Here is a 115,343-nt window from a genome sequence, read left to right on the forward strand (position 1 = left end):
GAAGTTCCAACATAACCTTCATTAATTGCCGAAATGACAGTAAAATTTTCATGGGCAAAAATGACTTCGCCTGTAAATGGATTTGTCAGCATGCGGCGGTGATCGAGTACACTGTGAAGAATCGGCAGCGTTTCAGGTTTTGCCATATTAATTTCATCAATATATAAAATATGTCCTTTTTTCATCGCTTGAATGACAGGACCTTCAACGAATTCGATGAAAGTTTGTCCATCCTTGCTAATAATTGTTTTAAAGCCTAGTAAAGATTCCGCATCTAAATCGACAGAGCAGTTGACGCTATGCATGGGCTGCCCAAAATAATGGGAAATTGTTTGCGCTAATTTTGTTTTTCCTGAACCCGATGGTCCTTTTAATAAGACCGGCTTTTTCAACACAACGCTGACGAGTACATCTTCCCACAAATAAGGATCCGGAGACACGTAACCACCTTCTTGAACTAACTGTCCGTCAGCAGTTGAATGGTCGATACTTTTCCGCTTTTGCTGTTCTTGTTCTACCAAGCTGTTCATAAAAAAACCTCCCGTAATGAGTTCACGTAAACTTCATATAAAAAACCCGGTACACCATATGGGGTACCGGGAATTGTTTCGTCTAGCTTCGGGCGCCAAACGCTTTTGTTTCGTCTAGCTCCGGCGGCCCAGCTCCTCGAGTCGCTTCGATCTTGAAGCGAAAGGCAAAAAACGCCTTCCGTTCAAGCTCTCCAGCGCTTGTCGGAGCTAAACGGGCCGCCGGAGCTTTTGGTTATTCAAAATATGTCTTATAATAGCCTCCGACTTTACCGGTGTTGTCGATGATGAAAACGAATTCTTCTGTTTCGTTTTTCACTTCATACTCCTTCCCCGGTGTGAGAACATTTGTTACAACATATTTTTCGGCGTCGGCATGTTTACAAACTACCGTTCGAAGCGTTGGTGCATCCGGCCAGTTTTTGAAATTCATTTTTGAATCAAGCCTTCCAAATTTAAATTGATCTATCCATTTTGTTCCATAATTGTAAGAACATCATGTCCCTAATTTATCGAACTTATTCGCACTTACGATTTAAATTAAGAACCAAGTAGCAGGTCTTCTGGATTTTCAATTAATTCTTTGACCATTTTCAAGAAGCCAACAGAATCTTTTCCGTCGATGACGCGGTGGTCATATGAAAGTGCTACGTACATCATCGGGCGGATTTCGATGTTGTCACCAACTGCGATTGGACGTCTTTGAATAGTATGCATACCGAGAATCCCAACTTGCGTACCATTTAGGATCGGTGTTGACATCAATGAACCGAATACACCGCCGTTTGTAATGGTGAAAGAACCACCTGTCATATCAGCAATTGTTAACTTGTTATCACGTGCTTTTACAGCAAGCTCACCAATAGCAGCTTCAATTTCTGCGAAGTTTTTACGGTCAGCGTCGACAACGTTCGGTACAACAAGGCCACCATCCGTTGAAACAGCGATTCCGATATCATAGTAATTTTTCAAGATGATTTCATCGCCATCAATTTCAGAATTGACATACGGATATTTCTTCAATGCAGCGACAACTGCTTTTGTGAAGAATGACATGAATCCAAGACGTACATCGTTTTTCTCGAAAAAGTCGTCTTTTTTGCGTTTACGCAGTTCCATCACGTTTGTCATATCAATTTCGTTAAATGTTGTCAGCATTGCAGTAGACTGCTTTACTTCAAGCAAACGTTTCGCAATTGTTTGGCGGCGGCGCGTCATTTTTTCGCGCGTCACACGGCCATCATCTTGTGCCGGGGCTGGTGCAGCAGCTTTTGCTGGTGCTGCTGGTGCTGCCGGTACTTTTGGCGCAGCGGCATGTGCCTCAACATCTTGTACACGAATGCGTCCCATTGGATCTACTGGAGAAATTGCGTTTAAGTCAATTCCTTTTTCACGTGCCAATTTACGAGCCGCTGGGCTTGCGATTGCGCGATCCATTGAACTAGATTCTTCCGCAACTGGTTCTGCTTGTGCGACTGGCGCTTCTTCTGCTTTTGGTGCAGGTGCAGCAGCTGGTGCTGATGCAGCCCCGCCTTCTCCTACGCGTGCAATGACTTGGCCAACTTCAACTGTATCACCTTCTGCAACTAGAAGTTCACTGACAACGCCTGCTTCTTCTGAAATAACTTCGACGTTTACTTTGTCCGTTTCAAGTTCAACGATGAATTCACCTTTGTTTACTTGCTCACCTGGTTGTTTTAACCATTTTGCAATTGTTCCTTCTGTAATCGATTCTGCAAGTTCTGGTACGACAATCTCTGCCACAATAATTCCTCCTCTAATCTACCGTTTAAACGGCGGTCCGCCAATTACTGTTATAAAATATATCGTTTACGCGCTTAACATTTATCGGATCTATATTAAATAAAATGGTTATTGCTTTAATGCTTCTGCAATAATACGAGTTTGCTCAATTTTATGCGATTCTCCGTCACCTTCTGATGGACTTGAACGATCGATACGTCCAACATAATTCACCTCTTTGCCATTCGCTAAGTCTAGCATATATGGCAGTGCAAATGACCAAGATCCCATGTTTTGCGGTTCTTCTTGAACCCAAACAAGTTCTTTAGCATTCGGATAACGTGCAATGATGTTTGCAATCTTTTCCGACGGGAATGGATAAAGCTGTTCCACACGAACAATATGCAGATGGTCAAAACCGGCTCCATCTTTCACCCGTTCCGCGAGATCAATTGCCATTTTACCACTTGCAAATAAGATCTTCTCAACAGTATCCGTGTTTTTCCCAGTTCCGGGCTGTTCCAGAACCGTTTGGAAATGTCCTTCCGCTAAGTCGCTGACGTCTGCACCGACGAGCGGGTGACGAAGCAATGATTTTGGTGATACGAGTACGAGCGGACGCATTGTTTCCGATCCAAGCATTTTTGCTTGTCTGCGTAAAATATGGAAATAGTTTGCCGCACTTGATAGATTGGCGACTGTCCAGTTGTTTTCCCCGCAAAGTTGTAAGAATCGTTCTAGGCGTGCACTGGAGTGTTCGGGTCCTTGCCCTTCATACGCATGCGGTAACAGCATAACAAGTCCAGACTGCTGCCCCCATTTCGAGTGACTCGATGACACGAATTGGTCAAACATCACTTGCGCCATATTGGCAAAGTCACCGTACTGCGCTTCCCAAATGGATAATGCTTCTTGTTCTTCGATATTGTAACCGAACTCATACCCAACGATCGCTGCTTCAGTAAGCGGACTGTTATAGGCAACAAATGAGGCATTGGCATCGCTAATATGGTGAAGCGGCACAAGCTCCTCGCCTGTTTTCTCATCATGCAAGACAAGGTGACGATGGGCGAATGTTCCGCGCTGTACATCTTGACCTGTGATGCGGATCGGATTGCCGTCTTGAAGAATTGAACCAAATGCTAGCTGTTCTGCATGCGCCCAGTCAATTTTTCCTTTTCCATTGAATGGATCTTTACGGCGATTTAAAATACGTTCCAACTTACTGAAAACGTTGAATCCTTCTGGATACGTCAACAATTCTTCGTTCATACGGCGTAGGCGATCTTCTTCAACACCGGTCGCGAGATCTCTTGGATAACCTGCCAGTACAACTTCAGGTGTAGCATTCGAAATCGGCTCTGCTTTTGAAGATTGCTCTTTCACCGTGTCGTAAGCGGCTTGCATTTCTGCAAATACATCTGCATCAAGCTGTTTCACTTCATCTTCAGACAAGATATTTAATGCCGTTAGCTCTGCCCCGTAGATTTCGCGAACAGTCGAATGACGGTGAACGTCATGATACATGAGCGGATTTGTCACTAACGGCTCATCCATTTCGTTATGGCCATAGCGACGATAGCCGATGAGATCGATCAAAATGTCTTTGCCGAATTTCTGACGATATTCAAATGCAAACGATGCCGCGGCCATGACCGACTCCGGGCAATCTGCGTTGACGTGAATAACAGGCACTTCAAATCCTTTTGCAACGTCAGATGAATAATGGGAAGATCTAGAATCATAGAATTCTGTCGTAAATCCGATCATATTATTCGCAATGACGTGGATAGAACCACCTGTTTGGAATCCACGGACACGGCTATAGTTGAATGTTTCCGGCACAATCCCTTGACCCGGGAACGCTGCATCACCGTGAATTAATACTGCATAAGCTGCGTTCGTGTCTTGTTCAGGAATACCAGGTTGCCCAACATTTTCTTGTGCTGCGCGTGTCTGTCCTGTAATAACAGGGTTGACAACTTCCAAATGCGATGGGTTGTAAGCAAGGAAACGTTCCATGCCGGATTTTCCTTTATATAAAGCACCCATATGGTATTTCACATCGCCAAACCAACCGCGTGTCGTTTCAAGTGATCCATCTTCTGGTAAAAATGGTTCATCCGGCACATTGGCAAACTGCGCAAACATCATCTCATATGGCTTATTTAAAATATGGGTTAATACATTTAAGCGACCGCGGTGCGCCATTCCAATTAAGATCTTCTTCGTCGCCTGTTCTTCTTCTGAACGGCGAACAAGCTCATCTAGGAATGTAACGAGCGTGTCAAGTCCTTCAATTGAAAATCGTTTTGCACCTACAAATGTGCGGTGGATAAACTTCTCAAAACCTTCAATTCTCGTCAATCTTTCTAGTAAAGCCTTTTTCTCATCAGCAGAAAGTTTAATAGACATTTCTCCGGTTTCAATTTTCGACTGAATCCAATTACGCTCTTCCTCATCGATGACTTGGTCAAATTCATAGGCAATTTTTCCTGTGTACAATGATTTTAAATAGTTGACTGCATCGAGTCCATTTTTAACATTCACCGGAACATTGTCAAAAAACAAAGTTGCCGGCATTGCAAGTAAATCCGTTTCCGACAGCCCGTAATAGGAAGGCTCTAAACGTGTGGAATCTTTTGGACGATCCCCCAGCGGATAAATATCAGCTGCTAGATGTCCGTATGTACGGATACCGTCTTGTAATTTGTATGCAGACAGCACTTTCCCAAAATCAGCTGATGCTATTTTTTCTCCAACTGCTTCAGTCTGTTTTTGATCGAGAACAGGAGCACCATATTTGCGGAACATTTCCGCTAAATCGGCATCGACTAGTTCTGGCGACGTTTTAAACAGTTCGTACATTTCCATCACATATCCTAAATTAGGCCCCAAGAAAAGTTCATATGGGGAACGCTGGGAAACAACATTGTTCGACATGTAAAATGACCTCCACATTTGCCAATTCGGCATATTGTGTATTCTTTTTATCCTTATTAATAGTACCATGCAAACACTTGAACTAAAAGAGTTTGTTACAAAACATCGAACTTTTATGAAAAATTTGTCCTACTTCCTAGCAAATACGACAGATTTTTTGGATGATAGGCAAGTTTCAACGTAAGTGTCGATAGGACAAAATAAGATCTACCATTACATCTGGCGTTTTAGGCAAAGCCGTTGCATGCATTTTTTGCAGTAGGTTGTCTTCTTCACTTCTAAACGATCGCAACTCTTCAGAAAATGGACGTTGACCCACTTCTTCTTCTTGAATGACTTCCGCAAGTCCTAACTTTTTAAAGTGAGAGGCATTTAAAATTTGGTCGCCCCGGCTTTTACTTGCGGATAATGGAATGAGTAGCATCGGCTTTCGAATTGCAAGGAGTTCAAAGATTGCATTCGACCCAGCACGGGAAACCGCGAAGTCCGAAGCAGCTAATAGATGCGGCAGTTCTTCTGTTACGTACTCAAATTGTGCATAGCCTTCTTGACCATGGAGTGATGAATCTTTATGACCACGACCGCAAAGATGAATGACTTCAAAATCATTTAAGATGGATGGCAGATCGGATCGAATGGCCTCATTAAGGACGGCTGAACCTTGGCTGCCTCCCATCACGATGAGAACCGGTTTTTGGCCCGAAAGCTTCGCAATGCGCAGCCCTTCCTGCCGATTGCCATGAAATAATTCCGGGCGGATGATCGAACCCGTACAAGTCGCTTTCTCAGCTGGTACGTATTGAAGTGTTTGTTCAAATACTGTAAAAATATGGTTAGAAAATGGCAATGCAATTTTATTAGCCAAACCTGGCGTGACATCGGACTCATGCGTAACGACTGGCACTTTTGCCATTTTCGCAGCGAGTACGACTGGAACCGATACGAAACCACCTTTTGAGAAAATAATTTCAGGTTTCAATTTACGAATAATCCCGTATGCTTGTAAAACACCCGCCCCTACACGAAATGGATCCGTAAAGTTTTTCATGGAAAAATAGCGTCTTAGCTTACCGCTTTGAATGGCGTGGTATGTGACTTCTGAGTGCCCATCGCCAATAATCTCTTTTTCAATCCCATCATGGGACCCTATGTAATGCAGTTCGTATCCCTTTTCACTAAAAAATGGGATGAGCGCTTCATTGACGGAAACATGCCCTGCTGTTCCGCCTCCTGTTAATAATACTACTGGCCGTTTCAAAGGCCCTTCACCTCTTACCTTTTATCTTTTATTCAGCAGAGATTCCCATTTCCATAGGTAATGGGATGAATGCTGTTCGGTCTTCTATTCAACGGTTGTTCAAACGCCCGCTGAATAGTGGAACGCAGGCTAGGTTCGCCACGTCCTGTGGCAACGCCTGCATGACCTACATCCTGTAGGCCCAAGCCTCCGGCGGGTGTCACAGATTTTGAAAGGAGTTAATCGAGCAAGCTCGATTCAAAATCTGGACGCAATTATGCCGAGGCATAATTGATTAATGTCCGTACTTCATAGCCATTATAACAAAAGAAACATGGTACAATGGGAATTCATTTTAAAAAAATGAATAAGAACTATAAAGGATGATTGACTTTGGAAAATGCATTGCCTTTAAAACAAAAACCGTTCCGTTTGGCAAAAATTGTTATGCCGATTTTAGTGACACAGGTTGCGTTGTACTTAATAACGTTCTTCGATATTCTTATGACAGGCCGCTACGATACATACCATCTTGCCGGCGTGACAATTGGCTCTTCTTTTTGGGTGCCTGTCTATACAGGACTTGCCGGTATCTTAATGGGACTCACCCCCATTATTGCACAGTTAGTCGGTGCCAGGAAGAAAGATGCAGTCCGTCCAAGCGTACAACAAGGGATTTACGTGTCGATTGTCTTGTCAATCATCGTTTATCTCATTATTAAATTCGGGGTTTCATCGATTCTCACCTCGATGCCGCTTGAAGAAGAAGTGCGGGTCGTCGCAGCAAAATATTTGGAAGCCATGAGTTTGGGGCTGCTCCCATTATTTGCCTATACCGTTTTACGATCTTTCTTTGATGCACTCGGCGCAACCCGCGTATCGATGACCATCATTCTTTTATCCGCCCCGCTCACGATCTTTTTAAACTACTTATTAATTTACGGTAATTTTGGTTTTCCTGAATTAGGCGGTGTCGGTGCAGGCTATGCGGCTGCGCTTACGTACTGGCTTGTGTTCTTGATCGCTTGCGGGGTTGCTTGGAAGCATAAGTCCTTTAGCGACTATCGCCTTTTTGCAAATTGGGGGAAAATATCGTTTGTGAGATGGAAAGAAATTTTACTGATCGGTGTTCCAATCGGGATTTCTATTTTCGTTGAAACGAGCATTTTTTCTGTTGTGACGCTGCTGATGAGTAAATATTCAACAATTGTTATTTCTGCCCATCAAATTGCACTCAATTTCACCTCTTTGCTTTATATGATCCCTTTAAGTATTTCAATGGGCGCGACCATCCTTGTCGGTCAAGAAATTGGGGCGAATCGGATGAAAGATGCAAAGCATTATGGATTTTTAGGGGTTGCGATTGCCATCGCTTTTAGTTTTATATCCATTGCGGTACTCCTATTATTCCGCAATGAAATCGCATCCCTTTACACAACTGATGGTAAAATTATTGCGCTGGCCACCCAGTTTTTCATTTATGCAGCACTTTTCCAATTATCTGACGCGGTCATGGCACCCGTGCAAGGTGCGCTTCGCGGCTATAAAGATGTGAACATGACATTTATAATGGCGATCGTCTCTTTTTGGGTCATCGGACTGCCAGTTGGCTACAGTATGGCGACGTTTACAGATTTGGGGCCTTATGGGTACTGGATCGGACTCATCGCAGGGTTAACGATTGGCGCCATCACGTTAACGATTCGATTATTGCATATTCAAAAGACGAAATTTCACGAAGGAAAAACCCGCGAAGCTTAGTTTCGCGGGTTTTCGTTAGTTCAAAATGCCGGAATGGGCAATTTTCGCCTTCACTTTCACCTCAATGTCCAATTCTGCAAACGTATCTTGCCATTTCCCTTCGTTCCATAAATGTGGATGAAATGCGCGAACTGTTCTTCCAAATCCGACTGCATCACTTTTCGCTTCCTGCAATTTTTTGATGACTTTATTGAAATCTTTTGTCATTTCTTTTGACAGAAATTGTTCTAGCTCCTTGACCGTCTTTTCGTCGTTCAAGTGATTATGGGCAAATTCTTCGACACTTAATTTCACTTTATAATTTGCATCTATTTGATTGTCGTGAATGTTCCACTTTTTCGTATACCTTGCGATTTCAACTGTAATTGGATAGGTTTTATTGCCTTGTTTCCACTCATAACTAAATACCGTGAACTTACCCGGTTGCTTCGCGAGTATATTGACGATGAGCGATTCCTTATCATCCAATGTATGACCTGAAAATACTTTATTACTGAATAAAGCAACACCTGCCAGTTCAGGTATCTCTCCCGATTCTGACATTTTAATATAAGGTAAAAAAAGATCGATTCCCTTGTCATTAATGCGTGTGCTAGCCTCATTAACATTAATATCCGGAATAATGGAATGAGCTGCGGCAGTTTTCAAATTTTTAAGATAGAAATCAGGTGCCTCCAACCCCATTTCTTCTGTCTTTTCCATATAGGAAGCTATTTCTCCTTCCACTACCGCAAGTTTGCTGCTAAGCCGATTATGGGGCTCTCTGAAGAGGACATCAAAAGTTTCCAGTAAATTCGACTTCGCCATTTCCTCCGAAACAAGGATCACTTGCAATTGCGAAAAATCTAATGTTTCACCTATTTTTCGATTGGCATCGAACCCAACTTCTTTTACAGAAGCACCCTTTCCGACGACGGTTGAATAACTGAGCATATCTGGCGCGGAAACGGTGGTGTATGTGTGATATCCCGTTAATTCTCCTTCTTCTCGATCATACCCAACTAGAGGTACGATCGTAAACTCCTTATACAATCGCTCATCCCAACATCCTGCCAACAGAAAAGAACAAGCAATGGAAATTAGAGCCAATTTCTTCATTTTCTTTTCCTCCGATTGATAAAAATAACGATGACGGGAATGATGATAGCAAAGACTAAGTGAACATAGATGATAAGATCGTTTAAATAGTCGACATTTTCCTTTTTCAAGAAGAATAAAGGCAACACGACGAGTAACACATGCCAAATGATTGTATCTCGTACTTGCTTTTCTTTCGCATGTTGCCTGTGGACATACAATGCAGTAAAAGAGACTAAAGTCACTGTCACGATGGTCCAAACTGTCCAAATATACAGGAAAAACAAATCAAGCCGTTCAATAAATGTGACTTCCTGTGTTCTTAAAAGAAAAAGCAGCGGTTCTGGGACCAATTTCACTCCAGTAGGCGTGAAATACCAGATTGTCAAGAGAACTGAGAAAAAAAAGAACAAAAACCATGTCATTTGGTAGACGAATAAAGGAAGGCCTTTTATGTTTTGCTTAATATCCACGCGACTTCTGAAAACTAAATACAATTCAATGCCGATAAATGCGGTTTGTCCCTTCAAAAGCCCTTTCCACCACTCCGTTCCCGTTATTTGCCCGATCGGGAAAATATTCGTCCAGATTACATCTCCCCAGGCAAACTGTAAAAATCCTAAAAATGCGAGGATAAGTGGAATTAATAAAACTGGAAGATTAATGGCTGTTTCCGCCCGGCTTAAGTTTGCATAAAGCGATACAGTTACGAGTATGCCAATGACGATATATTGAGGCGTTTTCGGAAACCCCCAGACCGCCAATGTATAGTCGACGTAGGCAAGATAGCTAATAACTACAAAAAGCCAATATCCTTTATATAACCAACTAACAAATGGCCCCATTGTGAAATAGTCATAGTTCCGTTCATAAAAAAGCAACAGCATATAATGAAATATTGCTGAAACGATAAAAAGGAGCCACGCATCTCTGCCGGCAGCATTGACAAACGGTGCGGGAAAAGAGAAAAAGGACGAACCCGTCTGAACAATGAAAAGCAGGAGGAAAAACTGATTTCTAGAAAGCATGAACTTCATGTTTTCCCACCGCCTTTTTGCTTGGGGGCACCGTGTGTAAATGTTTGCTGTTGTTTCCGACTTTTAAAATAAGGGAGCCTGAAAAACACATTTTTGAAGCGAGATGGATCGAATGGGATGACAGGTGACAAATACGGCTGATTCAATGAAGATTGGTTCATCATATGGATGAAAAGAATGAGTGTCCCAATCGCGATGCCAAAGAACCCAAAAAAAGATGCTGCCAACATGAACGGAAATCGTAAAATTCGAACCGTCGTGTTCATTTCCACATTCGGTACGACGAAGCTTGAAATGGCAGTCATCGCAACAACAATTACCATTAAATTCGAAACGAGCCCCGCATTGACGATCGCATCTCCAATAACAAGTCCCCCAACAATCCCGATAGTTGGCCCAATCGGTGCAGGCAAACGAATTGTTGCTTCACGAATTACTTCTATAAATAGCTCTACGATCAATGCTTCAACCATCGGCCGATAGGGGATAAATTCCACCGCTAATTTTACTTTTTTACTAAGTTCGTACGGCAAAATTTCAGGGTGAAAGCCGGTCAATGCAATATAAAACGCAGGAAGGAAAACCGCGATAAAGAAACTGATTATTCTAAGCAGACGAAAGAAAGATCCGACAAGGACACGTCCATTAAAATCATCCGGCGACTCGTAAAACGAAAAAAATGTAACCGGTGCAACGAGCGCTGCAGGCGAATGGTTCATAAAAACCGCAACTTTCCCCTCCAGAATATTCGCCACCACGCGATCTGGTCTTTCTGTCGTAAGCCACTGTGGAAATGGCGTCCAAACTGAATCCTCTAGATAATCTTCAATTTGTCCAAGTCCCATTATTTTAGAGGCATGAATGTGTTCGAGACGCGTTTCCACTTCTTTGATGACTTCTGGATCGGCAATCGACTCAATATAGACATAAGTAACTTTTGTATTTGTATCTTCCCCAAGCCTTAAATCCTGAACGACTAAATCCGGGACACCTAAACTTTTTCGTATAAGGGAAATATTTTTGTCGACACTTTCCACAAATCCTTCGTGCTTGCCTCGAATGACAAGCTCATTGCTAGGCTCTTGTGTTGAACGTGTTTCAAAGCTAGGCATCGTAATCGTCAGCAACAAATTCGGATAGGGAAAAAAGATGGCCACAAATCCATTGGTCACATTTTCAACCAATTTCGATTGTGAAAAAGCTTCTACACTTGAAGCGGCTGTGTTTCCCCAATCCGGCAGATCGGCGATGGATCGATGACGAAGAATCTCAATTTGCCGATTGACCTCGCCGCTTTCTGTTATCGTATTATAAAAACAAACGAGCGCACTCCCATCTTTCCATGAAACCTCTCTTACAACGAGATCCGTGGAATTATGGAATATATTTTTTATAGATAAAATTAAACTGTCCATTGACTGTACTTCATCCATGACGTTCACCTCTCAGAAAAGTATGGTCAATGGAAAAATGTTTTAAACGCAAAAACGGACGTCAATCCGAATGGTTTTGGTTTACATAATAATATTATTAAATTTATAATTAAAAAAAGCGCCATTTTACGAACTAGATCATTCTAGTGTAAAATGGCGCTTTTTCTATTTGTCTAACAGATTACTTTTGAATAAATTGTTGTGTCCAGTAATTCCCGTTCGCATCGAAACCAATTCCGATATGTGTGAATTCTGGCGTTAAAATGTTTTGACGGTGACCTGGTGATTCCATCCAAGCTTTCACAACTTCTTCAGCTGAACGTTGACCCATCGCAATGTTTTCCGCTGCGGCACGATATGTTACACCATTCGCTTTCATTTGGTCAAACGGTGAACCGTATGTAGGGCTTGTATGAGAAAAATAATTTTTCGCAGACATGTCCGCTGATTTTTGACGCGCTGAATTCATTAAGTTCTTGTCCGTTTGTAACGGTTTAAGACCCGCCTTTTGTCTTTCAGCATTTGTTAAGTTCAGCACTGCTTGTTCCACCGCTGACACTGAAGCATCTTGTGTCGCTTGTGCTGGTTTTGCAGGTGTTTCAGCAGCTGGCTGTTGCGGCGCAGGTGCCGGAGCCGGTGCTGGCTTTTCAACGGATGGAGCCTGAGTTGGTTGATTAGTATTTATTTGATTATTGTACGAATTGTTCCAATTGTAGCGAGAACCAGAATTATAATAAGGGGTAAAGTCATAAAAATAAGACTGCTTACCTCCCCAATTATATTGAACATATTGTACTTTGTAAGGCTGCACGTTTTTTTGTGTATAGGCAGCTTCTGCGTTCGCATTGTTAGAGAATAACATTGCCGAACCGAGTAAGATGACAGCAATCGATTTTTTCATCTTGTCTCCTCCCTTCGCAAACTATCATACCGTGAAATAGAGTTTGATAACTGACGGTTTTTTCCAGTACATCCAATCTATTAAACATTATGATAAGAATAGCTTTTAAGGAAAGAGAGAATGGATAATGTTGGGCAATGCGACAATAATTTCAAGTAATAGGGGGTTGACGATTATTTCTCTAACGACGTTGAATCATCGTATGCAATCTCATTGACCCCTTCCCCAATCACGACCAGCCGAGGGGCCATTTGGACATATTCAGGCAGCCAGCTCACAATGCCATAAGCATATTGAAATAAATATGGATTTTTCACCCCGCTAATGGGTACATACCCTTTCATGCGATAAACGGTTTCTGGCAATGATTGTACCCATCGCTCAAACGCCTCTTTGTCAACACTTTCCTGGAAGGTGATCAATTTTGAAGAGAGCGGTAAGTGTTTACCTGATATAATCGGTTGCCGTTTCGTTTCGGATGAGGAACGAAGCTGCCTTTCAATCATTGCAAAAGGGATTTTCCCATTAATCGTTTGAATAACCGGTGCATGACCATTGAAATTCGTTAATTCAGTGACAACGGTTGCGAGTTCCCCTTCTGTGAGCAAGTCGGCCTTATTCGCGAGTAGTAGATGGGCATGTCGAATTTGTTCCATAAATAGAGATCGAATTTGCGGCGACAGTTTTTCGCGGTCTAGCCATCTGACAGCGTCGACAACCGTGACAATGCCCTTCACACTTAATCGATCGGCAAATAAGGGAGAGTAAACCGCATCAAGCGCTTCAACCGGATGAGCCGCCCCTGTCGTTTCAATAAGGATGACATCAATATTTTCATGATCTTCTAATAACCCTTGGAGTTGCGCCTCTGTTTGCTCGGAGCCCGTGCAGCAAATACAGCCATCTAATAATTCCTTTAACGGCACTTCTCCTTCTTCATTTAAAATGTTTGTGTCGACACCTAAATTTCCAAATTCATTCATCAATATAGCGGGTTTTTTCCCTTGTTCTTTCAGTTGACGAATGAGATGCAGTAACAGCGATGTTTTTCCGCTCCCTAAAAATCCGCTAAATAAGTACACGTCTATCATTTTCATCCTTCTTTCTTCTGATCAATTATGCCTCGGCGTAATTGCGTCCAGATTTTGAATTGTGCGAAGCGCAATTAACTCCTTTCAAAATCTGTGACATCCGCCGGAGGCTTAACTTGATTCGGTAGGGAATTGAATCCCCTACCGAATCAAGTTAAAAAAACGTCCAGTTTTTGGACGTTTTTTCGATTATTGTTGAATTTTTTCAAGTAATACTTCTTTTGCCTTCATTAGTTGTGGATCTTCTTCTTGAATTTTCGTACGAAGCTTATCCAACAGACCAAATGTCGTTTCTTCGCTTAGGATACCTGTTACTTCAACGCTCAAGTCTACCTGCAGTGCTTGTACAGCCTTCTTTGTTTGGGCATCATACAAACCATCTATTTCTCCAGCGTCATATCCAGTAGCTGTCAGCATGTCTTCCGCCACTTTCACTTGCGGAGAAAGCATGCCTTCTTTCAATTCAACTGACGGATCCAAGTAAGGCAACATCGCATACGGTGGATAGGGTACTTCAATATCCGGTGCAATGCCTTGTTTATGAATCCAATTGCCATTTGGCGTCAGCCACTTGGCAGTCGTTAATTTTAAATTAGATCCATCAGATAGATCCATCGGTGTTTGAACCGTTCCTTTCCCAAAGGTTTTTAACCCGATTAAAGGAATATTGGCCGATTCCTTGAGCGCTGCAGCGACAATTTCAGAGGCAGAAGCACTGCCGTCATCTATGACGACTGCGACTGGAAGTGTGAGTTTTTCCCCATCTTCTGCCGTGTAAATATTTGGCTTGCCATCTTTCCCGACGTATTGAAAAAGGTTTTTCCCTTTTTCAACGAATAGATCGGAGATCGCAAGCGCCGCATTTAATGTGCCGCCCGGATTTTGTCTGACATCTAAAATAAGCCCTTTCATTCCTTCTGCGGACATTTCGTGAATTGCAGTCAGTAGCTCCTCATACGTGCTATCCGCAAAGTTCGTGATATGAATATGCGCGATGCCATTTTCCAACATCTCGGGATACACTGTCTCGAGCGGAATCACATCTCGAACGATTTTAACATCAAACGTTTCAGGTGATTCACCGCGTCGGATCGAAAGTGTCACAGTCGACCCTTTTTCACCGCGAATGAGTAATACAGCTTCGGAGGAAGAAAGACCTTGGATGCTTTTCCCATCCACAGCAGTAATGATATCGTTCGGTAACAGTCCCGCTTTTTCTGCTGGTGATTTCTTGATCGGCGAAACAACTTTAATGTAGCCGTTCCATTCTTGAATTTCCGCACCGATTCCTTCAAAGCTAGAAGAAATACTTTCAATTAAACGCTCTGCTTCTTGCTCGTTTAGGTAATCCGAATAGGGATCTCCGAGTGCGTCAATCATGCCATTAATCGCGCCGTCAATAATCGCTTTTTCATCGATTTCGTCATAGTAATTCGTCTTTAATTCATCATAAGCATCATATAATTTTTGGAATTCTTTCCGTTCCAACGGTTTTTGAGGGCTCACGACTTCGACGACTTTATCTTCACCCGTCGTTAAGACAAAAAACGTAATGCCCGCCGACACTAAAACAAGACCGAACACGAGCATTAGAAAAGAGAACGGCTTTAGGCGTATATAGCGTTTAGCCGGGGGCTGGTGCTTTGGTTCATTCCCTTGTTCGCGGCTCATATTCTCTTTCTCTTCCATCTCATTCCCCACTTCCTTTTACAAGGTGCATACAAAGAAAGACCGCCGCATTGCGGGCGGTCCTTCTTCACAAGCTTATTGAATCGCTGCTTCTAATGCAACTTCAATCATATCATTAAATGTTGTTTGGCGCTCTTCAGCGGAAGTCGCTTCACCCGTTAAAATGTGGTCACTCACCGTTAATACGGTCAAAGCTTGTCGACCAAATTTAGCTGCTAATGTGTACAGAGCCGCCGCTTCCATTTCAACAGCTAACACGCCATATTGCGCCCATTTTTCATGTTGGGCGAACTCATTGTAAAATAGATCTTCTGTAAAGACATTTCCAACTTTAACATCTAAGCCTTTTTTAAGACTTTCATTATAAGCTTTTAATAAAAGATCGAAGTCCGCGGTAGGCGCATATCTTGCCTCGCCAAATAAAATTTCATTCATGCTGGAATTTGTCGACGCACTTTGTGCAATGATCACGTCACGGACATGCACATCTTTTTGAATTGCGCCGCATGTACCGACACGAATCAATTTTTGCACGTCATATTCTTGCATAAGTTCTGTGACGTAAATAGAAATGGACGGAACACCCATTCCTGTTCCTTGTACAGAAAGGCGTTTTCCTTTGTATGTGCCCGTATATCCAAACATATTTCGTACATCATTGTATTGAACAACGTCTTCTAAAAAAGTTTCTGCGATATATTTCGCACGAAGTGGATCTCCCGGCAGTAAAATTGTATCAGCGATTTCACCTTTTTTTGCGTTAATATGTATACTCATACAGTTGTTGCCTCACTTTCAAATTTTCTTTTTCCATCATACAGATAAAAAGTGGATAATGCAATGAAGTACCTTAGGTCTAAGTCTAGCTTGATACTCACTCAGACCTGGGTAGAACCGCGCAGTTTGTCCATACACGGTTACTCTACATCGTATTGTTCTTTATAAAGGTCATACAACTCGTCAAATACCGCGGAGGACATATGGGTATCAGCCTTCTCCTCTATATAACGGGATAAAGGATCAAATGCTTTTTCTTCCCTTGGAAAGCTTAAATCTTGAAACATGCTTTCAGCGAAAACAGCTTTCGCATCTTCTTTTGATCCTCCTCGAAACGATAAGACGAAGCGGTAAAAAGATCGATCCACTTGGCAACATCCTTTCTATTGAAAAAGCTTCGAATATTGTCCGTATCCCTCATTTTCCAATTCGTCTTTTGGAACAAATCGAAGCGCAGCTGAATTGATGCAGTAGCGGAGTCCATTCTCTCCCGGACCATCTGGAAAGACATGGCCAAGGTGAGAATCGGCCGTCTTGCTGCGCACTTCCGTTCGGCGCATGCCATGGCTCGCATCAAAGTGCTCTGTCACTTCGGCTGCTTCGATCGGCTTTGTAAAGCTTGGCCAACCGCAGCCCGCATCGTATTTGTCTTTTGAGCTGAATAACGGAACACCGGATACGATATCAACATAGATGCCTTCGTCATAGTGACTGTCGTATTCATTTCGAAACGGCGGTTCTGTACCATTTTCCTGCGTCACGTAATATTGCATGTCCGTTAATCTTTTTCGTAAATCTTCCTTCATGCCTCATCACCCCAATGATTTTTTTTAAACTGAACGCGCCCCGAGCCGACTGCATATCGATTGTAATGCGATGGGTTTTTCAAATAATACTGTTGGTGCCCTTCTTCCGCCGGATAAAATGACTTTGCCTGTAAAATGTCGGTTGCAATTGGCCGATCGAATTTACCGGTTGCCTCTAAATCCTTTTTCGATTGCTCCGCCAGACGCTGTTGCTCCGCTGAATGTGTAAATATGGCGGTTTGATACGATTCTCCTCGATCAAAAAATTGCCCGCCCGGATCGGTTGGATCAATTTGTTTCCAAAAAATCGAAAGCAGCGTTTCATACGAAATGATTTCATTGTCAAAAGTAATTTGAACCGCTTCTCGGTGACCGGTGCTGTTCGTGCACACCAATTCATAGGAAGGGTTTTCCACCTCTCCGCCCGTATAGCCGGAAACAACCGATAACACACCGTCATAACGGTCAAACGGCTTGACCATACACCAAAAACAGCCACCTGCAAATGTTGCCAATTCTTTTGCCATTAGTCGACTCCTTATTCTTCTGGAATAATAATTTCTAAAATGATTTCATCTTTTTCTAAGTTGAATGTTTTCATTTTCACTTGTAAATTACCCGAAACGGAAATCGCAGAAAGATCGATGAACACTTCTTCTTCCTTAGGCCGTACCACCATCCATGGCGGCAAATTCACTGACTCTTTTAAAATCTTCAGTACAGTCGATGGCGGAATGTTTAACTGTCCAATTTCCAGTGATGATTGTTTCAGTATTAAGTTGCCATCCTCCTGCACGATTGGGTCAAAATGCATGATGACCGGCAGCGTGTAGGAGAAGACTGTCATTTCAGAAAGCAAGATGACATCCTCTCGAACACGCATAATGACGGGAAGCGGTTCGTCTTTAATGGCTTTTCGAATATACGTATTTGCGATCCCCTCAAAATCTTCCTTCGTCGTTTTAACAGTTAAAATGTGGTCTTGCGGCCGTGTTTCCTTCCCTTTAGGAATCGGCGGAGAATCTCCTGTCGCTCCAACTAATACAACGAGAAATACGATGGCTGCTGCCACCAAACCTGCGAGTGTAAAAAACCCGATTTTCCATCGATTCATGCAAACTCAACTCCTACATTTCCAATTCCCCATCCGAAAGCTTTTCTAAACCGCATGCTTGTAATTGATCAAGAAAACGGTTAGCCATTAAATCATACCCTTTGGCGTTCGGATGAAAGAAATCTGTGTGATACACCATATTTGCATTTGAATCGAACAAATCGATGACAGGGACAAAACATGTTTTTCCATCTACCATTGCCCGGCCCTCTATTGCTGTATTCCAATCTTCAAGTATGTCATCAAATTCTTTCACTTCATCCATTACAATCGTAAACGGATTGTAAAGACCCGCAACAACAATAATGGCATCGCCATTCAACGCACGGAGAATTGTAAAAATTTCATCCAAACGATTTTCAAATTTTCCAAGCTCAATATAGAAGGGCTTCATCTTTAAGTCAAAAAGATTAGCCTTCATCACTTTCATGAGATCATTTCCGCCGATTGTTAAGTAAATCACATCTGCTTTTTTTAACTCGGCTTGAATTTCCGGGCTTTCCAGCTGATCGATAAGCTGGTCGCTCCGTCTCCCCCGCTTGGATAAGTTATCCGCTTGAATTTCTTCGACCCCTTTCCAACTTTCCATTCGATGTGAAACACGGCCAAAATAGCCGCCCTTTTTCCTTTCATCCCCAACGCCTTGCGTTAACGAGTCGCCAAGTCCAACGACATGCACTTTTTTGGGAATAAAATAATTCGGGATGTCCCACTCCCCAAAGGCGGTATTTTCCCTTTTCACAACATCGTTTTTCACTGTGGAAGGTGCGCTGCAACTAGCTAACAAGAATGAGAAGACAATCGTCAACACTATTATCCTTCTCAAAACAAACTTCCCCTTTTCTTTCGTTTACAAATTCTTTCTCTATTATATGTTCAATCCATGCGTTTTCTTAAACAATTCTTTCATAAATGAGGAATTGATACGGAATTTGATCGTCTGTTACGTGTGTTTCTGATGACGACACGACTTTCCATTCAGAATCATATTCCGGGAAGAACGTATCCCCTTCAAATTGCTTGTCAATGTACGTAATATAAAGACGATCCGCGATATCCATCGATTGGCGGAAAATTTCAGCACCCCCGATGACCATCACTTCATCCCCATACGCTTTCGCTTTTTCGATCGCTTCGGATAAGTCGCGGACGACAATCGCCCCTTCAGCAGTATAATCCGGATTACGGGTCACAATGATGGATTGTCTGCCAGGTAAGGGTCTGCCGATCGAATCGAATGTCTTTCTTCCCATCACCATCGCTTTTCCCATCGTCATTTTTTTAAAGTACGCAAGATCTTCTGGTATATACCAAGGTAAATCATTATTCCGACCGATGACACGATCTGTATCATGTGCAACGAGCAGTGAAATCATTCTAAACATTCCTTTCTCCTATAGATGCTTTTAAACGGCGATTGGCGCGCTAATTTTTGGATGTGGATCGTAATTGTCAATTTGAATATCAGCTGTTTCCAATTCAAAAATGGATTTTTCACCGATGTTCAAGGACAGCGTCGGCAACTCTCTTGGTTCACGGGATAGTTGCTCTTTCACTTGATTCACATGGTTCGCATAAATATGCGCATCCCCAAGCGTATGGATGAATTCACCCACCTCTAACTCACATTCATGGGCGATTAAATGGACGAGCAATGCGTAAGAGGCAATATTGAACGGCACGCCGAGGAAAATATCCGCACTGCGCTGGTATAGCTGACAAGAAAGCTTGCCGTCTGCAACGTAAAACTGGAACAATGCATGACAAGGCGGCAAAGCCATGTCTTCAATTTCTGATGGATTCCATGCCGTCACAATATGCCTTCTAGAATCCGGATTGTTTTTTAATCCTTCAATTAAGTTGGCAATTTGATCGACCGTTTCGCCCCCCGTTGCCCAGGAACGCCATTGCTTGCCGTAAACCGGGCCAAGGTCCCCATATTTCTCAGCAAAAGCATCATCTGCCAATACGCGTTCTTTAAAGGAAGCCATTTCTTCTTTATAAACTTCCGCAAACTCTGGATCTTTTGTTGCCCGTCTGCCAAAATCGGTCATATCAGGTCCTGTATATTCTAGACTGTTCACCCATTGTTCAAAAGCCCATTCATCCCAAATCGGATTGCGTTCACGTATCAATGTTTGAACGTTCGTATCGCCTTTCAAAAACCATAATAATTCAGATACGATCAGTCGAAACGCTAATTTCTTCGTCGTTAAGAGTGGGAATCCTTTCGATAAATCAAACCGCATTTGATAGCCAAATGTACTGATCGTCCCTGTTCCCGTCCGATCTCCTTTTGGAGTTCCTGTTTCAAGAACATGTTTACATAAATCCAAATATTGCTTCATTCAAAACTGCCTCCTTATGCTTTATTTAGTATACCACCCGACCGAAGAAAATCCATGCATTTAACACGTAGAAATACAGTGGGTATCAACGTTTGTCACGTTATCAAACTAGTGACTGCATTGCAAAGAAAAGCAAAGATTTAAAATGGATTGGGGGAGATATATAGGAAGGTTAAAATGTGGACAGGCGCATCCCTTAAAGTCAAACAGCCACCATTTCGCTTGGGTCGGTGGCTGTTTCATTACATATTTTTCTTCTTTAATTTTTCGAGTAAGTTATTTACTTTTTTAAGTGTAACTTCCGTTTCCTCTTTTAATAGTCTGATTTCGTAACCAATTTCTGGTTTATTGATTTCCACAATATCGCCTCGCGCAATTTTCATTCTCACATCATCAACCGAGATCAACGTCCTAATCCGAAGGGCAAAGGCACGAGGGATCCTGCCAATCTAACGTGTCCCGGTCCTGTCAATATGTTCGACTAGGCAGCAAAGCACATGAAGTCCTCAGCAATTAGAAAATAACCGAAAAATCCTATACAATCCCTCCGTTCATTTAATTCGTTTTACATAACTTTTGAATTTCGCCAATTAATGCATCAGCTTCCTCCCAGGAATAGACAGACGCTCCAGAAGCCAATGGATGGCCTCCACCACCAAATTGAGCCGCCAATCCATTAATGACGGGTCCTTTTGATCGGAGTCGCGCGCGAATCTGGTCTTCTTCTTCAATAAAAATGACCCATGCTTTGACGCCTTTTACTTCTCCTAAAGACCCAACAAGCTGCGACGTTTCGGAGGCAGTCACTTGGAACCGCTCCATAGTCTTTTTGTCAATTTTGATAGAGGCTACTCTGTTTCCATCTATGACAAAGTTCTGATAAATATAGCCTTGCAAATGTAAAATGTTGCGGTCCACTTCATACATGTCGGCAAATAACTGCGGCCGATCAAATGCATGTCGAATTAATTCACTGGCCACCTCAAATGTTTTCATTGTCGTACGCGGAAACAGAAATCGACCGGTATCTCCTACAATGCCGGCAAAAAGCAACCTTGCTGTTTCATCAGACATTTTCCAACCCCGAGACGCTACACCTTCTTCAAATAAGGCGAAAATCATTTCAGACGTCGAACTCGCTACAGTATTGACCCATCGCAGGTCCCCATATTGGTCAACATCCGGATGATGATCAATTTTTAAAAGATATGCGCCTTCCTGATAAAACTCTCCATCTATTCGTTCTGTATTGCCAGTATCTGTTATAATGACGAGCGCATTTTGATAAGTCGTTTGAGTGACTTCATCTTGCGTCGCCAAATAAGATAACAATTCATCATGTGTTCCAGCAGCATATACTTTCTTTTCTGGATAGTTCGTCTGGATCAATGTCTTCAAACCAACCTGCGATCCATAAGCATCCGGGTCAGGCCGGACATGCCGGTGAATAATAATCGTTTCATAGGATTCAATTATGTCGATGATTTGACTTTCCACTAGTAAATTCCCCCTGTCTCTCTATATTCCGGGCACAATCCGCTTAAAAAGCCGCTACAATGTATGCTGGACGTATGCAATGAAGGGGCTTTTCATGATCTTAAATTTCGTCATCTTATTTCTTATTATTGTATTGGATATCGTTTACTTTTATTTTTCGGGATCAAACAGTTTACTATTTTCGACGGACTAGTCACCTATATCAAAGTTGCTATTTTATTGTTTAGCGCTCACTTCGTTCAAGCATCATTATCGCGCCCATAAGCATCATAAACAGTAAATAACAAACAATGAGAAATAATCCAAAATTTAATAGTGTTGCCTTGATACGGCGCTTTATAATACATGGAATATTGAAGCCAACTTTAATTGAAGTTTAAGACAACCGTCAATTTCCTTTATAAAATCAGTTTGCTTTTCTTTTGATTTTCGATATTCCTCACCTGTTATTTTCTTAAGCAATTGTTCTTTCATTTGCCGATTCACATCCAACTGTTTAATTTTCTTACGCGATAAAGCAAGAAACTTCAAATACTCCTCATAGAACTCGTCATAGATGGTCGCAATTTCATCCCGGATCACTTTAGCAAGAACTGGGCTGGCCCCGCCTGTTGCGACCCCGATTGTTAAATCTCCCCTTGACACCTTTGCTGGAACATGAAAATTACTTAACTGCGGATCATCAACGACATTGACAAGCTGGAAATCACTCGTACTTAGCGCTATGAATTCATTTATTTCTTCTTTGTCTGTTGCTGCAATAACAATCCATGCGGAATCCAAATCGCTTGTCTCAAATAATTTATTTTTCCAAGTAACCTCGTTTTCAACGACTAATTTCTCCACTTTCAAATGTAGGGCTGGACTAACGACTGTTACATGAGCCCCCGATTCTAATAAACTTAGTATTTTTCTATAAGCAATCAGTCCTCCGCCCACTACTACCGCAGCTTTTCCCTTCACGTTTAGCATCACTGGATATGTATGCACTATCTATTCACCTGCCTTTTATTTCTCGAACTAAAAAAGGCCCTACGTGCATGGCCTTTTTCAGCTTATCCATTAATCTCACTCATGAAAATCCAAACCTGATTGAACTGCTTTTACATGACCGGCACGGATGACAAAGTCACCAAAATGTTCGCCTTCATTTCTTTCTCTCGCATATTGGAAAAGAAGAGGCTTCAGTAGTGCAAGAATCTCTTCTTCGCCGATATTTTCCCGATACAACTTATTCAATCGATCTCCTGTAAAGCCGGCGCCTAAATACATATTATATTTCCCTGGGGCTTTACCAATAAAGGCTATTTCACCTAACCCCGGACGGGAGCAACCGTTAGGGCAACCCGACATGCGGATGATTATTTCTTTATCCCGTAAACCCGCTTCATCGACAATTCCTTCGATTTTACCCACTAATTCAGGTAAATAACGCTCCGCTTCCGCCATGGCCAGGCCGCAAGTCGGCAGCGCAACACAAGCCATTGAACTCCGGCGCAAGGCAGAGTGATGCTCTCCGCCCGACAATCCGTATTGCTGAATCAATGCATTAATTTTTTCTTTATCTTCTTCTCCCACATTACTGATGATCAAATTTTGGTTTGGACTTAACCGGAAATCCCCCGCATGCACTTTGGCAATTTCGCGTAAGCCTGTCATCATTGGGTAATCGTCAAAATCTTGCACACGACCATTTTGGATGAATAATGTAAAGTGCCATTTCCCATTACTGCCTTTTACCCAACCGTACCGGTCGCCATTATGCTCAAACCTGAAATCACGCGCGGGTTCCAGTTCCCATCCTAACCTTTCATTAAGTTCGTTTAATACCCATTCCACTCCTCGAGTATCGATTGTATATTTAAACCGGGCATATTTCCGCACGGAACGGTTCCCATAATCACGTTGAATCGTAATGATTTTTTCTGCCACTTCGATAATTTTTTCTGCCGGACAAAAACCAATGATCCGCCCCAATTGAGGATATGTCTTCGTATCACCATGCGTCATTCCCATCCCGCCACCGACAGCCACATTAAATCCTACCAATTTACCTTCTTCCAATATTGCAATGAAGCCTAGATCCTGCGAGTATACATCCACATCATTATTCGGTGGAACTGCAATCCCTATTTTAAATTTACGTGGTAAATAAAGCGCACCGTACATCGGCTCGACTTCCACATCATCATCTTGACTATCAATGACTTTCTCATCATCCAACCAAATCTCGTGATAAGCATTTGTCCGCGGTGAGAGATATTCGCTAAGTTTTGCAGACCACTCATAAACTTCTTCATGAACGTCAGACTGATATGGATTTGGATTACACATCACATTCCGATTTACATCTCCGCAAGCTGCAAGGGAATCCATCAATGCTTCATTAATTTCTTGAATACTTTTTTTCATATTCCATTTCAATATGCCGTGCATTTGAAAAGCCTGACGAGTCGTCAATTTCAACGTGCCATTTCCATATTTATGCGCAAGACGATCCATGACCAGCCACTGTTCGGCTGTGGCAACACCACCTGGCGCACGGACACGGATCATAAACTGATAGGCGGGCTCCAATTTTTGACGTTGCCGTTCAAGTCTTACATCACGATCATCCTGTAAATAACTGCCATGGAACTTCATCAATCGATTATCGTCATCAGGAATCCCGGAACTTAGTGGATTCTCCATTGTTTCTGCAAGTGTTCCACGTAAATAATTACTCTCACTTTTAATCCGTTCCACATCACTTGGTGTACCAGGTTGTGGCGGCAATGTGATTTTTGTTGTCATTTCTCATACTCCTTTTACCGGTGTCTTAATAGACATCACGTTGATAACGTTTCTGCTGTTGTAAATTTGCCAAATAGTCCGTTGCTTCCTCTACACTCAAACCGCCTTCTTCTTCAATAATTTTAATTAGCGTATTTTGGACATCGGCGGCCATATGCTTTTCGTCCCCACAAACATAGATAACAGCTCCATCCTCCAGCCACTCATAGATTTCTTTGCTTTTTTCTAGCATTTTATGTTGCACATAGACTTTTTCATCCGTATCACGCGAAAATGCAACATCCATCTTCGTCAAGACACCCTCTTTCAGCCACTGTTGCCATTCGACTTGATAAAGAAAATCTGTTCTATAATGTTGTTCACCAAAGAACAGCCACGTCTTACCTTTAGCCTCGATCTCTTCTCGTTCTTGCATAAACGATCTAAACGGGGCAATACCTGTTCCTGGCCCAATCATGATGATTGGCGTATCTGGATTCTCCGGTAATTTAAAGTTATCATTGCGCTGTATATAAACTGGTACAGTGTCGCCTTCTTCCAACCGGAGTGCAAACTCTCCTGAGCAGACACCCAGTCGGGAACGCCCATGCGCCTCATAGCGAACCGTCCCGATTGTTACATGCACCTCATCCGGTGCCGCCCGTAAGCTGCTTGCGATCGAATAAAGACGCGCCGGGATTTTCCGTAGGGTTCCAACAAACTCTTTCGGATCAATTTGGCTTAGTGAAAACTCTTTTACTAAATCCAATAGATCACGGCCATCAATATAGTCATCTAACCACTCTTTCTGATCCACCAGCTTTTCCAATTCAGCATTCGAAGTCAATTCTGCTATTTTTTTCATGAGCGGTTTCGTCAACACCGTAATTTCAAAATCGGAAATGAGTGCCTCGCGTAAAGAACGGAAAACTCCCTGCTTGTTCACAGGTACAGGATCTTCTGGATTCCATTCCATTTCGGCAATTAACGCATCGACCAATTCCGGATCGTTTTCCGGATAAATCCCTAAGCTATCCCCCGCTTCAAAATGAAAATTAGAACCTTCCAGTGATAACTCCAGATGACGGGTTTCCTTGTTCGATCCGCGACCATTCAAATTTAAATTCTCGAGAATTTCAGCTTTAAATGGATTTATACGCGAATATTCCGTTTGTTCCGACGATACGGATTGACTAATTGACTGTGATGTACTGGCACTTGCGCTTTCTTGTTGTTCATTTAACTTGAACAATACTCTCGTAAACCACTCCGCGGCTGGCTCGTCAAAATCCAAATCACAGTCAACCCGCGGCGTCAGTTGTTTCGCCCCTAACTCTTGTAAACGTTTATCAAAATCTTTACCTGTCTGGCAGAAAAACTCATAAGAACTATCGCCCAATGACAAAATAGAATATTGCAGGTCTTCCAATTTAGGCGCCCGTTTGCCATGCAGGAATTCATGAAATTGGATTGCATTATCAGGGGGATCCCCTTCTCCGTGCGTGCTTACGATTAACAATAAATTCTTTATTTTCAATAAGTCTCTATGTTTAAAATCGCCCATGGAAGAGATTGTCACTTGATATTCTTCATCCTGTAACTTTTTTGTTAATCTCTCCGCTAACCCTTGCCCATTTCCTGTTTGAGATCCGTAAAGGATTGTCACTTCTTTCGTAATTACTTTTGTTTCAGCAACAGAAGCTTCTTGTACGGCAATATTACCGGAAGGAGTTGAGTATTCTTTTATTTGAAGCGCGCCGCTAAAATATCCGCTAAGCCAAATTTGTTGTGCTTCGGTCAAATTCGGCAAGAGCTGATTAAGAAGTTTAATCTGCTCTTCAGTAAATGGATTTTTCATTACTTGAAGCACCAACGATTTCCACCTCACTACTTTATATTTTTCATTTCAATCTGATTTTTTCATTTCTTTCAATTTGAACGACCGTATTATCTTGAACAACCAACGTAATGGAGCCATAGTTCATTGTAGATAACATTTTCTTTAACTTTTCGATGGTCAATTCAAGATTTTGTTCACGTTTAGCCATCGTCACAATTCATCCTTTCTAGCTAATTATAAACACAGCAAATCTCTTCAAGTTAGCACCATCAAATTGTCGCACGCGGTACTGTTTGTATCAGCAATTCATTCACCCGTTCTACAAGGACGTGTTGGATCTGTTCGTGATATCCAAGACTTTCGCATAAAATAAGTCGCTGGCCATTTAAGTTTTGCCGCTCAATTTTTTTCTCGATGCCATTCAGTAGAATTCCTGTAAATAGCAAATAGGGAATGACAAATACCTGCCTATTAGAAGCTTGTTGCAGTTTCAATAAAGCTTCTTCAAAACTAGGCTTTGCTCCGTAAAGAAAGCAGACATCAACAGCTTTAAAGGAATACTCACTCTTAAGAAGTTGCGCAATCTTAGTCAAATCATGTTTGACTGCGGGGTCGCTACTCCCCCTTCCTACAAGTAACACATACGCATCTTCAGAAACTTCTACATTTTGTTCGATGACCCGTTCATACAAACTTGTAATGATTTTCGGGTGAATCCCGAACACTTTCCCATAAGTAAATTCAATATCCGGGTACAGGGTCTTCGCAACTTCAATTTCAAAGGGGATGTCTTCTTTAGCATGCTTTGCAGCTAATAATAGGATTGGAATGACAGCAATTTTGTTAGCCCCGCGCTCCACACAGTTTGCGATTCCTTCTATTATATTTGGTGCTGTCAACTCCAAAAAACAAACTTCTTGAATCGGTACATCGATCATCGGTTTACATTTCTCGATAAACTGGATCGCTTCTTGAACACCTGCTTGCATTCGGCTTCCGTGTCCAACGAATAGAACTGCCTGCATATGACTCCCTCCTTTCTATTACCCAGATTGCCAGTTTTCGGTAAACTTCATTGATTAAAGCGGAAGTGTCTGCCTGAAGCGGAATTAAAAGTGTTTCTGTCGTCCGACTCCTTTTAGAAAATTACGGGACAATCCCACTTCTGCTGAATTCAGTTAAACAATGACTTCTCTCATCAAAATCTCTTCATTCAATCCTGATTTTTCAAACCATTGGATTTTGTCACGCAGTTTCACAACTTCTCCGACAATAATCATGCTCGGATTTTTTATTTCAGCTGTTTTCGCAATTCCAACAATTGTAGACAGCGTACCCGTAATCGTTTCTTGTGCTTCTGTCGTTCCCCAATGCACAAGTGCAACGGGTGTATTTTCCGGACGTCCATACTTTGTCAATTGTTCACAAATATAAGGCAAATTACCGACACCCATATAAATGGCTAACGTGTCTACACCTTTGGCAAGATTTTCCCATTGAATGGAGTCACTTACCCCCTCTTTCATATGGCCCGTCACAATGGCGAAGCTGGACCCCAGATCCCGATGGGTAACAGGAATTCCCGCATAAGCGGGAGCTGCAATCCCTGACGTAATCCCCGGAACCACTTCAAATGGGATTCCATGATCGGCAAGCACCTCGGCTTCTTCAGCGCCCCTTCCAAACACGAATGGATCACCGCCTTTTAACCGCGTCACCACTTTTCCTTGCTTCGCAAATTTCACTAAAAAATGATTGATCCTTTCTTGGATCATGGCATGGAACTTTGGGAGTTTCCCGCAATAAATCAATTCTGCCCCAGGCTTTGCATTCGAAAGCAACTCTTTGTTAATCAATCGATCATATAGAATGACGTCAGCTTCCTGAATACATTTCAATCCTTTGACAGTAATTAGATCTATATCTCCAGGTCCTGCTCCGACTAGATAGACTTTTCCCAACTTCATCACTTCCTCTCAACGCTTGGCGTTCAATCCCTCTCACAAAAGAACTGACTCACTTTGTAAACCGTCAATCAGTACATCTATTACTTCCGAACGGCTAAATGTCGCTGGTGGCTTTTCTCCATTTCTTAGCATCTCTCTTACTCTCGTACCCGACAAAATCACATGTTGACTCACATCATGTGGGCAAGTTTTCGCCGTTGCCATACTGTCACATTGAGTGCAGTAGAAACTATGTTCAAAAAACAGCAATGTAAGATCAAGTTCCTCTTTTGTAAAATTGCTGAATATTTTTTGCGCATCATATGTGCCATAATAATTACCTACGCCTGCATGGTCGCGTCCGACTATAAAATGTGTACAACCAAAGTTCTTTCTGACAATTGCATGGAAGACAGCTTCTCTTGGTCCTGCATAGCGCATTGCCGCTGTAAATACACCTAAAAACACATGGTTTTTTGCGTAATAGTTTTCTAGCAATACTTCATAACTTTTCATGCGGACATCGGCTGGAATATCATCTGACTTTGTTTCACCTACTAATGGATTCAGAAATAATCCATCCACAATTTCCAATGCAGACTTTTGAATATACTCATGTGCCCTATGGACCGGATTCCGCGTTTGGAAGCCGACGACTGTGTTCCATCCGAGCGCTTGAAATTGTTTTCTTGTTTCAGCAGGATCAAAATGATAACCGGAAAACTCATCCAATGGACGACGCTTAACGAGGGTGATCGGTCCACCCAAGTAGACATTTGGACGTTCGAACAACTTCTTCACACCAGGGTGTTGTCGGTCTGTTGTTTTGTAAACCAATTCAGCTTCCTTCTTTTTATTCGGCATAAATTTATCCAATACTTCCAACACTCCGTAGATGACACCGTCTTTTACCAACTTCACGATGCTACCAATGTTGATTTGCGCGGCATTCGACTCTGTCGTAGGCAGCGTAATCGGAATCGTCCACGGCTCTCCTGTCGCTAATCTCATATTATGAACGACTGCATTGTAATCTGCTTCTGTAAGAAATCCATCTAACGGACTGTATGCGCCCGTTCCAATCAAATCTAAGTCACTGATTGCAATTTCATCCAATTCAACTGTTGGGGTAAATCCATTGATTTGATAGCTGGGATTCCAGCGATTAATCAATTTTCCTCCATGCGGTTTACTTAAACTCATTACAATTCCTCCATTTTTAATCATTTTATAATTGAGTCAATTTCATCATTAGAAAAGCGGCATTGAAATCCGAACAAACTTGGTTTCCGCTCCAATCAATGCAACTAGAATTTTTTACTGACAAATGATTTAACATAATAAAATATGAACGCTTGCACTTTGATCCGAATAAACGGTTATGAAATTCCACCTACTTCAGCGCAAACTCAAATTGTATGCAAGCCGCATTCTGTTTTCGATTGATTTTCCCAGCGGCCAGACCTTGAACCTGTTGTCATATCACCTGTCGATGTACATGGGGCACAGCCAATACTCGGATATCCCCTGTCGTGAAGCGCATTATACGGCAATTGATTTTTTTTAACATATTCCCAAATATCTTTCCAAGTCCAATGGATGAGCGGACAAACTTTGACTGATTGGAAATTTTCATCTTTATTGATAAAGTTTGTCTGGCTTCGTGTCGGTGATTGTTCACGTCTAAGACCCGATAGCCAAGCTGTCGCACTACTCAACGTTTCCCTAAGCGGCACCACTTTCCTATAATGGCAACAGCGGTTCGGTTGCCTTTCCCATAATCGGTCACCATATTTTTGAGCTTGTTCTTCAACCGTCAAGGCTGGCTGCTTCATTTCAATATTCAAATATGGGTAATGTTGCTTCACTTTTTCTATAAGTTCGTATGTTTCTTGAAAATGCAACCCGGTATCTAAAAATACAACTTTGGCATCCGGATTGAATTGTGATATTAAATCGATCATCACAATTCCTTCCACTCCAAAACTACATGCATATACGAGCTCGTCGCCATATTCTTGATACGCCCATCGTAGAACAGATAGCGCGCCTTTTGACGCATCGTTTATAGAAAAACGATGGCTTTCTTCTACCCATGAGTCGTACGTCAATTTCGCCATCACAATCCTCCTTTGATCGTAATAAATAATAGGGAGTTTAAATTTTCGTCACAATAAACACTGCTTGGTAGAGTTAATATTCCGTCATTTAACCTCATAAAAAATAGGCGACTTTAACCAACCATCGATTAAAATCGCCTCTAATTTGTTTAGTCAGCGAATAAGATTCAGTTTTTAGCGTTACTCCTGTTGTTTTTTAGTTTTTCAATAAACGCTTGGTCAGCCAAAATAGATTAATATCATACTATACTTACTAATCCTATAAGCCAAGTAGGTTTTAAAGTTTAGTTTCATAATTTTTTTAATATGGCAATAGTTATCACTTAGATATAGTTATTAACTACCAAATAGTCAACAATGACATTCACAGATTCCTCGACGCTTAACCGATTCGTATCAATCTTGATTTCCGGATCATCCGGTTCTTCGTAAGGCGCGTCGATTCCTGTGAAACCTTTGATTTCACCTAATCTCGCTTTCTTATACAGCCCTTTTGGATCGCGTTCCTCACATGTTTCCAAACTTGCTTCCACGTAAATTTCTATGAATTCTCCTTTTTCCACAAGATCTCTTACTTGCTCGCGGTCTTCACGATACGGTGAGATAAAAGCAGTCAATGTTAATAAACCTGCATCGATCATTAGTTTCGATACTTCACCAATTCTTCGAATATTTTCTGTCCGATCCTCCTGGCTAAAGCCTAAATTCTTATTTAAACCAAATCGCACATTATCTCCATCAAGCCGATATGTACGAATTCCCCTTTCATATAGAGCCGCTTCTAATGCTACTGAAATGGTAGATTTTCCTGATGCAGATAGTCCAGTGAACCATAAAATCGCACTGCGATGCCCATTTAATTGCTGTCGATCTGCTCTTGATGCCCATTTAATTGCTGTCGATCTGCTCTTGTCACTTCTGATTCATGCCATACGATATTTGTAGATTTTGTCATTTTCTTATCCTCCTAAAACCACACATTATAAATAACTACAAGCGATGTCACCATCACTAAAAAATTAAGGGGTGTTCCGACTTTCACATAATCTATAAATTTGTAACCACCTGGACCGTAAACTATCAAGTTTGTTTGATAGCCAATCGGGGTAATAAAACTGGCCGAAGCTGCAATTGCAATCAAAACTGCAAATCCAATCGGATCAAGTTCAAGTGTGTTCGCCAATTCCAATCCAATCGGTAACATTAAAGCTGCCGCTGCGCTATTTGTAATGAATTCGGTAAATATACTTGTGATTAAATACATAATTACTAGTATTCCAATTGTTCCAATCGGATTTCCGACAGCAATCAAACCGGAAGAAATGACGTCTGCCAAACCCGTTTTAGTCATCGCCACGCCGATTCCGAGTGAACTTGCAATGATGAGCAGCACATCATATTGCATATTTCTTCTTATCTCTTCTGCACTGACCACTTTCATCACAAGCATTAAGACAACTGCTAATGCCATGGCTTTCAGCATCGTCAACCAACCTATTGATACGAAGATAATCATCGTGACTAAAAGTAAAATTGCACTCCAGGATTTCCAAGATTTTTGTTTCAATATTTGTGGCATATCCAAAGGTGAAACAACGTAAAAGTCATTGGACTGTTCATACTTACTCATAAAATCCACACCCGCTAATAAGAGCAGTGAATCTCCAGGCTTTAAAATAATGTCGCCAACTTTCCCTTGGATGCGTTCATTGTGACGATGGATAGCAATAACTCCTGCATCGTATCGCGATCGAAACTGCGCTTGTTTAAGTGACTTGGACAATAGTCCCGATTGGTGTGAAACAACTGCTTCAATTAAATAGGTGCTTCCGTTTTTAAGGTCATCGAGATCCAAGTCTGTTCCAGTTCTCAATTCCAAACCTTTTATATTTTGTAATTCCGCTATTGTCAATATTTTACCGGAAAATATTAAACGATCACTGGCTTGTATGATTGTTGAATCCCGGACAGGAGAAACCCTTTCTTTCTTTCGAATGATTTCCACTAAATACAAGCCATTCAACTCTCTCAATCCTGCTTTCTTGACACTTTGGTTTACGTATTGAAAAGATGATTCGACATTCATTTCTGCAATATACTCTTTCGCATCTTCTTTCACTCGCTGGCGAAACCCTTTATGATTAGGAAGCAATTTCTTCCCCACTGTGAACAAGTAAAGAAGCCCGACAATCGTAACAGGTATTCCAACAACCGTTATTGTAAACATCGAAAAGCCATCGAGGCCATAATCCAATAACATTCCATGTATAACAAGGTTCGTTGCTGTCCCCATAAGCGTAATTGTTCCGCCTAAAATGGTGGCATACGATAGAGGAATCAAAAATTTTGAAGGGGAAATCCCCCGCTTCTCACACCAATTTTTAATAATCGGTGTAAACGTCACAACGATTGGTGTGTTATTGAGAAAAGCTGAAATCATTGATATTGGTACTAGAAATCGCACCATTGCGCCTGAGTAGCTTTGACTTTTTTCCAACCATCTTTCCGTGACATGATCAATCACCCCACTTTTTTGCACAGCCCCCGCAACAATGAAAAGGAGCGCAATGGTTAACATTCCTTCGTTAGAAAATCCGCTAAGTGCTTCTTTCGCCGTTAAAATGTCTGACACCAAAAATATGACCAAGACTGAAAACATGATCATCCCTGGTCTTGCCACTTCTAAAATCAAGCAAGCGAGCATGCCTATAATCAGTGTGAGCACCAAAATCATTTCCCATGACATCACCAGCCTTCTCCTTTCTTTTATCATCATTCACTGATGATCGGAAAACAAAAAAGCATCCTTCTAAGCGACACGAAAAGATCGCTTGGAAAGATGCCTTTAGTTGACTAATCAGCATGCATATTATACCTGTTAGTCCCCAATATACATCATGAAAAACACAGTGTCAACAGCATTTCCGCAAATAATACACTATACCTATAAACTTACTCGGGATAGTGCGATTCCGACTGTCTTTTTTTGAAAGTCCTTCTCACTTCGGGGAACGGTAAAATATTTAGTTACATTTATGGTGAATTTCATTTATAAAGAGAATCAATTTCATAATTGCCGTTTATAAAAATGCGTAGAGTTACCGTTCGAAAATAAGTAGAAATAAATAGAAACCCTACCTAACGCGAAGGCAAGAACGGTGTCCCCTCCACGATTCACATGAGAGACTTTCACTCCCACATAAAAGGTTTATAGATACGTCACACAGTTATCTATTGACTTCTGAGGACCAGCGTACCGCTGCCTTGATGGGTAATCCAATACCTGTTCTTTTTACTAGGTTGTTGCCGTAGAACAGCGATTTCATGGGCACACTTTCTTCCTTACAGGTTCAGTGTGGCATTGCCACCGCTAGACAACGTGTTTAAACTCTATATAAGGCATAAATCTTGGCGTGATTTTCATGTCCTTGCGCAATATAAAAAGAACGCTCCTGATTTGGAACGTTCTCAAATAATAGATTTGGAGTACATTTTGGGGTACGTAGTCTTACGCATCGTTTTCGAGTGTGTAAAATGAAACATAAAACATCTAACAAACATTGACACAACAACGTTTCTGCAATAAAAAAACACTCGTTTTTTGCACGAGTGTTAGGATAACCATTTTGGCGGTGTATTTTTGGACCAATAAATTTCACCTAAAGCATAATGTTTAACATAATCATCTTCCGCAACATGATAATGGAAGTTGAAAAAGTAACCATCTTGTGGACGCTTTTCGGTTCTCACATGGAATCGGATGACATCTTTTCTCGTTTCTTTGTCGTACACATGGAAAATCTTTTCCGCGTAGCCGCCAGCCGGTCTTTCTGTGATTGCAAGTCTGCGTTTATGTAGGTCCGCATCCGTAAGTGTCATGCCAATCGCTTCTTCGATTTTCGGAAAAATCACTTCATCAAACTGGGTTTCAATGACTGGGCCAATTTTAGTGCCAAACTTCATATAAGACATTTCTTTCGCGGCTGACACGAGATCCTCCTGGGAGGTCGTTTCCTCCTGCACTGTTTCCGCAAAATCCAGCGTATAATCCGATTTAGCGATCGAAGGCTGATCCGCTTGTTTCGCATCATCTTTTCCATGCAAGGTTGTCCAAAATTCATGGCTCGGTGAAATGACGCCCAGCGTCAAAAATGCCACCGCGGCAATAAGCGTTTTTTGTAACCATTTTTTCATCATCATCACCTGCCATTAGCATTTTTTCACAACCGTCACATATTGGAACGAAAAAGAATAGAAATGGTTTCATAATTCTTACTTTCATTGTACAATAAAAATGTAGATAAATGTTGACCGTTTTTAAGGAGGGTTCCCAAATGGAATTAGTAGTTGGAATCGGTATGCTCGTATTAGTCCTTTACTTGAGCTCACTTAGCTTTACCCACTAATTAAAAAGATCCAACACTCATTGATAGAGTGTTGGATCTTTTCATTTCGATAATCGTCCGTAATGAAATTTCGAAGTTGGCCGGATCGTTCGTTCCAGTTTAAATAGGTCAAAAGCTGGAGAGTCGAATCGATCTTTGACGACAATGCGCCGCTTACAAACCCGCAACGCCTGTTCAACCCATTCCGCTGTCAGCCGCTGATCCATTCCGACCGTCCGAAGCGGTGTGAAGTTTGACGATTCTTCGATCGGTTGATGAAACATAGGATCTATGTACACAACGTCCCATGCAGCTTCTGGCTGCTGCCTTAAAAAATCAATGGCCTCTGACTGAATGACTTCAATCCGATCCATTGCCCCCACTAGTTCTTCGAATTTCGCTGGAAAAGTTTTGAGTCCGGTCGCAGTGATAAATGCAACATCCGGATCTCCTTCGATGCCGAGCACTTTCCCGCCTGTCCCGACTGTAAAAGATGCAAGGATGCTATCTGAAGCAAGTCCAAGTGTACAATCGAGAAATGTATCACCAGTTCGAAGCCCACATGCCTCGATCATTGGATCACTTTCTCCGTTCAGCAGTCGTTTCAAACGAAAAGCAGCCGAGTTCGGATGGAAAAAGAACGGTTCTTTCATGCCGATTCGATATAACTCATAGCGATTCTTTCCCGCAACAAGTACATCCGACTCGTATTGTTGCTGTAGCTGAGCAACAGATCGTTTATGCCGCTCGATCATTGGATAGTGAAGCTTTTCGGCGGCTGTTTGGGCAAGCAGGCGGGAATGATCATCCGGTCTCCCGCCAGTTGTCACGATCGTACTCACTTCGCACAAACTTGATGGAGCACGCCTGTTAAGTGCTCTTTAATTTGTTCCATTTCAAAGTTCTCAATTTGCTCACGTGGAATGAAGTAAGCAAGCGCTCCGTCTTTCCAAATCGCAATGGATGGCGAGCTCGGCGGTACTTCAGAGAAATAATTTCGCATTTCCGCAGTTGCCTCTTTGTCTTGTCCCGCAAAAACCGTTAACAGATGATCTGGTGTATGATCTGCCTCTTCTAAAGCAAGTTTAACAGCCGGACGAGCCAGTCCCGCTGCGCATCCGCAGACGGAGTTAATAACGATCAGTGCTGAACCTTCTAATCCATTCATCTTCTCCGTTACTTCCTCCGCTGTTACTAGCTCCGTGAATCCGTTGCCTACAAGCTCCTCACGCATTGGTTTCACAATGCTTTTCATGTATTCTTCGTACGCATTCATGATTTCGTCCCCTTTCACATTAGGTCATAAGTGATTGATGTAGTTAGTTACACAAAACCTATTCTACCTTGCTTTTCACCTTTTTTCACTGATTGCCACTTTAACTGTTAGTTTTTGTGATTTTTCCGAAGAGAAAACAGCCACCTTCTCAATTAAGTTGGCGGCTGTTTATATTCATGTCGGTCTAACAATAACTTCATTAAGGGAAGCGTAATCTGGTTGAGCAATTGCATGCAGAATTGTATCGGCGATTACTTTTGCTGGTATAGCAGTTTGATACAGTTTCTCTACATTTCGTCTTAATTTTTCATTAGAAATGGTTTGTACAAGTTCTGTATCTACCGCCCCTGGTGAAATAATGGTAGTGCGTATATTATTTCTTGCTTCTTCGATTCGAAGACCTTCCGTAATTGCCCGGACAGCAAATTTCGTTCCGGCATACACAGCCGCAGCTGGTTCAACGATATGTCCGGCAACAGAAGATATATTGATAATATGCCCTTCTTTTCGCTCACGCATATAGGGAAGAACAGCACCAATTCCGTAAAGTACACCTTTAATATTAACATCTATCATTTGATCCCATTCAGAAATTTTCTTTTCGCTTAAAAAAGATAGCGGCATGACACCGGCATTGTTAATCAACACGTCAATTTGTCCAAACTCCTCTATGGCGAAACGAGCCAGATCTTCCATTTGCTTTTGATCAGCAACATTCGTTACTTTATATACAGAAATGCCACCTTGTTTTTTAATGCTTGCATCGAGCGCTTTCAAGCGTTCTTCACGTCTTGCTGCCAGAACTACCATGGCTCCCTGATTGGCAAGCTCCTTGGCCGTAGCTTCACCAATCCCACTAGAAGCTCCTGTTAAAATAACAACTTTTCCTTTGACATTGAACATATACGCTCAACCTTTCTAGTCATCTATTTATAATGTCCAACTAATCCTTCACATCAAAAAGACCCAGAGAGATTTCTTCCCACGGGGCCTTCCTCGTTAATTGTTCTGGAACGTAGAATCCGAAATTAAATTTATTCCTCTACCGGTACGAAATAATGGTCTAATCGATACGCTGTCGCATCCATTGTAGCAATTAGCTCCCCGTCGCTTTCGACTTTAATCGTATACCAAGCTGTTCGATAATTTTTCTTTACTTCCTCGGCCGTGGCCCGAACGAGCGCTCCTTCTTTGCCGGCTGCCATATAATTAATTGTATTGGACAGGGCAACAGCCGTTCTACCGCAAGAGTTACAAGCCGCTGCGAATACATAGTCGGCAATCGCAAATGTAACAGCTCCATGAAGAGTTCCGTGTGCATTTAACATATGGGTTTCGGTATTTAACTCCGCAATTGCTGATCCTTCTCCAACCTCGATTAATTGAATACCTAAATGGTTTGCATACGTGTCTTTTTTCAATGCTTGGACGATCACTTCTTTATGTTGATGATGTAATTTACTTTCATCGATAACCGCTTTCATCGTCATGACCCCCTTTTTATATTTCAATAAAAAAACGATGTACGTAATTATCGTAATACTTTTTCGAATGATTCACAAGTTTTTTATTACTTAGAGATCTGTTCCTGTGTGAGACTTAATACTTCACCAATCACCTTGCCTGCTTCGGCATTAGGACTTATTCAGCCATGCTTTCACCTGCCATGCTTCCCTCTTTTATTGGCATAGAAAAAACCTACTTTACCCAAGTAGGTTTTTAAAATAATTTTTAGCCGTTAAAGGCTTCCCCTTTTTTCCAACGTATTCTTTGTACCTGAATACAAACCTGATGCGGATAAACCTAACATTGCTCCGACTAAAAGACCTTGTTTCCAATCCCCGTTGGCAACATAAACAATCCCAATCGCAATACCGAGTGCCAAAGAAATAAACGGCAGCCACTTAGCATTGATCCCCGCTCTCTTAAACATCTCAACAATACCTAAAATAAGCGGAATGATGAGTACGTCATACAGTTCAAACATGTAATCCCCCTCCCTTCTCTTCTTACTTTATGAAAGACCTGTCCATTCGGTACCGACTGCTATCATAAATAAGAAGAAAAGAAAGGAGTATTTTTATTTTAAAATTATTTCTCCTGTGAGCCCATTCGCGCCTCTGTCATTTGTTTCCAAACAGAGCCTTTTGCTTCTTCACCTTCTGCAATCCGGGCGATGGCCATACGAATTTGCAGCTTTACTTCAAACTCTGGATCGTTTTCTGCTTCCTTTAAAGCTGGTAGTGCTTGTTCTGTGCCCGTTTCATACAAAAACATCGCAGCACGCCAGCGGACAAGCTTATTTTTGTCTTGCAGTGCTTCAATAGCAGCTTGTTCAAATCCTTCAAACCCAAGGTCACTCATACAATCTCCCGCTGTACGGCGAACCGCCCAGCTTTTATCTTTGAGTGCTTTTTCAACGTATGGAATCACAGCTTCATCTTCAATCATGCCAAGATACACCGTCGCCAGTCTTCGGATCGACATTTTTTCATCATCCAAAGCACGTTCGAGAACAGGCAAATCAGATAGATCCGGATCTGGCATTTGATCGAGCAGCTGGAATCTTTTTTCCCATTGCTCCACGTCAAATTGTTCAAGTGTAACTTTTTGGCCACGCTCCCTTGTACTCGTCTGCCCTTCATTCGCCTGCTGAATAAGTTCAGTAAGTCTGTCATCTGGATAGGCGGCTTCAATTTCTTGTACGACTAATTGTCCGATTTCTTCTTTTTCACCGTAACGAATGCCGTAATCCGCCCACTTGCGCAGTAAAATATAGTTGACGGATTCACGACTATGGACTTCTTCCATTGCTTTAACAAATCGTTCGCTTAACCCAAAACGAGCTTCGGAATGGCTATCGAATACTTTCACTTGAAGCGGAATGTCTTTGTACGTTTGCACATGGACGTACACTTCCCCGTAATGATCGTCGGTTTGTTCAGCCGATGCCCGTTCATTTGTTTCTTCATCATTGAACACCGCGCGGACTTCCGCCAAAATCGTCTCCCACGGTACATTGCCGATTCGTTCGACAGCCATGAAATCCATCACGTGGTAAATTCCTTTGATCCCGTGAATATTCAATAAATCCGCAATCGGATGCGGCGCTGTTTCAGCATCTTCTTTTTTATAGTTTTTTCCAACCCCTTGCGGAAGCTCAGTATCCAACAGTATTTTCATCGAGTTTGGACTTGGTGTCGGTTCAATTGCGAGTATCTTCAAAGATGGTTCCTCCTTAATTTTCTGCTAGTTCTTGCAAATAAGACCAGCGTTCGATTAATGTCTCATACGTTGCATTTAACGTATCAAGCTTTTCCGTTAGTTCTCTTACTTGGTCGTAATCGGAGCCGGCTGCCGCCATTTGGGCCTCTGTTTCTTCGATATCTGCTTCAACTTTTTCAATATCCGCTTCGATCGTTTCCCATTCCCTTTTTTCATTGTAAGACATTCTTTTCTTTTGCGGTTTCGGGGCGACCTGAACTTTTTCTTCTACAGGTGCTTTTTCTTCAACGACATCTTTGACGGTTTCCAAATAATCAGTGTAAATGCCATACCACGTCTCGATTTTCCCGCCGCCATCCAACACCCATAGTTTTGAAGACGTTCGATCCAGGAAAAAGCGATCGTGCGAAATGGTGACAACAACTCCCGGAAACGTATCAATGAATGACTCTAATACGGATAAGGTTTCTAAATCCAAATCGTTTGTCGGTTCGTCCAACAACAAGACATTTGGCTGTTCCATTAAGAGCTTTAATAAATATAATCGCTTTCGTTCGCCGCCAGATAATTTGCCAATTGGCGTTCCGTGGACAGATGCCGGAAACAAGAAACGTTCCAACATTTGCGAAGCAGAAATACGCACGCCGTCCGCATCCTCAATATCGTTGGATGTTTCCCGTATATACTCAATCATTCGCTTATTGCTTTCCATCTCAGGAATGTGCTGATGAAAATGGGCGATTTTCACGGTGGATCCTTTGTCGATTTCGCCGTGATCGGGCTCGATTTCGCCAGCAAATAATTTAAGTAATGTCGTTTTTCCTGCCCCGTTCGGTCCAACGATGGCGATTCGGTCTCCTGACTGTAATAGGCACGAAAAATCCTCGATGATTTTTTGATCGCCATATGACTTTCCAACCGCATTGGCTTCGATGACTTTGCGGCCTAATCGGGATGTTTTTAAAGCAACATCCATTTCCCCGCGGTTGTCCTCTTTTTGAACTTTTTCGGCTAATTCTTCAAATCGACCAATGCGGGCTTTTTGCTTCGTCGTTCTCGCCTTTGCCCCGCGCTTGATCCATTTTAATTCGGAGCGGTAGCGGTTGCGAAGCTTCGCGTCCGTCGATGCTGTCATTTCTTCGCGCAATGCTTTTGCTTCTAAATAGTCGCCGTAGTTTCCTGTATGTGAATAGAGCGTTTGATCTGCGATTTCATAAATATGTGTAGATACCGCATCGAGGAAATACCGATCATGCGTAACAAAAATAATGGCGCCTTGTTCGTTTTTCAAATAGTCCTGCAGCCATGTAATAGAAGCGACGTCTAAATGGTTCGTCGGTTCATCGAGCAATAGCAAATCGGTCGGCTCAATAAGCACTTTCGCAAGGGCAACCCTTTTTTGCTGTCCTCCCGAAAGTTCTCCCATCTTTTTATCAAATGTATCGATGCCTAATTTCGTTAAAATGGTTCTCGCTTTCGTGTTCAGATCCCATGCGGAATTGGCATCCATTTCATTTTGGAGCCTCGCAAATTGTTGTTGGCTCTCGGCACACTCGGGATTTTTAGTTAACGCCTGAAGTACATGTTCATAATCTAAATTTAGTTGTATGATTGGCGCGTCGCTCATAAATACGGTTTCCATAACAGTTCTTGCCGGATCAACGTCAGGCTCTTGCGGTAAATAGGCGATTCGATATTGATTCGGATGCTCTTTTGAAATGGTATCCGCATCTTCTATCCCGGCAATGATCGATAATAATGTCGATTTCCCTGTTCCATTAATGCCGATTAATCCCACTTTTTCTCCGCTGACAATCGTAAATTCGATATTTTTAAATAATGTTTTTTCCCCAATTGTTTTTGTTAAATTTTCCACGATTAATTGACTCATACAAACACATCCATTCTAAAACGCTTACTATATATCATACTTCGAATTGGCTGAAGAATGAAGCAATCCAATCCGAAGCTAGAAAAATGTTTAAAAAAACGTTTTCATTACGTTCACACAATGTTAATATGAAACTAATGTTATTTTTATAATTAATTGAAAAGGAGTAATATTCATGATTCTAGGGTTAACGATTATTTTGATCCTTGTGCTGTTCATGCCGTTTACTGTCGGTTTTGTTGAACGCAACTTGGAAGTATTTTTATTCGTGATGGGGATCGCCGCTGTTCTTGTCAGTAATAAACTCGATGCTGCGCTCTTTTTCAAAGCGCTGGAAGATCCTATACATATTACGTTAGCGGTTATTATTGCAGGTTTAATTTTCCGTTGGCTGCAAGTGCCATTGGAAAGAGCGATTTTAGGGATGAGTAAAGCAATCCCATTCCGTCTATTTATCGCGCTTGTTGTTATCGTTCTCGGAATTGTTTCCAGTGTTATTACAGCGATCATCGCCGCGATTGTGCTCGTTACAATTGTAAGCGTCCTGCGCCTCGATCGAAAATCTGAGGTTTTGCTCGTTATCATCGCCTGTTTTTCCATCGGCCTTGGTGCCGTACTCACGCCAATCGGTGAGCCATTGTCGACAATTGCAACGAGTAAACTAAATGCAGACTTCTTTTATTTGCTTAGATTAATCGGGCCAGAAGTGTTCCCGGGAGTCATCGCATTCGGGATCCTTGCTGCGATTATGGTCAAGCCTGCAAATAGTTCAAATACGTTGCAAGCGAAAAACACAACCGAATCATACGGAGAAATCTTCATACGCGGTTTTAAAATTTACCTATTCGTTATGGCATTAACATTTCTTGGTGCAGGTTTCGAACCATTCATCGAAAGATATTTACTAGGCCTTACACCAGAGGTTCTTTACTGGATTAACATGCTCTCAGCAATACTTGACAATGCGACATTAGCCGCGGCTGAAATTAGCCCGACAATGGACGAGCCGACAATTCGAGCTATTTTAATGGGTCTTCTCGTCAGTGGTGGGATGTTGATCCCTGGGAATATCCCAAATATTATTGCTGCTGGCAAACTGAATATTACGAGTGGAGAATATGCACGTTTCGCCGTTCCAATTGGCTTAGTTGCTATGATCATCTACTTTATTATTATTGTCGTATTCTATTGATGAACGAAAAGCACAATCCGTCGTTGGATTGTGCTTTTAACTTATCCGAATAAAGTGAGGTGTGTCAGATGGATATTCAAAAGTATCTCAAACGTATGAAAGCAACCGATGCTTCTGAACAATCTTTAGTGCAGTTGGCAGAACTGCAAATGAATCATGTGCGACAGATCCCTTTTGAAAATCTTGATGTTATTCGAAAAGTGCCGATTTACTTGAACTTAACGACGATCTTCAAAAAGCTCGTTGAAAAACATCGAGGCGGCTATTGTTATGAGTTAAATGGCCTTTTCCATTGGTTGCTGAACGAACTAGGGTTTCAGGCCCATCTCATCGCCGGTACCGTATTACGCCCGAATGGAAAATGGGCAAAAGCCGATACACATGCAGCTATTCTTGTTCACCTCCAAGATCAATTGTTTCTTGTCGATGTTGGATTTGGCGCCGCAACGCCCCATGAACCGATTCCATTGAATGGGACGACGCAAGAAAATTCAAATGGAATCTACATAATTAAAAAAAATGATGATTTTACTTTTGATTTAATGAGAAAACGAGACGGTGACTTCCATACATTATATCGGTTCCGTACGAATCCTAAAAACCTTCTCGACTTCCACGAAGGCTGTGTGTTCAATCAAGTTTCTCCAGCGTCTACATTTACCCATGCAGATATTGTCACACGAGCAACAGAAACCGGTAAAATTACATTGAATGATCAGAAGTTAACGATTATAGATCACGGTATTCTAATAGAAAACAACATTACAACGGAACAAGAAAAACATCGTATCTTAAAGGAGTATTTTCATATTCAACTATAATTAAAAGGACTGCCCCCACTGGGAACAGTCCTTTTATTCATTATTTTCTCTTCGTCAAACGGCCTAATAGGAATGCGCCTGTTGCTAAACCGATCATTGTATTCGTTTTCTTATTGAAAACTTGTTTCGCGATCAAATTCACGTTTTGCGGACGCTCTGCAAGACGGCGCATGAAATAGCCGTACCAGTCTTGTCCAAATGGCACATACGTACAGAAGTTGTAGCCCTCTCTAGCTAATTGCAGTTGCATGTCTTTACGGAAACCGTATAACATTTGGAATTCAAATTTGTCATTCGGAATATTATTTTCTTTCACGAATTGTTTCACATGATTGATCACATTGTGGTCATGCGTTGCAATCGATGTAAATTTACCGTTCAGCAAATGCCATTCGATGAGTTGAATATAGTTTTGGTCGATTTGGCTTTTCTCTTGGTACGCAAGATCAGCCGGCTCTTTGTATGCGCCTTTTACAATTCGAAGGCGGTAGTCCTTATATTTATGTAGATCTTCTTCCGCACGGAAAAAATATGCTTGGATAACCGTTCCGATGTTGTCATACTTTTTTGCCAGTTCGTCTAAAATGTCGAATGACGGCTGCAGATGTCCTGAATCTTCCATGTCAAAGTTGACAAAAATACCATATTCATGTGCTTTTGCAACAATTTCACGCAAGTTTTCTAGGCAAAAATCATATTCGATATCGAGGCCCAACTGCGTTGGCTTTAAAGAAATGTGTGCATCCGCTTGATGCTCATGAATCGCTTCAATGACTTCGAGAATTTGTTCTTTTGCCGTCGTTGCTTCACTGCGTTCGAAAACAAATTCACCTAAATTATCAACAGTACAAGAGATCCCTTGTGCATTCAATTCTTTAATGCTTTGAATTGTTTCTGCCACGTTTGTACCAGCAACGACATGTTGTGCACCGAGCTTCAATCCATACTTTTTAGCAGTGCTATTTAATAATTGATTTTGCGATAACCCCATAAAAAATTCTTTTAACATGTTCTTATCCCCTTAATGGCAATATATTTCATATTTCACTTTATTATAGCATAAGCATGTTTAGCAACAATACCTAAAAAGCGTCAAAAAGCCACTTTCCATGTCGATCATCTTTACGAGAATCGTTTTTCTAAATGACTTTGCCACGCTTCCGCAATGAGACAAATCCCCCAGTAGATGAGACCAACAAGTATATACACCGTCATATAATCGAATTCTCTCCCACCGACAACTTTTGCCCGGTGAAACAAATCCGGTACAGTAATCATAGCGGCAAGAGAAGATGCTTTAATTAAATCTAACAGCACGTTCGATAATGGCGGAATGGCGATACGAGTCGCTTGCGGCAAGATGACAAACAACATCGTTTGCCAATAAGATAAGCCAAGTGCAGTCGATGCTTCCCATTGTCCTTTGTCAACGGCTTCTAATGCGGAACGGTTAATTTCCGCCATATAAGCAGAAGAATGAAGGCTAAATCCGATTAAAGCAGCCGTCACCGCAGTAAACTGAATACCAATATTCGGCAACCCAAAATATAAAAGGAATAAAAAGACAAGCATCGGCGTCCCGCGCATATAAGAGATGAAAATCCTTGCCGGCCACTTGAGGAAGAACCATTTTGAGCTTCGGCAAAGTGCCAGCAAAAAGCCAAGCACTAGACCGATGCCCATACCACCAAATGAGATCAAAACCGTATAACCGATTCCCTGCAATATATAAGGAAATGATTCAATGGCAAGCGACAGATCGAAAATGTGATGCCACTCTATTTCACTCAAGCTTTGATCCGCCTTTCAGTTATTCAAAATCGTGATCTTGTTCAACGGAGACATCTTCCCCGCCGAAGAATTTCTTGGATAATTCGGAGATCGTTCCGTCTTCATGCATCTCAGCAAGCACTTTGTTCACTTGCTGTAATAATTCTTCGTTATCTTTTTTCAGAATGATGGCTTGTACATTTGGATGATACTTAATCGTTGGGTGGATCATGATTTCAAATTCAGGGAACGCTTCTAACGCCAATTTTTGTAAGTAATAATCATTTAAAATAACATCTGTACGTCCCAAATCGACATCACGCAAGTAGACATCATTTGTGACATTATCATAAATCACTTCTTCGACGCCATACTGGCGACCAACTTCCATGTAAACGGACGTTGCCGCACCCGCAGCACGCTTACCTTTTAAATCTTCCAATGATTCGATGCCTGAATGGTCTGATTTACGGACGATTGCAGTACCGAAGGAATATTTATACGGGTCGGAAAATGCGAATTTCTCCTCGCGTTCTGGCGTAATTTCAATATCGTTCACAGCCATGTCCACTTGTCCGCTGTTCAGCGAAGTCAACATACCATCTAGACCCATCTCGATAAATTGAATGTCAAGATCCAGTCTTTTTCCAATCTCCTTCACAATTTCAACTTCGTATCCTGTTAGCTCATCGGTTTCACTTGCGTGGAATGAAGCGGGATATAAAGTACCAGAAGTTGCGACGGTGATTTCACCTTTCTCAACAATTTCGTCCCATTTCGAAGACGTTGCAGTTTTTTCTTTCTCTGTGTTCTCTTCTTTAGAAGCTGAACTTCCGCAAGCCGCAAGGACAAGCATTAAAATGCCGACAAAAACAACTAATAGTTGTTTTCTGAACTGAATGGTGTTCATGTAATTTCTTCTCCTTTTATGTAAATTTGGATAATAATTTGTCCTTCTAAATTATAATGGATTTCACAGCTATATGTAAGCGCTTTGAATTTGACAGATTATTAGCAATTGCATTTCGCACTTTTCTAATAGAAAAGCCAGCTACTCGTTCATTGAAATTCTAATGATGGCTGACTTTTCATTTTATTCACGTTATGATGAATATCGGGAGTACATTTGACGAGGGGGAGTTTTTTTGTCTATTCAATTTACAGCACATGAGGAATTTTTCACATTTCATGATCCGATGCAGAATGGGAAGTTGATCGAGCGGCAAACAGAAATCAGATTCGATCCACTCACTGGGGAATCATCGCGGATTATATATGATCCGGGCGCACCTTTTACACCGACGGATTATACAGATCTTGCGAAAGAAACAGAAGGCGCAAAGTGTCCATTTTGTTCTGAAAATATTTTTTCACGCACACCTACTTTTCCGGATGAACTCATCGAAGGCGGCCGCCTCGTTTTAAATGAAACCGTCGTGTTTCCAAACCTTTTTCCATATAGTAAACATAATGCGGTTGTTCGGATGTGTGATCAGCATTTTGTCAAGCCAAGTGAATTCACCGCCCCTATGATCGCACAATCATTTATGGCGGCACATCAGTACTTGCAAAAAGTGGTGGAAAGTGATGCAGAGACCAAATATGCTTCGATCAATTGGAACTACTTACCTCCTTCAGGCGGCAGTATCTTACATCCGCATATTCATGTGTTGGCGTCCGAACGTCCAACAAATTATCAAGCGACTATTGCGAGGGCGAGTGAATATTTTTATAAAGAACAGAGCGTAAACTTTTTTAGCCAACTTGTAAAAACCGAGGCTGAATTAGATCAGCGTTTTATCGGTTCAATCGGATCAATCGATTGGCTACATGCCTTTGCACCGAAGGGCCATACAGATTTTATCGGCGTTTTCAAAGCAGCTTCATTTGGAGAACTAACAGCCGGTCATTGGGATGAATTGGCGGAAAGCATGCTTCGATTTCTACAATATTTCGAAATGATTGGCATTGGCAGTTTTAATTTGGGGTTATTTATTCCAGTTGATGCGAATGAATCGGAGCGTGTTCATGTCCGACTTGTTCCTCGGTTTACAAGTGGCGTGCTTGATACGAGTGATATAAATGTCTTTAACTTTTTGCATAATGAGCCGTTATGTTTACGGATACCAGAACATACGGCAAAAGATGTAGCGAAGTTTTTTAGAAAATAAAATACAAATGAAGAACATTTGAAAAAGTACATAAAACAGCCTCGAATGTAAAAATCATTCGGGGCTGTTTTCATTAGACTTCTATATTATATTCTTTCATTTTTCGGTAAAGTGTATTGCGGCTAATTTGGAGTCCGGCCGCTGCGACACTGATGTTTCCCTCAGCAATTTTTAAATATTTTTCAATCACCATTTTTTCAGCATTTCTTAATGGATTTTCTTCTGCTTCGTTTTCAAACTTCGGATGACGCATTTCAATTTGAAGATCCTCAGAACGTATCACTTGTCCATCAGACAGAAAAGCAGCTTCTATTAAAATGCTTTTTAACTCGCGGATATTGCCCGGCCATCTATAGTGTAGGATTTTCTGTTTTGCTTTTTCTGAAATGATTAAACTTGAATAACCGATTTCCTCTAATATACTGGTGGCAATTTGAATAAGATCACGACGCTGTCTAAGTGTCGGAAGTGTCAGTTGAATGCCTCGTAAGCGGTAATACAAATCCGCACGAAAGCGGTTATGTTCAATTTCTTCTAGTAAATTTTTATTCGTCGCGGCAATAATTCGAACATCGACCTTTTTACTCGTGACGCCGCCGACCGGTGTAATTTCCTTTTCTTGCAATGCTCTCAGTAGCGTGACTTGTGCGCGCGGCGTCATATCGCCAATTTCATCGAGAAAAAGCGTTCCATATTGCGCAGCTTCAAACTTCCCTTTCTTTCCTTCCTGATTGGCGCCAGTAAACGATCCGCCAATATAACCAAACAACTCACTTTCAATGAGGTTTTCGGCAATCGCACCGCAGTTCACAGCGATAAAAGGAGCGTGTCCCCTTAAACTAGAAGAATGGATAGATTGCGCAAACAATTCTTTCCCCGTCCCGGTCTCCCCTATCAACAAGATTGGAATGTCTGTAACTGCAGCCCGCTTCGCCATTTTTTTGGTGCGGATAAGAGAAGCACAACTTCCTTTAATATCCGCGAACGTATAAAGATGATGACGCGTCCGAGAATATGGAATCATCTGCCGATCTACAATGCCTTTTTTCAACCGTCCATTCACCTCTTCATCATATTCTTTAACTGATTATGAGCCTCGGCAGTTTGATTCATCTGCCGGAAGTAATAACCGAGTGCGGCTGGCTGTTTAGACTTCTGATGAATTTGGTTATCTTTATGCATTGTCCTTAAATTGTACACTCAATTGTCATAAATTGGAACACTCGAGAAATTAAATCGTTCTGAAACGTACATTTAACAATCTTTTAGAACTTGGCACGCGTTTTGCATATTACAAAGGCGAAGGACAAACTACTATTTAGGGGGTTTTGTTTATGTCTAAAAATAGTGTTGCCGTTGACAAGCTCGTAGAAAAACAGGTGGCCGCTTACAAAAGCACAGGTAATCGTGCCGTCGTGTATAAAGAGCCAGGAAAGGTAGCTGTCGAAGATATTGGTTTCCCTGAATTAGTGTTAAAAGATGGACCTGGTGTCAATAAGTTGAACGTTGGACGAAAATGTAATCATGGTGTCATTCTGAAAGTGATCGCCACGAATATTTGCGGAAGTGACCAGCACATGGTGCGCGGACGGACAACTGCCCCGAGCGGACTTCCATTAGGTCACGAAATAACCGGAGAAGTCATTGAAGTCGGAAGCGACGTTGAATTTATGAAAGTCGGAGATATTGTTTCTGTACCGTTTAATATTGCTTGCGGCCGCTGTCGTAATTGTAAACAGCAAGATACGCATATTTGTACGAACGTGAATCCAGATCGCCCTGGTTCTGCCTATGGATACGTTGATATGGGCGGCTGGGTCGGCGGACAATCTGAGTATGTCATGGTACCTTATGCAGATTTCCAATTGTTAAGGTTCCCGGATAAAGATCAGGCGATGGAAAAGATTCTTGATTTGACGATGCTATCTGATATTTTCCCGACAGGATTCCACGGTGCTTACAGTGCAGGGGTGAAGATTGGATCGACGGTCTATATTGCAGGAGCGGGACCAGTTGGACTCGCCGCTGCTCATTCGGCACAGCTGCTTGGTGCTTCTTGCGTCATTGTAGGCGATATGATTGAAGAACGTTTAGCGCAAGCAAGAAGCTTCGGATGTGAGACAATTAACATTAGTAAACATGATGATATCGGAGAACAAATTGCAGAAATTCTTGGGACGCCAGAAGTTGATTGTGCGGTCGACTGTGTCGGATTCGAAGCACATGGCAACGGGCCGGGTCACGGTGAAGCGCCTGCTGCGGTTCTTAACTCCATTATGGATATTACACGTGCAGGCGGACGCCTCGGAATTCCAGGGTTGTATGTAACTGGAGATCCAGGTGCAGTGAATGACGATGCCAAAATGGGCACACTAAAAATCCGCATCGGTTTAGGCTGGGCAAAAGCACATCACTTCGTCACTGGACAAACACCGGTCATGAAATACCACGAATTTTTAATGAAATCCATTTTAAGCGGCAAAGCGCAAATTGCAAAAGCAGTCAATGCAACTGTCATTTCGATGGATGAAGCACCAAATGGTTATCAAGTGTTTGATAAAGGCGCAGCGAAAAAATTCGTCATCGATCCGCACGGGTTGATCAAGAACCGATAAGTAAATAAGCAAAGACAACAAATCCACGGCAAACTTTCGAATAGGAGGATCTTGCCGTGGATTTTCTTTATTCAAATCCTTGATCGTAAATGAAAATTACGCTTATTAAGGGAGGATTTTCTATGTCGGCCTTTTTTGGTGAATTAATCGGAACGATGATCTTAGTCACTTTAGGGTGCGGCGTTGTAGCAGGGGTTGTACTGAAGAAAACAAAATCCAATGATTCTGGATGGATCGTCATTACGGCGGGATTTGGTTTTGCTGTGGCCATTGCTGTTTATGCAGTTGGCGGAATTAGCGGCGCTCATATTAATCCGGCAGTGACCATTGGATTAGCGGTCATCGGCGCTTTTCCTTGGGCAAGTGTCCCGACTTATATTGTGGCGCAAGTGATTGGCGCAATGATCGGCGCTGTCATTGTGTTCCTAAACTACTTGCCTCACTGGGAAGAAACAAAAAGCCAAGAAGAAAAACTAGTTATTTTCTCAACCATTCCAGCGATTAGAAAGCCGCTTTCCAATTTCGCGAGTGAAATGATTGGCACCTTCGTGCTTGTGTTAGCGATTTTGGCGATCGGTGCCAATGAATTTACCGAAGGACTCAATCCCCTCATCATTGGGTTGCTTGTCATGTCGATCGGGCTTTCATTGGGCGGAACAACCGGTTTCGCCATTAACCCGGCACGTGACCTCGGTCCGAGAATCGCACACTTTTTCTTGCCGATCCCTGGGAAAGGTTCATCCGACTGGAAATATGCCTGGGTACCAGTTTTTGGCCCGCTGCTTGGAGGTACGTTTGGTGCATTATTTTATCAACAAGTGTTCACTGGCGAAAATTCAGTTGCTTTTTGGATAGTTGGTACCGTTTGTCTCATTGCCATTATCGCCGCTCATGTGACGAACAAAGCCGCAAAAAGGCAGCCAAGATTAGCAGCATCCCAGCCAATTAAGGAGCATTTATAAAAAATCAGCCATTTCGGCTGATTTTTTGTGAAGCTAGATGGGGTTTGTTGGACATTGCGTGGCGTTTGTTGGACACTTTACGCAATTGATTGGAGACTTACACGGAGTCGTTGGGAACTCTCTCACAATCTCCCACCCAAAAAGTCGCCCATGGCTAACTCCATGGGCGACTTTTAAGATTATGCGCAAGTCTCAGCTTTCAAGATTTTTACTAAGTCCATCAAATGCCGAATTTCATACGTGGGCTGGTTGCCGATATGATTCTCTTTGCCTTCTGGATTGTACCAACACGTGTCGATTCCAAAGTCGATGCCCCCCTGGATATCAGAGGTTAACGAATCACCGATGATCAAGACTTTCTTTTTATCTGTAACTTGAAGTTGAGCAAACGCATATTCAAAAATTTCCTTTTGCGGTTTTTGAGAACCGGCATTTTCTGAAATGATTATTTGTTCGAATGCATTATGTAAAGGCGAGCTGCCAATCCGCGATGTCTGCATATTCGCAAAACCGTTTGTAATAATAGCGAGTCTGAATTCTTTCAGACTATCACAGAGCGCCAATGCCCCTTCCTTTAGATGGGCTTCTTTACTTAAATTATCGAAATAAGCATGGCTGAATGCTTTTGCATCGATTTCAAGATGATGCATCTCAAATAATCGATGAAAACGACTTTCACCCAATTCCGCTAATGAAATTAAACCTTGCTCCAACTTTTTCCACAGCCTGCTACTCATCTCTTTAAAACTAGATTCGCACACCTTTAATCCGGTCGGGTGTCCAAATGCTTCAAATGTATTCGTTAAGGCCCTTTTCTCTGCTAAGCCGTAATCTAATAGTGTGTCATCCGCATCAAATAGTAAAACTTCATACGTCGTTTTTTTCATCCATCATAGCACCCTTTTCTATAGAAATTTTTTTCATTTCGATACAAGTTCTGCTTTATATGGTAGCGACATAATGATTGATCATAAATTCTTCGAGAAAGGATTTCCAAAACGTTATGAATATAAAAACAAAGTTAATGATTGTAATTGGCCTGATCTATTTTTTAACTACTATTTTCCATGTTGCATTGCAATTCACTGGCGGCGGGACGAATGAGGGTGACTTTCAATTGTTAGGTGTGGCGATGATTCTTCCTTTGATCGCTGTATTGCTCGTCCATAAAAGTTTATTTAGCGATCCTATCGTGCACACTTTAGGTCTTTCATTCACAGTAAATCGGTGGTTTTTTATTGCGATGGTTCTCCCGATCATCATGACACTCTTCAAGCTTGTAGGCATAAAGCTTTTATTCGATGAAGATCTTTTTGGGGCTGCCTTTTTCCAGAGCTTTTTCTTCTTGTGGATCATCGGACTGACGGTTGCATCGGTTTCTGCATTGTTTGAGGAAGTCGTGTGGAGAGGTTATTTATTTCATTACACGAAAGGGTTTGGATTTTACAAATCGATCTTGTTCAGTGCAATCGTTTGGTCGGTCTGGCATTTGCCGATTGCGTTGTTTTACAAATTTACGGCTTCTCCATTTGCCGGTACGTCCCTATTTTTTATTCATTTGTTCCTTTTGTCTATTTTGATCAGCTTGTTCCGTATAAAATCCAATTCAGTCATTCCTTCAGCAATCTTACACGGCATGCTCAATGCTTTCTATTTGCAGAGTGAACCATTTTCGGGTGACGGACTTCTTATAGAAGGAATCCAAATCGCTGTAACAATTGTTTTTACAGGCGCATTATTCGTACCAGCAATTTTCCAACAAAAAACGGCTCTTCGCTCACATTGCTAATTTTATCGTTGCTAAGCTTTCGAAGGTTGCGTGAAGCCTTTAATCACATGTGAATGGCCATCATCTACAGTTGTTCGGATTTCAACGTAATGGACATGATAACCGCCAAGCAACGGAATCGGCGTGCTCGTAACGCCGGGATGCATATGAATGTGATGTTCCGCGCATGTCGTCGCACCCAGATGACCATGCGTATGACCCGCTTGAGTGGGCTAGGGTCTGTTAACCTATCATTCAACTCCTTCTATTTCCTTAATACCCACCATATGTAGAGGAAGCAAAACCAATGACAAGATAAAATGAGGTAAAAAAGACCACTGATTTGTGAGATCGGACGGTCGATACAAAAGTTAACCCATTCTGTCTCTGGATAAAATAACCCATCAGAGCCCTACTGTATATTTAGACATAAAAACACCCCATAAATGTTAGTTTAGCGGCTAACATTTACGGGGCAGTTCAAGCCCACATGCACCTTAAAGACTTCAAGCGTCAGTCCAATCAAGTGAAATAATGTGATCACCTTCAGTTCGTCACGCGTTTCGAGCCCAGACTGCACCATCCACACCTGCATCAGAAGACAAATGATAAGCAGCCAGTCATACCGTGATAAGAAAGGAAGCGGCATCATTTTTGCCGACAAGGGCATTTTTTCTTTCGAAGAGGAGATCACTAAATTTCGGGTTTTCACATCGGTTCACTGCCGTTCGTTTTGCATTTTCGGTTACTGCCCAGCTTTATTCACTTTGACTGTCCTCATCACTTCGATATTCTAAAATATCTCCAGGCTGACAGTCTAACGCTTTACAAATCGCCTCTAAAGTGGATAATCGAATCGCTTTTGCTTTTCCATTTTTTAATATAGACAGATTCGCCATCGTGATGCCTACTCTCTCCGAAAGTTCTGTTACGCTCATTTTCCTTTTTGCCAACATCACATCAATATTAATAATAATTGCCATGTTTTTTCACCTCAGACCGTTAAATCATTTTCTGATTTTAGTTCGATCGCATGTTTTAATAGCTTTTGCAAAACAGCTGCAAAAACTGCGACTACCACCGAAGCACCCACAATGACCATGCCAACTACTATGAGGCCCGGTGCGTCGTCCCACTCTGCTATAATCGCGATGAATGGCAAAGCGACCACATACAAGCCGCTGATGATTATCGCATAGATTTTAATTTTCTTTAGGGCTTTTACTGACAACTCTGAGAACGCCTCGTTCTTATCAATAAAGCTTAACAGTTTTAATGCTTGAAACAACGCCATATAAAACGGTATCGCCGATCCATACATTACAATTAAAATGCCAAAAACTGCATAAGCTAGCGACGCACCCCTTTTTGCTTGTTCAATTGCTTCGCTTGCGATTTGCGGCAACAAAAATACACATAAAGCAAGCACAGGAATGCCAATAAAGATTACAGCAATCTTTAAAAATCCCGTTTCTCGTTTCATAAAAAACACCTCACCTATTTAATTTCTTTTTGATCTTAACAGATTTTTTATCGTTTTACAATAAATAATTATCCCTTTGTATTATATTATTATCGTTACTTGTATATACATTTAAAATAAAATAAAAAAAGCATTCTTCTCTAAACAAAGAATGCTCCAACTTTAACCTATTTAATTGACTATATTTCAGAAAATAATTTATACGGAACTAGCATCCTTCTCACTCAATTGCCAAATCTTTTTGCATTTCTAGCCCGCGATTTTTCTGTTTCTGCTTCCCGATTACGAACGGCTGTATTCGTTTCTAGTGAATTCAGCAAATTTCTTGTACTGATGGCCACTCCCTCAACCGCTTGAAAAAATGCCTCCTCGTTGGCTTTTGATGGTTTGTTGTATCCAGACACTTTACGTACATATTGAAGCGATGCGGCGTAGATTTCATCATCTGTAGCTGGAGGATCAAAATTGAATAGCATTTTTATGTTTCGGCACATGGTAACTCACCTTTCTATAAGGACTTCCTAAAGACATAACTCGCTTTATCATACGCCATTTTTTTTCATAAAATTTAAAAGTATAACGCTTAAAGGGCTGTCCTAAAGCAAAGAGCCAGGCACCATTGAACACTAAATATAGTATCAAAATTGAAAAATGATACTACATTTTGAAAGTGTATCGTGGTGCCAGGCACTTCTAGGACAGCCCCTAATCTTGGATTGGGAAGTAACAGTCACTCGATTCCAATCCGATGCAATACTTCTAAAGAAAGTAAAACATGTTTGAGAAAATCGTCTATTTCATGCATATGTGCTTCGTTAATTTTCCGTTTGAATCTAAGTTCGATATGGTTAGAATAACTTTCCATTTCTTCCCCATAATTGAAACCTAGAGTTTGCGTCAAATTAATTCCATCTTCCCATATCCCTTTTAGCGCCTGCTCAATCTCTTTACATCGCTCTACATTTTGAATCGACTTTATAAATCGCAACACCAATGAGCAACCTAAGCCTTCTTCAGTCTGCTCTAAAATTTCCCCCGCTAAATCGTTTAATGAAGCGGTTAACACAATTTCGGCGGTTATATCTTTTTGGTCTTCTAGCGTAAATTGAATGGCAAACTCTCGCGCTAAAATCGCAAAATCCATTACATCCTTGCGATTAGTAATTGTTATTTTCCGATCTACATTATCAAGATCATACACTTCATTTTCAAATACGACTTTTAAGTTATCGAATATTGTAGGATCGTACATATTTACATCTCCAATTGATGCAAAAATTTATTGGACAGTCACTTGATTCTATTTTCAAATCAACTTCCTTAAGCCCGCATTTCGTTCTTCTCTTACTTCTTCAGATGCCAAATCATACTTTTTCAATAAATGAAAGACTTCATTTAAAGTCGCCTGATCCCGCTGTTCATTCAAAAAAAGTAAATATTTCTCGTATAATGCTTTAGGCAAAAATGTTCTTTGTTCCTCCAACTTTTTCCTCACATCGTCAATTGAATGATCAATTGTACATTTACTCACGCAAACATCCCTCTTTCAGTGCTCTTTCCTCGATTGGAATATAACTTCTAAGCTGGGATCCAACATACTCCGCCCGTGGACGAATCAAACGATTATTCGAATATTGTTCCATAATATGTGCAGTCCACCCTGACGTTCTGCTAACGGCAAAGATTGGCGTAAATAGGTTTCTTTCGATCCCAAGACTATGGTAAGTGGAGGCTGAATAAAAGTCAACGTTCGGCAGCAGCCCTTTTTCTTTCGTTACAATTTCATCAATTTTGACGGACATTTCATATAACGCCTGTTGTCCTTTGAGGGCAGTTAGACTTTTTGACATGCTTTTCAAGAATTTCGCCCGCGGATCCCCTGTCTTATAAACACGGTGTCCGAATCCCATAATCTTTCTTTTCGTGCGGAATGCTTCATACACATAAGATTCTACATTTTCAACGTCTCCAATTTCCTCAAGCATTTCCATGACAGCTTCGTTCGCTCCTCCGTGCAGTGGACCGCTTAAAGTACCGATCGCAGATACAATTCCTGAATACATATTGGCAAGCGTCCCTACCGTCACACGTGAAGCAAATGTAGATGCATTGAGTTCGTGATCAGCGTGGAGGATTAAAGCCGTGTCGAACGATTGGCGAGCGATTTCATCTGGAATTTCGCCCGTTAACATATATAAGAAATTTTCGGCAAAGCTTAAATCTGATTGTGGCGAAAGAATCTCTTTTCCTTCTCTTGCACGTTGTATAGCGGCCGTAACTGTTGAAATCTTCGCTTGGATATTCAATGCTTTCCGTAGATTGGCTTCAGGAGACATATCGTATGCATCTGGATCATACAGCTCAAGCGCCGAAATGACCGTTCTCAGCACTGCCATTGGATGCGTATCTTTCGGGAAGGCATTAATCAAAGCAATGATTTCATCTGGCAAAACGCCTTGGATGGCAAGGTCATTCTTAAGCTTGTTAAGTTCTTCTACTGTAGGCAATTCATCATGCCATAACAAATAAAGAACTTCCTCAAAGCTGGCCTGTAGTGCCAATTCGTCAATATCGATTCCCCTATACGTCAGTACACCGTCAATGATCGAACTAATCCCGGATTGTGTTGCTACGACTCCTTCTAATCCTGCTGTTGTCATAGTTAAACAACTCCTTTTCTAATCTTATCATTTGCGTTTATAATTTTTCCGAAATTTCCAACAAGTTGATATTACTAGTTTACAGTTCATTGGACTATGAGTAAAATGAATATAACGAATATAAACTATGAACAAAAAGAATAAATAGGAGGATGAAATGGAATTTCGCGACTTAAAATCTTTTATCGAAGTGGCCACACATAATAGTTTTACAAAAGCTGCCGCCCACTCCTATTTAACACAATCTTCTTTAAGTAAAGCAGTGAAGAAATTAGAAGATGAGCTTCAAGTGCAGCTATTTGATCGATCCACAAGACAGTTACATTTGACGGATGCCGGGCAAATCGTCTACCAACAGGGGCAGAAAGCACTCGCTGCATTATCCGAATTAAGCATATTGTTAGATGATCTTCGCAACGTAACCGGCGGCGAAATTAAACTGGGCATCCCACCGCTCATCGGCACACTATTTTTCCCGAAAATTGCCCATCATTTTCACAAACAATATCCGAATGTAACGCTTGAGTTAGTAGAACTTGGCGCAAAGTTAATCGAACAGCTTGTGGAAGATGGGGAAATAGATCTTGGCATCGTTGTCTTGCCAGCCAATGAAAACAAATTTCAGATTTCCTCGCTTATTCAAGATGAATTTGTTCTATTTTTGCATGAAGATCACCCACTAGCCGAAAGAAGCGCGGTGTCTTTAGATGAATTGAAAGATGAAAATTTCATCATTTTTTCGCAAGACTTCGCTTTACATGATTACGTCATCCAAGCGTGTGAAAACAAGGGCTTCACTCCAAACATCGCTTATAAAAGCTCTCAATGGGATTTAATTATCGAACTTGTTTCATCAAAACTCGGCATCACAATCTTGCCGAAATCTATCTATCACAAACAAACGAACAGCAATGTTAAAATTGTTCCGATCGAAAATCCAATCCTTCTATGGAGACTGGGAATTATTACAAAAAAAGGGGCCTACCAATCTTTCGCGGTAAAAGAATTGTTGAAGATGTTGGAGGAGAATTTTATTTAAAAATGAAAATAGTAATAAAAATAACACGTTTCATTCAATCATCAAATGAAACGTGTTTTGTGTTTATTTACAATAAGGATTTATTCTTCCAGCCTAATATATCGCCCCGAAAATTATTTACTCCTAGCGGTATTCCCAGCCTGTCCCATCATTTATCAGCGCCTCTTTCACGACGATCGATTTCACATTTCTCCATGTATGTTTTTTACGGTTCGGAAGTACAGCATTTCATACAGGTAAGGCCTAAAAAGCGTATATTTTATTAAAGTCAATAGCCTCATATGAGGTGTAATTGGTCCAAACCTCACTTGTACTTGTACATATACTAAAATGAGAGGGGGCTTAACAGAATGGACCGATTTATTCTTTTGATGTTGGCAAGTATTTTAGCGGGATTTGCTTTATTAAAGGTTTCCTTAACAGGAACTTTCCTAGCAGGTATAGAGCCGATTACTAATTTAATAGGTATTTTGGCGATTTTAATTTTCTCCGTTGTCCTAATTTATAAAGGTTTAATGGCAATGCTGGGGAAATAGTAACAAAAAAGACTCAGATGTTATTCTGAGTCTTTTTTGTTACTTCTTAATAATAGTAGGTGCCCAAACATCTTCATTGTTAATTTATATCTCGCTCACTGTTATTTTTCAACAAAAAACTTCAACCTATTCCTCAAATTAGCATTCGCAAAAATTGTTCGAAATTCACGCCGGCCTCGTTTGGAATTTGCTTCTTCGATGTTGCTTCAATCGCAGCAGCTAAAAACGTCTCTGCAAGCTCCATCGACGCTGCCAAATTCTGCCCGCGCATCATGCCGCCCATGATGACGGATGCAAACAAATCGCCTGTACCGGAATAGTTCTCACCATTGTAGTCAAGTAAACGATAAAATGAACGATTCTCATCGATATACATATTGCCTACAAAACGTTCGTTCGAAGCTGTCGGCGGCGGATTCAAACCAGTAATAATAACGGTCGCGCCAGTTGTTTCTTGCAGCTCGCGCCCCGCCCCCTCTAATGCATGCATATAATCTGAATCATCTCGATAACTTTGTAACTTTTCATAGGACAATCCCGTAAGCATGCAACACTCTGTTACATTAGGCGTAATAATGTCTGCACACTTCACGAGTTCCTTCATACGATCAAGCAACCCGCCCGTAAATATTTTATACACTTCACCCGTATCGCCCATGACCGGATCGACAAGCAGCTTCGTTTCTTTCGTGTGAAACACGTTTAAAAACTCAAAGATGTTATCGATTTGCTCCTTTCCTGTCACGAAACCTGTGTGAATACCGTCAAAAGTCGCACCAAGTTTGCTCCACTCTTCTACAAAACGGCCCATTTTTGACGTTAAATCTTCACAATAAAAGCTCGAATAATCTGTTTGCGCTGTTAAGATCGCAGTTGGCAATGGAACCGCCTGCACACCCATTACAGACAATACAGGAATGGCAGCCGTTAATGAGCATTTCCCAAAAGATGACATATCTTGAATGACCGCAACCTTTTTCATCTATCTCCCCACCTAACACATCGTTACTTATTCTATCTTCATCGTATCATAAATTAAAAAACAATCTGACCCCATACTTTTTCATAGAAGTGACACTTTCACGATGGTCAGTCCTTTGCTAAAGTGAAAGTAATCAAAGAATTCATATTTCAAATTATTAAAAAGGAGAGGAAGCACAAATGCAAAATATACAAAGTCAGTCCTATACAAACACGCGCACGAAAACATTTGACTTAGTATTAACAGCTATTTTAGCAACGCTTGTTTTAGTTTCCACAATGTTCATTAACATTAAGCTTCCGATCGGACAAGGCGGTCTCATTCATTTAGGAACATCCATGCTTTTCATCGCAGCGATTTTATTTGGCCCTAAAAAGGGAATGCTTGCCGGAGCGATCGGAATGGGCTTATTCGATGTCGTAGGTGGCTGGTTAATTTGGGCGCCTATTACAATTGTTGCCCGCGCATTACAAGGCTCCATCGTTGGTAAAATCGCTTGGTCGAAAGGGCATCGCGGCGACAATGTGAAATTAAACATTTTAGCAGCAGTTGTGTCTATGCCCGTGATGATCGCGGTATACTATATCGGACAAGGGTTCATGTACAATAACTGGGTCGCACCGATCGCATCCATTCCAGGAGACATCATTCAAAACGTTGTCGGCTTACTGATCGCGATACCTGTCTGTACTGTATTGAAAAAAACACCGTACTTTCGCAAGAAATTTTAAGCTGTACAATACACCTCCTACTGAATGAGTCAAGGTTCATTCAGTAGGAGGTTTTTGTATCTTTATCTTTCGAAAGCACAGTAATTCATGACTCCCTGTTCCTCACAATTTATAATTCAGAAGCTAATTCAGTCAACAAAGTGACAACCGTTTCAGATGCTCGATGTAGCTGTTCGAAAGCTTCCTCAGCCTGATCGATCTGTCCATTTTGATAATAAGTAACAGCCATTTCTGCATATTGATGAACAGCTTTATGTGGCTCTTCTAGTTGTTGAAATGCTGGACTATGTTTCAAACGGGACGGGAGATCACCGTAATACCATTTTCCGAATCTACAAGCTCGATACGCTGAAGCACTTTCAATATCAATGGCAGTCAATCCCATCAGCATGTTATACACTTTCCATTTCCAAAGAAGGTGATCTGTTTTCGCAACTCGCAAGATATCTTTGGGCGTTAGCTGAATATTCGTTTCCAAAAACGTAAGACGGTATCGATCCATATCCATACTTAGATCAAAAAAAGCTTCCGTTGTCTCTTTTGCTATTTCCCGAGCATATGTACTTGAATTATGAATTGTCGAATTTCGTTCAGTAATATCAGTGATCGCTGATGTTTGTTCTTCAGTCATTGCAGCAATTTGCGATGTCGCCTCGTTGATATCATCCATCGTTGAAACCATTGCATCCAGTGCTTGATGGGCAAACTTTGCGTCAGCCATACTCTGATCCACAAGCTTTTCAGTATGGGTCATTTGCGTCGTAACAGATTGCGCAACATTGAACAAAGACCTCATATTACCAGTAATTTTTAACGTTTGTTCTTTTGTATGCTCTGCTAACTTCCTTACTTCATCGGCAACAACCGCAAAACCTTTCCCTTGTTCTCCTGCGCGCGCTGCTTCAATACTTGCGTTTAAAGCAAGTAAGTTTGTCTGTTCTGCAATACCTTGAATAACATTGACAATTGTTTCAGTATGCTCAATTTCTGTATTGAGCTGATGTACTTGTTCGACCACTTCATAATACAAATTGCCGATTTGTTGAATATCTTCAAGCGCCCCTTGAATATCTTTTTGACTTTTTTCCGCGGATTGCACTGCTTCATCTGCTCTTTCTGCAGCTTTTATTGCTTGATCGGCTACTTCTGCTACAGAAGCACTCATTTCTTCCGTAGCTGCCGTAACGCTATAGCTTTCTTCTAACATATTGTCCATTCCAGCAATCAGTTGTTTAGACGTATCTAACCCAGTCATGTTGTTCAACATATCGGACATATCAAATAAAAAAGCTTTAAATGTTTCTTCCATATAGACTTCGACAATTAACTGTTGGTCAAAAGCTGCTAATCGTTGGATGGCAAGCACGCTTTCAATCATCTCATTTGGTTTATGGTGCATTTTTTCCATTAAAATAGTCGTCATTACTTGTATCAATAAATGGTGTGCAGCGATAAAATGTTCAGCTGTCAAATGGATTTGACTATGTATTTGGCCCACTCGAACCCTTGTCAAGACATATTCCCGATCCACTTTAGCATGAAGGAGCTGTTCTAAGTATTTCTCCATTGTGTTCCTTAATCGCTCTATCGTAGAATGTTTAGCAATCAATTGTTCAAGATGACCGGCCGCCGTAATTTGTTTGTAAAATTGATTGATAATTTCAGATTGGTATGGGAGTAAAATATGTGATGCCGCTTGTACGTGACGAATTGTTTCTTCGGTAACGCCCATAAATGCCATTCTTTCTTTTATACGCTCTCCGATTCCTTCAATTTCCGACCCATTCGTCTGTTCTAAATACATTTGCCAAGTACTTGGTTTTTTGACGAAAAAATTTAACATAACTTTCCCCTCAGTTCGATTCCATTATTTTTGACAACACTTCATTCACTGCTATTCACAAATCTGTTCAATTAGAAGTTTCCTCCGCATGAAACAGATTATCTATTATTTGATCGGCCATTTTTAAACTCTCTTAAGTAAATTCAATGGCGATATTGTGTAATTCTATGAGATTTCTAATATTTTTTAATCGTCTCCTCTTATCATCATATTAAAAAGCCGACCCTAGATAGAGTCGGCTGTCTCATAATCAATTTATCATGTTACTTCCTACAAACGATATCATACAACTTTCGCTTAATTCGTTTAGACTTCTCACTACAAATTACTTGGAACTTTTTTTAAAATACCAGCCACTATCCGGACGATCACGCGGTGTCATATTGATGATAAAATAGCCAATGATTAAAATAAGGATGACAAATGAATAGAACAATGTATGGATTGGATGATCATGTTCAACGATGATTAACCTAACCATCGCGGTGATACCGATATAAATAAAATACCGAAGCGGGAAATGATAGTCTTCCTTAAAGTATTTGACAATCATAGCGATAAACTCAAAATACAAAAAGAAGATCAAAATATTCGCCAAGTATGCGTTATAGTCAGTATGATCGCCCGTGATCAGTAATTGTCCAAAAACATATAGCTCTTTTATGAGGACAATAGATAAAATAATGGCAAGAAAAACGAGCATGATATTTAAGAACATTTGTAGGGCAATCGGGAACATTTGCAATGCCTGCGTGTACTTTTTCTTTACCATATACATTTCTCCCTCCGATAATTTGTCTCATTATAAGTGCTAGAAAAATCATTTGTCAATGATCTAAGTCGAATAAAAACTAAAGGTTTACATTCGAATTAACTTTTGGTTAATTACAGAAACACAAAAAGAGGTTATCCGAGAAGTGCCAAGCACTTCTGGAATAACCTCTAATCATTCATTTCACGATCGTTCCTTAAGTGATTAACTGATTATAGAGTTTTTCACTTGCGGGATTAAAACCGATTAACTCAACCTTTTTCCCTTTTTGCTCCAGCTTTTCTTTTACTTTCAAAATTGCCCCAACTGCCGATTCATCCCAAAGGTTACTGCTCGCAAAGTCGATTACAATCGTATCATCTGTTATTTGTTCAAAAGCCTTTGTAAATCGCATTGTGGAGGCAAAGAAAAGTGGTCCTTCCACGACATACCGATTGCCTGCTCTTTTCACTTTTACATGTGAAACCGTTGCAACAAAAAAGAGCGAGCTTAAAATAACACCGATGACAACGCCGATTGCCAAATTATGCGTATAAATGATGATGCCGACCGTAACGATCATAACGAGTGACTCTGCACGCGGTGCTTGGACAAGAAATTTGAACGAACCCCAATTAAATGTCGTCGCACTCACCATAATCATCACACCAACAAGTACCGGCATCGGAATATCCACAACAACGTCACCTAACACAAGGATGAGGAACAGAAGAAAAACACCCGAAACAAAAGTCGAAAGTCTGCCGCGTCCGCCTGATTTCACATTAATGATCGATTGTCCAATTAATGCGCAGCCCGGCATGCCGCCAAAGAAACCATTGATGAAGTTGGCGATCCCTTGCCCGCGCGCTTCTTTATTTTTGTTGCTGCCCGTATCGGTCATATCATCTAAAACCTGCGCAGTCATTAACGACTCTAACAATCCAACAATTGCGAGCGCAAAAGAATACGGCAAAATAATTTTCAGCGTTTCAAAGTTCAGCGGGATATCAGGCAAGAAAAAGATTGGCAGCGTATCTGGCATCGTTCCAAGATCCCCAATTGATTTCATCGGCGCACCACTGAACATCGCAATCGCGGTCATAACAACAATCGCAATGAGCGGTGCTGGAATGAGCGTAAAAAACCGCGGAATCGCATATACAAGAACAAGCGTCACACCTGCGAAAAGGTAAGCGATCCACCCTTCCCCGACAAGATAGGGAAGTTGCGCCATGAATATCATAATTCCGAGCGCATTGACAAACCCAAGCATGACCGAATTCGGAATAAAACGCATTAAATTCGCCACGCCAAAAACCCCAAATAAAAATTGAAGAATACCCGTTAAAATGCCTGCAGCCAATAAATATTGCAGGCCATGATCCGCAACGAGCTTGACGACAACAAGTGCCATTGCCCCAGTCGCAGCAGAAATCATCGCCGGTCGTCCGCCGACAAATGACATGACGACCGCAATTGTAAATGAAGCATATAACGTTACACGCGGGTCTACACCTGCAATGAATGAAAATGCGAGCGCTTCCGGAATGAGCGCCAAACCTACAACAATCCCAGCTAAAATATCAGCTCTTATATTGCCGAACCATTGTTTCCTATATAATTGCATCCAGATTCTCCTTTAGTTATGATAGAAGTGGTTTCCCCCGAATATCGTTTTAGGAACGTTCATAGCATAACATTTTCATTCCCAAAAAGGAATGTTTTTGGGAATACCAGGAGTGAAAGAAGATGAAATTTGGCTATCAGCGTCCCATTTTGGAAGATCAAAAAATGACGCAGCAACTTGCACATATAGAAATAGATGAAATGTTTAGTGAAACGCATGGCTTTGCCAAAAAAAGACATGAATTGGAAAATTTGTTGATGAAGGTGGAAAGTGGAGATGAAATAGTTGTCCAAAATATCGAAGTGTTGGCCGATTCCTTGCATCACTTTCTAGACTTACTCCGCCTTGCCGAGCGGGATGGCGTTACGATTCATTTCATCGATGAAGAACTGACAAATCGAACGATCCAAGAAGGCAATCTTTCTACTTGGACACAATTTTTCACTTCATTGCAATCAACTTTTATTAGCCACGCCTCCACTTTCGGCATTCAAGCGGCCATTAAACAAGGCAAAACTATCGGTCGCCCTAGAAAGTCGGATGTAAACTTAGAAAAGGCATTTGAAATGTATAAAAGTAAGCAATATACCTTGCATGATATTAAAAATGAAACAGGGATTAGTAAATCAACCCTTTATCGTTATTTGGATTCAAAAGTATAAAACAAGAGCAATCATTTCTAATGACACACTCCCTCATTTCGAAGGAGTGTTTTTTGTTTGTAAAGATCGTCGCCATGAACGGATTCCTTTTTATAAGACTGATTGAAAACCAAGCAATACGTATACCTTGTTTACAATAAGCCAACATAAAGGACATTGCCGATGCCTATAAGATGTGAAAGCGAGGGTAAACCATGTATTTTTATAAGGAAGATTTAATTAATATTATTGTCCCTGACAAACCTGATCCAGCTGCAGCGAAGGTCATGCAGGAAATACTTGGCGGACACTTTGGAGAAATGCGCACCATGATGCAGTACTTTTTCCAGAGCTCAAATTTCCGGGGCAAGGAGAAAAAATACCGAGATCTGCTCCGAGGAATTTTTTTAGAGGAGATTGCGCATGTTGAACTTGTGCAAACGACCATCAACCATTTGCTAAATGAATCTGGGGAACCTGGAGTAGGAAACGACAGTCCAAGCGGAGCGCCATTGCAAGATCCGGTAACCCACGCCAACCCCCATCATTATATAGTAGGCGCGCAGGCTTCTCTTCCAGTGGATGCGGCAGGAAACCCGTGGAATGGGTCCTGGGTGTACAGCCACGGGAATTTGATAGGAGACTTACTGGATAACCTTGTATTGGAATCAACTGGGGTTTTGCAAAAGTCAAGAATCTATGAAATGAGTTCCAACAAAACGTTTAGGGAAACACTGGCGTTTCTAATCGTTCGCGACAATGCGCATCAAAATGCTTTTGCCAAAGCACTTGAAACACTTGGAGTAGAATGGGGGAAATTGTTCCCGGTTCCAAACTACGATATCAATAAATACCCTGAATGCCGGAAGTATGTAGATATGGGCTTCCACAATGCCCAGTTTAACTTCAGGCTGGATGATACCCTAATTGCAGACGTTTTCTCTGGAAAATCCCCAAGCAGGAATGGCGGAGAACTTCAAGTTACTCCTCCACCTGAAGGTTATCCAGTTCCTGTTATGCCTGAAATGCCAAATGAGCACGCCCCAGGAATCAGCGATTTGAATAGATAAGAAATGACTCACTCTTTAGAGCAGATTTCAGACTGTAAACAAACTCAAAAAATCGAGTTTGTTTACAGTCTTTTGATTTTAACCCGTCAAAAGACCTCTACCCAACAAATATCCGGTAGAGGTCTTTTTCGACTTCATCCACATGCACTTTTCATCTTTTTCAGCTCTCTTCCAACACGACCGATGCTCTTTTTTTCTTCACCCAAGCTAAGACAATCGCGCCGATCAGCGTAAAGCCCAAGTACCCCATGACTGGGTAGACCGTTCCGACAAGCGTGATAAACCCAACAAAGCTTGCTCCAAATGCGGCTGCGCCGAATACAACAACAGCTCCCTTAAACTTCATTGTATCTCTTGGGACGATCCGTGCCGTAAATGCATAGAGCATACCGACAGCCGTATTATAAATCATACCAAGTAAAATAATGGAAAAGATTATACTTACCACTGGATTCATACTACCCGCGAGCAGTAACATTGGCATTGGAACAGAAGCGATTTCCTTCAATTGTGTCAACATGGAAACGTTGATAAGAAGTATGAGTAGACCAAGACCCAGTCCACCGATAATACCTCCCCAAGCCGCAACTTTTTCGTCCTTTACCGTTCCGCCCATTACGGTCAACATCGCAGCGCCGGCGGCAATATTATAAGAAACATATAACGCCGCTCCTAACAGCCAGTGAGAAGCACCTCGGCTATCGCTTGCCGCTTGTAGATCCGCTGATGCAAAATCAAAATTGAATACCGAATAGACGGTGATCCCAATAACAATTAACAACAAAAATGGTGTGAACGCACTGATAAGGGACATGACTCTTTGGATACCGAAAGTCAAAGAGATAATCGTTACGGCAGCCATCAAAATACTGCCAATGAAACTCGGTACGCCAAATTGTTGTTCAAAAATGGCACCGGCTCCTGAAAACATGACAACCGTCACACCGAATAAGAAAAACGTAATGATGAAGTCAATCACAACCCCTAAATAACGACCACAAATATGATAAATCACTTTTTGATGCGACGTCGTTTGCAAACGGCTGCCTAATTGTGTTAAATTCATTCCGATAAAAGCGAATAATACCGCTGCAACAACAGAGCCCGCAATGCCCATTGCACCAAAGCTTGTGAAAAATTGTAAAATTTCTTGTCCCGATGCGAATCCGGCACCGACAATGACACCGATAAAAGCTGCACCCATTTGAAAACTTTTTCTCATAAAATTTCCCCCATCTAAATTTTCGACCTAATCCGGTATCTGAATATTCCGAATAATTATTATGCAATAAATCATGTGGGTGGAGGTCCACCCACATAATCATTATTTAGCTGCTTGATAACGGTATTGTTCAACCGTGAACTTATCCATTGCGTCGAAATTCGGTTCATAACCAATCCCATATGCAGTCGGCACTGTAATATAACCGTCTTCCACGACAACTTCCGGTGAAATGATGTCTTCTTCCCAATAACGGGACGAACCAGCCGTATCACCAGGTAACACGAAGTTCGGCAATGTCGTTAGCGCAACATTATGGGCACGCCCAATCCCAGATTCCAACATGCCGCCGCACCAAACCGGTATGCCTTTTTCCATACAATAATCATGAATTTTCTTCGCTTCTGTCAAACCGCCGACGCGGCCGATTTTAATATTGATAATTTTCGTACTGCCGAGCTCAAGTGCTTTACGTGTGTCTTCAAGCGAATGAATACTTTCATCCAAACAGACCGGCGTTGTCATTTGTTTTTGTAAAGTCGCATGATCGATAATATCATCTGAAGCAAGCGGTTGTTCAATCATCGTTAAGTTAAATTCATCCAGTTGTTTTAACAGCTCAACATCCTCCAGCGTATAAGCTGAATTCGCATCCGCCATGAGCGGTACATCTGGAAACTGATTCCGCAGCTCACGCATCACTTCGACATCATACCCTGGTTTGATTTTCACTTTGATCCGCTTGTACCCTTCTTCCACAAAACCACGAACCGTTTGGACCAAGTCTTCGACATTTTCGTGAATGCCGACGCTTATACCAACTTCAATTTTGTCACGCTTTCCGCCTAGCGCTTCTGCCAATGTCAGTTGATTTCTTTTCGCGTATAAATCCCAAATCGCTCCTTCTACAGTTGATTTGGCCATATTATTTTGTCGGATGGGACGGAAACGTTCACTTATTTCATCTGGATGACCAACTGTTGTACCTAACACGAGTGGAATGAGAAAGTCTTGAATCATATGCAAATTCGTTTCAAGTGTCTCTTCGTTATACCAAGGCGAATGGAATGCGACAGACTCGCCCCAGCCGGAATTGCCGAGTTCATCTTTTGCCTCTACTAATAGAAAATCTTTTTCCTGCATCGTACCAAAACTTGTTGTAAATGGATGCTTCATCGTCATTTTCATTTTTCGGATGTTAATTTCTTTGATGATCATTGTATATCTCCTCTTTCACTCGTAGTTAATGGGATTGTGCTTCTTTTTATTACTTGGTAATAGTGAACGCCCGCCTTAGATCGATTTACACCGACTAATGCATAGCCTGCTTGGAATAATGTCTGGAAGATCTTTCTAATTTTCAATCGCCAATCTAATGCAAGGGTTGGCTCACTGCTTTTGATCAACTGAATGTGATCTGGGACTGGAATTTCTAAGCCGTCAACATCAGTCGGTACGTTCTGTTCATCCCATTCGAGAACTGGATATCCTTGTTCCGTTTTTCCTACCGTGAATGGACGTTCAAAACGATCGAGTGTCGGCACCCAGCCTTTCTCCACTCTTTCACTTGCAATCCACCATTCGATTTTAAAGCGATCTGTAGGTAAACCTTTGTTCAATCCGTCTTCCATTTCTCCGTACCAATTTTCTAAATAAATACTGCATATCCCGTATAATTTTGACAAATTCAAATAGGCGTTACGGCTTTCCAGCGGATCGAATGTCCATGTAATTAATTCATAGCCCATTTCCTTTGCAAGCTTTCGCTGCTCATCCTTCAATAGTTTGCCAATTCCCATGAGCTGGTAATCTGGATGAACCCCTAACATGTGCGAACATAAATACGCTTTACCGTTTGCAAATCCCGTAAAACTATACGAAAAACCAACGAGTCTCTCACCGTCAAAAGCACCTAACATTAAACCGCCATTCGTAATCGCAGTATACGTCTGGTGGATTGGAATCGGGTCCATCCCCCACACTGTTTTTTCGAGAGATTGAACGAGCCTTAGTTCTTCAATGGTTTCCAATTTGCGCGTTATAATGGTTGGTTTCATTCAGTTCACGTCCTTTTGGTCTAACCGTTCGAATGTATGGATGACTGCACGGGCTAAAATTTCAATTCCCGTCAGCAAACTATCTTTGTTGAACGTCATGTTCGGATGATGGAGGCCAGGCGATAGATCGCAGCCAAGGCCAAGCATCGTTGCTTTCACAGTAGGACGTTTCAATGTGTAGAAATGAAAGTCCTCTCCGCCTGGCGTGACAATCGGCGGCGCTAGATAGGACTCGCCGACCGTATCGGTAATCGCTTGAGCCATTATGTCAGTGGCCGTTTCATCCACTTCGGCAGCCGCAATTTCAGTGAGCAATTCACATTGAATGTCCACGCCAGTCATCTTCGCAACGGAATCGATGGCTGATTGCACTTGTTCCAACAACTTGTCCATCACATCATTCGTTTGCGCGCGCATATCGATACTGAAGACACCGTTTCCAGGTATAATGTTCGCCGATTCCCCGCCCGCTTGGAACATCGTCATTTTTGCCGAATGCGGTACCATCGGGTCGACATGAATGGAACGGATCGCTTGTACGAGTAAAGCCATCACTTCAATGGCATTTTGTCCAAGATGGGGTCTTGCCCCGTGCGTGTCCGTTCCGATAATGGACCCTTTCAACATTTTCGCAGCGCCATGAAAAAGTGCAGGTGCGGAGTAACCATGACCGATTTCTTGGATCGGGCGAAGATGTAGGCCGTATAAGTAATCGACATCATCAACGAGCCCTTTATCAACAAATGCCAAGGCGCCTGTTCCTTTTTCTTCCGCTGGTTGGAACAGCGCTTTCAGGCGGCCGTTCTTCGGATAGCCGAGTTTTTTCAAAACGAGCAGCGCCCCAAATACGATCGTCATATGCGCATCATGTCCGCAAGAATGATTGGCTTGGTAAACACCGTCTACTTCTTGCCAAAGTGCATCGATATCTGTGCGGAGCCCGACGCAGTGTTCTCCTTCCCCAGCCATCACAACGAGCCCCGTTGAATCTTCAAATGTTGTGACTTCGTACCCTTCGTTTTTGATAAGCTGCTCTAAATATTTCGTCGTCTCGACTTCCTGCCAACTAATTTCAGGATGTGTATGTAAGTGATCGAATACTTTCTCGATCAACGGTTTAATTTCTTGCAATACCCTTTTCATCTTTTCTCCGCTCCTTTAACAAATAAAAAATCACTTTTCAACGATTGATAACTTCTTTGGCTTTGGTCAAATTGTTCCTTTTCCTTCACCGATAACCCGGCAACAATCGCGTTCATAAATGAAAACAAAGAAGCTGTCGCATCTAATGTAGACTTGTTCGGTGAATAAATCGGAAACAGCACATCACTATGTGCATGAATCGGCGAGAGCAATGAGTCTGTAATCGCAATGACATAAGCATTTTGCTCCCGTGCCAATTCAGCAATTCTAATCGTTTCTTTTAAATAGCGATGAAAAGATATCGCGATCAATACGGATTTGTCCGTCATCGTACTCAGCGTTCGAATCACATCTTCCGCTTCAATCCGAATGAGCCGCACGTCATGCCTGACAAGCCCAAGTGTATAGGATAGCCAGGTTGCCGCGGCGTGGGACGACCTAAGTCCGAGTATATAAACTGTTTCCGCTTTGGAAAGAGCATCGATCGCTTTTTCATAATCACGCTCGTTAATTTGCTTAATCGTTTCCGTAATGGTCCGACAGTCTTGCTCCATCACCTGTTCATAAAAAGGGGATTCCTTCTCCAGTTCAAGCTTCGTTTGCTGGTACGTGTACAAGCTACTTTCACGGAACAATAGCTGTTCTCGTATGGTCTTCTGCAATTCGGCATAACCGGACAGTCCGATACGATAACAAAAGCGGATCACCGTCGTTTCACTCACGCCGATTTCCATGCCAATTTCTTGCGCCGAAGACATTGCGACATTTCGCGGATGATCTAGCACATAAGTGGCAACTTTTTTTTGGCTTTTCGATAAGTTATTAAAGTGCTCGTGAACGAGATCTAGTAATTTCATAATTGATCACCACTTGAAGTTTTTGCATTTCATTCCCAAGAAATGAAGTTTAAACTTCATAATTGATTGTGAATAACTTATCATAAAAGTTCCCAGATTACAATATCTTTTCTGAACTTTTGCAGTAAATAAAAAACCTCACTGAATTTTTTCAGTGAGGCTTCTCGATTATACCCGTTTCACAACAATCTCTTCATCCACAACATCGACATGCACATTCACAACATTTTCTTCTTCCAAGATCAAATCTGTTAATGGATCTTCGATTTTGTCTTGAATCATTCGGCGAAGTGGACGAGCACCGAAGCGTTTATCGTAACCAAGTTTCACCAATGCTCGTTTGGCTTCAGGAGAAATCGTAATGGCAATATCGTTTTCTTCAATTGCTTCTTCTAACTCAACAAGCATTAGATCTACGATTTCAAGCAAGTTTTCTTCCGTTAATTCATTGAATGAAACAATTGCATCGAAACGGTTGAGGAATTCAGGTTTGAAGTAATCCCCTAACGTTTCCAACTTCGTCACAGATTCATGTGCTGGTTGATTGAATCCGACACTTACTCTTCTATCCCCTGTTCCTGCGTTACTTGTCATAATGATGACCGTATCTTTGAAGCTTACCGTGCGGCCATGTGAATCGGTCAAACGGCCGTCTTCCATAATTTGTAGGAACATATTTTGCACATCTGGATGTGCTTTTTCAATTTCATCAAGGAGTAAAATCGAATACGGGTTGCGGCGAACTTGTTCCGTCAACTGACCCGCTTCCTCATGTCCGACATACCCTGGAGGTGAACCGATAATTTTGGACACCGAATGTTTTTCCATATACTCACTCATATCGAGGCGAATGAGTGCGTCACGTGAACCAAATAACTCCTCGGCGAGCACTTTTGTGATTTCTGTTTTACCAACACCTGTTGGACCGACGAATAAGAACGATCCAATCGGACGCGTTTTCGATTTCAGTCCTGCACGGCTGCGTCGAACTGCTTTCGCAATTTTGTCGACTGCTTCTTCTTGCCCAATGACTTTTTTGCGAAGATTGTCAGCGAGATCTTTCATTTTCGCCTGTTCCGTCGCTTGCAGTTTTGTGACAGGGATTCCCGTTTTCTCTTCTACAATTAGCTCGATATCAGCAACTGTCACTTCTGTATTTTCAACTTCTCCGTTTTCTTTCGCTTTCTCTAACTGTTTGCGCAGTTGAATTTCCTCATGGCGTAAATGTGCGGCTTTTTCATAGTCTTCCACTTCTGCCGCCTGTTCTTTTTGGACGACGATTTCATCCAAACGTTTTTGAATCGCATGAGAATCAGCTGACGTTTGTTTTAGATTTAAGCGTGCGCCCACTTCATCCATTAAATCGATTGCTTTGTCCGGCAGGAATCGATCTTGAATGTAACGTTGGGACAGTGTAACAAATGCTTCAATGGCTTCATCGGAATAATGAACTTCATGGAAGTCTTCGTAACGATCTTTAATGCCGTTCAAGATTTTGACTGTATCTTCTGCGGATGGCTCTTTCACAATAATTGGTTGGAAACGGCGCTCTAACGCTGCATCTTTTTCAATTTGACGGTATTCTTTCAACGTCGTTGCACCGATCAACTGCAAGCCGCCGCGTGCTAATGCTGGCTTTAAAATATTGCCTGCATCCATTTGCGAACCTTCTGTCGATCCTGCCCCGACAAGCAAATGAATTTCATCGACGAATAAAATGACATCTTTTCGATTTTGTAGCTCGTCAATTAATTGTTTCATGCGCTCTTCAAACTGACCGCGAATCCCTGTATTCGTAACGAGTGAAGCGACATCTAACAAATACACTTTTTTGTTCAGAAGCTTCGCAGGTACATCACCTTCGTGAATTTTCACCGCAAGCCCTTCCGCAATCGCTGTTTTACCGACACCCGGCTCCCCAATTAAGACTGGGTTGTTTTTATTTCTTCTATTTAATGTTTCAATCACACGTTTGATTTCTTGATCGCGTCCGATGACTGGGTCGATGAGTCCTTGACTTGCGTCATCCGAAATATTTTTACCTAATTGATCTAATAGACCATCGCCTTGCTGTTCGTCGACTTGTCTTGTTTGCGTACGCGCTTGTTTGCTTCCGTTCGCTTGGAAAAACTGATTTGCATCATTGCCAAATGACGGCATTTTGCCAGCGTTCAATTGTCCTTGCATGTCTTGGAAACAAGATTGACACAAGTTCATTTGCATCCGTTGATTATTCACCTGAAGTCTTAAGCTCACACTTGCTGCGTTTCGTTGACATTGTTGACATTTCATCATCAGTTCCTCCTTTAAATTTTCTTTGATTTTTCCGATCTGACTTTGACTAACCTTGACTTATAATCTGATTATACACTGACCTTTTTTGACTTTCAAGGGTTTTGTTTGATCTTTTTTGATCAACTATATTTTTCTAATAAAAAATCGCCTCGGGAATTTAATCCAAAAAGCGATTTGTCTTTTCTTGTATTTTAGGGATTCTCAACATACTTTCTTATTTTGGCACAACGTATATTGAAGGAGATTCCCCCGTAAATTCAATTTTAGCTGCCGTCCCATTTATTTTTTTCCAATGTTCCTCATTAAATCCAGGCAAGGTCGCCAACACATAATAATTTTCGTCATGTCTAGGTGATACATTCATTTCAATCGTATGATGCTCGTCTAAACGATTCGCCTGCGCAAAAAAATACTTTCCATCATATTTCAAATAGTTATATAACATCACTTCTCCATCTACACGCATTAGTCGTACTAAAAATGCATTTTCCTCGTGTCGCGCGATTTCTTCAAGTTCTACATGACGCTCAAGATATTCAAAAGGCTGTTCATAACTCCATACTACTAGTAATTCATCTAGTTCATTTTCATTCCCTAAATCTAGCGTAGTAAAAGATGTGAATCTGACAGAACCATCTTGATCTACACGGAAAATTTCATTGCGAAATTTATAACCATTTGCTTCGACACGATATTGATAGGGATAATCACCTTTTTTTAGCACTTTCGGAGATATTTCAAACGAATATTCTGGATATTGTTCATGTAAATAATCGGCTACTATCACATATCGCTCAGCATGTTGATGTTTTATATAGTAAGGGCGTAATGCAAAAAATAAAACGAAGGCAAGGACAGAAATAACAGTCACTGTGAAGGCAATTTTTTTCTTCTTGCGAAATATGAACCACATAATGGTAAGGATCAGTATAAGTATGCTGCCGAAAATCATCATTACCAATAGCTCAATTGGACTCATTGGACTTCCCCCTGATTGATTGGCATATTTGAGACTAATAGAATCGTCATCATCATATTCTTATAAAAGGTAACAAAAAAGAAGGGATGAAAAGTTCGTTGAAAAAAGTGAAGGTTCGTTTACAACCCCTTGTAAGAAATATCAATTTACCGACCGTTTTAAAAACAACGATACTTCCGGGCGATTCCATGGAAAGATTATTCATTGCAACCCAGGTCGGAGAAATCTTTTACTTAGGAAACGGTGAAATCAGGACTTTTTTAGACATTCGCTCGCGAATTTTACAACTCGGTGCTTCCAGTGGCGGATATGATGAACGGGGATTACTTGGACTGGCGTTTCATCCCCAATTTTACTATAACGGCTTGTTTTATCTTCATTATTCAGTAGCTGGGTCTCAAGGTCCTGGTGCACTTCCCGGACGTTTCACTCCAGATCCGTGCAATCCGGAAACGTTAAACGTAAGGTGGAACAATAGAGAAACGCAATATGATCATATTGATACAGTTGAAGAATGGATTGTCCAATCAAATGGCCAACCTCAAAAGCGACGAACACTACTGAACTTACGAAGGCCATTTTCTAATCATAATGGTGTTAACAGCCTAAACTTTTCACCCGAAACCGGAAAACTTATTTTAACAACCGGGGATGGCGGATTGGGCTATGATCCCTTTAATTTAAGCCAAAATGACATGGAAATCGCCGGTAAAATCATTGAAATTGATGTGGGGAAGAATTTATTTATCTCCCATCTACCCGTCGTCACACGTTTTGATGAGCTTCCGATTCCAATTCAGGAAACACTGACGGTCATGGCCAAAGGTGTTCGCAATATACCGGGCATTACATTTCAAAGGTTCTACAATCAGTATATCAAATATGTCGGAAATGTCGGACAGGATTTGGTAGAGTCGATTTTTTCATTCATTCAATATCAACCAGTACCGGTTACTGAGCTTGTTCGAGCCTCCGTATTGAAATCTGAAATGGATCAAGAAGGATTGGTGAACTTTGGATGGCGAGGATGGGAAGGTGATTTTCCAACTTCGATTATGAAGGGCTGCTCTGGAAACCCAACTTTGGAGGAGAAAACAATTGCTTATTATGATGAAGCAGTAAAAACTTCGGCAGGGCGTCTTCAGCCTTTAACGAGTTATTATCACCGTGAACCTCGGGGTGATAAGTTTGGGGGAACTGCATTAACAGGCGTGCAAGTTTATATGGGAAATGGCATCCCCGACTTAGCTGGAAGTGTTATTTTTACTGACCTTGCACGAAATGAAGATTCCCCGCCTCCAGCTAGAGGTGCTTTGGCTTATACAAGCGTCAGAGCAGATTGCAAACTCAATGATTACAGTGTAATTGAAACCGAACATGACTTCGGTGCTAGTTCCGCTTATTATGTTAGTTTGGGAACGAATTTGGATCAGACCAGACTTTATTTAGGGGTTTATGGCTCTACAAAAGTGGCGGATTTAAACCAGGGAACTATTTTTGAAGTTGTTCGGGGTTGATATTGCAAGGTCCTGCGCAAGGTGTATTTATGACCATTCGAAACACTACACAAAAGAACATTGACGTGTTTTGTCTGAATACTTCCTGGCGCAGGCATATTGTAAGGTGAAATTAATTAACGAGTGTAGTTTGACAACCCATAGCCGTAGCAACCAAACATTCCAGGCGCGTCAACCATCATGTCAATATTTTCACGCATATAAACAAGCACTCTTTCTTGCTCAGCGGCCGACAAACCGCCCTCTTGTTTGAATCTCTCAAGATGTTGAATCGCCGCGTCTTCAAACTTTTCAATCAATTATTCTTTCATTAATCCTTTTTGTTCTGCAATGGCGCCAAGCGATTTTCCGCTTTGCAGCTCGGATTGCAGCTGATCCGCCGGCATATCTAATGCTTTGGCGGCTTCACCGAAAAAATCAGCCATCATTCCAGGCATCATCGGCATCTGTCCATACATTGCGCCGCCATGCATGTTCCCCATCATGTGCATATGATTTCCGTTCCAGTTGCCCATCATATGCCCGGGAATTTCTGAATACCCCATCCCGTGCATTCCGTTTGAATTGCCCATTCTGTTCATCATTCCAGGTCCATGGCCGTAGTACATCATGTGACCTTCACTGCCCCTGTTGTACATTGCATCGTTAAATCCGTTATAATTTCCTTTTGCTGGAAAAAATAACCCCGATGATAGTGATCCGATGGCAAATGCAACGACAAAACCCGCTATGATCAACCATTTCTTCATCAGAACTCACTCCAGGTATATCATAAGTGGAAAGGTATGGAACTTTTTCCTTTCCCTTACTTATAATATACCCCAGCAATGTTCAGAACTTATGGGGGAATTATCAAGATATTGTTAAGATTGTTAGATCCCCCAAAAAGTAATCGTGTCAAAAAGACCAATCATTACAAGAATCAAGCCCGCAACCCGTTGAATCACTCTTCCAACGCTCACGCTTTTCCGCATAATACGGCGGTCCATATCGAAAAACCAAATGATAAAAAATAGAAGCAGTAAAGGCAGTGACGTTGCAATCCCGAAAACTGCAGGAAGGACAAAGCCGTAGGAAGTTGCTGTCACAATCGGCATTAGCCAGAGAAAAAACAGCACAAACATGGTCGGACAAAATGCAAGTGAAAAACTGACGCCTAAAAGAAAAGAGCCGATCTTCCCTTCTCGTATTTGCTTCGGCATGCGCAATGACAAATGCTGTAAAAACCTCAATTTCAAAACACCTAATAGAACAAGTCCCGTACCGACAATAAGTGGCCCGATCACTTTACGGAACAATGGAAAAAACTCAGTCATTTTTGTTTCAAACGTCTGACCGAACATCCAGGCCAACAAACCAATGGAACTGAAAACGACAACCTTCCCCATCATAAAGGATAAAATTTCACCCCAGTCCGTTCTCATCTGGATTGTCCGGTTTCCATACAAAGTAATCGCACTCATATTGCCTGTCAGTTGACATGGTGCAACTGCACCAACGATCCCTAATAGCAGCGCAATAATAAGCGGGTATTCTGCAAATGAGTGAATGAGAACCGTTACTGGTTGAATAATAGATTCACTAAATCTCGACAATAATCCATACATAGGTGTAGCACCATCCAAACTGTTTTTTTCATACTTTTCAATTAGTATAGGGAAAGATTATGAAGAAAATGTGAAGCGATGTCTAAACTATTGTCTAGCTCCCTTTTTCATAGAAGTTTAGTTAGCACTAAATATACATCCCCGTTACATAACAATGTTCTGTCCCAATCCAATTATTTTATTGCGCATACACTAAAAAAGTTGTTCAAATAAAATAATTTTCCGAAGGAGCTTATGAATGAATGAAAGAAATACGGATATGAATCCATCTAACCTTTGTAAAGAATTTGCAAGGATCCTTGGCGCTACTGCTGGCGTTGTAAACGGGGTATGTACAGCCACTCGGTCGAGAACAAATATCCACCCAGTCGTATTGGGGAGAAATGCGGATTCCTTCATGTTTATTCCCCAAGCGTTTACGTTTGAAAATCTTGATAGCGACGGCAAAGGTTTATGCTTAGGTGAGACGGTAATTTTGCAAGAGGAAATTAATCCATTTATGAGTAAACTTCGTGAACATAACATTATTGTCACTGCGGTACACAATCATTGGCTTTTTGACCAACCGCGCTTGATGTATATGCACTTCGAATCTATCGATCAGCCACTTACTTTCGCTAGAAAAGTGCGAGATGCTATGAAAGTTTTAGTAACACATGATGTCCGCGTGGAATCGAAATCCTGCCACGGTCGCTGTCATTGTCAATCAAGAAGCTTAGATGCTAAGGGAAGAAACCGACATGCTGACATTTGCAATGAATTTAATCGAATTCTTGGCGGCACAATGCACACGTTTGAAAATGAGCAATGCATCGTCATGAAATCACGTCTCAATATTAAGCCGGAGGTTCTTGGCGACTGCGGCCGTTCTTTCCTGCTGATCCCTCAAATGTTCACATTCGAATCAATGTCAAATGATGGCCGGGCACTTTGCGCTGGGGAAACAGTCATACTTCAGGAGGAAATTAATCCCTTTATAAGTGCGCTTCGTCGACAGGGAATTATTGTAACAGCCGTTCATAATCACTGGTTATTTGAAAATCCACGTCTCATGTACATGCACTGGGCATCGATCGATCGACCACTTGCCTTTGCAAGAAAAACACGGGATGCATTAAGTGTGCTGACAGATAGAGAGGTTTGTGTTCGAAAATAAAATAGCCTATTCCCCGTAATTTTTTTTGCAAATCTAAAAGAACAACCCCACCTGCCCTTTTGAATTGGTTTATGGTTGTTCTTTTATTTATTATTATTTGTCATTCGTCGTTCCTCTGATTTTCTCTTTTTTGTAATTTCCGGTTCTCCATAATTTTTCTCAAAGTGGCTTTATTGTCAATCTCGGCGAAGTCTTTAATGCACGGATTTCTATTCAATTCATAAAAAACGGGTTCCTTTTTAGCTGTCAATCCAAGATCAACCCCGTATTCTTTGTCCGGATAATGCAATGCAATTGTTTCGGCTGCCGCAATCGCTATTTCCTTTAATTGAACTAGAATTTTTGCTTTTTCTAGATCATTTAACTTTAAGTGCACCGACAATAATTCATCGATTGAAATAACTTCTGAACCCCGGTAGTAATTGAGAATACCATTTTCACTTGTTTCAGGCGTTCCAATCTTTGCGTTCATCCCACCAATGTTCCATTCTCCCTTTACATATTGAACATGAACGCGAATATACATCAGCAGTCCATTGTACGTAACACTTGGAACACCTTCCTGAACAATATACCGTTCTACTCTCCCTAACCTTTCCATTGGATGTAAAATTTTCTGAATATCCCTAACGGCTTTTACACATTGATGAATGGGTTTTCCTTGAAGGGAAAACCCATTGAAACAATAATAGCCATCACTTCTTTTGGATACTTTAAAAATACCCCTGCCTTGTCCCGATACGTCATGCTTCACGTAAACATCTTGAAAGCGGTTTACGAAATCTACTACATTTTGATGACTATAAAGAATCGTTTTCGGCATCCTTTTAGCGACTAATGCATTTTGTCGAAGCAGCGAGTGTTGCTCCCATTTACCTAATATATTATCCAACAATAACACCTCCTTATGGCTTATTCATAAAAAAACCTTTTCTATCCAGATGTCTACTGCAAACGAATTACCTTCGTATTTTTGGCTGCTAGCCCTTGTCCTTCTTGGCTTCGAAATAAGTTTGTTTTATACCTTATTCTATTCGCCTCCATGTGTCATTCTTAGGTGAATATTACAGCAGTTTTAAAATTGCATGCCTGTTTTCAGGCCCATTATTCATCACAAAAAAACAAAGCGTATCACTGGTTTATCCAAGTGACACGCTTTGTCGTTTTACTATTTAATAGATCAACACTTTCCTTTTCGTTCTCACCCTCTATTTACTCCTTCGGCTCATCACTGCCAAGGTACCGCTCGTAAGGGAGAACGTTCCAAACCCGCTCTTGGAAGCGCTCTTCCGTAATCACCTTTGGAATGTCCTCAAGAATCTTTTTCGCGACATCTAGTTCACGTTGCGCTTCTTCTTTGTCCTGGTACAGGAATTCATCGGAAGCGGCAGCTGGTGCTTGTGCTACTTTCTCTTCCAAATCTTGAATGACCATTTCCTGTTGAACACGTAACGATTCCCGGGCATCTGCAATCCATTCAGGCTGCAAATCGCGATTAATGTCACCGACGCTGCTATACTCTTCAAACACATCTCGGTAGATGCGATCCGCATTCGTTCGCACATCCAAGTTCGCCGCTTCCAAATCGAGGTTCGTCAGTTCCTCTACTGACAAAGGCGTATGGCGCTTTCGTCCGCCGAGTCTTGTCCGCTCTAAATAGAATGGGAACATACTCTTGATCGTCTTGCCGACTGGCGAAATGGCTCTTCCTTCCGCATCAAGTCCTTTCGGCTGAATTCCTTGCATCGCAATGCGTGCGGATTCCGGACGGACAATTTCTTTCGGTGGCATAATCCCATGACGCAGCATTTCTCGAATGCCTGTCCCTGAAATATTAATCCGGTACTGTGAGTCATGTGGGCAGGATTGCTCTGTCGCTGGACTATCGCAGCGTGTGCAGTAGAAAACTTCATGATACAGACGAACTTCGATCCCTAATTCTTCCGGTTTAAACTCGTCAAATATGCTATGACTCGCGTACTTATCGTAGTAATCGCCAATTCCCGCATGATCTCGCCCAATCAATGCATGTGTACAACCGTAATTTTTCATAATTAATGCATGCAAAACCGTCTCACGCGGCCCTGCAAACACATATGTCACACGTAAAGGCGCGAGAATGGAACGATCTTGCGGATAATACGTATCCAAAACGCTCCGATACGACAACATCCGGAATTCATGCCTTGTATATTCACGCTTGGCCATTTCGACTAGCGGCTGAATGAGTAAGCCATCTAATACTTCCAACGCATTTTTATGAATATACTCATGACCTCTATGCAGAGGGTTTGCCCCTGTGATAAAGCCGCCTACCGAGCGGAATTTCTTCTCCTCGTAAAATGTATGCCATGTATCTTTCGGTTCTAGACGAAGCTTTTCGAATGGGCCCCAATCCACTCGCTGCAACAATTTAATCGGTCCACCAAGAGAAACATCGCCCATTCGTCTATAAATTGAATCGACTCCTGGATGATCGCGATCTGTTGTACCAAAAAGCGACAACGCACGATGCTCTTTATCATATTTAAAAATATCTTCAATTTGCAAAATCGCAATCGGCTCTTTGTTTTCATTCGCAAGTGTCACTTCATCCCCTATTTTCAGTGACGCGACGATTTCTTTGTTGCGATTACCGATTGGCGCAAAGCTGAGCGGTGCTGGCCAGACAAGTCCGTTCGTTAAGCGCCCCGACGCTAGAACGGAGTTATAATCTGCTTCAGTCATAAAGCCTTTGTTTGGAGACAATACCCCTGTCGCGATCATTTCAAGTGTGATCACGGCCTCCAAGTCTACCATAATCGTCGGTAGCCCTTTTGCTCGCTCTAGTAACTCTTCTCGTTCTTTTCCCGTCACAACTTGATCCACCAACTCGCCCCCATGCGGTTGTTGTGGATAATTTGTAAACGCTTTCTTTCCCACCTTACTTACCATCGACTCCATCCCCTTTGTCTATCATTTGCGAAGTAAACTTCACATGAATAGATATAACTATACATTATTTTCCTAAAAAATCAAATACTCTAAAATCTTTTTATCATTTCCTATTTTGTTTCCACAGATGCTTCCAAATGACTGTCACCATTGTCTTTTTTTATGGCCTATACGACAGCTTTCTAAAGTGCAGTGGCAACAGTCACTCGATAACTAATTTCATTTATGAAAGGTACTTGCGCCAGACCGACCCATTGTTTTCACAAAGATTTTTCCCGCTAGAAGTTTCTTAACATTGATCTCCGCCGCAAGCACGCCAAGTAATACAAGAGCGGCACCAATATATCCTTTCATTGTAAGAATTTCTCCAACGAAAATAAAAGCAAAGATTGCCGCAAATACAGGTTCTAGTGAAAAAATCAAACCTGTACGCGTTGGCGTTGTATACTTTTGGGCGACTGTTTGGCCAATAAATCCAATAGCGCTGCAAAATATACTTAATGCCAAAATCGCAATCCATGACTCAGTAGTACTTGGAAGTTGCGGGCTTTCAAACGAGAACGAAAAAAGAAGTCCCCATGCCCCCGCAAAACCAAGCTGCAGAACCCCTATAGAGATGGCATCCACACTTTTCGTCACTTTCCCTGTAATGATAATGTGCAGAGCATATAACAAGGCGCCCAAAATGCATAGAAAATCACCAGTCGTGATGTGCAATGCCCCATTTAACGTCAACAAAGCAATTCCTGTGATCGAAATACAAACACCGATCATCACTCTTTTCTCAGGTACCTTTCGAAAAAGGACTGCCAACAACAGAGGAACAAAAATGACCGCAAGACTAAACAAAAAGCCAGCGTTTGAAATGGATGTCGTTTTTAAGCCAATGACGACTGACGACATTGTAAAAAATAATATAGCCCCCAGTAAAAATCCAACCATCAACGTTTTTCGATCAATTTTGATCATTCGTCGGTAAAATACAAGAAAAGCGACAAGGAATGCTAGTCCAAAACGTAATGCGATTAAGTTAAACTCTTGAATCGAATGGAGGCCCATCTTCATAAACAAATAGGAGGCACCCCAAAACATTGTCACCATTACCATCATTAAATCCGCTTTTAGTTGCGCGGGCTCACCCATTGGTTTATCCATCTTCCATCCCCCAGTTCCTCTCGTTGTTCAACTTAAAAACAATTGAATTGTTATGATTATACGTGTAAAGTTTGGATAAGAAAAATGAATGTTTTTAAGTCTTTAGTTGAAAAATATTCACGTAAAGGGGTTGAGGAAGTTGTCGCTTGCGAAATTTGAAATATTTAGCACGGTTGTGGAATTAGGTAGCCTGAAACAAGCAGCAGAAACGTTAAATTTAACGCAATCAGCTGTGAGTCATGCAATTGCTGGCATGGAGTCAGAATGGGGTTTTACGATTCTGATCAGAGGACGTGCGGGGATTCAATTGACGAGTAACGGAGAACGTGTTTTACAATATATCCATGAAATATTAAAATGGCATGAACAAATGACACAAGAAATTGCCAATATCAATGGGCTTGAAATCGGTACTGTTCGCATAGGTACTTTTTCAAGTGTTTCCATCCAATGGCTGCCAGAAATCCTAAAAAGTTTTAATGCAGATCTTCCCGCGATCAACATCAAATTGTTTGAGGGAGATTACGATATGCTGGAACATTGGATCGCAACGGGGATGGTCGATTTTGGATTTGTCTCGTTACCGACGTCGAAGTCATTTGAAGTCATTCCCTTAAAAAAAGACCGCATGCTTTGCATTCTGCCTGATGATCATCCACTCGCAAACGAGCGAGAGATTTGTTTTGCAGATATTCAGGAAGAAATGTTCATTTTGTCTAAAAAAGGCAGCGACAACGATTTGCGGCGAATTTTTCATGAACACAAAGTAACGCCGCAAATTAAATTCGAACTTGCCGACGATCAAGCAATCATCTCCATGGTTCAAAATGGGATGGGCATTAGTATTTTACCTGAAATGGTTTTGTACCGTGTGCCAAAGAACGTTCGCATTGTCGGCTTAAAAGGAGAACATTACCGCTCCATCGGAATTGCAGCTCCATCGTTTAACACCATCTCCCCCGCCGCTCGAAAGTTTATTGATTATGTGAAAGTATGGTTGGACGACACTGAACGCTAAGATAATACTGTTTTATAAAGATGAAAAGCACTAGAATCTGTCGAACAATTCTAGTGCTTTATTTTTCATATTCATTTAACAGGTTAGTTCGCACTAAATTCATGTTCGGCAAGAACGATTGCGATCGCGTTTTCAATTGGCGTCACGCCGACGAGCGAATTATTAATCACAAGAGAGAAAATGAGCTTTTCCCCGCACTTATCCGAATGCTACATCCAGTATCATCATCACTGTAAATCCTAACATTAAGCAAATGGATGCCAAATCTTTATTGCCGTTTTCTTGTGAGCCGGGAATCACTTCTTCTACTACGACAAAGATCATCGCTCCCGCCGCAAAACTTAAAGCAAATGGAAGGATTGGTGTCATAAATGAAACCGCAAGAACCCCAATTACAGCTGAAATAGGTTCTACCATTCCCGAAAACTGTCCGTATAAGAAACTTTTCCGGCGAGACATGCCATCTCTCCTTAACGGCATCGAAACAGCTGTACCCTCGGGTAAGTTTTGAATTCCTATCCCAACTGCCAAAGCAATCGCTGCCGGTAAAGATGCGGACGGAAAACCTGCGGCTACAGCGCCAAAGGCAACACCGATTGCAAGCCCTTCTGGGATATTATGAAGTGTAATGGCGAAAACAAGCAGTGTGCTACGTCGCCTATTTGCAGGATTGATCCCCTCAGCATCTTTCATTGGGGAATTGGGATGTATATGTGGAATAACCTTATCTGCCGCCCATAGGAAAAAGCCACCCAATAAAAATCCAACAGCCGCTGGAAACCACGACGGGAAAGAACTGCTTTCTGCCATTTCAATGGCGGGCGAAAGCAATGACCAAAAACTTGCGGCAATCATAACTCCGCCAGCGAAGCCTAACATGCCATCCATTAGCTTTTGATTCATCGTCTTCGTTGTAAATACTAATGCAGCGCCGACCGCGGTCATTCCCCATGTGAAAAAGGTCGCTACTAAAGCTTGGTTTACCGGGCTTAGTGTCGCAAAAAAATCAATCATCTATTTTTTCCATCCTTAACAATTTATTTTCCACCATTGGTTAAGCCACTTTTTTATCAGTAATATAGTCATTGTATGCATAAAGTTTCCGATGTGCAATTTCAAATATAGCACCCTAAATCATTGCAACATAAATTGAATTTAATGTACGCCCTCGATATCCCATCAATTGATCTTCATTTTAACCTTTGCGCATCGTCTTTTTCTCCGTGTGAATGTTTTTTCACTCGATTTATTTCCCCCAAACCTGCCGATTCATAAAATTTAGCAAGTCTGTCCAGTCTAATAAAAGCGAAAAAAGAACGGTAAACTGCTTCTTTTTTGATGGCATCCATGTTATTGTTAATTTTTGTCGAAAGAGGAATCTTTTTCTTCCCGTTCTTATTCTAATGCTAAAAAAGTGAGGGTTGCCAGATGTCTTTCTCGGATTTTTCTCAGCAGTTGCCCGTAAGAATCCTAGCAGTGGCGCTGCTAATTCTACTCACGGTCTATTTGATCCGCAAATCGATCAAGCTTTTCTTTGCCAAGACGAACTTCTTGGATGAAAAACGAGAAGAAACATTGAGACAATTCGCCAATCAGGTAACAAAGGCATTGGGACTCTTATTCTTCTTTATTTATGTGCTTAGTTATTTCTTTGAATTAGGTAAGCTTCTGACTAGTTCGGTCGTTTTCGTCGGTGCCTTGGCATTAATCTTCCAGCATATTATCCGCGACTACATTATGGGATTGACCTACTTATTTGAGCGCCAAATCCAACATGGGGATACTGTCATCATCAATGGAAAGCATCAGGGGAAAATCGAGGAAATTAGCATGCGTCACTTAAAAATCCGTCAACATGACGGCTACCTGTATACGGTCTCGTACAGCAATGTCACGGAACTTCAGAACGGGACACGCGGAATGCGCCGCGTGACGGAAAGCCTCGTCCTTAGCTATACGCAAAATCCAGACGATGCCTTCAAAGTCATGGAGGAAGTAACACAAATATGCAATGAGAAATATGGGAAGTACCTGCTGAAAGATGCAAGCCGTGTTCCTGTGGAGCGTTTCACATTCAACCAAATTACCGAGCTGAATGTAGATTTCAAGGGGCACCGGTATGCAATATCGGGTCTTGTTCAAGAAGCAGATTTCGTAGAAGCAAGCAAAAAAATTAGATATGAACTGGCAATGGCTGCCTATCAGAACGACTTGGTGATGGCAGAGAATCATACCTCAATTCGATAAAAATCGCAAAAAAAGTTGTCCCAAAAAGAAGAGCCAGGCACCTTTTGTATAGTGGTGCCTGGCTCTTCTCGGACGTTATCCATCGTAACTTGTCCTTTAAATCAACATCCCCGCAATTGCCGCACTTAACAGATTCGCCAACGTTGCAGCAACAATCGCACGTAATCCAAGCTCCGCAATATCCGCTCTTCTAGACGGCGCCATTCCACCTAATCCGCCGATTAGCATTGCAAGGGCTGCAAGGTTTGCAAAACCACAAAGTGCAAAACTGATCATTGCTACACTTTTAGGTGATAAATTTGCGATTTCAGGGGCAAATGATGTATAGGCAACAAATTCGTTTAGGACAAACTTCTGTCCAATAAATGAGGCTGCCTGTAATGCTTCATCCCACGGAACACCAATGAGTACAGCAAGTGGGAAGAATAGATAACCTAATAGCTGTTCTAGCGTTAAAGATTCAAGCCCAAAAATTCCGCCAATAGCCCCAATGATCGTATTCATTAAAAAGATTAGGGAGATAAATGCAAGTAACATTGCACCTACACCGACCGCTATTTTCAGTCCATCCATCGCTCCGCGGGAGGCCGCATCGACGACATTTCTCGATTCCTCGTCTTTCACCATTACAATACGGTCTTTCGTATTAAGTTCTTCCGTTTGCGGCACGATGATTTTAGCAAATAATAATCCTGCCGGAGCGCCCATAAAAGCTGCAGCTAGCAAATAATTGATCGGAACACCAAGCATCGCGTAGCCTCCTAGAACAGCCCCAGAAACGCAGGCCATTCCCCCTACCATGACAGCAAATAATTCCGATTTGGTCATTTTCTCAATATAAGGTTTAACGACCAATGGCGCTTCAGTTGGACCAAGAAAAATATTGGCAGCAGCTGACATCGATTCAGTCTCACTTGTTTTAAGCGCTTTTGCCAAAAGTCCACCAATCACCTTCGTTGCAAATTGCATAATTCCAAGATAATAAAGAACAGATATTAATGACGCAAAGAAAATGATAATAGGTAGTACTTGGAACGCAAAGGTAAAACCTACGCCTTCTACATTCAGGACTCCTCCAAACAAAAACTGAATGCCAGCATTGGATGAGTCAATGACTTTTTGAACAATCCCTGAAAGGAATTGCAAAATCGTTCTTCCGAATTCCCATTTTAACACGATAAACGCAAAAACAAGTTGGATGGCTAAAGCACCCAGTACAGTTCTTGGATTGATGGATTTACGTGCTGTCGATAACGCGAATGCGATCGCTAAAATTCCGATTATGCCTATGATGCCCCAGATGTATTGCATAGTTCCTCTCCCGTCATGGTTTATAAAATAAATAGAATGAAGTTTTTAAGTTGAACTGTACTTCAAATCAGAGGGAGTCTAAAACCCCCTACTGATTCAAACAACCGTAGCTAAAAGTTAACCCGTTTTTCCGGGCTATTACTTAGAATTCTCACCAGTTACTTTCTTCGCTAATTCAGTCATATAATCGAAGAAAGCATCACGATCCACGTCATATACGACATTCACCGGTCGGCCATCAGGTGTTTCAACTGTACGTCCCTGACTTACTCCGTCCGCGATGACAATACTATTGACTGTTTGTACCTTCACAAGATCACTCTTGCCGATAAATGCAGTCGTTAATACGTCCCATAAATAGTACGTAGAGTTTGTTGAAAAATGAACGAGCGGCGGTACCATCGCATAACATTGACCAAGGAAGTCCACCCCAATATAATTACGCTCTTTTGCCCAGCGTTCACGCACATCCAATGTTAACGGTACTTGGTTTGTGCTTTCCAGCGCGACCAAATCAATTTCAATGTTCGTTTCCCATACGCGTGCAGCCGCTTCTGGGTCCCAGAACACATTCCATTCAGCCGTCCCATCATGTTCAGGTTCATGAACATTTCCAGCTTCTCTAAACGTACCGCCCATCCAAACGAGTCTTTCAATTTTCTCTTCGATATCCGGCGCTTCGTCCAATGCGCGGGCAAGGTCAGTCAAAGGTCCTGTGAACAATAAAGTTGTTTTTTCATCCGTATTGCGAATTGCATCGATCATATGAAGATGTGCTGGCTTTTCTGCTACCGGTGTAAGAATTTCACCGGTCTCATTTAAAATCGGCAGTGCATCTACGTAAAAAGCATGCATGCGCCAATCTTTTGGAAAAGGATTTTTACCGCGTGAATTTGACTCCGCTACATCGAGGCCGCCCTCACCAAAGCGATCGATAATTTTTCGGCTTGCAAATACCGCTGGCTCTAAATAACAATCAGCCGGAATGACCGATACACCTGTCAATTCGACATTATCCATTTTTAGTAATAAAAATAAGGAAATCAGGTCATCGACGCCGCCGTCATGGTTAAAATAAATAGGTTTTTTCGTCATTTCAAATTCGCATCCTTTTCATTCGGATTGTTTAATGAATACACCCATTAATATCCTAAAGTGTTCCCTTTATAGCACAAAAAAACCCGGATAGATCTCTACCCAGGTTACAGAATTACATGTAAAAATGATGGAATACACATCGCAGTCAATATTCGTATTCAGTCATTCTTCATGTAGTCCGGTAGTTTAAGGTTACCAGGTAGAAACGCTTAAGCCATATTCCTAAGCATATACACGCAATAAACATTTGTTTAGTTTTTGAACTTTTGTAGAATAGCATAAAAATATTAAATAGGTCAATAGAAAAACGATAGTTTTTGTTTTTTTACAATTGAACGTTCGGGATTTAGAACATTAGAACAGCGAAAATGTCTCAATAGAGGCGTCTATCATACGCTTTTGTTTTTCCATGTTTCGCTCATGACGCTCCATCCTCTGCATCTCCTCTTCGAGGATGCTTTGAATTGCTCGTTGCATTTATTTTTTTGAATAATGCAGGAAAACTGATTGGGTGCTTCTGCAGGGATGGATCAGTATTAAAGAATGAGTAATGCGTGTGTAAAATATTTTAATATGTACTGGCGGGGTTTATTTTAATTAAAAATAGTACATCTTTTAGAGGCAGGAAACTGTTCTGACAATACATTACTAGTGCATAAAAAATGGAACGGGGCCATTTATTGGCCGCTCTCCAACTTTCCACTCGACTTGTTGGATTGTTATAACCGCGTGTTGTAGGTACATGTAATTTTTAAAAAGCCGGTTACCATTCATCGATCAATTGGTAACCAGCTTTTCTACTGAATGATTTTTTTATTTGTCCTTTTATCTATCGAAAAAGCACCTCTTGAAAGTCATTCACCGTTATAAATACCCCAACTCCAAATTATAAGCCCGCCATTTTCCGCTTACTAATTCAGTTTCTGCGATTCTCTTCCTTTGTTCCTCCGTTAATTCCCTGATTTCCTGTATCGACGTTTTGCGAAGTTGTTCGATTTCAGTACTTGCATGAAATATCGCTTTTCCCGTATCATCCACCCGGTTGCTAATGGTTTCGATGTGATCGTAGACAATGCCGATATGATCCGCGATTGTTTCGGTTGCTGTCAATTGTTCTGCTGCAATCGCCGCGATTGTACCCGTTGCTTGTCCAACTTCCTGGACTTTTTCCGCGATCTCTTGCAAACTGTCCATCGCTTCGTTGTTTTGTTCGATTCTTCCCCGCAATTGATTTGAAATTCCTTCAACAATTGTCCCAACTTGTTCTGATTCTTGCTGCACCTTTTCAATGGTTAAGGCAATTTTCACGACTGAATCTTTTGTTTGGTCTGCTAATTCGCGAACTCTTTCAGCAACAACTGCAAAGCCTTTTCCACTTTCCCCTGCGTGTGCGGCTTCAATCGAAGCATTCAATGCAAGCAAATTGGTTTGTGTCGCAATGTCATTGATGAAATCGATCACTTCGGTAACTGCCTTTACTTCCTCTACCAATTGTTGCACCTTCAATTTCGTTTGATCGAAATCACCTGTCATTGCGGAAAAACCTTTTAACGCATGATCAATGACGGTTTGTCCTTTGGCCGTTACTTCCACCATTTCATCTGTATTTTTAGATACATATACTGTATGGTTTGTCACTTCTTTAACGGATGCACTCAGTTCCTGTGCGGATGCACTCACATTCATCGCTTCGTTCGCTGTCAGCTGCGTGACGTCCTTCAATGCTTTTACTTGATCTACCTGCATGATCAATTCATTAACAGTAGTAATTTTTTCAACGAGATTAAAATCATTTGCCTCTTGGTATGCACTTAAAACAATCAAACTGTCAAATGTAATAATCCGATTGAATGCGATCAGTATTTCGGCTAGTTCCAGAGGTTTTTTCGAGAATTGTGCCGTTATGTAAGGAATTAAATATTCATAAACCCTTGTATACGAACCGATATACCATTCATCCGACAGTTGAATACGGCTATGAATTTGGCCAATCTTTTTTCGATATTGTATGTATGCTTCATCGATCGTCGGTTTTGTCAGCTGACAAAAGTATTGTTCGATCGCTTTTGTATACCGTTCTTTCGTTGTGAACTTTTGAAAAATCTCTCGGGTCTCCGGCAGCTTCATAATCATTTCATAGTGCCGATTTGCAATGGTAGGCGCATGCTCCTCCATTAGGCGATCCATTTTCTGCAGCGCATCCAAATCTTTTTGTGTAAGCTGCGTTAAAGTCAAAAGTTCTTTTATATTTTGTTGCGCAACATCTATAGATAGACCGGTTTCCTGTAGTGGTTCAATAACAACTGACGGACGAAACCTGCCAAATAATGTTTGTTTATAGTGAAACATACCAATCCCTCCTGCTAGCAAATACTTTTTTCATTTATTGATCGTAGCAAATTATGGAAGGAATTGAATTGATGTGTATCAAGTTTTATAGCAAAAAAGCTAAGTTAAGTGTATGGTGCGAGGTAGATAAACGTTTGAGGATGTGTTACGTGCGTGCAAAGTTTTCGAATATGCACTAGCGAGGTTTGCTTTGACTGAAAACAATACATAGTTTTACTGCATGGAGGAAACCATTCCAATAAAAAAAACTAGGGTTGTCCCAAAACGAAGAGCCAAGCACTTCTGAAACAACCCCAGCTTTTTCACGCAAGCAAAAGGGTAAATTTATCAACCGTGCAGACCCGATCACTCTTTTGCATCTAGCGCTGATCCTTCATCTTCACTAAGGTTCATCACATAGTCGCTTACAAGTTTTAAATGTTCAGCCGACATATCGTCTATCGATTGAAGCAAGTCTTCTTTGATCACTTTTGCGACACTCACCTCTTCACAATCATCACTATAACATTCCATGAGCTCGTCATGTGAGTACGTCACGTAATCTGGGCTGTTCTTCTCCAATTCGTATAACCTCAAAACCTCTACTTCATGTGCAGTCGGCATATTTTCGGGTTGATTCAAGTCTCTCAAGTACGTTTTTAATGCCACCCACCTTTCTTCCGATACTGTTACTTCAAATACTTCATTGAACTCTTTTCGATTCATAATCATTTCGTTTACTTTTTTGAATCCCGCTTTCAGTTCGTCGGGTGTTGCATATTTGTAAAATTCACCTTTTCCATATCCTTGTCTGATCGCTTCAATTTCAGCATCAGTCGGGGATTCAGTGGGCATTGCTTTGATCTTAAGGTACCTTGCCACTTCAGCCCATTTGCTTTCAGGAACAGCTTCAACCAATCTGTATAACTCTTCTATGTTCATGCTAAACTTCCCCTCTCATTAAAGATCTCCATACTTTTTTATAACCGTTGATCAAATCATAATAACACATTCCTAATACTTGTAGACACCGAGTGACTGTCACTGCCGCATGTCACAAAAAACACTGGAAGGCTGCAGATGAATGCTCTACAGTTTCCAGTGTTTTTTGTAAGGAGCCAGAGTAGATGTAGTAATTAGTGCCTGGCACCCATCTCAATTTCTAATACCCAAAAAAAGCATCCTTTTTGATATTCCGTTTTGAAATATTATTGTTAATTGACCACTCCCACCGCTAAAGCAATGGGATGCTTTTTCGCAAACATTTCACTTACACTTCCCCATTTGAGAAGGCAGAGGCGAAACTTGGGCGAACAACATTCGAAAGAATTTCTCTTTCGAATGGGCAAGGTCTGTGCCAACTACGCCGTCCGTTCAACGATACGTTTCACTTGTTTCGGCAGATCGTTTGGATGTTTGAATTTTTTTCTGTCTTCGGACGATAGATGCCTTTTTAACCATACCGGCTGCTTATAGACAACCAAGATGATTGTTTTTACAGCTATCGGATATTTTTTGCGTGCAATGTTTTGCGCGCCGTTGACATCGCGATGGATTTCTGTTTTGTGAACAGAACAGCTAAAGTTTCTTCCGTTTGCTTGGTGGCGTCCGCCACAAAACGGGCAGTCTTGTGAAGTGTAGATTTCTTCTGTTTTTTTCACTTGAATGCCTCTTAATTGAGCTTTGTATGTCAGCTTTTGTTTGATTTTCCCCTGATTCCACAAGGATAGTTGTTGGCGCCGCTTTCGATTATATGACGCTAGATAGTCCCGCCAATTCTTTTTCTTCAATTCTAACAATAAAAAACGCACAAAGGATATAATTTTGATCGACCCGTAAGTTGTGTGTTGCACAGGCATGAGTCACTAAAAAGGGCCTACCAACAATTCAGTGAATTGTTGGTAGGCCCTTCTATTAAAGTGTGATTTACTAATACTTAATAAAATGGTTGCTGCATATTGAAATTTGACACTCATTCAAAAAAATACATTTTTCCGTCATAATACCCGAAGTAATTCCTCCCAATTTAAAGGGAATCCTAATCTATCCAGATCCACAACATCATATTCCTCGATCAATACGCTTAAAGATGTTACAAAGGAATCCCACTCTGTTCTATCAATTATTAGTTTCCCCATTATAAGTATGGCCGCGAAAACTGAATTTCCTTTAACGCCTTTTTTTCGGTCATCCTCATCTATTTTTAGATGTATTGGCAGTTTTCGATTATAAACCCTACCATAATGGGCACAAATATTTCTAAATGTCGATAATGAATAAAGCCAGTTTTTAACATACTCGTAGGGAAAATGATAATTACTCTTCGCAATAATTGCCTTGTCCTTGTTCTTCAAATTCGAATAAATTTTGGACAACAAACTAAATGATGTCACCTCGATGGCTACCCAAACAGGAAAAACACCCTCATATTTACTTTTATGATGGTGAACAAATATTTCTTTACTCCGATGAATTTCACGGTTTAACTGCTTCACCATTTCCACATGGTAGGATGGATTAATAAAGTTTTCGGAATCCAAATAACCTGTAGCACCATATTTATGCGAATGAAACAAAGCAAGTTGAGCCCTAAAAGTGATTTCAATAACTTCAAGATTCGCCACTAATAAGGAACGTAATTTTCGATCAAATTCGTATAGGCGGTAAACGTCTTCAAATGTTGTGCCGGCCAAAAAACGATCATTTTGTTTTAAAGTAAGTGTATATGCACTAAACCGATAATAATTAATGCGACTAAGGATTTCGATAGCCTTTTCTTCATTTTCAATATGTAGATTTCTACTTCGAAAAAGTTCTATTTGTTCTTGAGGTGTCGTTGGTTTCTTAATTCTATTATTATTAGATTTCATCGAATAACCACCCCATAAAATAAAAAGTCCCACCTTGGTACGCATTGTTAAGAGGCGTGGTGGGTTCTGTTATTCTTATTATATGATGAATCATATTGTTTGTCAAAGGGATTTTCGCATAGGAACTATTTTCGGGTTATGCTGCTAAAAACCGCTCTCTCCCCAGCTGGCATGTGATTTCTCGTATCGATGGGCTAATTTCTTTGGCACTAACCCCCGTTATCTGAATAGTGTCCGAGTTGTGTGTTGCACCATTCACGTTGTTCCAATCAATGGATTCACCCCTTATGCTGTAACAAAGTTCTCTTGCTTCCCCTTCAACTGCTCAAACAATCTTTCCACAGTCCCAATCCCAACATTCTCATACTTTGCCAAAATAACGAGTTCTTTCGGCAATTGTCCAACGGTTTGAATTTGGTCTTCATTCAGTTGTCTCAAGAGGCTTGGGCTTCCCGTGAATTCGTCTGCTGTGAATGGGATTTTTGATAGTTCTTCCGTCACGACGATATGATCTGCTTTATAGAAGAAAAACAGTTCTCCCGGTCGTTCTAATAAAAGTTTTCTTCTCACTTTTTCCTCTTCAATATATACCTTTAGTTCTTCGAATAAATTCTCATCGTTCTTTTCGCCGAATCGTTTGACGTGCTTGTGCAGCCCTTCGAGGTTGTTTGGCAGTTCACTCATAATGCGCGCCTGTTGTTCTGCTCCAAGTCTAATGAGAAATGTTTCAGATTTAGCGAATCGTTGTGGCAGCAAAAATGCATCACGCAAAAAGTACGGGACATCAAGTGTTTGTCCTTTGTATGTTAGCGTGCGGATCGTTGTAAAGCCTGGACTTACGGGTTCTGCATGTATATTCGCAACTGTCGCCGCCACTTCATCGACTACAGGTTGATCGGCTGGTTTTTGGACGGATGCAATGAGCAATTCTTCCAGCGCCTTGAGACGCACTTCAAGTTCGGTAATGTCATAAGCCTGTTCTGACCGAGGTGACGGATCTTGATACTCTGGGACTTTGACGTCGACGGGACCGTACACTTCGACGTACCACTTGACGATAGTATAGACGGCTTCCCATGATAACAACGCTTCGGAGTAGCGGAACATGCGTGCATTATGCGCTGCTTGATTACCTATTTGGCGGACATGGTGCAGTGCGTCGCGGATTTCCGGTGTTAAATAGCCTTTTTCATTGAGCAGGTCGAGCCGTTCTTTCAAGTTCGTCCATTGTTCAACGGGCAAATTTTCTGCTTTGATGACTTGCTGCAATATATTTTCAACAAATACTCTTGCATGTGTAAGCATTGTGCGTGGGCTTGTGAATATACTATTTTCAAGCTCACGTGCAACATACGCAAGTTCTTTTGATAGCGGTTCAAGAAATTGATAGAAATATGATTGACTGTCCATGTGACATTTCCTCCGACCATAAGATTGTCTCTTCATAGTATTATGTTATCATATTGATGCCAATTGCGGGATGCCATAATATAGGGCAAAGGCTAACTACCCATGCCCTATATTATGGCATCCCGTAGTTCACGGAAGGTTCAGAAATTTACGTTCTAGTGGTCAGTTGTTTAAGTTTTTTCACCTAGAATTTATATATCGGAGAATAAGGGAACGCTAAAATTATAAGGAGGCATTTTTCGATGAACAAAGCAGATATCATCTCGAAAGTTTGTGACTTAATCGAATCGGGGGATCAACCAGCTGGGGAAAATCTTATTAAAAGTAGCTACCCCTTTAACAAAATTGAATATATTAAAAGGAATTACTCAAAAGCTGATATGTTGGGTGTTTTTATGAGGGATGGCTTTTTAGACCGTTATAGCGGTGAAAAGTTACTTTTTCCGCCGGTATTAAGAATATTGTCCGAAATATATCCTAAGGAATTTCCCTTTCATCCCAATTGGAAATACAACGAGTGTCATTCCGCCTATTGGGATTTATTGCCGACGATCGATCATATCATTCCAGTTGCTTTAGGCGGTACAAATAATAAGGAAAATTTAGTAACGACTTCGATGAAAAGAAACAGCGCTAAATCTAATTTTACTTTAGACGAATTAAATTGGGCGTTATATCCGGAAGGAAGAATGGAAAATTGGGATGGAAAACTAGGTTGGTTTTTTAGATTCATCAATGAAAACCCTAACTTTTTAGAACGACCATATATTAAACAATGGGCTGTTGTTGCGAAAAGACGATGATTTGATCCCTTCCTTGTATTCCAGTTTTTAAGCAAAACTGCTGCCATTTCAACTTATGATGCACAAGTCTAATGTTGATAGCTCCCCTATCTACATCCGTACAGAGTTATTCAACCTATAAAAAGAACCCACCCACACTGCGGAAAGCAAAAGGGCAGCCTCAGAAATAACCTCGTTTTTCTGTATACATGCTATACAAATATGCGTATACAACAATTCAATAAATCGCCCATTTAGCACCAGTTCTTTAGGTGAAGCTTAATTCATTTCTCGCAACTTCTCAATCTCATCCTTCTCCGCTTCAGTCACCTTGGCAATTAATTCAACAGACAGGCCTTCCGCCAGCATTTTAATGATTACTGCTTCCTTGCCTTTTACGATTCCTTGTTCGATTTCCTTTCGAACCCCTCTTTCCTCCCAAGAATTCAGCAATTTTATAACCTCTTCCGTATTATCCAACTGGCTAATTTCTTGCATGAGTTCCCCCTCATTCAGTTTCAAATACTGTTCGAAAAAGTCGTTGATAAATCTTGCTCAGGCTGGATTAAGTTCCATCTTAAGCGTCATTCGCAAAATTTTGAAACCTTTTAGATAATTACTCGTACATACTATAAACACCATTCTATAGGAGGTTTGAAATTGAGAGAAGCATTGCATGTAAATGATCAACAGTTGTATATCATTCCACAAGACTTAACTGAAACAGAAGTAGAAAACCACAGACAAATTGCGAAAAAGGGGACCTTTATTTGTCCTTATTGTGAAGCAAAATTACATGTAAGAAGTGGTCCGATTCTTGGCAACTATTTTTCACACCAACATGGCGAAGGGTGTGAGCCCTCTAAACAAAGTGAAGCTCGTTCGCGTAGATACGAACAATTAAAAAAGAACGACACACCTAGACAATCACAAATTTTAGCGTTAATGTATGATGAACTTCATGTATTATCAAAAGTTTACACCCATATCAACTGTACACGTGGTTATTTAGACACCAATTTCACAAAATACGTCCCGGACATATCCTTAAAAATCTACGAACGCAAATATGCAATTACAATTGTCACGAATGTAACTAGCTTACTAGATGTTACGAAAGCAAAAAATATTCGAAAACACTATGACTACTATATTCAATTAGGTTATGAGCCCTTATTTTTTATCGAGCGTAGTAATCTAGCTATCGATACTGATGGTCATTCTTTAGTGTTATGGCAAACTGAAAAAGAAGCATTAACTACACAAGCAGCAGATTTACATTGGCAAAAATTCTTAACACAATTAGCACCAGCTAACCAACTTCAACAACTACTTAAGATTCCCACTACGTCGCTAAACGTGAAAAGTATCTTATATATAACTCCAGCCAATGAATCTATTGCAATTGAAGCATTTCATCTAATTGAACAACCAAACACCGCTCCAACAAAAGCATATTTCTTCAATCAGCCTTATGTACTCACATTTGCGCTGGCTTTCAAACTAACTAATGATTCATTAACATTAGCCAATATGGAATTAGAATTGGCAAATCAAACTAAATATGCAGAAAAATTCAAAGAATCATTAGCAGCTTATTTACAAGAACAACAGGAGAAGGAACTAAAATTACAACAAAAACCAATGGAAGAGAAAGCAGCCAGAGATAATCAAAAACAAATAGCTGAACAAAAGAACAAAGCTTATCAAGACAAGTTCAAAGATAGCACTTACAAAAAGGCAGAAAAAGAACGACGTATGCAAATTTTAAAACAAGCCTATTACGCTAACAATTAAAAATGTTAAAGTAGCATTATCAAATTGAATAATCACCCTTCAAACCTTCAAAAGGGCGACGTACTTGGTAAGAATCTACATATAAATCCCTTAAAACTCTCAATTGTTTTAGGGATATCACCCGAAGCGATAAAGCACTCTCTTTTCCAACATTTTCAGGCTTGCTCGATCATAGGTAATTCTTTTAATCGTTTTTAATCGATTGAATTGCCCTTCAGGCAAGCCATATTCTTTCTTCCCTTCTTCGTTAGGAACCGAGTGGCTATCACCACCGCATGCTAAATAATGGGGCGGGGATGAATAAAAGTTATGGGCTGGTTACGTTGCTTCTAGTGTGTTTGTATGTGCACTAGGGAGGTTGAATTTATTTAATAATAGTAGATATTTTGTGATACAATATCCTAGACATAAAAAAATTAAAATGTTTCATGCCTAGGATGTTATTCCTTCTACATTCACTAAAAATGAATGAAATGATTTTCAACGCCATCCCTTAACCACTTCGCTGTCACAGTTTCCACATCCAACATTTCCTCTGGCGTTCCTTCAAAAAGAATATTTCCGCCTTCAGTTCCACCTCCTGGCCCTAATTCGATCACCCAGTCGCTCGCTGCTATAAAATCCAAATTGTGTTCGATAATGATCACAGAGTTACCTTTGTTGACAAGGTTTTGAAATACGTCCAAGAGTTTTCCATTGTCTTTGGTATGCAGACCTAAGGATGGCTCGTCCAACAGGTAAATTTGTCCTTCTTTTTGTAAATGGCTTGCAAGTTTAAGTCGTTGGATTTCTCCCCCACTTAAAGAACTCGTAGTCTGTCCAAGCGTTAAATAACCTAGCCCTACCTCTTTTAACGTATTTAAGCTTTGGATGATTTTGGGCAATTGAAAATAGTTCATCGCCTCGTCGATCGTTAGTTCCAAAATCTCTACTATATTTTTATCTTGATACCGATAAGCTAGGGCTTCGTCCGAATACCTCGAACCGCCGCACGCTTCACAGGAAAGTGTCACCGGATCTGCAAAGGCTACATCCGGCGTCAGGACCCCTTTTCCTTTGCAGGTCGGACATGCTCCTAAAGAGTTAAAGCTGAATAAACCCGCCGGCTGTTCTGTTTCTTTTGAAAAGATTGCACGTACATCATCCATGATTCCCATATAGGTGGCGAGTGTCGAGCGGCTAGAGGTTCCGATACTTCCTTGCCCGACCATTATCGTTTCCGGATACCTTTCTGTGAATGCTTCCAATAGTAAAGAACTTTTACCCGAACCGGATACGCCACATATAAAGACGAAGACATTGCTAGGAATATTGATGCTGATATTTTTCAAGTTGTTGTTATTTGCCCTTTTTATTGTAAAATAACTTTCGATATCCCTTGGATTCCTATTGATTTTTGGCTTATGGTCTAGGCTTGTTGCAGCTTTAGCGTCTCTAAGTCCTTCTAATTTTCCTTGGTAAACAACTTCTCCGCCGTTTACACCTGCGCCTGGTCCCATCTCAATGATTTCATCTGCTGCTTTAATGAATGATAAATCATGCTCGATAACAATGACGGTATTATGTTGGGCTTTTATACTTTTCATCATTTGGATTAATCGATCGACTTCTTCTGGATGGAGTCCCGCACTCGGCTCATCGAAAATGTAAGTAATATTGTTTAGGCTGCTTCCTAAATGACGCGCAATTTTCACCCTCTGCGCTTCACCGCCGGACAAAGTGCCCATTTTTCGGGATAGACTCAAATAGCCCAATCCCATTTCAACGAGTTGCAGGAGATGCGGAATGATTTGTTGTACAATCAACTCTCCCATCGGATCTTTTATGTTCGTTAGCTCTTCCAGTAATTTGGTAAATTCTAATTGATCGTATGCTGCGATATTTAATCCATTTATTCGACATGCTAGTACCTTTGGGTTGAGACCCGAACCTTGGCATGTTGTGCATAAGCATCGCGTTGATACTGCTAGGACGTCATCTTGGGTGACTTCTTTTAGCTTTGAGATATCCCTATTAATATAAAGGCGCGTAAATCTTGGTAATAACCCGTCCCATTCGTGCGCTTGAGGTCCGTTTTTTGTATGGAATGGCGCATACACTTTTTCACCATCTTGGGGACCGTAGAGTAACAGATCGCGTGTTTCTTCCGGATAATCTTTGATCGGTAAATCTGGATCGAATAATCCGCCGGTTATCATCCATCTGCCTTGCCAACCCGAAGGTGATAATGGCTTAAATTTCACTGCATACGCTCGAAGTGACTGGTTGACATTAATGATCTTATGTAAATCTGGCCGAATGACCTCCCCAAATCCGCCGCATTCTGGACATCTGCCAAAGATACTTTGGCGCGAAAAGTCGGTGGCAGAATCTATTGATGGCTTGCCTATTCTTGAGAACAACAGTCTAATCAATGGATCGATATCCATATAGGTGCCAACTGTTGAGCGGGAATTGCTTCCGATAGATCTTTGTTCTACTACTACAACCGGGCTTAAGTTTTGCATCAGATCGGCGTGGGGCCTTTCGTATCTCGGCATTTGATTTCTGACATAGAGAGGGTAATTCAAAGTCATTTGCCTTCTGCTTTCAGTGGCTAATGTATCAAACACAACGGAGCTCTTTCCCGAGCCGGAAACCCCAGTGAATACGATGATTTTTTCTTTTGGTAAGTTTAAATTTATATTTTTTAAATTATTTTCTTTAAGTCCTCTTAGAATGATTTCATCTTTTATTTCCGACATTTCATCAACCTCCCTAGGAACCGAGTGACTGTCACTAGCGAATTACTAGCGAATTAAGTAACCTTCCCGCCCTATTTTTCTTTCCATATACGAAAAAAGAACCGGTATAACCGATCCTTTTAGACGCTGGGTGCCAGTCACTGACACCCGCAATGGAGTACATCGCGTGACAATTTTAGTAAGCTAACTTTTTCAATACAGTCGGATACCCAGGCAGAAACCTAATTCATTTTTTGCAACTTCTCAATCTCATTCCTATCCATTTCAGTCACTTTAGCAATCGTGTCAATTGAAAAACCTTCCGCCAACATTTTAATAATGACTGCTTCCTTGCCTTGCTGGATCCCCTTCCGAATCCCTCTTTCCTCCCAAGAATTCGGCAGTTTTATAAACTCTTCTGCATTATCCAATCGGCTAATTTCTTGCATCAGTTCTTCCTCCTCTTCTGTGTTAAGCTTTAAATATTGTTCAAAAAAGTCGTTGATGAATCTTGCGCGGGCTGGGTTGAGTTCCATCTTAAGCATCATGCGCAAAAATTCCAATTTCACTTGCACTTTTTCCTCTTCCTTATAACCCATTTTCCCCAGCAAAGCCGCTGCCACTGGATTATTTGACTCAAGATAGTCCCGCCAATTCTTTTTCTTTAATTCTAGCATCAAAAAGTTATAGGTAAGCACATGAAAAAAAGGAAAACCAACTGTAAATTGATTTTGTTCCGTACGCTGTTCGTCATAACTAAAGACCGCAATGGGCAAAATGGGCTTTCTGTATTTATTGTAGAGCAGACTAAAATACAGATACATGCGCTCGTGAAAGTCTTTTTGGTACGAACTTTGTGGCTCCACATGAACGACGATAAGTGTGTCTGTTTCTTTCAACCTTGCCTCAATCACAATATCCACTCGACGATTATCGCCTTTAATGAGATCCGTAAACAATTCTTCAGAAAGCGGTGAAATCGATTCAAAGTCAATATTCGCATGGACTGCGGGAAAAAACACATCCATAAACTCTTCAAAAAAATGGCTAATGAGTTCCTTGAATAATTGATCATGGCTCACGTAGTTTCTTTGTTCTTCTCGAATGAATGTCACCATTTCATAAGATGCCCGAGTTTCCTTCATATATGGCATTACAACCATCTAAACACGTCCTTTTGCCAAAGAAATGATGATTGGCTAAGTTGACAATTTCTATTTAAAGTATAGCAAATACCCCGATAAAGAACAAAGGTTCTACACTGAACTTCTAGCCTCTACCAATCCTCATGCACTCGAAAGATCACCTGACAAGTTGCATTTCCTGATAGACTCGCAAGCGCTAATGTAACTGGCGAGGTTCCATTTAATATCGTATCAACTGGAAAGCTTTGCTGTGCGGCGTGTTGCCCACCTTTCGCAAACCCGCTCATTAGTTTAATACCTGTCGTGGTACTGATTCCAGTAGCAGAGACATCCGATTGACAGCATGTTTCTGATGAGGGGGTATCACTTATATTGCCAAAGGAAGCACCTGTTAGTGTAGAACCATATCTTAATTGCCATCTTAGATCATTACTTGCAAGAATATCGAAGCTGTGAATTTGAACGTTTACCGAGTTATTCCGATTGGAACCATCCGGGAAAATAGCTTTTCGCCGGAAGCTAATGGTTGGAACAAAGGTGCCGGCCCCAACTGTCATATTTAAACGAGCTTCTGAAGTGATCCTATTCGTTGGTACGGTTGGGCCGAGGATTGCACAATATCTTCCACGAACATTAATAGAAAATGCACCACCTGAAGTCCCATTTTCGACCCGAGCACGGATAATTTGGTTTGGGTCAGAAAGTAAAACTGCGCTTGTGCCCAAAGTTTGACGATGGCAGACGACGATTTGTTGAAAGTTTAAATTGTTGATAAATACGATCCGAAACTCAAGAATTCCGTATTCATACCCATATCGAATTTGATACATCATTCCCGTTTTTGTATCTAGTGACAGTTTACTCGGTCCCGTACCGTTTAGCCGATCTATGTTCCACGAAGATTGATACACTTTTGCTGTTTCAACGCCATTGTTCAGGACTGCTATAAAAACACCCGTCGCGTCCTGTCCAAAATAAGCACCGTTAGTTCCATCAAAATATCCCCAAGTCGCTTTTTGAGTGCCAACGGGTGCTGTTGGCATCCGGACAGAAATCCCGATCTCAAATGAATTCCCCGGAAATAACTTACCTCGTTCCGCTGTATCCAAAATTGCCGATGCATTTGCAGAAGCGGTTGTTGATACGAGATAAAAGCCTTGTGTATTCGTCACTGTCCCACTTCCTGCGGTAGAAATGACATCCCTTAATGCTGAAATTCCATAGTTGGATGTATAGTTGAAAAGCGGAGTTGCTTCAGCAGTTTGTAAACGATCAAACATGGAATTTAATGTTGGGGAAATGCCTGTCAAATTTATGACAGGCCAAATGAGTTCTGTCACTTAGATCCCTCCATGGTGAAAAATAGGTATACCAACATACTTATTCCATTGAGTCGTATTAAAGAATCAAATAAAGGGATTAGTTTTTCGATGCATCGCACAATTATTTGAGCGTACCGTTATCCCTATTTCCACTCGACTTATCGAATTTGCAATCTAGGCCAGACATTGTCAAACAAAAAAATCATAGGATAAAACATGTATCTAGATTATTCACCAGCCAACATAAAATCCCACCGAAAAGCTAGTTTGTCGGCTTTTCGGTGGGAGTCTCTTTTTCACTTAAAATTGATGAATAATCTAGGTTAAACATACAAATCCGCTATTGAATATAATGCAGCCTTCCCGCTTAATTTCGTGCGTGTCCCCTCATATTTACAGTATAGTACTCCCCCGCGTGCTGATGCTTGATAGGCAGCAAAAGTGCTTTTATTTAATCGCTCTGCCCAAAACGGGATGATATGACAGTGTCCGCTACCACACACAGGATCTTCGGGTATATTGCTTTTCGGTCCAAATGTTCTGGATACACAGTCATACTCTTTTCCTTCAGCTGTCACCTGCAATAATAGTCCATCTAGCTTTTTCACTTTGTTCAGGTCAGGATTCAAGTTACGAACCTCATCTTCTGAAGCTAGAATACAAAGTAGATCTCTTCCCATATATGCCTCTAATGGCCTTGTACCAATAGCCTCTTCCATTTCATCTGTTACATCCACCTTTTTCAATTCATATGATGGAAAGTCCATTTCAAATAAATCACCCTTTTTTGAAACAACAAGATTCCCGCTCTTTGTCTGAAACGTTAAGCTCTCCACCTCTTTTTCATAATAGGTAGCGATAACATAAGCTGTAGCCAAAGTAGCATGACCACAAAGATCTATTTCCTCAGCAGGTGTAAACCATCTGAGTCGATATGTATTTCCTTCCTTCACCGTAAAAGCCGTTTCTGATAAATTATTTTCAGCAGCGATTTTTAGCATCAAATCGTCAGGAAGCCATTCATCCATTACACATACTGCTGCGGGATTCCCGCCAAAAATTTTATCTGTAAAAGCATCAACAACATATTGTTTCATTTCAAAGCTCCCTTTCCAAATTAAAGTTATATTGCACTAGAAATGACTGCGATACTTATTATCAGTCCACTGTGGCTTTTTGATTGTTTACTAATTATAGCGTAGACTACATTTACAAAATAGTAAAACTGATTATTCGAACGTTTAGGTAAGCGCCTAGCACTGACTGAGGCCCGAAAAGAGTTTAGAATATATGCAGAAAAAACCATTAAACTCTATGAAGAGGCAAAAATGGCCATCGGTGGATATAGTTGTGTGTTGCACGGGTTTTTAATCATTAATCAATACATAGATTATGGGAATAAAATAAAAGTTGTCCCAAATGTCTAGAAACAGACATTCGAGACAACCATCTATTACTTCAAAATTTCCAACTTCATTAATGTACGGTGAAGCATTACCGCGGATTCCGCTCTTGTTGCATGATCTTTAGGTTTAAACTGACCAGCATTCCCTTTAACGACTTCAAGCGCTGCGGCATTATACACCGCATCAACCGCAAAAGCCCCTATCATGCCATGATCTTTAAATCTTTCTGATACATCGAGCCTCTCTAACAGCGTTTGATCCTCATATCCAATCGCACGCATAAGCATCGCCGCAATTTCTTCACGTCTGATTGGCGCATCCGGATTGAACTTGCCGTCCTTCGTTCCATTTACAATTCCAGCCCGCGATGCCGCTTCAACTCCTGCATACGCCCACTTTTTACTTTGATTCACATCACTGAATATTCCTTCGTACTTTTTCGTAGGTAAATCTAGCGCACGCGCTATTAACACTGCAAACTCCGCCCGGGAAATTTGCTCATTCGGTGCAAATTTTTTATTCGTTTTCCCTTGGATGATTCCTTTCGCAGCCAACTCGTTAATTTCGTTTCGCGCGAAGATATTTGTGATGTCGGAGAAGTTTGGTGGTGAAACTTTGCCAGGCTCTTCCTTACCTGGATTCTGAGGTTCTTCAGATCCTTCTCCTTTATCCGGCTTCTCGGTTTCTACAGGTTCTTTTCCTTCATCTGGTTTTGGTGCTTCTTCTGGTTCCTCTTTTGTTGGTGGCGTAGCTGGTCCTGGTGTTGATCCTCCTGATCCTCCGGAACCGCCTGTACCACCAGATCCCCCACCTTTATTACCATCATCTTTTGGCTTTGTAAAAGTGACAACTTCTGAAACACTACTATTCCCAGCCTCATCAAATGCGAGTATTTTTATGCTGTATTCTTTGTCCGCCAAAATGTTTGACAATACAACAGACGTTTCTGATGTTTTATCAAAAACAACTTTGAAAGGAGCTTGTCCTTCTCTTACTTCTATCGAGTATGCGACAGCATCCTCCACTTTATCCCACGACACTAACATACCCTCTTTTTCGCTTTTCACAGCTATTTCCTCAACTACTTGAGGGGGGGTAAGATCAATCGTGAATTCCACCATGTCCTCATGTCCATAACTATTTCCAACGATAACCAAGTATTCCCCTTCGGATAACGAAGTAAAACTGTGAGAAAACTGCCCTTTACTATCTAGATATAATCCAAACTTATCTACTAGGTTTTTATCCTTGTGTAATTCTAGCCATACGTATTCAGTATTTACTTTCCCTGACACTGTGACCGTTTCTTGATTAATAAAAGATCCATCCACAGGTTTAGTAATCTGGACATATGGAGTTTGCGATTGATCAACTGCTAATTCTTTAGTCAGTGTGATAGATTTCCGCGGACCCGTCGGAATATGCACTTGTAATTGATATATCCCAGCTTCCAAAACTTTATTCAAGTAAAATGATTTATTGGAACCTAAATCTTTATCAGATTGTTCCCATAGAATTTCACCCTCTGCATCGAGTAAAGAGTAATTTATAAGAACAGAATTCATCCAATTAAATAGTCCTTTATAATCTCGAATAGGACTTTCATTTTGGAGGAGACTAAAGGGTGCAAAATGCTGCTGCGCTCGATAAATCCCATTAATATCAAAATCACTAGAATGCAGCTTATAATCAAAATCTAAAGTATGCACACCATATTCTTCAAATGTAATTTTAGCATTTGAAATTTCACCTTCTATGTCATTTGAAAAGCTAAAGTTTGTATCTTGTTCAAGATTTACATTCTTTACAGTGGCGTCATACCCCCATGGCGTGTCGTATCGTTCTTCTGTTACAAAACTAAATTTTAAATACTCATATTTTCCTTTACTTAACGATACGTAAGAATATGGATTACTCCAGAATGAGGTTGACGATATTTTTTTCTCGGGAAGTTCAAAACCATAAATATTAAGCTTTTTATGATTATCAGAAATAGAGACATCGACTAAATCAGACTTATCTAACGTTACTTCCAAGTCTTGATCCATATTAATCTCGGGGAGTGATATTATACTTGTATAATTCAATTCATGCTCTTGAACAAATCCTTTGTATTTTCCAGGTGGCAGAAGCAATTGTATATAATTATTGCCATGAAAATAAAGTTGTGAATCGGGAAAACTAAAGCCGTCTGGAGTTAGACGAACGATATTTATATTATTGGGATAGATGTCCGAAAGGTTTACCGTTAGTTTCTGTAATTCCTCAGATATCTTTAATGGAATTTTGTTATCCAGATTTAAGATTTCCTTTCCACTTAGCTCAAGCTCGTCAATGATCCAAGTATCCCAACTGATATTAGTTTCAAACAATATCTTATACATATCATCGGGATTTACATAAACATTATATCTAGAGACAAAGCTTTCTACGTTATCATCCCAGACTAGTCTAGCTACCGGATACCAATTCTGATTATAGTTTCTAAATAATTGTACATTGGTATAGTTGTAACTAGTCGGCTCAATTCGCCCATACTTAGTTTCCAAGTCTATTGGCACTTTTAATTTTTCAAATTGTTCCTGATTTTCTGTCACAAAAATCGGTGAATCTAATGACAGTGTTACAATCTCATTATTCAATGACGTATCGATTAATTTTATTTTGTAACTTCCACTCTCTAGTTTATCTGACAATCTAACTTCACGAATATTATTCGATGTTATTGGATCCCCAATCGGCCTGTTTAGCTCATTGTATATTTGATACGTATAAGTCGGTTGAGCACCAGGTGATTCAACATTAATGTCATAAAAGTCTGTATGGATAGTATTAGTAGACATATTATAATACGGATGCCCAACGATATTTTTGAAAGTAACCCCGTTGTCATCCCAATCTCCTGCATCATAAGTGAAACCGGAGTATTTTATCTCGTTATCGAATACTTCCAAATAAATCCAATTAAGTTCTTCATTTTTTGCTACATTGATCTCTTTAAACATCTTTTTCCTATCTAACGATATTTTTGCATCGCTATACTTCTCGGAAGGTTTAATAGTTCGCCACTCCATGTTTCCAATATCTACAAGTGTGTTTTTATTGGGATGGAAAACACCATACCAATAATATGCAGCATTTTCATCTTGACCTTCCCAATGTATTCCAATAGGAGAGTCTGTACTTACTTTCCATTCCGTTCCTCCAGAAAATAGCGCATCACTAACTGAATTCGATAGATAGTAACTTGTATCCAAAGTGTTTAAATTTCCAGTACCTATTTGAAGATTCCTTAATTGATCAGCGGTAAAACGAAGGTTATTCACTTGTTTTCCAACGATCTTCTTGACATATATGATCTTATTCTCCGGGTCCTCAACAGTCACAAGATATTCAACGCCATCAAGTATATATGCATCTGGAATGAAAGCCTCAAAAGTACCCTCCACCTCTTTTATTTGTTCAGTTATTTCCAATTTCAATTGTCGGTCACCATAAAAATTATTTATCTCATATACCTTGACAGTTCCAGATTGTATTAACTCCCCCGGTGAGGATTCAGCCGATATAACGGTACCTTTCAATAGCTGGGAGCCCCATTGATAATTGAATTCTCTTTCTGTAGATAAACTATTATTACCGATTTTAACAGTTGCCCTTAGTGTATATTTTCCATTTTTAAAATCACTAGCTTTAAACTTTTGATGACTATTAGTTTGATTACTTTTCCAATCAGCAATCGTCTCCCCATCTTTAAAAAGAGTGAATTCAATTAATTCATCATCTTCTACTGAATTTAATTGAAAGGTATCAGAAGATAATTTAATTCTGGAGTCCACAACTACCTCATTTACATTCTCATCTAAATAATAATGTAAATAATCAAAAGAGGCTTTCAAGGGTTCTGCCGGTATAATAATTTTTTGATCTCTGTTAATATCTACTTCACTAATTGAAGACCACACGTGTGAATTGGTATGAATGTCAATATAATACCTTCCATTCGTAACCATAATTATTTCATTTTCGATCGTCGTTAAATCAAAATTCCCGCGACCAAAAAAACGAATACTTTCAGCTTTACCATCGAACGTAATTTCAGATGCTTTTTCCAAAAGCAAATCATAATCCACATTTTCACCAACAATAATTTCATCCATAAAAAAATGCTTTTTTCCATTCATGATATTTTCAATGGTAAATGGAATTTTTAGTTGTTCAGAGGATGTAATAGCCTCAATCTTGTTATTTATATTAAAACCATGTCTTCTTAATTCCTGCCCATCTTCAAAATAAAACCGTCCACTTTGAATAGGAATTGTTTCATTTTCTAATTTAAATTCAGTCGAAAATAGCTCCGTCGGAATAGCAGAATCCGACCAGCCTAACAGTTCCTTTCCACTTAGGGTTCTTTCTTCAAAAAATCTTTTAGATAATCCATTTTCCAAATATCCAATTGAAAGTACCAATTTATAACTTCTATCACCTTCAATGCTTGAATTTAGAAACTTAAATTTCAATTGTTTATCATTCTCTATTTCTCCGTAAGAATAAATAGTTGGAAGAAATTCATTCTCATTTACCATCGGAAAAATAACCCCCTCCGCCGATACCAACTCCCTATCATCCGATCCAGCATGAATCACAATTTCATGTGATTTATCCAAATCCTCCGCCACAGCAAAATTTGGTGCCACAAATGAAAATACAATCAACACACAACACAAAACTTTAAATAATACAAAGCTCCCTTTTCCCAATTACCCCTTCCCCCTTTTGGCATATTTTTTTCAAAAGACATAACTACAAATCTGACATTACAGGAGAAATGTACTAATTTCAATAGCCCCGAGATGAAGTGTCGCAAAGTTCAGGCCCAGAAAATGAAATTCAACAAACAAACAATTTTCCAAACAAAAACCCGTGCGATTAACAGAAAATCTGTTAATCGCACGGGTCTCTTCCTTATTATACAGACACAGTCTCCAAAATTCCTTTATGTGTCTCTTTCACTTGCTCTGTTAAATCTTCAATTTGTTTCAACGCTTCGTCGCGGCCTTTGTCTTGCTGTTTCAAAGCTTCTTTTACAGTTGCTTCCAACTGATTTTGTGTTTGTGATAATAGATCTAATAGTGAGTGGCTTGGGTTCCAGGAAAGCGCCAATGCTTTGTCGTTAATTTCTTTGACTGCTGATAACCAACTAGAAGACAATTCGCTTTGAACTTTCTCAGCTGCTTTCACACTATTTTCAAGCTTATCGTTCCATTCACATGCAAGCTTTTTCGATTCTGCCTCTGCTGTGAATAGAGACTTGCGTGCCGTCTCCAATAGATCTTTTTGGTATTGGAACGCCTCAAGAGACTTTTTCTCAATATCATTTTGAATACCTTGCAATGATTTGAAGCTGCTTAGCCAGCTGTCCCAAAGCACCTCTACCCCGTTAATAGATGTTTGTTGTTTACTTTCTACTACTTTCTTTGTCATCCTGAATTCCTCCCTTTCTATTTTCCCCATGTAACATGGATATATGTTGAATGCAAAGTTTTTGCATACCACCCAAATTTAATCTTCGTCCTCTGTCCTTTTTCCTTCCTTTGAAAACAAACTATAAGGAGAGAGAAATGGATTGTACAAGTTAAAAAACTGATCGAGCATTTTTTGGTATTGTTCCAACGACTTTGCCCAAATATCTAAATATTGTTCGCCCGCTTCCGTAATCGAATAAATTCGTTTAGCAGGCCCCCCAGATGTTGTATCCCAAGTCGATGACACCAAATCATCTTTTTCTAGCTGTCTTAGAATTCGATAGAAATTCCCTTGGTCGACAGATTGAATACCAAATTGTGTAATCCTTTCCATTAACTCATAGCCATGCGTGTTCCAATCTCTTAAATGTAATAACATAATCGGAATAAGAAAATTTCGCGGCGTCCCTAAATTTGTTGGTTTCTCTTTTTTGGGTTCTTCTTGTTTCGAACTCAATTTGTTCACCACCTCAAGTACCGTTTAATTCATCTATATGTAATTTACACCTATATGTTTCCGATGTCAACTAAAACAATTAACCATTTTCGAAATATTGCTATATATCATTTGTAAGCAACGAATCATAGAACCTAATGACTTCAGAAGATTGGCAAACACCACGGTAATTGTTCACAAAAACGTTACATTTCACCTGTAAGTTCGTCGGATTATGTCGAATAAATAGACTAAAAGAAGAATTGTTAGTTCTTTCCGATTATTCATTAAAAACAAAATTAAAGATACAATTAAAGGTGATTTTGATGCTAAGGAAGGAGATGAAGTCACTTGTCGCAAACATTACCCATAGATCCGTTTAAAATATGGAAAGATATCTACGACAAAACGGAGGCAGCTTGGAATGATGCAATCCAAGATTCGCTAGGTAAAGAGTCTTTCTCTGAGGGAATGGGACAGACTTTAAATAACTACTTACAATATCAGGAATTCGTTACGAATACGGCCGAAACGTATTTAAAACAATTCAACATGCCAACGCGCGGTGAAGTCGCAAACGTCGCTTCACTTGTCATTAATTTGGAAAACAAGATCGATAGTTTAGAAGATCAGCTTGAAAGTTTAAAAGATGATAGCACGAAAGAAATTAATTCTCTAAAGAGAACCATTTCTAGTTTAGATAAAAAACTCGATAGCATCCTTACAGCAATCGAAAATAACGATAAAAAGACAACCCCTGCTGTTCCTACTAAAAAGTAAGCATAGCAGTCGCCCCTTTTCCAGGCGGCAAAATTCATATCATTAAAACAACATAGGAGTGGATGACAGAATGACAGCCCAAGACGTGAAAGTTGCAGAAAAAACAGTAGCGGTAAAACCTTTAGAAGGAAAAGTGGCGATCGTTACAGGGGGGTCCCGCGGGATCGGCGCATCGATTGCAAAAGAATTAGCAAGTCAAGGTGCACAAGTTGCGATTAACTACCAATCTCGTTCGGATGCAGCGGATGCTGTTGTAAAAGAAATTGAAGAAAACGGCGGATCTTCCGTTGCCGTACAAGCGGACGTTTCAAGCGCCGCAGATATTGCGAAGTTTATCGAGGAAGTGAAAAACAAATACGGTAAAATTGATATTCTTGTAAACAACGCTGGCATTACGAGAGACCGTACGTTCCGCCGTCTTTCAGAAGAAGAGTGGAATGACGTAATCAACGTTAACTTAAACAGCGTTTATAATACAACATCTGCGGTTATTAACCACATGCTGGAAAATAAGTCTGGACGCATCATTAATATTAGCTCCATCATCGGTCAAGCTGGCGGCTTCGGTCAGACGAACTATGCAGCAGCAAAAGCGGGTATGATCGGCTTCACAAAATCACTTGCACTGGAAACAGCAAGAAATGGTATTACAGTAAACGCCGTTTGCCCAGGCTTCATCGGTACGGAAATGGTTCAAGCAATGCCGGAAGATGTACTGGCGAAAGTTGTTTCTAAAGTTCCAATGCAACGTCTTGGAACGCCAGAAGAAATCGCTGAAGCTGTTGTATTCCTAGCACAAGCAGACTACATTACAGGTCAGACGATCAATGTAAACGGTGGTCTATACATGTAATCTTCTCCATACAATGCGGCGTGGTGCTTCCAATCCGGAAGCACCCTGCTTCGTTCTGGAAAACACAAGGAGGTTCAAACGATAATGATTTATTCGAGCATGAAAGAAGTAGAAAGCTGGGTTGACAAAATGCCCGATGAATACAAAAGTAGTTACAATCGCTTCAAGCGAATGACTGAAGTGCTCACAAATGAGCCGGAACCGCTTGTCGGACAGACACCAAAAGAAGTCATTTGGACAAAAAACAAAACAAAACTATACCGTTATCAGCCGGCGGTTAAGAAAACGAATAAAGTTCCCCTATTAATGGTCTATGCCCTGATTAACAAGCCTTATATTTTAGACTTGGCACCAGGCAATAGCTTAATTGAACATTTAACGAACCAAGGCCATGATGTGTACTTGCTGGATTGGGGTACGCCGGGCTATGAAGATCGCCATAATAAGCTAGAAGATTACATTATGGACTACATTCCACGTGCCGCCAAAAAAGTACTTCAAACATCTGATGCAAAAGAATTCAGTATGCTTGGCTACTGTATGGGCGGAACAATGACATCGATTTTCGCGGCATTGCACCCAGAACTGCCAATTCGCAATCTTATTTTTATGACGAGCCCTTTCGATTTTTCCGATGCAGGCCATTATACGAACTGGCTGGACAAACGTCATTTCAATTTGGACAAATTGGTCGACACAATGGGCAATATTCCGCATGAAATGATCGACTTTGGAAACAAACTGTTAAATCCAATTCCAAATTTCTACGGCCCTTATATGAGCTTGGCGGATCGTGCGGACAATGAAGGATTCGTTGAAGGCTGGAAGCTCATGCAAAAATGGTTAAAAGATGGCATCCCATTCCCAGGTGAAGCCTATCGCCAATGGATCCGAGACTTCTATCAAGAAAACAAATTGATCAATGACAAACTGTACGTGCGCGGACACCAAGTGAAGCTAAGCAATATTAAAGCGAACATCCTAAACATCGCAGCAAGCCGCGACAATATTGCAGCGCCAAAACAAGTCGAGCCGCTTAACGACAAAGTATCCAGTAAAAGTAAAGCGTTCCATCTCCTGGAAACGGGTCACGTTTCTGTTGCAGTCGGCCGAAAAGCGATTAATGAAACGTTCCCATTAGTTGACAAATGGCTCAGAGATCACTCTAAATAATCTCAAAAGCGGAGGGCGCCTGCTCAGGTGCGACAGGCATAAGGCGAAGATGCGGCGTGGTGATTTTTGCCACAAAGCAGCTTTGACGATTAAGGAAGTCAGCCTAAATGCGCCGCATCGTGCGGCAACGGCTGACTGACTCACATCCTGTGAGCCTCCGAGCATCTGGCGCCCGGAGTCTAGACGAGAAATCTCTAGGTGATTACTTTTCACCTGTTCGATATTTTATAATTTACGAGTAAAAAAGCGATTTCGGTTCATGCCGAAATCGCTTTTTTTAGTTTTTAACTACTGACCACGTTAACACAATCATCAGCGTAAATAAAATGGCAATATAGTTCACGGAATATAAAAACATGACTGTGGACCATTTCATGTCATCTTTTGTCTTAAATCCTTGCAAACTAATGACCAAAAATCCGATATTTAAAAGGGTAGCAATAACGATAAATGTCATTCCTAACGTTCCCATTAAGAATGGCAGCGGCATTAAACACGCTACGTATAATGCAATTTGCCGTTTTGTCATGTCGAAGCCCCGAACAACTGGCAACATCGCAACTTTCGCCGCCCGGTATTCCTCGCTTTTTCGCATCGCAATGACAAATGTATGCGGCATTTGCCAAATGAATAAAATCAGTGCACAGACAATTGGTACGACATGATAGCCCGGTGCAATCGCTGTCCAACCGATCAGCGGCGTCACGGCCCCAGAAATACTACCAATCACTGTATTTAACGTATATTTACGCTTCGACCACATCGTATAGAGCCAGACGTATGTAACCCAGCCGACCACTGCGTAAATCGTTGCTTCAAGTGTTGTAAACAATAATAGCACAAATCCTATGACCGTTAATAGAATACCAAGCCACAAGACAAATCGAAGTGAGAAATGTCCCGTAACGGTCGGACGTTTTACAGTTCTTTTCATGACCGTGTCAATGTCCACATCATACCAATTGTTTAGGATTAAAGCCCCTGCAATGACAGCTATACTTCCAAAGAGCGTTAGAAGTAAAAGCGTCCAGCTTTCGGCTAATGAACTGTTCGTAAAATAAAGTGCCAGCCAAAATCCTGTAAATACAGGCAGCACATTTGCGATTAAAACCGGCGCTTTAAAAAGTAATCTTAAATCATCAAATAACGTCATCGTCTGCTTCCCACCTGATAAAGCGGTTTGATCCTTCTTTTGCCGCGCCGTCAAATACTCCTTGTACATCAACTCTCTTCTCTCCCGTTCACCGTTAACATACTATTTCCATTTTACCATGGAAAACAAAGAAAAGGTGCTTTTATAAAAAAAAGCCTTCTTTTTGGAAAAAGAAGGCTTTATATCGCGAAAATCTGTTGAAACTTCTTCATATTTTCTTGTGCGCGCAAAAATCGCTTCATCCCATAAGCCCCAAATTCATCGCCTTTGGCCTCTTTAAACAATGTCCATAAACTCCATAAAAAATCTTGGAAAATTTTATGCATGGCGATTCTTTGTTGTTCTTGTTTAGTCAAAGGTCGCTGAAAATAATGTTGATGGAAAATGGATTCTTCCCTTTCCGAAAGCCCACTTTCTAATGAAAATGCAGCCACATCCCAGAGCGGATCGAATTGACCGCTGTACTCCCAGTCTATCAAATAAAGGTTTCCATCCGTACTTTGGATAAAGTTTGTATACGATGGGTCTATATGACACGGTGTCTCTTGAATAGTAAAAGATTCGTATAGCGTTTTTAATTTAAATAAATCCTCTTTTACTTTTTCATAATGTCTAAATAAAGGTACGTTCACTTCTTTTACAAGTCTTTCATACGTTTCAATTAACGCAAACAAGTCAAATTGGTTATTCATGTGCACTTCAGCACGGTGCAACTTTTGAAACAATGCGGCAACCTTTTCCATCATCGAATCCAACCCGGCTAGTGCGGGCGTTAACGTCACGGCACCTGTGATTTTCTCGGTAATTTTGAAACCGCTTACATCGTTGAAGTAGAAAAGTTGTGGATTGATGCCAAGCGTTGTCGCTAACTGTAAATTCTCCATTTCTTCTTGTCGATTAACTAAAGCCCCCGTTCCCTTCCCCGGAATTCGAACGATATATT

Annotated in this window: 105 protein-coding genes, 4 pseudogenes and 1 riboswitch (2 of these 110 running past the window's edge); of the genes and pseudogenes, 22 read left to right on the forward strand and 87 right to left on the reverse strand. The window is 41.0% G+C overall.

Features of this window, described 5'->3' with window-relative positions; translation table 11 throughout:
- The 5 genes from AU377_RS07600 to AU377_RS07620 form a co-directional block, all read right to left on the reverse strand.
- Window positions 1-530, reverse strand: the 5' portion of a protein-coding gene (locus tag AU377_RS07600; RefSeq protein WP_067406466.1) for an AAA family ATPase. 334 nt of this gene lie to the left of the window's left edge; 530 of the gene's 864 nt are visible here — the first part of the coding sequence; it begins with the start codon at window positions 528-530; its stop codon lies beyond the left edge, outside the window.
- 232 nt (window positions 531-762) lie between these two features.
- On the reverse strand, window positions 763-960 hold the full coding sequence (locus AU377_RS07605; RefSeq protein ID WP_067406469.1) for a DUF6501 family protein: 198 nt from the start codon (window positions 958-960) through the stop codon (window positions 763-765).
- Between the two features lie 107 nt (window positions 961-1,067).
- Complete coding sequence (gene odhB, locus AU377_RS07610) at window positions 1,068-2,291, reverse strand: 2-oxoglutarate dehydrogenase complex dihydrolipoyllysine-residue succinyltransferase (protein WP_067406472.1); 1,224 nt, start codon at window positions 2,289-2,291, stop codon at window positions 1,068-1,070.
- A gap of 108 nt (window positions 2,292-2,399) precedes the next feature.
- Window positions 2,400-5,213 carry a 2-oxoglutarate dehydrogenase E1 component gene (locus AU377_RS07615; protein WP_067406475.1) on the reverse strand — a complete coding sequence of 938 codons (2,814 nt, stop codon included), beginning with the start codon at window positions 5,211-5,213 and terminating at the stop codon, window positions 2,400-2,402.
- 175 nt (window positions 5,214-5,388) lie between these two features.
- Complete coding sequence (locus tag AU377_RS07620; RefSeq protein ID WP_067406479.1) at window positions 5,389-6,471, reverse strand: undecaprenyldiphospho-muramoylpentapeptide beta-N-acetylglucosaminyltransferase; 1,083 nt, start codon at window positions 6,469-6,471, stop codon at window positions 5,389-5,391.
- Between the two features lie 426 nt (window positions 6,472-6,897).
- On the opposite strand from AU377_RS07620, the gene AU377_RS07625 reads away from it, so the two are divergent.
- Window positions 6,898-8,211 (forward strand): MATE family efflux transporter, encoded by a 1,314-nt coding sequence (locus tag AU377_RS07625; RefSeq protein WP_067407220.1) that lies wholly within the window; start codon window positions 6,898-6,900, stop codon window positions 8,209-8,211.
- 15 nt (window positions 8,212-8,226) lie between these two features.
- Here the strand turns inward: AU377_RS07625 and AU377_RS07630 are convergent, their stop codons facing one another.
- The 34 genes and pseudogenes from AU377_RS07630 to AU377_RS07785 form a co-directional block, all read right to left on the reverse strand.
- Window positions 8,227-9,309, reverse strand: a complete 1,083-nt coding sequence (locus AU377_RS07630) for a Ger(x)C family spore germination protein (protein WP_067406481.1) — start codon at window positions 9,307-9,309, stop codon at window positions 8,227-8,229.
- Window positions 9,306-10,325, reverse strand: coding sequence for a GerAB/ArcD/ProY family transporter (locus AU377_RS07635; RefSeq protein ID WP_067406484.1), 1,020 nt, complete (start codon window positions 10,323-10,325; stop codon window positions 9,306-9,308). Before AU377_RS07635 ends, AU377_RS07630 begins: the two co-directional genes overlap by 4 nt.
- Window positions 10,322-11,758, reverse strand: a complete 1,437-nt coding sequence (locus AU377_RS07640; RefSeq protein ID WP_253724419.1) for a spore germination protein — start codon at window positions 11,756-11,758, stop codon at window positions 10,322-10,324. The genes AU377_RS07635 and AU377_RS07640 overlap by 4 nt, the downstream gene beginning before the upstream one ends.
- A 181-nt stretch (window positions 11,759-11,939) precedes the next feature.
- On the reverse strand, window positions 11,940-12,659 hold the full coding sequence (locus AU377_RS07645) for a CAP domain-containing protein (RefSeq protein WP_067406487.1): 720 nt from the start codon (window positions 12,657-12,659) through the stop codon (window positions 11,940-11,942).
- 173 nt (window positions 12,660-12,832) lie between these two features.
- Complete coding sequence (locus tag AU377_RS07650; RefSeq protein WP_067406489.1) at window positions 12,833-13,750, reverse strand: GTP-binding protein; 918 nt, start codon at window positions 13,748-13,750, stop codon at window positions 12,833-12,835.
- A gap of 189 nt (window positions 13,751-13,939) precedes the next feature.
- On the reverse strand, window positions 13,940-15,439 hold the full coding sequence (locus AU377_RS07655) for a S41 family peptidase (RefSeq protein WP_067406492.1): 1,500 nt from the start codon (window positions 15,437-15,439) through the stop codon (window positions 13,940-13,942).
- 75 nt (window positions 15,440-15,514) lie between these two features.
- Window positions 15,515-16,216: a purine-nucleoside phosphorylase gene (gene deoD, locus AU377_RS07660; protein ID WP_067406494.1), complete on the reverse strand. Its 702-nt coding sequence runs from the start codon at window positions 16,214-16,216 to the stop codon at window positions 15,515-15,517.
- 140 nt (window positions 16,217-16,356) lie between these two features.
- Complete coding sequence (locus AU377_RS07665) at window positions 16,357-16,584, reverse strand: YozE family protein (RefSeq protein WP_067406496.1); 228 nt, start codon at window positions 16,582-16,584, stop codon at window positions 16,357-16,359.
- Window positions 16,585-16,599: 15 nt separating this feature from the next.
- On the reverse strand, window positions 16,600-17,022 hold the full coding sequence (gene msrB / locus AU377_RS07670; RefSeq protein WP_067406498.1) for a peptide-methionine (R)-S-oxide reductase MsrB: 423 nt from the start codon (window positions 17,020-17,022) through the stop codon (window positions 16,600-16,602).
- A complete protein-coding gene (gene msrA / locus AU377_RS07675) occupies window positions 17,019-17,549 on the reverse strand; it encodes a peptide-methionine (S)-S-oxide reductase MsrA (protein WP_067406501.1) in 531 nt (176 codons plus the stop codon). Before msrA ends, msrB begins: the two co-directional genes overlap by 4 nt.
- 11 nt (window positions 17,550-17,560) lie before the next feature.
- Window positions 17,561-18,136 (reverse strand): YpmS family protein, encoded by a 576-nt coding sequence (locus AU377_RS07680; RefSeq protein ID WP_067406503.1) that lies wholly within the window; start codon window positions 18,134-18,136, stop codon window positions 17,561-17,563.
- A gap of 13 nt (window positions 18,137-18,149) precedes the next feature.
- The gene (locus AU377_RS07685; protein WP_067406505.1) at window positions 18,150-18,962 is read right to left on the reverse strand and encodes a GDSL-type esterase/lipase family protein; all 813 of its coding nucleotides are present in this window, start codon (window positions 18,960-18,962) and stop codon (window positions 18,150-18,152) included.
- A 67-nt stretch (window positions 18,963-19,029) separates the two neighbouring features.
- Window positions 19,030-19,512 (reverse strand): dihydrofolate reductase, encoded by a 483-nt coding sequence (locus tag AU377_RS07690; RefSeq protein ID WP_067407224.1) that lies wholly within the window; start codon window positions 19,510-19,512, stop codon window positions 19,030-19,032.
- Window positions 19,513-19,542: 30 nt separating this feature from the next.
- Window positions 19,543-20,484, reverse strand: coding sequence for a thymidylate synthase (locus AU377_RS07695; RefSeq protein WP_067406506.1), 942 nt, complete (start codon window positions 20,482-20,484; stop codon window positions 19,543-19,545).
- A 242-nt stretch (window positions 20,485-20,726) separates the two neighbouring features.
- On the reverse strand, window positions 20,727-20,867 hold the full coding sequence (locus AU377_RS15505) for a hypothetical protein (RefSeq protein WP_156450408.1): 141 nt from the start codon (window positions 20,865-20,867) through the stop codon (window positions 20,727-20,729).
- Between the two features lie 172 nt (window positions 20,868-21,039).
- Window positions 21,040-21,981 (reverse strand): bifunctional oligoribonuclease/PAP phosphatase NrnA, encoded by a 942-nt coding sequence (locus tag AU377_RS07700; protein WP_067406508.1) that lies wholly within the window; start codon window positions 21,979-21,981, stop codon window positions 21,040-21,042.
- Window positions 21,982-22,317: 336 nt separating this feature from the next.
- Window positions 22,318-22,971 carry an NAD(P)-binding protein gene (locus AU377_RS07705; RefSeq protein ID WP_067406510.1) on the reverse strand — a complete coding sequence of 218 codons (654 nt, stop codon included), beginning with the start codon at window positions 22,969-22,971 and terminating at the stop codon, window positions 22,318-22,320.
- A gap of 78 nt (window positions 22,972-23,049) precedes the next feature.
- On the reverse strand, window positions 23,050-24,774 hold the full coding sequence (cysI, locus tag AU377_RS07710) for an assimilatory sulfite reductase (NADPH) hemoprotein subunit (protein WP_067406512.1): 1,725 nt from the start codon (window positions 24,772-24,774) through the stop codon (window positions 23,050-23,052).
- A gap of 25 nt (window positions 24,775-24,799) precedes the next feature.
- On the reverse strand, window positions 24,800-26,626 hold the full coding sequence (locus AU377_RS07715) for an assimilatory sulfite reductase (NADPH) flavoprotein subunit (protein ID WP_067406515.1): 1,827 nt from the start codon (window positions 26,624-26,626) through the stop codon (window positions 24,800-24,802).
- Between the two features lie 28 nt (window positions 26,627-26,654).
- A complete protein-coding gene (locus AU377_RS15290) occupies window positions 26,655-26,801 on the reverse strand; it encodes a YezD family protein (RefSeq protein WP_082731964.1) in 147 nt (48 codons plus the stop codon).
- A 61-nt stretch (window positions 26,802-26,862) separates the two neighbouring features.
- Entirely contained in the window at window positions 26,863-27,618 is a 756-nt protein-coding gene (locus AU377_RS07720; protein ID WP_067406518.1) for a sirohydrochlorin chelatase, read from the reverse strand.
- Between the two features lie 153 nt (window positions 27,619-27,771).
- Window positions 27,772-28,554 (reverse strand): uroporphyrinogen-III C-methyltransferase, encoded by a 783-nt coding sequence (gene cobA, locus AU377_RS07725; protein ID WP_067406521.1) that lies wholly within the window; start codon window positions 28,552-28,554, stop codon window positions 27,772-27,774.
- 39 nt (window positions 28,555-28,593) lie between these two features.
- Entirely contained in the window at window positions 28,594-29,742 is a 1,149-nt protein-coding gene (sat, locus tag AU377_RS07730; protein ID WP_067406524.1) for a sulfate adenylyltransferase, read from the reverse strand.
- 206 nt (window positions 29,743-29,948) lie between these two features.
- On the reverse strand, window positions 29,949-30,659 hold the full coding sequence (locus tag AU377_RS07735; RefSeq protein WP_067406527.1) for a phosphoadenylyl-sulfate reductase: 711 nt from the start codon (window positions 30,657-30,659) through the stop codon (window positions 29,949-29,951).
- Window positions 30,660-30,982: 323 nt separating this feature from the next.
- A pseudogene (gene cysC / locus AU377_RS07740) lies at window positions 30,983-31,614 on the reverse strand (adenylyl-sulfate kinase).
- A 12-nt stretch (window positions 31,615-31,626) separates the two neighbouring features.
- Window positions 31,627-33,405 (reverse strand): SLC13 family permease, encoded by a 1,779-nt coding sequence (locus AU377_RS07745; protein ID WP_067406533.1) that lies wholly within the window; start codon window positions 33,403-33,405, stop codon window positions 31,627-31,629.
- Window positions 33,406-34,271: 866 nt separating this feature from the next.
- A complete protein-coding gene (locus AU377_RS07750; RefSeq protein ID WP_067406536.1) occupies window positions 34,272-34,853 on the reverse strand; it encodes a YpjP family protein in 582 nt (193 codons plus the stop codon).
- Between the two features lie 253 nt (window positions 34,854-35,106).
- Window positions 35,107-35,886, reverse strand: coding sequence for a class I SAM-dependent methyltransferase (locus AU377_RS07755; RefSeq protein ID WP_368664424.1), 780 nt, complete (start codon window positions 35,884-35,886; stop codon window positions 35,107-35,109).
- Window positions 35,883-36,320 (reverse strand): BrxA/BrxB family bacilliredoxin, encoded by a 438-nt coding sequence (locus tag AU377_RS07760; protein WP_067406542.1) that lies wholly within the window; start codon window positions 36,318-36,320, stop codon window positions 35,883-35,885. The genes AU377_RS07755 and AU377_RS07760 overlap by 4 nt, the downstream gene beginning before the upstream one ends.
- Before the next feature lie 174 nt (window positions 36,321-36,494).
- Window positions 36,495-37,223 (reverse strand): SDR family oxidoreductase, encoded by a 729-nt coding sequence (locus AU377_RS07765; protein WP_067406545.1) that lies wholly within the window; start codon window positions 37,221-37,223, stop codon window positions 36,495-36,497.
- A gap of 131 nt (window positions 37,224-37,354) precedes the next feature.
- Complete coding sequence (locus tag AU377_RS07770) at window positions 37,355-37,804, reverse strand: PaaI family thioesterase (RefSeq protein ID WP_368664425.1); 450 nt, start codon at window positions 37,802-37,804, stop codon at window positions 37,355-37,357.
- Window positions 37,805-38,058: 254 nt separating this feature from the next.
- Window positions 38,059-38,307: a hypothetical protein gene (locus tag AU377_RS07775; RefSeq protein ID WP_067406549.1), complete on the reverse strand. Its 249-nt coding sequence runs from the start codon at window positions 38,305-38,307 to the stop codon at window positions 38,059-38,061.
- Window positions 38,308-38,411: 104 nt separating this feature from the next.
- Complete coding sequence (locus AU377_RS07780) at window positions 38,412-39,545, reverse strand: virulence factor (RefSeq protein WP_067406551.1); 1,134 nt, start codon at window positions 39,543-39,545, stop codon at window positions 38,412-38,414.
- A 13-nt stretch (window positions 39,546-39,558) separates the two neighbouring features.
- On the reverse strand, window positions 39,559-41,436 hold the full coding sequence (locus AU377_RS07785) for an ABC-F family ATP-binding cassette domain-containing protein (protein ID WP_067406553.1): 1,878 nt from the start codon (window positions 41,434-41,436) through the stop codon (window positions 39,559-39,561).
- Window positions 41,437-41,611: 175 nt separating this feature from the next.
- On the opposite strand from AU377_RS07785, the gene AU377_RS07790 reads away from it, so the two are divergent.
- Together AU377_RS07790 and AU377_RS07795 are read left to right on the forward strand one after the other, a co-directional pair.
- On the forward strand, window positions 41,612-42,628 hold the full coding sequence (locus AU377_RS07790) for a DUF1646 family protein (RefSeq protein WP_067406555.1): 1,017 nt from the start codon (window positions 41,612-41,614) through the stop codon (window positions 42,626-42,628).
- A gap of 68 nt (window positions 42,629-42,696) precedes the next feature.
- Window positions 42,697-43,449: an arylamine N-acetyltransferase gene (locus AU377_RS07795; RefSeq protein ID WP_067406557.1), complete on the forward strand. Its 753-nt coding sequence runs from the start codon at window positions 42,697-42,699 to the stop codon at window positions 43,447-43,449.
- A gap of 40 nt (window positions 43,450-43,489) precedes the next feature.
- On the opposite strand, the gene AU377_RS07800 is transcribed toward AU377_RS07795, so the two are convergent.
- The 3 genes from AU377_RS07800 to AU377_RS07810 form a co-directional block, all read right to left on the reverse strand.
- A complete protein-coding gene (locus AU377_RS07800) occupies window positions 43,490-44,458 on the reverse strand; it encodes a proline dehydrogenase family protein (protein ID WP_067406559.1) in 969 nt (322 codons plus the stop codon).
- A gap of 113 nt (window positions 44,459-44,571) precedes the next feature.
- A complete protein-coding gene (locus AU377_RS07805; protein WP_067406561.1) occupies window positions 44,572-45,240 on the reverse strand; it encodes an amino acid ABC transporter permease in 669 nt (222 codons plus the stop codon).
- Window positions 45,241-45,259: 19 nt separating this feature from the next.
- A complete protein-coding gene (locus AU377_RS07810) occupies window positions 45,260-46,129 on the reverse strand; it encodes a transporter substrate-binding domain-containing protein (protein ID WP_067406562.1) in 870 nt (289 codons plus the stop codon).
- 235 nt (window positions 46,130-46,364) lie between these two features.
- Here AU377_RS07810 and AU377_RS07815 point away from each other — a divergent pair, with 235 nt between their 5' ends.
- Entirely contained in the window at window positions 46,365-47,390 is a 1,026-nt protein-coding gene (locus tag AU377_RS07815) for a hypothetical protein (protein ID WP_253724421.1), read from the forward strand.
- Between the two features lie 73 nt (window positions 47,391-47,463).
- Here the strand turns inward: AU377_RS07815 and AU377_RS07820 are convergent, their stop codons facing one another.
- Entirely contained in the window at window positions 47,464-48,441 is a 978-nt protein-coding gene (locus tag AU377_RS07820) for a sigma-54-dependent Fis family transcriptional regulator (RefSeq protein WP_067406567.1), read from the reverse strand.
- 283 nt (window positions 48,442-48,724) lie between these two features.
- On the opposite strand from AU377_RS07820, the gene fdhA reads away from it, so the two are divergent.
- Together fdhA and AU377_RS07830 are read left to right on the forward strand one after the other, a co-directional pair.
- Window positions 48,725-50,005: a formaldehyde dehydrogenase, glutathione-independent gene (gene fdhA, locus AU377_RS07825; RefSeq protein WP_082731965.1), complete on the forward strand. Its 1,281-nt coding sequence runs from the start codon at window positions 48,725-48,727 to the stop codon at window positions 50,003-50,005.
- Window positions 50,006-50,127: 122 nt separating this feature from the next.
- Entirely contained in the window at window positions 50,128-50,967 is an 840-nt protein-coding gene (locus AU377_RS07830) for an MIP/aquaporin family protein (RefSeq protein ID WP_067406569.1), read from the forward strand.
- A 179-nt stretch (window positions 50,968-51,146) separates the two neighbouring features.
- Here AU377_RS07830 and AU377_RS07835 read toward each other — a convergent pair whose 3' ends face one another.
- The gene (locus AU377_RS07835) at window positions 51,147-51,854 is read right to left on the reverse strand and encodes a YjjG family noncanonical pyrimidine nucleotidase (protein ID WP_067406572.1); all 708 of its coding nucleotides are present in this window, start codon (window positions 51,852-51,854) and stop codon (window positions 51,147-51,149) included.
- Window positions 51,855-51,970: 116 nt separating this feature from the next.
- Here AU377_RS07835 and AU377_RS07840 point away from each other — a divergent pair, with 116 nt between their 5' ends.
- Window positions 51,971-52,756: a CPBP family intramembrane glutamic endopeptidase gene (locus AU377_RS07840; RefSeq protein ID WP_067406575.1), complete on the forward strand. Its 786-nt coding sequence runs from the start codon at window positions 51,971-51,973 to the stop codon at window positions 52,754-52,756.
- 11 nt (window positions 52,757-52,767) lie between these two features.
- Here AU377_RS07840 and AU377_RS15910 read toward each other — a convergent pair.
- The 8 genes and pseudogenes from AU377_RS15910 to AU377_RS07870 all read right to left on the reverse strand — a co-directional run.
- Window positions 52,768-52,950 (reverse strand): annotated as a pseudogene (locus AU377_RS15910) (YmaF family protein); the annotation flags it as partial.
- Between the two features lie 269 nt (window positions 52,951-53,219).
- A pseudogene (locus tag AU377_RS15300) lies at window positions 53,220-53,390 on the reverse strand (DUF817 family protein); the annotation flags it as partial.
- A 103-nt stretch (window positions 53,391-53,493) separates the two neighbouring features.
- Window positions 53,494-53,718: a helix-turn-helix transcriptional regulator gene (locus AU377_RS07845; RefSeq protein WP_067406577.1), complete on the reverse strand. Its 225-nt coding sequence runs from the start codon at window positions 53,716-53,718 to the stop codon at window positions 53,494-53,496.
- Window positions 53,719-53,729: 11 nt separating this feature from the next.
- Complete coding sequence (locus AU377_RS07850) at window positions 53,730-54,218, reverse strand: DUF2975 domain-containing protein (protein WP_067406580.1); 489 nt, start codon at window positions 54,216-54,218, stop codon at window positions 53,730-53,732.
- 224 nt (window positions 54,219-54,442) lie between these two features.
- Window positions 54,443-54,712 (reverse strand): DUF2277 domain-containing protein, encoded by a 270-nt coding sequence (locus AU377_RS07855; RefSeq protein WP_067406581.1) that lies wholly within the window; start codon window positions 54,710-54,712, stop codon window positions 54,443-54,445.
- Between the two features lie 236 nt (window positions 54,713-54,948).
- A complete protein-coding gene (locus AU377_RS07860; RefSeq protein WP_067406584.1) occupies window positions 54,949-55,470 on the reverse strand; it encodes a hypothetical protein in 522 nt (173 codons plus the stop codon).
- Between the two features lie 54 nt (window positions 55,471-55,524).
- Window positions 55,525-55,749: a group-specific protein gene (locus tag AU377_RS07865; RefSeq protein ID WP_067406587.1), complete on the reverse strand. Its 225-nt coding sequence runs from the start codon at window positions 55,747-55,749 to the stop codon at window positions 55,525-55,527.
- Window positions 55,742-56,878 carry a citrate/2-methylcitrate synthase gene (locus tag AU377_RS07870; protein ID WP_067406590.1) on the reverse strand — a complete coding sequence of 379 codons (1,137 nt, stop codon included), beginning with the start codon at window positions 56,876-56,878 and terminating at the stop codon, window positions 55,742-55,744. Before AU377_RS07870 ends, AU377_RS07865 begins: the two co-directional genes overlap by 8 nt.
- Before the next feature lie 157 nt (window positions 56,879-57,035).
- Between AU377_RS07870 and AU377_RS07875 the strand changes: the two genes are divergently transcribed.
- Window positions 57,036-57,917, forward strand: a complete 882-nt coding sequence (locus tag AU377_RS07875; RefSeq protein WP_067406592.1) for a LysR family transcriptional regulator — start codon at window positions 57,036-57,038, stop codon at window positions 57,915-57,917.
- A 350-nt stretch (window positions 57,918-58,267) separates the two neighbouring features.
- Window positions 58,268-58,453, forward strand: a complete 186-nt coding sequence (locus AU377_RS07880; RefSeq protein WP_067406595.1) for a hypothetical protein — start codon at window positions 58,268-58,270, stop codon at window positions 58,451-58,453.
- Window positions 58,454-58,586: 133 nt separating this feature from the next.
- Here AU377_RS07880 and AU377_RS07885 read toward each other — a convergent pair whose 3' ends face one another.
- Window positions 58,587-59,435 carry a pyridoxamine kinase gene (locus AU377_RS07885; RefSeq protein WP_067406598.1) on the reverse strand — a complete coding sequence of 283 codons (849 nt, stop codon included), beginning with the start codon at window positions 59,433-59,435 and terminating at the stop codon, window positions 58,587-58,589.
- Window positions 59,436-59,614: 179 nt separating this feature from the next.
- Here AU377_RS07885 and AU377_RS07890 point away from each other — a divergent pair, with 179 nt between their 5' ends.
- Complete coding sequence (locus AU377_RS07890) at window positions 59,615-60,166, forward strand: ECF transporter S component (RefSeq protein WP_067406599.1); 552 nt, start codon at window positions 59,615-59,617, stop codon at window positions 60,164-60,166.
- Window positions 60,167-60,275: 109 nt separating this feature from the next.
- Here the strand turns inward: AU377_RS07890 and AU377_RS07895 are convergent, their stop codons facing one another.
- From AU377_RS07895 to AU377_RS07905, 3 genes are all read right to left on the reverse strand, one after another.
- A complete protein-coding gene (locus AU377_RS07895) occupies window positions 60,276-62,009 on the reverse strand; it encodes a methyl-accepting chemotaxis protein (RefSeq protein WP_067406601.1) in 1,734 nt (577 codons plus the stop codon).
- 325 nt (window positions 62,010-62,334) lie between these two features.
- The gene (psiE, locus tag AU377_RS07900) at window positions 62,335-62,787 is read right to left on the reverse strand and encodes a phosphate-starvation-inducible protein PsiE (protein ID WP_156450409.1); all 453 of its coding nucleotides are present in this window, start codon (window positions 62,785-62,787) and stop codon (window positions 62,335-62,337) included.
- 190 nt (window positions 62,788-62,977) lie between these two features.
- The gene (locus AU377_RS07905; protein WP_067406609.1) at window positions 62,978-64,390 is read right to left on the reverse strand and encodes a SulP family inorganic anion transporter; all 1,413 of its coding nucleotides are present in this window, start codon (window positions 64,388-64,390) and stop codon (window positions 62,978-62,980) included.
- Window positions 64,391-64,512: 122 nt separating this feature from the next.
- Here AU377_RS07905 and AU377_RS07910 point away from each other — a divergent pair, with 122 nt between their 5' ends.
- The gene (locus AU377_RS07910; RefSeq protein ID WP_067406612.1) at window positions 64,513-65,052 is read left to right on the forward strand and encodes a recombinase family protein; all 540 of its coding nucleotides are present in this window, start codon (window positions 64,513-64,515) and stop codon (window positions 65,050-65,052) included.
- Between the two features lie 194 nt (window positions 65,053-65,246).
- Complete coding sequence (locus AU377_RS07915; RefSeq protein WP_067406613.1) at window positions 65,247-66,101, forward strand: manganese catalase family protein; 855 nt, start codon at window positions 65,247-65,249, stop codon at window positions 66,099-66,101.
- A 160-nt stretch (window positions 66,102-66,261) separates the two neighbouring features.
- Here the strand turns inward: AU377_RS07915 and AU377_RS07920 are convergent, their stop codons facing one another.
- From AU377_RS07920 to AU377_RS07950, 7 genes are all read right to left on the reverse strand, one after another.
- Window positions 66,262-67,323: a hypothetical protein gene (locus AU377_RS07920; RefSeq protein ID WP_067406616.1), complete on the reverse strand. Its 1,062-nt coding sequence runs from the start codon at window positions 67,321-67,323 to the stop codon at window positions 66,262-66,264.
- A gap of 102 nt (window positions 67,324-67,425) precedes the next feature.
- A complete protein-coding gene (gene menC, locus AU377_RS07925; RefSeq protein WP_067406619.1) occupies window positions 67,426-68,541 on the reverse strand; it encodes an o-succinylbenzoate synthase in 1,116 nt (371 codons plus the stop codon).
- Complete coding sequence (locus AU377_RS07930; protein ID WP_067406620.1) at window positions 68,538-69,380, reverse strand: GNAT family N-acetyltransferase; 843 nt, start codon at window positions 69,378-69,380, stop codon at window positions 68,538-68,540. The genes menC and AU377_RS07930 overlap by 4 nt, the downstream gene beginning before the upstream one ends.
- Window positions 69,381-70,523, reverse strand: coding sequence for a M20 peptidase aminoacylase family protein (locus AU377_RS07935; RefSeq protein WP_067406623.1), 1,143 nt, complete (start codon window positions 70,521-70,523; stop codon window positions 69,381-69,383).
- Window positions 70,520-71,380, reverse strand: a complete 861-nt coding sequence (locus tag AU377_RS07940; RefSeq protein ID WP_067406626.1) for a MurR/RpiR family transcriptional regulator — start codon at window positions 71,378-71,380, stop codon at window positions 70,520-70,522. Before AU377_RS07940 ends, AU377_RS07935 begins: the two co-directional genes overlap by 4 nt.
- A 168-nt stretch (window positions 71,381-71,548) precedes the next feature.
- On the reverse strand, window positions 71,549-73,672 hold the full coding sequence (locus AU377_RS07945; RefSeq protein ID WP_067406629.1) for an ATP-dependent Clp protease ATP-binding subunit: 2,124 nt from the start codon (window positions 73,670-73,672) through the stop codon (window positions 71,549-71,551).
- 217 nt (window positions 73,673-73,889) lie between these two features.
- A complete protein-coding gene (locus tag AU377_RS07950; RefSeq protein ID WP_067406632.1) occupies window positions 73,890-74,654 on the reverse strand; it encodes a hypothetical protein in 765 nt (254 codons plus the stop codon).
- A gap of 98 nt (window positions 74,655-74,752) precedes the next feature.
- Between AU377_RS07950 and AU377_RS07955 the strand changes: the two genes are divergently transcribed.
- A complete protein-coding gene (locus AU377_RS07955; protein WP_067406635.1) occupies window positions 74,753-76,171 on the forward strand; it encodes a sorbosone dehydrogenase family protein in 1,419 nt (472 codons plus the stop codon).
- Window positions 76,172-76,287: 116 nt separating this feature from the next.
- On the opposite strand, the gene AU377_RS07960 is transcribed toward AU377_RS07955, so the two are convergent.
- From AU377_RS07960 to AU377_RS07970, 3 genes are all read right to left on the reverse strand, one after another.
- Window positions 76,288-76,470: a hypothetical protein gene (locus AU377_RS07960; protein ID WP_067406637.1), complete on the reverse strand. Its 183-nt coding sequence runs from the start codon at window positions 76,468-76,470 to the stop codon at window positions 76,288-76,290.
- A complete protein-coding gene (locus tag AU377_RS07965) occupies window positions 76,471-76,920 on the reverse strand; it encodes a hypothetical protein (protein ID WP_067406649.1) in 450 nt (149 codons plus the stop codon).
- A gap of 123 nt (window positions 76,921-77,043) precedes the next feature.
- Window positions 77,044-77,778, reverse strand: coding sequence for a sulfite exporter TauE/SafE family protein (locus AU377_RS07970; RefSeq protein ID WP_067406651.1), 735 nt, complete (start codon window positions 77,776-77,778; stop codon window positions 77,044-77,046).
- A 238-nt stretch (window positions 77,779-78,016) separates the two neighbouring features.
- Here AU377_RS07970 and AU377_RS07975 point away from each other — a divergent pair, with 238 nt between their 5' ends.
- Window positions 78,017-78,934, forward strand: a complete 918-nt coding sequence (locus AU377_RS07975; RefSeq protein WP_253724423.1) for a DUF1259 domain-containing protein — start codon at window positions 78,017-78,019, stop codon at window positions 78,932-78,934.
- 100 nt (window positions 78,935-79,034) lie between these two features.
- Here the strand turns inward: AU377_RS07975 and AU377_RS07980 are convergent, their stop codons facing one another.
- From AU377_RS07980 to AU377_RS07990, 3 genes are all read right to left on the reverse strand, one after another.
- Entirely contained in the window at window positions 79,035-79,826 is a 792-nt protein-coding gene (locus tag AU377_RS07980; protein WP_067406654.1) for a YheC/YheD family protein, read from the reverse strand.
- Between the two features lie 320 nt (window positions 79,827-80,146).
- Entirely contained in the window at window positions 80,147-81,868 is a 1,722-nt protein-coding gene (locus tag AU377_RS07985) for a sulfate adenylyltransferase (RefSeq protein ID WP_067406656.1), read from the reverse strand.
- Window positions 81,869-82,087: 219 nt separating this feature from the next.
- Window positions 82,088-83,023, reverse strand: a complete 936-nt coding sequence (locus tag AU377_RS07990) for a DMT family transporter (protein WP_253724424.1) — start codon at window positions 83,021-83,023, stop codon at window positions 82,088-82,090.
- Between the two features lie 139 nt (window positions 83,024-83,162).
- Between AU377_RS07990 and AU377_RS07995 the strand changes: the two genes are divergently transcribed.
- Window positions 83,163-84,041, forward strand: coding sequence for a LysR family transcriptional regulator (locus AU377_RS07995; protein WP_067406659.1), 879 nt, complete (start codon window positions 83,163-83,165; stop codon window positions 84,039-84,041).
- Between the two features lie 198 nt (window positions 84,042-84,239).
- Here the strand turns inward: AU377_RS07995 and AU377_RS08000 are convergent, their stop codons facing one another.
- Window positions 84,240-85,055, reverse strand: a complete 816-nt coding sequence (locus AU377_RS08000) for a ZIP family metal transporter (RefSeq protein ID WP_067406662.1) — start codon at window positions 85,053-85,055, stop codon at window positions 84,240-84,242.
- A gap of 414 nt (window positions 85,056-85,469) precedes the next feature.
- Between AU377_RS08000 and AU377_RS08005 the strand changes: the two genes are divergently transcribed.
- Window positions 85,470-86,288, forward strand: a complete 819-nt coding sequence (locus AU377_RS08005; RefSeq protein ID WP_067406665.1) for a mechanosensitive ion channel family protein — start codon at window positions 85,470-85,472, stop codon at window positions 86,286-86,288.
- Window positions 86,289-86,384: 96 nt separating this feature from the next.
- Here the strand turns inward: AU377_RS08005 and AU377_RS08010 are convergent, their stop codons facing one another.
- The 7 genes from AU377_RS08010 to AU377_RS08040 all read right to left on the reverse strand — a co-directional run bounded on the left by AU377_RS08010 (window position 86,385) and on the right by AU377_RS08040 (window position 95,305).
- The gene (locus AU377_RS08010; protein ID WP_067406667.1) at window positions 86,385-87,599 is read right to left on the reverse strand and encodes a NupC/NupG family nucleoside CNT transporter; all 1,215 of its coding nucleotides are present in this window, start codon (window positions 87,597-87,599) and stop codon (window positions 86,385-86,387) included.
- A 138-nt stretch (window positions 87,600-87,737) separates the two neighbouring features.
- Window positions 87,738-88,694, reverse strand: coding sequence for a nucleoside hydrolase (locus AU377_RS08015; protein WP_067406670.1), 957 nt, complete (start codon window positions 88,692-88,694; stop codon window positions 87,738-87,740).
- Window positions 88,695-88,851: 157 nt separating this feature from the next.
- A riboswitch (purine riboswitch) is annotated at window positions 88,852-88,953 on the reverse strand.
- Window positions 88,954-89,561: 608 nt separating this feature from the next.
- Entirely contained in the window at window positions 89,562-91,046 is a 1,485-nt protein-coding gene (locus AU377_RS08020) for a globin-coupled sensor protein (RefSeq protein ID WP_067406673.1), read from the reverse strand.
- 345 nt (window positions 91,047-91,391) lie between these two features.
- Window positions 91,392-91,967 carry a hypothetical protein gene (locus AU377_RS08025; RefSeq protein ID WP_067406675.1) on the reverse strand — a complete coding sequence of 192 codons (576 nt, stop codon included), beginning with the start codon at window positions 91,965-91,967 and terminating at the stop codon, window positions 91,392-91,394.
- Between the two features lie 419 nt (window positions 91,968-92,386).
- Complete coding sequence (locus AU377_RS15845; protein WP_256381697.1) at window positions 92,387-92,884, reverse strand: transposase; 498 nt, start codon at window positions 92,882-92,884, stop codon at window positions 92,387-92,389.
- A gap of 138 nt (window positions 92,885-93,022) precedes the next feature.
- The gene (locus AU377_RS08035; protein WP_067406680.1) at window positions 93,023-93,895 is read right to left on the reverse strand and encodes an Abi family protein; all 873 of its coding nucleotides are present in this window, start codon (window positions 93,893-93,895) and stop codon (window positions 93,023-93,025) included.
- 285 nt (window positions 93,896-94,180) lie between these two features.
- Complete coding sequence (locus AU377_RS08040) at window positions 94,181-95,305, reverse strand: DUF4145 domain-containing protein (protein ID WP_067406682.1); 1,125 nt, start codon at window positions 95,303-95,305, stop codon at window positions 94,181-94,183.
- Between the two features lie 242 nt (window positions 95,306-95,547).
- Between AU377_RS08040 and AU377_RS08045 the strand changes: the two genes are divergently transcribed.
- Window positions 95,548-96,108: an HNH endonuclease gene (locus AU377_RS08045; protein ID WP_067406685.1), complete on the forward strand. Its 561-nt coding sequence runs from the start codon at window positions 95,548-95,550 to the stop codon at window positions 96,106-96,108.
- A 258-nt stretch (window positions 96,109-96,366) separates the two neighbouring features.
- Here the strand turns inward: AU377_RS08045 and AU377_RS08050 are convergent, their stop codons facing one another.
- Window positions 96,367-96,585, reverse strand: coding sequence for a hypothetical protein (locus tag AU377_RS08050; RefSeq protein WP_067406688.1), 219 nt, complete (start codon window positions 96,583-96,585; stop codon window positions 96,367-96,369).
- 162 nt (window positions 96,586-96,747) lie between these two features.
- On the opposite strand from AU377_RS08050, the gene AU377_RS08055 reads away from it, so the two are divergent.
- Window positions 96,748-97,884: a competence protein CoiA family protein gene (locus AU377_RS08055; protein WP_067406691.1), complete on the forward strand. Its 1,137-nt coding sequence runs from the start codon at window positions 96,748-96,750 to the stop codon at window positions 97,882-97,884.
- Window positions 97,885-98,342: 458 nt separating this feature from the next.
- Here the strand turns inward: AU377_RS08055 and AU377_RS08060 are convergent, their stop codons facing one another.
- The 4 genes from AU377_RS08060 to AU377_RS08075 form a co-directional block, all read right to left on the reverse strand.
- A complete protein-coding gene (locus tag AU377_RS08060; RefSeq protein ID WP_067406693.1) occupies window positions 98,343-100,628 on the reverse strand; it encodes an ATP-binding cassette domain-containing protein in 2,286 nt (761 codons plus the stop codon).
- Window positions 100,629-100,849: 221 nt separating this feature from the next.
- Window positions 100,850-101,770, reverse strand: a complete 921-nt coding sequence (locus tag AU377_RS08065) for a transposase (protein WP_253724426.1) — start codon at window positions 101,768-101,770, stop codon at window positions 100,850-100,852.
- A gap of 113 nt (window positions 101,771-101,883) precedes the next feature.
- Window positions 101,884-103,092 carry a hypothetical protein gene (locus AU377_RS08070; protein WP_067406696.1) on the reverse strand — a complete coding sequence of 403 codons (1,209 nt, stop codon included), beginning with the start codon at window positions 103,090-103,092 and terminating at the stop codon, window positions 101,884-101,886.
- 305 nt (window positions 103,093-103,397) lie between these two features.
- Window positions 103,398-104,171, reverse strand: coding sequence for a PhzF family phenazine biosynthesis protein (locus AU377_RS08075; RefSeq protein ID WP_067406698.1), 774 nt, complete (start codon window positions 104,169-104,171; stop codon window positions 103,398-103,400).
- A gap of 132 nt (window positions 104,172-104,303) precedes the next feature.
- On the opposite strand from AU377_RS08075, the pseudogene AU377_RS15745 reads away from it, so the two are divergent.
- Window positions 104,304-104,411, forward strand: a pseudogene (locus tag AU377_RS15745) (LysR family transcriptional regulator); the annotation flags it as partial.
- A 116-nt stretch (window positions 104,412-104,527) separates the two neighbouring features.
- On the opposite strand, the gene AU377_RS15750 reads toward AU377_RS15745, so the two are convergent.
- From AU377_RS15750 to phaQ, 3 genes are all read right to left on the reverse strand, one after another.
- The gene (locus AU377_RS15750; RefSeq protein WP_067406703.1) at window positions 104,528-109,240 is read right to left on the reverse strand and encodes an S-layer homology domain-containing protein; all 4,713 of its coding nucleotides are present in this window, start codon (window positions 109,238-109,240) and stop codon (window positions 104,528-104,530) included.
- Window positions 109,241-109,448: 208 nt separating this feature from the next.
- Window positions 109,449-109,964, reverse strand: coding sequence for a hypothetical protein (locus AU377_RS08085; protein WP_067406706.1), 516 nt, complete (start codon window positions 109,962-109,964; stop codon window positions 109,449-109,451).
- A gap of 78 nt (window positions 109,965-110,042) precedes the next feature.
- A complete protein-coding gene (gene phaQ / locus AU377_RS08090; RefSeq protein WP_067406709.1) occupies window positions 110,043-110,462 on the reverse strand; it encodes a poly-beta-hydroxybutyrate-responsive repressor in 420 nt (139 codons plus the stop codon).
- A 330-nt stretch (window positions 110,463-110,792) separates the two neighbouring features.
- On the opposite strand from phaQ, the gene AU377_RS08095 reads away from it, so the two are divergent.
- From AU377_RS08095 to phaC, 3 genes are all read left to right on the forward strand, one after another.
- On the forward strand, window positions 110,793-111,221 hold the full coding sequence (locus tag AU377_RS08095) for a hypothetical protein (protein ID WP_067406711.1): 429 nt from the start codon (window positions 110,793-110,795) through the stop codon (window positions 111,219-111,221).
- A gap of 70 nt (window positions 111,222-111,291) precedes the next feature.
- Window positions 111,292-112,074 (forward strand): 3-oxoacyl-[acyl-carrier-protein] reductase, encoded by a 783-nt coding sequence (fabG, locus tag AU377_RS08100; RefSeq protein ID WP_067406713.1) that lies wholly within the window; start codon window positions 111,292-111,294, stop codon window positions 112,072-112,074.
- Window positions 112,075-112,158: 84 nt separating this feature from the next.
- A complete protein-coding gene (phaC, locus tag AU377_RS08105) occupies window positions 112,159-113,247 on the forward strand; it encodes a class III poly(R)-hydroxyalkanoic acid synthase subunit PhaC (protein WP_067406716.1) in 1,089 nt (362 codons plus the stop codon).
- 277 nt (window positions 113,248-113,524) lie between these two features.
- On the opposite strand, the gene cyoE is transcribed toward phaC, so the two are convergent.
- Both cyoE and AU377_RS08115 read right to left on the reverse strand, forming a co-directional pair.
- Window positions 113,525-114,469, reverse strand: coding sequence for a heme o synthase (gene cyoE / locus AU377_RS08110; RefSeq protein WP_067407235.1), 945 nt, complete (start codon window positions 114,467-114,469; stop codon window positions 113,525-113,527).
- Window positions 114,470-114,579: 110 nt separating this feature from the next.
- Window positions 114,580-115,343: the 3' portion of a choline/ethanolamine kinase family protein gene (locus tag AU377_RS08115; protein WP_067406718.1), read on the reverse strand. Its footprint extends 127 nt past the window's final position; only the last 764 of its 891 coding nucleotides appear in the window; the start codon falls outside the window, past its right edge; its stop codon occupies window positions 114,580-114,582.

Origin of the sequence: Sporosarcina sp. HYO08, assembly GCF_001563475.1 — a bacterium.
GTDB lineage: Bacteria > Bacillota > Bacilli > Bacillales_A > Planococcaceae > Sporosarcina.

Bases quoted from the DNA above. Each gene is read 5' to 3' on its own strand.
- AU377_RS07605 (WP_067406469.1), bottom strand. From the start codon at position 960: ATGAATTTCAAAAACTGGCCGGATGCACCAACGCTTCGAACGGTAGTT.
- AU377_RS07615 (WP_067406475.1), bottom strand. From the start codon at position 5,213: ATGTCGAACAATGTTGTTTCCCAGCGTTCCCCATATGAACTTTTCTTG.
- AU377_RS07625 (WP_067407220.1), top strand. From the start codon at position 6,898: ATGCCGATTTTAGTGACACAGGTTGCGTTGTACTTAATAACGTTCTTC.
- AU377_RS07630 (WP_067406481.1), bottom strand. From the start codon at position 9,309: ATGAAGAAATTGGCTCTAATTTCCATTGCTTGTTCTTTTCTGTTGGCA.
- AU377_RS07635 (WP_067406484.1), bottom strand. From the start codon at position 10,325: ATGAAGTTCATGCTTTCTAGAAATCAGTTTTTCCTCCTGCTTTTCATT.
- AU377_RS07640 (WP_253724419.1), bottom strand. From the start codon at position 11,758: ATGGATGAAGTACAGTCAATGGACAGTTTAATTTTATCTATAAAAAAT.
- AU377_RS07645 (WP_067406487.1), bottom strand. From the start codon at position 12,659: ATGAAAAAATCGATTGCTGTCATCTTACTCGGTTCGGCAATGTTATTC.
- AU377_RS07650 (WP_067406489.1), bottom strand. From the start codon at position 13,750: ATGATAGACGTGTACTTATTTAGCGGATTTTTAGGGAGCGGAAAAACA.
- AU377_RS07655 (WP_067406492.1), bottom strand. From the start codon at position 15,439: ATGGAAGAGAAAGAGAATATGAGCCGCGAACAAGGGAATGAACCAAAG.
- deoD (WP_067406494.1), bottom strand. From the start codon at position 16,216: ATGAGTATACATATTAACGCAAAAAAAGGTGAAATCGCTGATACAATT.
- msrB (WP_067406498.1), bottom strand. From the start codon at position 17,022: ATGAAGGAAGATTTACGAAAAAGATTAACGGACATGCAATATTACGTG.
- msrA (WP_067406501.1), bottom strand. From the start codon at position 17,549: ATGGCAAAAGAATTGGCAACATTTGCAGGTGGCTGTTTTTGGTGTATG.
- AU377_RS07680 (WP_067406503.1), bottom strand. From the start codon at position 18,136: ATGAATCGATGGAAAATCGGGTTTTTTACACTCGCAGGTTTGGTGGCA.
- AU377_RS07690 (WP_067407224.1), bottom strand. From the start codon at position 19,512: ATGATTTCACTGCTCGTTGCACATGATACAGATCGTGTCATCGGTCGG.
- AU377_RS07695 (WP_067406506.1), bottom strand. From the start codon at position 20,484: ATGAAGCAATATTTGGATTTATGTAAACATGTTCTTGAAACAGGAACT.
- AU377_RS15505 (WP_156450408.1), bottom strand. From the start codon at position 20,867: ATGAAAATTGCGCGAGGCGATATTGTGGAAATCAATAAACCAGAAATT.
- cysI (WP_067406512.1), bottom strand. From the start codon at position 24,774: ATGACAACAAAAATCACATTGCCGCCACAACCTGGTACACCAAGTGAT.
- AU377_RS15290 (WP_082731964.1), bottom strand. From the start codon at position 26,801: ATGGCTAAACGTGAACAAAATCTTGAATTGACCATCGAAAAGTTAAAG.
- AU377_RS07720 (WP_067406518.1), bottom strand. From the start codon at position 27,618: ATGCAGGCAGTTCTATTCGTTGGACACGGAAGCCGAATGCAAGCAGGT.
- sat (WP_067406524.1), bottom strand. From the start codon at position 29,742: ATGAGTTTAAGTAAACCGCATGGAGGAAAATTGATTAATCGCTGGAAT.
- AU377_RS07735 (WP_067406527.1), bottom strand. From the start codon at position 30,659: ATGGCGAAATTGACGTACGACTCATGGGTAGAAGAAAGCCATCGTTTT.
- AU377_RS07745 (WP_067406533.1), bottom strand. From the start codon at position 33,405: ATGTCATGGGAAATGATTTTGGTGCTCACACTGATTATAGGCATGCTC.
- AU377_RS07750 (WP_067406536.1), bottom strand. From the start codon at position 34,853: ATGAAAAAATGGTTACAAAAAACGCTTATTGCCGCGGTGGCATTTTTG.
- AU377_RS07760 (WP_067406542.1), bottom strand. From the start codon at position 36,320: ATGAATGCGTACGAAGAATACATGAAAAGCATTGTGAAACCAATGCGT.
- AU377_RS07765 (WP_067406545.1), bottom strand. From the start codon at position 37,223: ATGTTCAATGTCAAAGGAAAAGTTGTTATTTTAACAGGAGCTTCTAGT.
- AU377_RS07770 (WP_368664425.1), bottom strand. From the start codon at position 37,804: ATGAAAGCGGTTATCGATGAAAGTAAATTACATCATCAACATAAAGAA.
- AU377_RS07775 (WP_067406549.1), bottom strand. From the start codon at position 38,307: ATGTTTGAACTGTATGACGTACTCATCATTCCGCTTATTTTAGGTATT.
- AU377_RS07785 (WP_067406553.1), bottom strand. From the start codon at position 41,436: ATGAGTCAATTAATCGTGGAAAATTTAACAAAAACAATTGGGGAAAAA.
- AU377_RS07790 (WP_067406555.1), top strand. From the start codon at position 41,612: ATGATTCTAGGGTTAACGATTATTTTGATCCTTGTGCTGTTCATGCCG.
- AU377_RS07795 (WP_067406557.1), top strand. From the start codon at position 42,697: ATGGATATTCAAAAGTATCTCAAACGTATGAAAGCAACCGATGCTTCT.
- AU377_RS07800 (WP_067406559.1), bottom strand. From the start codon at position 44,458: ATGTTAAAAGAATTTTTTATGGGGTTATCGCAAAATCAATTATTAAAT.
- AU377_RS07810 (WP_067406562.1), bottom strand. From the start codon at position 46,129: ATGAACACCATTCAGTTCAGAAAACAACTATTAGTTGTTTTTGTCGGC.
- fdhA (WP_082731965.1), top strand. From the start codon at position 48,725: ATGTCTAAAAATAGTGTTGCCGTTGACAAGCTCGTAGAAAAACAGGTG.
- AU377_RS07830 (WP_067406569.1), top strand. From the start codon at position 50,128: ATGTCGGCCTTTTTTGGTGAATTAATCGGAACGATGATCTTAGTCACT.
- AU377_RS07835 (WP_067406572.1), bottom strand. From the start codon at position 51,854: ATGAAAAAAACGACGTATGAAGTTTTACTATTTGATGCGGATGACACA.
- AU377_RS07840 (WP_067406575.1), top strand. From the start codon at position 51,971: ATGAATATAAAAACAAAGTTAATGATTGTAATTGGCCTGATCTATTTT.
- AU377_RS07845 (WP_067406577.1), bottom strand. From the start codon at position 53,718: ATGGCAATTATTATTAATATTGATGTGATGTTGGCAAAAAGGAAAATG.
- AU377_RS07850 (WP_067406580.1), bottom strand. From the start codon at position 54,218: ATGAAACGAGAAACGGGATTTTTAAAGATTGCTGTAATCTTTATTGGC.
- AU377_RS07855 (WP_067406581.1), bottom strand. From the start codon at position 54,712: ATGTGCCGAAACATAAAAATGCTATTCAATTTTGATCCTCCAGCTACA.
- AU377_RS07860 (WP_067406584.1), bottom strand. From the start codon at position 55,470: ATGTACGATCCTACAATATTCGATAACTTAAAAGTCGTATTTGAAAAT.
- AU377_RS07870 (WP_067406590.1), bottom strand. From the start codon at position 56,878: ATGACAACAGCAGGATTAGAAGGAGTCGTAGCAACACAATCCGGGATT.
- AU377_RS07875 (WP_067406592.1), top strand. From the start codon at position 57,036: ATGGAATTTCGCGACTTAAAATCTTTTATCGAAGTGGCCACACATAAT.
- AU377_RS07880 (WP_067406595.1), top strand. From the start codon at position 58,268: ATGGACCGATTTATTCTTTTGATGTTGGCAAGTATTTTAGCGGGATTT.
- AU377_RS07885 (WP_067406598.1), bottom strand. From the start codon at position 59,435: ATGAAAAAGGTTGCGGTCATTCAAGATATGTCATCTTTTGGGAAATGC.
- AU377_RS07890 (WP_067406599.1), top strand. From the start codon at position 59,615: ATGCAAAATATACAAAGTCAGTCCTATACAAACACGCGCACGAAAACA.
- AU377_RS07895 (WP_067406601.1), bottom strand. From the start codon at position 62,009: ATGTTAAATTTTTTCGTCAAAAAACCAAGTACTTGGCAAATGTATTTA.
- psiE (WP_156450409.1), bottom strand. From the start codon at position 62,787: ATGTATATGGTAAAGAAAAAGTACACGCAGGCATTGCAAATGTTCCCG.
- AU377_RS07905 (WP_067406609.1), bottom strand. From the start codon at position 64,390: ATGCAATTATATAGGAAACAATGGTTCGGCAATATAAGAGCTGATATT.
- AU377_RS07910 (WP_067406612.1), top strand. From the start codon at position 64,513: ATGAAATTTGGCTATCAGCGTCCCATTTTGGAAGATCAAAAAATGACG.
- AU377_RS07915 (WP_067406613.1), top strand. From the start codon at position 65,247: ATGTATTTTTATAAGGAAGATTTAATTAATATTATTGTCCCTGACAAA.
- AU377_RS07920 (WP_067406616.1), bottom strand. From the start codon at position 67,323: ATGAGAAAAAGTTTTCAAATGGGTGCAGCTTTTATCGGTGTCATTGTC.
- menC (WP_067406619.1), bottom strand. From the start codon at position 68,541: ATGATCATCAAAGAAATTAACATCCGAAAAATGAAAATGACGATGAAG.
- AU377_RS07930 (WP_067406620.1), bottom strand. From the start codon at position 69,380: ATGAAACCAACCATTATAACGCGCAAATTGGAAACCATTGAAGAACTA.
- AU377_RS07935 (WP_067406623.1), bottom strand. From the start codon at position 70,523: ATGAAAAGGGTATTGCAAGAAATTAAACCGTTGATCGAGAAAGTATTC.
- AU377_RS07940 (WP_067406626.1), bottom strand. From the start codon at position 71,380: ATGAAATTACTAGATCTCGTTCACGAGCACTTTAATAACTTATCGAAA.
- AU377_RS07945 (WP_067406629.1), bottom strand. From the start codon at position 73,672: ATGAAATGTCAACAATGTCAACGAAACGCAGCAAGTGTGAGCTTAAGA.
- AU377_RS07950 (WP_067406632.1), bottom strand. From the start codon at position 74,654: ATGAGTCCAATTGAGCTATTGGTAATGATGATTTTCGGCAGCATACTT.
- AU377_RS07965 (WP_067406649.1), bottom strand. From the start codon at position 76,920: ATGAAGAAATGGTTGATCATAGCGGGTTTTGTCGTTGCATTTGCCATC.
- AU377_RS07970 (WP_067406651.1), bottom strand. From the start codon at position 77,778: ATGTATGGATTATTGTCGAGATTTAGTGAATCTATTATTCAACCAGTA.
- AU377_RS07975 (WP_253724423.1), top strand. From the start codon at position 78,017: ATGAATGAAAGAAATACGGATATGAATCCATCTAACCTTTGTAAAGAA.
- AU377_RS07985 (WP_067406656.1), bottom strand. From the start codon at position 81,868: ATGGTAAGTAAGGTGGGAAAGAAAGCGTTTACAAATTATCCACAACAA.
- AU377_RS07990 (WP_253724424.1), bottom strand. From the start codon at position 83,023: ATGGATAAACCAATGGGTGAGCCCGCGCAACTAAAAGCGGATTTAATG.
- AU377_RS08000 (WP_067406662.1), bottom strand. From the start codon at position 85,055: ATGATTGATTTTTTTGCGACACTAAGCCCGGTAAACCAAGCTTTAGTA.
- AU377_RS08005 (WP_067406665.1), top strand. From the start codon at position 85,470: ATGTCTTTCTCGGATTTTTCTCAGCAGTTGCCCGTAAGAATCCTAGCA.
- AU377_RS08010 (WP_067406667.1), bottom strand. From the start codon at position 87,599: ATGCAATACATCTGGGGCATCATAGGCATAATCGGAATTTTAGCGATC.
- AU377_RS08015 (WP_067406670.1), bottom strand. From the start codon at position 88,694: ATGACGAAAAAACCTATTTATTTTAACCATGACGGCGGCGTCGATGAC.
- AU377_RS08020 (WP_067406673.1), bottom strand. From the start codon at position 91,046: ATGTTTCACTATAAACAAACATTATTTGGCAGGTTTCGTCCGTCAGTT.
- AU377_RS08025 (WP_067406675.1), bottom strand. From the start codon at position 91,967: ATGAACATAGAAGAGTTATACAGATTGGTTGAAGCTGTTCCTGAAAGC.
- AU377_RS15845 (WP_256381697.1), bottom strand. From the start codon at position 92,884: ATGCCTGTGCAACACACAACTTACGGGTCGATCAAAATTATATCCTTT.
- AU377_RS08035 (WP_067406680.1), bottom strand. From the start codon at position 93,895: ATGAAATCTAATAATAATAGAATTAAGAAACCAACGACACCTCAAGAA.
- AU377_RS08040 (WP_067406682.1), bottom strand. From the start codon at position 95,305: ATGGACAGTCAATCATATTTCTATCAATTTCTTGAACCGCTATCAAAA.
- AU377_RS08045 (WP_067406685.1), top strand. From the start codon at position 95,548: ATGAACAAAGCAGATATCATCTCGAAAGTTTGTGACTTAATCGAATCG.
- AU377_RS08050 (WP_067406688.1), bottom strand. From the start codon at position 96,585: ATGCAAGAAATTAGCCAGTTGGATAATACGGAAGAGGTTATAAAATTG.
- AU377_RS08060 (WP_067406693.1), bottom strand. From the start codon at position 100,628: ATGTCGGAAATAAAAGATGAAATCATTCTAAGAGGACTTAAAGAAAAT.
- AU377_RS08065 (WP_253724426.1), bottom strand. From the start codon at position 101,770: ATGGTTGTAATGCCATATATGAAGGAAACTCGGGCATCTTATGAAATG.
- AU377_RS08075 (WP_067406698.1), bottom strand. From the start codon at position 104,171: ATGAAACAATATGTTGTTGATGCTTTTACAGATAAAATTTTTGGCGGG.
- AU377_RS08085 (WP_067406706.1), bottom strand. From the start codon at position 109,964: ATGACAAAGAAAGTAGTAGAAAGTAAACAACAAACATCTATTAACGGG.
- fabG (WP_067406713.1), top strand. From the start codon at position 111,292: ATGACAGCCCAAGACGTGAAAGTTGCAGAAAAAACAGTAGCGGTAAAA.
- phaC (WP_067406716.1), top strand. From the start codon at position 112,159: ATGATTTATTCGAGCATGAAAGAAGTAGAAAGCTGGGTTGACAAAATG.
- cyoE (WP_067407235.1), bottom strand. From the start codon at position 114,469: ATGTACAAGGAGTATTTGACGGCGCGGCAAAAGAAGGATCAAACCGCT.